118 protein-coding genes, 5 tRNA genes and 2 pseudogenes (1 of these 125 cut by a window edge) are annotated in these 111037 nt (G+C 62.1%); 16 read left to right on the top strand and 109 right to left on the bottom strand.

Annotated elements, in window-relative coordinates:
- The 7 genes from AC1RKI_RS25235 to petA form a co-directional block, all read right to left on the bottom strand.
- On the bottom strand, positions 1 to 190 hold the beginning of the coding sequence (locus tag AC1RKI_RS25235; protein WP_492798229.1) for a hypothetical protein. 653 nt of this gene lie to the left of the window's left edge; only the first 190 of its 843 coding nucleotides appear in the window; it begins with the start codon at positions 188 to 190; the stop codon falls past the left edge of the window.
- 155 nt (positions 191 to 345) lie between these two features.
- Positions 346 to 421 (bottom strand) — tRNA-Thr (locus AC1RKI_RS25230).
- A gap of 51 nt (positions 422 to 472) precedes the next feature.
- Positions 473 to 973, bottom strand: a complete 501-nt coding sequence (locus AC1RKI_RS25225) for a ClpXP protease specificity-enhancing factor (RefSeq protein WP_341248655.1) — start codon at positions 971 to 973, stop codon at positions 473 to 475.
- A gap of 27 nt (positions 974 to 1000) precedes the next feature.
- Positions 1001 to 1612: a glutathione S-transferase N-terminal domain-containing protein gene (locus AC1RKI_RS25220; RefSeq protein ID WP_008643086.1), complete on the bottom strand. Its 612-nt coding sequence runs from the start codon at positions 1610 to 1612 to the stop codon at positions 1001 to 1003.
- Positions 1613 to 1894: 282 nt separating this feature from the next.
- Positions 1895 to 2638, bottom strand: a complete 744-nt coding sequence (locus AC1RKI_RS25215; RefSeq protein ID WP_061956421.1) for a cytochrome c1 — start codon at positions 2636 to 2638, stop codon at positions 1895 to 1897.
- 37 nt (positions 2639 to 2675) lie between these two features.
- A complete protein-coding gene (locus AC1RKI_RS25210; protein WP_404991973.1) occupies positions 2676 to 4079 on the bottom strand; it encodes a cytochrome b in 1404 nt (467 codons plus the stop codon).
- Between the two features lie 2 nt (positions 4080 to 4081).
- Positions 4082 to 4699, bottom strand: coding sequence for a ubiquinol-cytochrome c reductase iron-sulfur subunit (gene petA, locus AC1RKI_RS25205; protein WP_061956423.1), 618 nt, complete (start codon positions 4697 to 4699; stop codon positions 4082 to 4084).
- A gap of 231 nt (positions 4700 to 4930) precedes the next feature.
- On the opposite strand from petA, the gene mscL reads away from it, so the two are divergent.
- Positions 4931 to 5365 (top strand): large conductance mechanosensitive channel protein MscL, encoded by a 435-nt coding sequence (gene mscL, locus AC1RKI_RS25200; protein WP_061956425.1) that lies wholly within the window; start codon positions 4931 to 4933, stop codon positions 5363 to 5365.
- Between the two features lie 32 nt (positions 5366 to 5397).
- Here mscL and AC1RKI_RS25195 read toward each other — a convergent pair.
- A pseudogene (locus tag AC1RKI_RS25195) lies at positions 5398 to 5499 on the bottom strand (Nif3-like dinuclear metal center protein); the annotation flags it as partial.
- A gap of 370 nt (positions 5500 to 5869) precedes the next feature.
- Between AC1RKI_RS25195 and AC1RKI_RS25190 the strand changes: the two are divergent.
- The 4 genes from AC1RKI_RS25190 (at position 5870) to AC1RKI_RS25175 (ending at position 8831) form a co-directional block, all read left to right on the top strand.
- Positions 5870 to 6181: a hypothetical protein gene (locus AC1RKI_RS25190; RefSeq protein ID WP_008651550.1), complete on the top strand. Its 312-nt coding sequence runs from the start codon at positions 5870 to 5872 to the stop codon at positions 6179 to 6181.
- 111 nt (positions 6182 to 6292) lie between these two features.
- On the top strand, positions 6293 to 7732 hold the full coding sequence (locus AC1RKI_RS25185) for an IS481 family transposase (RefSeq protein ID WP_008651549.1): 1440 nt from the start codon (positions 6293 to 6295) through the stop codon (positions 7730 to 7732).
- Positions 7729 to 8562, top strand: coding sequence for an ExeA family protein (locus AC1RKI_RS25180; protein WP_008651548.1), 834 nt, complete (start codon positions 7729 to 7731; stop codon positions 8560 to 8562). The genes AC1RKI_RS25185 and AC1RKI_RS25180 overlap by 4 nt, the downstream gene beginning before the upstream one ends.
- Positions 8563 to 8615: 53 nt before the next feature.
- The gene (locus tag AC1RKI_RS25175) at positions 8616 to 8831 is read left to right on the top strand and encodes a hypothetical protein (protein WP_011229369.1); all 216 of its coding nucleotides are present in this window, start codon (positions 8616 to 8618) and stop codon (positions 8829 to 8831) included.
- 181 nt (positions 8832 to 9012) lie between these two features.
- Here the strand turns inward: AC1RKI_RS25175 and AC1RKI_RS25170 are convergent.
- A pseudogene (locus AC1RKI_RS25170) lies at positions 9013 to 9666 on the bottom strand (Nif3-like dinuclear metal center hexameric protein); the annotation flags it as partial.
- Between the two features lie 20 nt (positions 9667 to 9686).
- On the opposite strand from AC1RKI_RS25170, the gene AC1RKI_RS25165 reads away from it, so the two are divergent.
- Positions 9687 to 10880 (top strand): Do family serine endopeptidase, encoded by a 1194-nt coding sequence (locus tag AC1RKI_RS25165; RefSeq protein WP_227458824.1) that lies wholly within the window; start codon positions 9687 to 9689, stop codon positions 10878 to 10880.
- A 575-nt stretch (positions 10881 to 11455) separates the two neighbouring features.
- Here AC1RKI_RS25165 and AC1RKI_RS25160 read toward each other — a convergent pair.
- The 27 genes from AC1RKI_RS25160 to AC1RKI_RS25030 all read right to left on the bottom strand — a co-directional run bounded on the left by AC1RKI_RS25160 (position 11456) and on the right by AC1RKI_RS25030 (position 32497).
- A complete protein-coding gene (locus AC1RKI_RS25160) occupies positions 11456 to 12598 on the bottom strand; it encodes a porin (RefSeq protein ID WP_061956431.1) in 1143 nt (380 codons plus the stop codon).
- 255 nt (positions 12599 to 12853) lie between these two features.
- The gene (gene tatC / locus AC1RKI_RS25155) at positions 12854 to 13636 is read right to left on the bottom strand and encodes a twin-arginine translocase subunit TatC (protein WP_244786202.1); all 783 of its coding nucleotides are present in this window, start codon (positions 13634 to 13636) and stop codon (positions 12854 to 12856) included.
- Between the two features lie 2 nt (positions 13637 to 13638).
- A complete protein-coding gene (tatB, locus tag AC1RKI_RS25150; RefSeq protein ID WP_061956435.1) occupies positions 13639 to 14160 on the bottom strand; it encodes a Sec-independent protein translocase protein TatB in 522 nt (173 codons plus the stop codon).
- Positions 14161 to 14250: 90 nt separating this feature from the next.
- Positions 14251 to 14487, bottom strand: coding sequence for a Sec-independent protein translocase subunit TatA (tatA, locus tag AC1RKI_RS25145; RefSeq protein WP_061956437.1), 237 nt, complete (start codon positions 14485 to 14487; stop codon positions 14251 to 14253).
- A gap of 161 nt (positions 14488 to 14648) precedes the next feature.
- Positions 14649 to 15005: a histidine triad nucleotide-binding protein gene (locus AC1RKI_RS25140; RefSeq protein ID WP_061956439.1), complete on the bottom strand. Its 357-nt coding sequence runs from the start codon at positions 15003 to 15005 to the stop codon at positions 14649 to 14651.
- An 84-nt stretch (positions 15006 to 15089) separates the two neighbouring features.
- Positions 15090 to 15482 carry a DUF4870 family protein gene (locus AC1RKI_RS25135; protein ID WP_061956441.1) on the bottom strand — a complete coding sequence of 131 codons (393 nt, stop codon included), beginning with the start codon at positions 15480 to 15482 and terminating at the stop codon, positions 15090 to 15092.
- A gap of 55 nt (positions 15483 to 15537) precedes the next feature.
- Positions 15538 to 15915 carry a phosphoribosyl-ATP diphosphatase gene (locus AC1RKI_RS25130; protein ID WP_341248652.1) on the bottom strand — a complete coding sequence of 126 codons (378 nt, stop codon included), beginning with the start codon at positions 15913 to 15915 and terminating at the stop codon, positions 15538 to 15540.
- The gene (hisI, locus tag AC1RKI_RS25125) at positions 15912 to 16319 is read right to left on the bottom strand and encodes a phosphoribosyl-AMP cyclohydrolase (protein ID WP_061956580.1); all 408 of its coding nucleotides are present in this window, start codon (positions 16317 to 16319) and stop codon (positions 15912 to 15914) included. Before hisI ends, AC1RKI_RS25130 begins: the two co-directional genes overlap by 4 nt.
- A 2-nt stretch (positions 16320 to 16321) precedes the next feature.
- Complete coding sequence (gene hisF / locus AC1RKI_RS25120; RefSeq protein WP_492797991.1) at positions 16322 to 17092, bottom strand: imidazole glycerol phosphate synthase subunit HisF; 771 nt, start codon at positions 17090 to 17092, stop codon at positions 16322 to 16324.
- Between the two features lie 61 nt (positions 17093 to 17153).
- Positions 17154 to 17897, bottom strand: a complete 744-nt coding sequence (gene hisA / locus AC1RKI_RS25115; RefSeq protein ID WP_061956447.1) for a 1-(5-phosphoribosyl)-5-[(5-phosphoribosylamino)methylideneamino]imidazole-4-carboxamide isomerase — start codon at positions 17895 to 17897, stop codon at positions 17154 to 17156.
- 172 nt (positions 17898 to 18069) lie between these two features.
- A complete protein-coding gene (gene hisH / locus AC1RKI_RS25110; protein ID WP_061956449.1) occupies positions 18070 to 18723 on the bottom strand; it encodes an imidazole glycerol phosphate synthase subunit HisH in 654 nt (217 codons plus the stop codon).
- Positions 18720 to 19343 (bottom strand): YchE family NAAT transporter, encoded by a 624-nt coding sequence (locus AC1RKI_RS25105; protein ID WP_061956451.1) that lies wholly within the window; start codon positions 19341 to 19343, stop codon positions 18720 to 18722. The genes hisH and AC1RKI_RS25105 overlap by 4 nt, the downstream gene beginning before the upstream one ends.
- 90 nt (positions 19344 to 19433) lie before the next feature.
- Positions 19434 to 20021, bottom strand: coding sequence for an imidazoleglycerol-phosphate dehydratase HisB (hisB, locus tag AC1RKI_RS25100; RefSeq protein ID WP_061956453.1), 588 nt, complete (start codon positions 20019 to 20021; stop codon positions 19434 to 19436).
- A gap of 7 nt (positions 20022 to 20028) precedes the next feature.
- Positions 20029 to 21129 carry a histidinol-phosphate transaminase gene (hisC, locus tag AC1RKI_RS25095; protein WP_492797994.1) on the bottom strand — a complete coding sequence of 367 codons (1101 nt, stop codon included), beginning with the start codon at positions 21127 to 21129 and terminating at the stop codon, positions 20029 to 20031.
- A gap of 128 nt (positions 21130 to 21257) precedes the next feature.
- Positions 21258 to 22592, bottom strand: a complete 1335-nt coding sequence (gene hisD / locus AC1RKI_RS25090; protein WP_061956457.1) for a histidinol dehydrogenase — start codon at positions 22590 to 22592, stop codon at positions 21258 to 21260.
- Between the two features lie 44 nt (positions 22593 to 22636).
- Positions 22637 to 23311, bottom strand: coding sequence for an ATP phosphoribosyltransferase (hisG, locus tag AC1RKI_RS25085; protein ID WP_061956459.1), 675 nt, complete (start codon positions 23309 to 23311; stop codon positions 22637 to 22639).
- A gap of 38 nt (positions 23312 to 23349) precedes the next feature.
- The gene (gene murA / locus AC1RKI_RS25080; protein ID WP_061956461.1) at positions 23350 to 24600 is read right to left on the bottom strand and encodes a UDP-N-acetylglucosamine 1-carboxyvinyltransferase; all 1251 of its coding nucleotides are present in this window, start codon (positions 24598 to 24600) and stop codon (positions 23350 to 23352) included.
- A gap of 64 nt (positions 24601 to 24664) precedes the next feature.
- Entirely contained in the window at positions 24665 to 24913 is a 249-nt protein-coding gene (locus AC1RKI_RS25075) for a BolA family protein (RefSeq protein ID WP_061956463.1), read from the bottom strand.
- Positions 24914 to 24947: 34 nt separating this feature from the next.
- Positions 24948 to 25784 (bottom strand): ABC transporter permease, encoded by an 837-nt coding sequence (locus tag AC1RKI_RS25070; RefSeq protein ID WP_061956465.1) that lies wholly within the window; start codon positions 25782 to 25784, stop codon positions 24948 to 24950.
- Positions 25781 to 26731, bottom strand: coding sequence for an ABC transporter ATP-binding protein (locus AC1RKI_RS25065; protein ID WP_061956467.1), 951 nt, complete (start codon positions 26729 to 26731; stop codon positions 25781 to 25783). The genes AC1RKI_RS25070 and AC1RKI_RS25065 overlap by 4 nt, the downstream gene beginning before the upstream one ends.
- Before the next feature lie 253 nt (positions 26732 to 26984).
- Positions 26985 to 27284 (bottom strand): STAS domain-containing protein, encoded by a 300-nt coding sequence (locus AC1RKI_RS25060; RefSeq protein WP_061956469.1) that lies wholly within the window; start codon positions 27282 to 27284, stop codon positions 26985 to 26987.
- Between the two features lie 126 nt (positions 27285 to 27410).
- The gene (locus AC1RKI_RS25055) at positions 27411 to 28034 is read right to left on the bottom strand and encodes an MlaC/ttg2D family ABC transporter substrate-binding protein (RefSeq protein WP_061956582.1); all 624 of its coding nucleotides are present in this window, start codon (positions 28032 to 28034) and stop codon (positions 27411 to 27413) included.
- Positions 28035 to 28259: 225 nt separating this feature from the next.
- Positions 28260 to 29030 carry an MlaA family lipoprotein gene (locus tag AC1RKI_RS25050; protein ID WP_061956471.1) on the bottom strand — a complete coding sequence of 257 codons (771 nt, stop codon included), beginning with the start codon at positions 29028 to 29030 and terminating at the stop codon, positions 28260 to 28262.
- Complete coding sequence (gene mlaD, locus AC1RKI_RS25045; RefSeq protein WP_061956473.1) at positions 29027 to 29596, bottom strand: outer membrane lipid asymmetry maintenance protein MlaD; 570 nt, start codon at positions 29594 to 29596, stop codon at positions 29027 to 29029. The genes AC1RKI_RS25050 and mlaD overlap by 4 nt, the downstream gene beginning before the upstream one ends.
- Before the next feature lie 38 nt (positions 29597 to 29634).
- Positions 29635 to 30411, bottom strand: coding sequence for a lipid asymmetry maintenance ABC transporter permease subunit MlaE (gene mlaE / locus AC1RKI_RS25040; protein ID WP_061956475.1), 777 nt, complete (start codon positions 30409 to 30411; stop codon positions 29635 to 29637).
- Positions 30408 to 31259: an ABC transporter ATP-binding protein gene (locus AC1RKI_RS25035; RefSeq protein ID WP_061956477.1), complete on the bottom strand. Its 852-nt coding sequence runs from the start codon at positions 31257 to 31259 to the stop codon at positions 30408 to 30410. Before AC1RKI_RS25035 ends, mlaE begins: the two co-directional genes overlap by 4 nt.
- Before the next feature lie 149 nt (positions 31260 to 31408).
- Complete coding sequence (locus tag AC1RKI_RS25030; protein WP_061956479.1) at positions 31409 to 32497, bottom strand: Bug family tripartite tricarboxylate transporter substrate binding protein; 1089 nt, start codon at positions 32495 to 32497, stop codon at positions 31409 to 31411.
- Positions 32498 to 32669: 172 nt separating this feature from the next.
- Here AC1RKI_RS25030 and AC1RKI_RS25025 point away from each other — a divergent pair, with 172 nt between their 5' ends.
- The 3 genes from AC1RKI_RS25025 (at position 32670) to AC1RKI_RS25015 (ending at position 34105) form a co-directional block, all read left to right on the top strand.
- Positions 32670 to 33194 carry a GNAT family N-acetyltransferase gene (locus tag AC1RKI_RS25025; RefSeq protein WP_492798000.1) on the top strand — a complete coding sequence of 175 codons (525 nt, stop codon included), beginning with the start codon at positions 32670 to 32672 and terminating at the stop codon, positions 33192 to 33194.
- Between the two features lie 144 nt (positions 33195 to 33338).
- Positions 33339 to 33773 (top strand): STM2901 family protein, encoded by a 435-nt coding sequence (locus AC1RKI_RS25020; protein ID WP_244786210.1) that lies wholly within the window; start codon positions 33339 to 33341, stop codon positions 33771 to 33773.
- Positions 33770 to 34105 (top strand): DUF1493 family protein, encoded by a 336-nt coding sequence (locus tag AC1RKI_RS25015; protein ID WP_227458819.1) that lies wholly within the window; start codon positions 33770 to 33772, stop codon positions 34103 to 34105. Before AC1RKI_RS25020 ends, AC1RKI_RS25015 begins: the two co-directional genes overlap by 4 nt.
- Positions 34106 to 34183: 78 nt before the next feature.
- Here the strand turns inward: AC1RKI_RS25015 and AC1RKI_RS25010 are convergent, their stop codons facing one another.
- The 11 genes from AC1RKI_RS25010 to pilM all read right to left on the bottom strand — a co-directional run bounded on the left by AC1RKI_RS25010 (position 34184) and on the right by pilM (position 49871).
- Positions 34184 to 35650: a glutamate synthase subunit beta gene (locus tag AC1RKI_RS25010; protein WP_061956485.1), complete on the bottom strand. Its 1467-nt coding sequence runs from the start codon at positions 35648 to 35650 to the stop codon at positions 34184 to 34186.
- Positions 35651 to 35763: 113 nt separating this feature from the next.
- Complete coding sequence (locus AC1RKI_RS25005; RefSeq protein WP_492798041.1) at positions 35764 to 40431, bottom strand: glutamate synthase-related protein; 4668 nt, start codon at positions 40429 to 40431, stop codon at positions 35764 to 35766.
- 390 nt (positions 40432 to 40821) lie between these two features.
- Positions 40822 to 41559, bottom strand: a complete 738-nt coding sequence (locus tag AC1RKI_RS25000) for a transposase (protein ID WP_150980922.1) — start codon at positions 41557 to 41559, stop codon at positions 40822 to 40824.
- 57 nt (positions 41560 to 41616) lie between these two features.
- Complete coding sequence (locus AC1RKI_RS24995) at positions 41617 to 42774, bottom strand: deoxyguanosinetriphosphate triphosphohydrolase (RefSeq protein ID WP_061956491.1); 1158 nt, start codon at positions 42772 to 42774, stop codon at positions 41617 to 41619.
- A 56-nt stretch (positions 42775 to 42830) separates the two neighbouring features.
- Positions 42831 to 43937 (bottom strand): 3-dehydroquinate synthase, encoded by a 1107-nt coding sequence (gene aroB / locus AC1RKI_RS24990; protein ID WP_492798003.1) that lies wholly within the window; start codon positions 43935 to 43937, stop codon positions 42831 to 42833.
- Positions 43934 to 44539: a shikimate kinase gene (locus AC1RKI_RS24985; protein ID WP_492798005.1), complete on the bottom strand. Its 606-nt coding sequence runs from the start codon at positions 44537 to 44539 to the stop codon at positions 43934 to 43936. Before AC1RKI_RS24985 ends, aroB begins: the two co-directional genes overlap by 4 nt.
- Positions 44540 to 44762: 223 nt before the next feature.
- On the bottom strand, positions 44763 to 46913 hold the full coding sequence (locus AC1RKI_RS24980; protein WP_150980920.1) for a type IV pilus secretin PilQ: 2151 nt from the start codon (positions 46911 to 46913) through the stop codon (positions 44763 to 44765).
- Positions 46910 to 47455 (bottom strand): pilus assembly protein PilP, encoded by a 546-nt coding sequence (locus AC1RKI_RS24975; protein WP_492798007.1) that lies wholly within the window; start codon positions 47453 to 47455, stop codon positions 46910 to 46912. Before AC1RKI_RS24975 ends, AC1RKI_RS24980 begins: the two co-directional genes overlap by 4 nt.
- Positions 47452 to 48129: a type IV pilus inner membrane component PilO gene (locus AC1RKI_RS24970; protein ID WP_061956501.1), complete on the bottom strand. Its 678-nt coding sequence runs from the start codon at positions 48127 to 48129 to the stop codon at positions 47452 to 47454. The genes AC1RKI_RS24975 and AC1RKI_RS24970 overlap by 4 nt, the downstream gene beginning before the upstream one ends.
- Before the next feature lie 2 nt (positions 48130 to 48131).
- Positions 48132 to 48782 carry a PilN domain-containing protein gene (locus tag AC1RKI_RS24965; RefSeq protein ID WP_061956503.1) on the bottom strand — a complete coding sequence of 217 codons (651 nt, stop codon included), beginning with the start codon at positions 48780 to 48782 and terminating at the stop codon, positions 48132 to 48134.
- An 18-nt stretch (positions 48783 to 48800) separates the two neighbouring features.
- Positions 48801 to 49871, bottom strand: coding sequence for a type IV pilus assembly protein PilM (gene pilM, locus AC1RKI_RS24960; RefSeq protein WP_200899015.1), 1071 nt, complete (start codon positions 49869 to 49871; stop codon positions 48801 to 48803).
- 462 nt (positions 49872 to 50333) lie between these two features.
- Here pilM and AC1RKI_RS24955 point away from each other — a divergent pair, with 462 nt between their 5' ends.
- Positions 50334 to 52712, top strand: a complete 2379-nt coding sequence (locus tag AC1RKI_RS24955; protein ID WP_061956505.1) for a penicillin-binding protein 1A — start codon at positions 50334 to 50336, stop codon at positions 52710 to 52712.
- Positions 52713 to 52778: 66 nt separating this feature from the next.
- Here the strand turns inward: AC1RKI_RS24955 and cyaY are convergent, their stop codons facing one another.
- Positions 52779 to 53114 carry an iron donor protein CyaY gene (gene cyaY, locus AC1RKI_RS24950; RefSeq protein ID WP_061956507.1) on the bottom strand — a complete coding sequence of 112 codons (336 nt, stop codon included), beginning with the start codon at positions 53112 to 53114 and terminating at the stop codon, positions 52779 to 52781.
- Positions 53115 to 53229: 115 nt separating this feature from the next.
- Between cyaY and lptM the strand changes: the two genes are divergently transcribed.
- Entirely contained in the window at positions 53230 to 53496 is a 267-nt protein-coding gene (gene lptM / locus AC1RKI_RS24945) for an LPS translocon maturation chaperone LptM (protein ID WP_492798010.1), read from the top strand.
- Positions 53497 to 53510: 14 nt separating this feature from the next.
- Positions 53511 to 54773, top strand: a complete 1263-nt coding sequence (lysA, locus tag AC1RKI_RS24940) for a diaminopimelate decarboxylase (RefSeq protein WP_492798012.1) — start codon at positions 53511 to 53513, stop codon at positions 54771 to 54773.
- Positions 54774 to 54843: 70 nt separating this feature from the next.
- On the opposite strand, the gene msrQ is transcribed toward lysA, so the two are convergent.
- The 8 genes from msrQ to AC1RKI_RS24900 form a co-directional block, all read right to left on the bottom strand.
- Positions 54844 to 55539 carry a protein-methionine-sulfoxide reductase heme-binding subunit MsrQ gene (msrQ, locus tag AC1RKI_RS24935; RefSeq protein ID WP_084003959.1) on the bottom strand — a complete coding sequence of 232 codons (696 nt, stop codon included), beginning with the start codon at positions 55537 to 55539 and terminating at the stop codon, positions 54844 to 54846.
- Positions 55539 to 56546 carry a protein-methionine-sulfoxide reductase catalytic subunit MsrP gene (gene msrP, locus AC1RKI_RS24930; RefSeq protein WP_492798043.1) on the bottom strand — a complete coding sequence of 336 codons (1008 nt, stop codon included), beginning with the start codon at positions 56544 to 56546 and terminating at the stop codon, positions 55539 to 55541. Before msrP ends, msrQ begins: the two co-directional genes overlap by 1 nt.
- A 75-nt stretch (positions 56547 to 56621) precedes the next feature.
- A complete protein-coding gene (locus AC1RKI_RS24925) occupies positions 56622 to 57452 on the bottom strand; it encodes an anti-sigma factor family protein (RefSeq protein ID WP_244786224.1) in 831 nt (276 codons plus the stop codon).
- Entirely contained in the window at positions 57449 to 57982 is a 534-nt protein-coding gene (locus AC1RKI_RS24920; protein WP_061956518.1) for an RNA polymerase sigma factor, read from the bottom strand. The genes AC1RKI_RS24925 and AC1RKI_RS24920 overlap by 4 nt, the downstream gene beginning before the upstream one ends.
- Before the next feature lie 32 nt (positions 57983 to 58014).
- Positions 58015 to 58443 (bottom strand): COG4315 family predicted lipoprotein, encoded by a 429-nt coding sequence (locus AC1RKI_RS24915; RefSeq protein ID WP_061956520.1) that lies wholly within the window; start codon positions 58441 to 58443, stop codon positions 58015 to 58017.
- A 250-nt stretch (positions 58444 to 58693) separates the two neighbouring features.
- Entirely contained in the window at positions 58694 to 59851 is a 1158-nt protein-coding gene (gene ccsB / locus AC1RKI_RS24910) for a c-type cytochrome biogenesis protein CcsB (RefSeq protein ID WP_200899016.1), read from the bottom strand.
- 165 nt (positions 59852 to 60016) lie between these two features.
- Positions 60017 to 62266, bottom strand: a complete 2250-nt coding sequence (locus tag AC1RKI_RS24905; protein ID WP_492798015.1) for a cytochrome c biogenesis protein ResB — start codon at positions 62264 to 62266, stop codon at positions 60017 to 60019.
- A gap of 193 nt (positions 62267 to 62459) precedes the next feature.
- Complete coding sequence (locus AC1RKI_RS24900) at positions 62460 to 63119, bottom strand: c-type cytochrome (protein ID WP_061956524.1); 660 nt, start codon at positions 63117 to 63119, stop codon at positions 62460 to 62462.
- A gap of 331 nt (positions 63120 to 63450) precedes the next feature.
- Between AC1RKI_RS24900 and yihA the strand changes: the two genes are divergently transcribed.
- From yihA to AC1RKI_RS24885, 3 genes are all read left to right on the top strand, one after another.
- On the top strand, positions 63451 to 64131 hold the full coding sequence (yihA, locus tag AC1RKI_RS24895; protein WP_061956526.1) for a ribosome biogenesis GTP-binding protein YihA/YsxC: 681 nt from the start codon (positions 63451 to 63453) through the stop codon (positions 64129 to 64131).
- A gap of 278 nt (positions 64132 to 64409) precedes the next feature.
- The gene (gene hemB / locus AC1RKI_RS24890; protein ID WP_061956528.1) at positions 64410 to 65402 is read left to right on the top strand and encodes a porphobilinogen synthase; all 993 of its coding nucleotides are present in this window, start codon (positions 64410 to 64412) and stop codon (positions 65400 to 65402) included.
- Positions 65403 to 65430: 28 nt separating this feature from the next.
- Positions 65431 to 66693, top strand: coding sequence for a magnesium transporter CorA family protein (locus tag AC1RKI_RS24885; RefSeq protein WP_492798018.1), 1263 nt, complete (start codon positions 65431 to 65433; stop codon positions 66691 to 66693).
- Here AC1RKI_RS24885 and AC1RKI_RS24880 read toward each other — a convergent pair.
- From AC1RKI_RS24880 to AC1RKI_RS24715, 34 genes are all read right to left on the bottom strand, one after another.
- Positions 66690 to 68657, bottom strand: a complete 1968-nt coding sequence (locus AC1RKI_RS24880) for a protein-disulfide reductase DsbD (RefSeq protein WP_492798045.1) — start codon at positions 68655 to 68657, stop codon at positions 66690 to 66692. The two genes, AC1RKI_RS24885 and AC1RKI_RS24880, sit on opposite strands and share 4 nt — an antisense overlap.
- Before the next feature lie 33 nt (positions 68658 to 68690).
- A complete protein-coding gene (gene cutA, locus AC1RKI_RS24875; protein ID WP_407648845.1) occupies positions 68691 to 69011 on the bottom strand; it encodes a divalent-cation tolerance protein CutA in 321 nt (106 codons plus the stop codon).
- 157 nt (positions 69012 to 69168) lie between these two features.
- The gene (rplQ, locus tag AC1RKI_RS24870) at positions 69169 to 69564 is read right to left on the bottom strand and encodes a 50S ribosomal protein L17 (RefSeq protein WP_011299296.1); all 396 of its coding nucleotides are present in this window, start codon (positions 69562 to 69564) and stop codon (positions 69169 to 69171) included.
- Positions 69565 to 69723: 159 nt separating this feature from the next.
- Positions 69724 to 70704, bottom strand: coding sequence for a DNA-directed RNA polymerase subunit alpha (locus tag AC1RKI_RS24865; protein WP_061956534.1), 981 nt, complete (start codon positions 70702 to 70704; stop codon positions 69724 to 69726).
- A 176-nt stretch (positions 70705 to 70880) separates the two neighbouring features.
- The gene (gene rpsD, locus AC1RKI_RS24860; RefSeq protein WP_061956536.1) at positions 70881 to 71504 is read right to left on the bottom strand and encodes a 30S ribosomal protein S4; all 624 of its coding nucleotides are present in this window, start codon (positions 71502 to 71504) and stop codon (positions 70881 to 70883) included.
- Between the two features lie 280 nt (positions 71505 to 71784).
- Positions 71785 to 72186 (bottom strand): 30S ribosomal protein S11, encoded by a 402-nt coding sequence (rpsK, locus tag AC1RKI_RS24855; protein WP_008642963.1) that lies wholly within the window; start codon positions 72184 to 72186, stop codon positions 71785 to 71787.
- A 24-nt stretch (positions 72187 to 72210) separates the two neighbouring features.
- Positions 72211 to 72576 carry a 30S ribosomal protein S13 gene (rpsM, locus tag AC1RKI_RS24850; RefSeq protein ID WP_011299299.1) on the bottom strand — a complete coding sequence of 122 codons (366 nt, stop codon included), beginning with the start codon at positions 72574 to 72576 and terminating at the stop codon, positions 72211 to 72213.
- Between the two features lie 19 nt (positions 72577 to 72595).
- Entirely contained in the window at positions 72596 to 72712 is a 117-nt protein-coding gene (gene rpmJ, locus AC1RKI_RS24845) for a 50S ribosomal protein L36 (protein WP_008642959.1), read from the bottom strand.
- A gap of 31 nt (positions 72713 to 72743) precedes the next feature.
- Positions 72744 to 72962, bottom strand: a complete 219-nt coding sequence (infA, locus tag AC1RKI_RS24840; protein ID WP_010812378.1) for a translation initiation factor IF-1 — start codon at positions 72960 to 72962, stop codon at positions 72744 to 72746.
- 28 nt (positions 72963 to 72990) lie between these two features.
- Positions 72991 to 74334 carry a preprotein translocase subunit SecY gene (secY, locus tag AC1RKI_RS24835; protein ID WP_061956538.1) on the bottom strand — a complete coding sequence of 448 codons (1344 nt, stop codon included), beginning with the start codon at positions 74332 to 74334 and terminating at the stop codon, positions 72991 to 72993.
- Between the two features lie 49 nt (positions 74335 to 74383).
- Entirely contained in the window at positions 74384 to 74818 is a 435-nt protein-coding gene (gene rplO / locus AC1RKI_RS24830; RefSeq protein ID WP_018313957.1) for a 50S ribosomal protein L15, read from the bottom strand.
- A 19-nt stretch (positions 74819 to 74837) separates the two neighbouring features.
- Positions 74838 to 75020: a 50S ribosomal protein L30 gene (rpmD, locus tag AC1RKI_RS24825; protein WP_061956590.1), complete on the bottom strand. Its 183-nt coding sequence runs from the start codon at positions 75018 to 75020 to the stop codon at positions 74838 to 74840.
- 10 nt (positions 75021 to 75030) lie between these two features.
- Positions 75031 to 75549, bottom strand: a complete 519-nt coding sequence (rpsE, locus tag AC1RKI_RS24820; protein ID WP_492798026.1) for a 30S ribosomal protein S5 — start codon at positions 75547 to 75549, stop codon at positions 75031 to 75033.
- Between the two features lie 21 nt (positions 75550 to 75570).
- On the bottom strand, positions 75571 to 75927 hold the full coding sequence (rplR, locus tag AC1RKI_RS24815) for a 50S ribosomal protein L18 (protein WP_061956591.1): 357 nt from the start codon (positions 75925 to 75927) through the stop codon (positions 75571 to 75573).
- An 11-nt stretch (positions 75928 to 75938) separates the two neighbouring features.
- The gene (gene rplF, locus AC1RKI_RS24810) at positions 75939 to 76472 is read right to left on the bottom strand and encodes a 50S ribosomal protein L6 (protein WP_061956542.1); all 534 of its coding nucleotides are present in this window, start codon (positions 76470 to 76472) and stop codon (positions 75939 to 75941) included.
- Positions 76473 to 76481: 9 nt separating this feature from the next.
- Positions 76482 to 76877 (bottom strand): 30S ribosomal protein S8, encoded by a 396-nt coding sequence (gene rpsH, locus AC1RKI_RS24805; RefSeq protein WP_061956544.1) that lies wholly within the window; start codon positions 76875 to 76877, stop codon positions 76482 to 76484.
- A 27-nt stretch (positions 76878 to 76904) separates the two neighbouring features.
- The gene (gene rpsN / locus AC1RKI_RS24800; RefSeq protein WP_008642942.1) at positions 76905 to 77210 is read right to left on the bottom strand and encodes a 30S ribosomal protein S14; all 306 of its coding nucleotides are present in this window, start codon (positions 77208 to 77210) and stop codon (positions 76905 to 76907) included.
- A gap of 9 nt (positions 77211 to 77219) precedes the next feature.
- Entirely contained in the window at positions 77220 to 77762 is a 543-nt protein-coding gene (rplE, locus tag AC1RKI_RS24795) for a 50S ribosomal protein L5 (RefSeq protein ID WP_061956546.1), read from the bottom strand.
- Between the two features lie 25 nt (positions 77763 to 77787).
- Positions 77788 to 78096 carry a 50S ribosomal protein L24 gene (gene rplX, locus AC1RKI_RS24790; protein WP_061956548.1) on the bottom strand — a complete coding sequence of 103 codons (309 nt, stop codon included), beginning with the start codon at positions 78094 to 78096 and terminating at the stop codon, positions 77788 to 77790.
- Positions 78097 to 78105: 9 nt separating this feature from the next.
- On the bottom strand, positions 78106 to 78474 hold the full coding sequence (gene rplN / locus AC1RKI_RS24785) for a 50S ribosomal protein L14 (RefSeq protein ID WP_019451025.1): 369 nt from the start codon (positions 78472 to 78474) through the stop codon (positions 78106 to 78108).
- A 272-nt stretch (positions 78475 to 78746) separates the two neighbouring features.
- A complete protein-coding gene (gene rpsQ, locus AC1RKI_RS24780) occupies positions 78747 to 79025 on the bottom strand; it encodes a 30S ribosomal protein S17 (protein ID WP_008642939.1) in 279 nt (92 codons plus the stop codon).
- Positions 79022 to 79216, bottom strand: a complete 195-nt coding sequence (gene rpmC / locus AC1RKI_RS24775; RefSeq protein ID WP_008642937.1) for a 50S ribosomal protein L29 — start codon at positions 79214 to 79216, stop codon at positions 79022 to 79024. The genes rpsQ and rpmC overlap by 4 nt, the downstream gene beginning before the upstream one ends.
- A 10-nt stretch (positions 79217 to 79226) precedes the next feature.
- Positions 79227 to 79643 (bottom strand): 50S ribosomal protein L16, encoded by a 417-nt coding sequence (rplP, locus tag AC1RKI_RS24770; RefSeq protein WP_006576240.1) that lies wholly within the window; start codon positions 79641 to 79643, stop codon positions 79227 to 79229.
- Between the two features lie 2 nt (positions 79644 to 79645).
- The gene (gene rpsC, locus AC1RKI_RS24765) at positions 79646 to 80443 is read right to left on the bottom strand and encodes a 30S ribosomal protein S3 (protein ID WP_061956550.1); all 798 of its coding nucleotides are present in this window, start codon (positions 80441 to 80443) and stop codon (positions 79646 to 79648) included.
- Positions 80444 to 80452: 9 nt separating this feature from the next.
- A complete protein-coding gene (gene rplV / locus AC1RKI_RS24760) occupies positions 80453 to 80782 on the bottom strand; it encodes a 50S ribosomal protein L22 (RefSeq protein ID WP_061956552.1) in 330 nt (109 codons plus the stop codon).
- A 9-nt stretch (positions 80783 to 80791) separates the two neighbouring features.
- A complete protein-coding gene (gene rpsS, locus AC1RKI_RS24755) occupies positions 80792 to 81067 on the bottom strand; it encodes a 30S ribosomal protein S19 (protein WP_061956553.1) in 276 nt (91 codons plus the stop codon).
- 22 nt (positions 81068 to 81089) lie between these two features.
- Positions 81090 to 81920 (bottom strand): 50S ribosomal protein L2, encoded by an 831-nt coding sequence (gene rplB / locus AC1RKI_RS24750; RefSeq protein WP_061956555.1) that lies wholly within the window; start codon positions 81918 to 81920, stop codon positions 81090 to 81092.
- A gap of 2 nt (positions 81921 to 81922) precedes the next feature.
- Positions 81923 to 82237 (bottom strand): 50S ribosomal protein L23, encoded by a 315-nt coding sequence (gene rplW, locus AC1RKI_RS24745; protein WP_061956557.1) that lies wholly within the window; start codon positions 82235 to 82237, stop codon positions 81923 to 81925.
- Complete coding sequence (gene rplD / locus AC1RKI_RS24740; RefSeq protein WP_061956559.1) at positions 82234 to 82854, bottom strand: 50S ribosomal protein L4; 621 nt, start codon at positions 82852 to 82854, stop codon at positions 82234 to 82236. Before rplD ends, rplW begins: the two co-directional genes overlap by 4 nt.
- 12 nt (positions 82855 to 82866) lie before the next feature.
- Complete coding sequence (gene rplC / locus AC1RKI_RS24735) at positions 82867 to 83511, bottom strand: 50S ribosomal protein L3 (protein ID WP_008642922.1); 645 nt, start codon at positions 83509 to 83511, stop codon at positions 82867 to 82869.
- A 268-nt stretch (positions 83512 to 83779) separates the two neighbouring features.
- Entirely contained in the window at positions 83780 to 84280 is a 501-nt protein-coding gene (locus tag AC1RKI_RS24730) for a flavin reductase family protein (RefSeq protein ID WP_492798032.1), read from the bottom strand.
- Positions 84281 to 84298: 18 nt separating this feature from the next.
- Positions 84299 to 85540, bottom strand: coding sequence for a styrene monooxygenase/indole monooxygenase family protein (locus tag AC1RKI_RS24725; RefSeq protein ID WP_244786232.1), 1242 nt, complete (start codon positions 85538 to 85540; stop codon positions 84299 to 84301).
- Between the two features lie 33 nt (positions 85541 to 85573).
- Complete coding sequence (locus AC1RKI_RS24720) at positions 85574 to 86362, bottom strand: SDR family oxidoreductase (protein ID WP_244786234.1); 789 nt, start codon at positions 86360 to 86362, stop codon at positions 85574 to 85576.
- Between the two features lie 73 nt (positions 86363 to 86435).
- Positions 86436 to 87662, bottom strand: coding sequence for a dienelactone hydrolase family protein (locus AC1RKI_RS24715; protein ID WP_150980906.1), 1227 nt, complete (start codon positions 87660 to 87662; stop codon positions 86436 to 86438).
- 308 nt (positions 87663 to 87970) lie between these two features.
- On the opposite strand from AC1RKI_RS24715, the gene AC1RKI_RS24710 reads away from it, so the two are divergent.
- Positions 87971 to 88984: an AraC family transcriptional regulator gene (locus AC1RKI_RS24710; RefSeq protein WP_244786235.1), complete on the top strand. Its 1014-nt coding sequence runs from the start codon at positions 87971 to 87973 to the stop codon at positions 88982 to 88984.
- A 110-nt stretch (positions 88985 to 89094) separates the two neighbouring features.
- On the opposite strand, the gene rpsJ is transcribed toward AC1RKI_RS24710, so the two are convergent.
- The 19 genes from rpsJ to AC1RKI_RS24615 all read right to left on the bottom strand — a co-directional run bounded on the left by rpsJ (position 89095) and on the right by AC1RKI_RS24615 (position 110742).
- On the bottom strand, positions 89095 to 89403 hold the full coding sequence (rpsJ, locus tag AC1RKI_RS24705; protein WP_006160488.1) for a 30S ribosomal protein S10: 309 nt from the start codon (positions 89401 to 89403) through the stop codon (positions 89095 to 89097).
- A 79-nt stretch (positions 89404 to 89482) separates the two neighbouring features.
- Positions 89483 to 90673 carry an elongation factor Tu gene (tuf, locus tag AC1RKI_RS24700; protein ID WP_492919061.1) on the bottom strand — a complete coding sequence of 397 codons (1191 nt, stop codon included), beginning with the start codon at positions 90671 to 90673 and terminating at the stop codon, positions 89483 to 89485.
- A gap of 78 nt (positions 90674 to 90751) precedes the next feature.
- Positions 90752 to 92860, bottom strand: a complete 2109-nt coding sequence (fusA, locus tag AC1RKI_RS24695) for an elongation factor G (RefSeq protein ID WP_061956569.1) — start codon at positions 92858 to 92860, stop codon at positions 90752 to 90754.
- 118 nt (positions 92861 to 92978) lie between these two features.
- Complete coding sequence (gene rpsG, locus AC1RKI_RS24690; RefSeq protein WP_008649176.1) at positions 92979 to 93449, bottom strand: 30S ribosomal protein S7; 471 nt, start codon at positions 93447 to 93449, stop codon at positions 92979 to 92981.
- A 195-nt stretch (positions 93450 to 93644) separates the two neighbouring features.
- Positions 93645 to 94022, bottom strand: a complete 378-nt coding sequence (gene rpsL, locus AC1RKI_RS24685) for a 30S ribosomal protein S12 (protein WP_010810460.1) — start codon at positions 94020 to 94022, stop codon at positions 93645 to 93647.
- Positions 94023 to 94323: 301 nt separating this feature from the next.
- Positions 94324 to 96171: a DNA helicase RecQ gene (gene recQ / locus AC1RKI_RS24680; protein ID WP_150980904.1), complete on the bottom strand. Its 1848-nt coding sequence runs from the start codon at positions 96169 to 96171 to the stop codon at positions 94324 to 94326.
- Between the two features lie 297 nt (positions 96172 to 96468).
- Complete coding sequence (rpoC, locus tag AC1RKI_RS24675) at positions 96469 to 100704, bottom strand: DNA-directed RNA polymerase subunit beta' (protein ID WP_061956573.1); 4236 nt, start codon at positions 100702 to 100704, stop codon at positions 96469 to 96471.
- 114 nt (positions 100705 to 100818) lie between these two features.
- Positions 100819 to 104925: a DNA-directed RNA polymerase subunit beta gene (gene rpoB, locus AC1RKI_RS24670; RefSeq protein WP_150980903.1), complete on the bottom strand. Its 4107-nt coding sequence runs from the start codon at positions 104923 to 104925 to the stop codon at positions 100819 to 100821.
- Positions 104926 to 105359: 434 nt separating this feature from the next.
- A complete protein-coding gene (gene rplL, locus AC1RKI_RS24665; protein ID WP_061956599.1) occupies positions 105360 to 105734 on the bottom strand; it encodes a 50S ribosomal protein L7/L12 in 375 nt (124 codons plus the stop codon).
- 57 nt (positions 105735 to 105791) lie between these two features.
- On the bottom strand, positions 105792 to 106313 hold the full coding sequence (gene rplJ, locus AC1RKI_RS24660) for a 50S ribosomal protein L10 (RefSeq protein WP_061956601.1): 522 nt from the start codon (positions 106311 to 106313) through the stop codon (positions 105792 to 105794).
- A 386-nt stretch (positions 106314 to 106699) separates the two neighbouring features.
- The gene (rplA, locus tag AC1RKI_RS24655) at positions 106700 to 107395 is read right to left on the bottom strand and encodes a 50S ribosomal protein L1 (protein WP_492798038.1); all 696 of its coding nucleotides are present in this window, start codon (positions 107393 to 107395) and stop codon (positions 106700 to 106702) included.
- A complete protein-coding gene (gene rplK, locus AC1RKI_RS24650) occupies positions 107396 to 107827 on the bottom strand; it encodes a 50S ribosomal protein L11 (RefSeq protein WP_011299323.1) in 432 nt (143 codons plus the stop codon). It lies immediately after the preceding gene.
- Between the two features lie 164 nt (positions 107828 to 107991).
- Positions 107992 to 108573 carry a transcription termination/antitermination protein NusG gene (nusG, locus tag AC1RKI_RS24645; protein ID WP_061956605.1) on the bottom strand — a complete coding sequence of 194 codons (582 nt, stop codon included), beginning with the start codon at positions 108571 to 108573 and terminating at the stop codon, positions 107992 to 107994.
- A gap of 10 nt (positions 108574 to 108583) precedes the next feature.
- Positions 108584 to 108964, bottom strand: a complete 381-nt coding sequence (gene secE, locus AC1RKI_RS24640; RefSeq protein ID WP_061956607.1) for a preprotein translocase subunit SecE — start codon at positions 108962 to 108964, stop codon at positions 108584 to 108586.
- Between the two features lie 58 nt (positions 108965 to 109022).
- Positions 109023 to 109098: transfer RNA gene (locus AC1RKI_RS24635), tRNA-Trp, on the bottom strand.
- A gap of 89 nt (positions 109099 to 109187) precedes the next feature.
- Positions 109188 to 110378: an elongation factor Tu gene (tuf, locus tag AC1RKI_RS24630; protein ID WP_061956567.1), complete on the bottom strand. Its 1191-nt coding sequence runs from the start codon at positions 110376 to 110378 to the stop codon at positions 109188 to 109190.
- 43 nt (positions 110379 to 110421) lie between these two features.
- Positions 110422 to 110496: transfer RNA gene (locus AC1RKI_RS24625), tRNA-Thr, on the bottom strand.
- Positions 110497 to 110532: 36 nt separating this feature from the next.
- Positions 110533 to 110606 (bottom strand) — tRNA-Gly (locus AC1RKI_RS24620).
- 50 nt (positions 110607 to 110656) lie between these two features.
- A tRNA-Tyr gene (locus tag AC1RKI_RS24615) sits at positions 110657 to 110742 on the bottom strand.
- Positions 110743 to 111037 lie beyond the last annotated feature (295 nt).

Genomic DNA, 111037 nt, shown 5'->3' with positions numbered 1-111037 from the left:
GGCGTACATCGCTTCCCTCGCCAGGGATCTCCGTGCATCTGTCGGAAGGCGGGATGACGCCCGTGACCAACAAGACCCCTTCTGCTGGCGTCCAGTAAGGGCGCTTATTTATGTAGTATTCAACCCGCTCAAGAAACTTCACTCGTTTGTGGGCTGATTGACTGCGTTTTTTCTGAACGTCGGCGCTCATCCTAGGCAATTGCAGTAGTGGCAAGGGCCGTAGCCTACCGTATGCCGGTGATCCAGATGGATCTTCGCTGACCGAATCTGGTTACACAGTGGTTACACCGGCTCAGAAATGAACAAGGGGTTACACAAAAAACTCGCGTAACCCCTTGATTTTATTGGTGCCGGCTGCAGGACTCGAACCCGCCACCTGATGATTACAAATCAACTGCTCTACCTGATGAGCTAAGCCGGCATGTTTGGTGCAGGCCGCGATTCTACTGCATGCGGCGCGCTTTGGCGATGCCTATTTGACCACCTTCAAAGACGGCTTCTTGCCGCCGATACGCGGGACGGGAGGTGGTGTGGGATCGTCGTCCGATCCCTTGTCGCCCTCGTCGGCCGAGGTTTGCGGCGACGTGTCGGCATCGACGGAGGCCAGCTTGGGCGGCGGGTTGTTTTCGCGTTCCGTGCCGGCCTGCGTTTCAGGAACACTGCGCTCCACCGGGAATGCCATACCTTGGCCATTTTCGCGCGCGTAAATGGCCAGCACGTTTTCCACGGGGACTTCGATCTTGCGGGAGACACCACCGAAGCGGGCACTGAAGGCGATCCACTCATTGCCCATATCCAGGCCGCTGGTCGCGTCAAAACTCACGTTCAGCACGATCTCGTTGTTCTTGACGAACTCTCGTGGAACGTTAGTGTTGCCGTCGACAAATACGGCGATATAGGGCGTAAAACCATTGTCCGTGCACCATTCGTAAATAGCGCGGATCAGATAGGGCTTGGTGGAAGTTTCAGACATTACGCTTGCGGTGGCGTCGGATCCGTCTTAGCGACGCATCACCTTTTCAGACGGGGTCAGTGCTTCGATATAGGCCGGGCGGCTAAAGATCCGTTCGGCGTACTTCAACAGGGGAGCCGCATTCTTCGACAGTTCGATGCCGTAATGGTCGAGACGCCACAGCAACGGAGCGATCGCGACGTCGAGCATCGAAAATTCCTCGCCCAGCATGTACTTGTTCTTGACGAAGATCGGAGCAAGCTGCGTCAGGCGGTCGCGAATCGCGGCGCGGGCGCGCTCGTGATTCTTTTCCGCGGCCTTGCCTTTTTCGTTTTCCAGCACGTACACATGGGTGAACAGTTCCTTTTCAAAGTTGAAAAGGAAGAGTCGCGCCCGAGCGCGCTGCACCGGATCGGCCGGCATCAGTTGCGGGTGCGGAAAACGCTCGTCAATATACTCGTTGATGATGTTCGATTCGTACAGGATCAGATCGCGTTCAACGAGAATCGGGACCTGGCCGTACGGGTTCATCACCGAAATATCTTCCGGCTTGTTGAACAGGTCAACGTCGCGAATCTCAAAGTCCATCCCTTTTTCAAAAAGGACGAGGCGGCAACGCTGGGAAAACGGGCAAGTGGTACCCGAATACAACACCATCATGGTTGAATTCCTTGGGTGGTAAGTGCGCCAGTTCGTAGGAACTTGACGAACTCCGCAAAGCTAGTTCGGACAGGGCAAACATTCTGCCGGATCGCCCCATCGAAAAGCAAATTAGTTACAAATAGCGGGAGGGTTGCTGACCGCCCGTCCCGCGTCACAATCGCGGAGTGGCGCACGGCAAAAGGGCCGGCGCGGTGCTGCACTGCTGCAACCGCCGCGCCGACCCTTTCCACAACATCCAGATTTGTTACAACTCCTGCGACCGAATCTTCTAAGCGAAGCTTACTTCACATCCTTCCAGTAAGCAGCATTGAGGCGCCATGCGAAGATCGTGAACAAGCCGAGGAACAGCAGCACCCAAACGCCAAGCCGTTTGCGATGGCTTTGGGCAGGCTCGGCCATCCAGTTCAGGTAATTGACGAGATCGGCAACGGCTTGGTCGTATTCCTGCGTGCTCATCTTGCCGGGCGTGAGTTGTTGCCATCCCGCGAACTTGTGCACCTTTTCGCCGTGTTCTTCCACTTCGGTGTACTTCGGTGCGCGCTGACCCTGCAATTCCCACAGCACATGCGGCATGCCTACGCTCGGGAATACAAGATTGTTCCAGCCCGTCGCGCGGGCATCATCGCGATAGAAGGTGCGCAGGTATGTATAGAGCCAGTCATTGCCGCGGGCTCGCGCGATGACAGACAAATCTGGCGGAATTGCACCGAAAAACGCTTTCGCATCCTTCGGCGGCAGCGCAATCGCCATGGTTTCGCCAACTTTGTCGGCCGAGAACAACAGATTCTGGCGGATCTGGTCGTCCGTCAGATCGAGGTCCTTCAACCGGTTGTAGCGCATCATCGACGCGCCATGGCAGTTCAGGCAGTAGTTGACGAACAGCTTGGCGCCACGCTGCAGCGAGGATACATCGCTTGTATCCAGCGGCGCCGGCTCCAGAGGGTAGCCTCCCTCCGAAGCCATCGCGGGCAGCGCGGCAAAGCATGCGCCGACCAGTGCGAAGATCGAAAGCAACTTTTTCATCTTGTGTCCTTGTCCTCTTGTAGTGTCGCGCGGCGTCTTAGTGCGGATGGAACGTGACACGCTCCGGCACCGGCTTGAACGTGCCGGCACGGCTCCACAGCGGCATGGTCAGGAAGAAGGCAAAGTACAGCAGCGTACCCAGCTGCGATACCTTCTCGCCAACCGGCGACGGCGGTTGCACACCCAAATAGCCCAGGACCAGGAACACCACCACGAAGACGATCAGGATCGACTTGTGGAACGATGGACGATAGCGGATCGACTTGACCGGCGAGCAGTCGAGCCAAGGCAGGAAGAACAGCACGATCACCGAGCCGCCCATCACCAGCACGCCCCAGAACTTGGCGTCGATGAAATAGAAGCCCACGGCCAGGATCACGAGCACAGCCACCGAGCCAATACGGACGCGCGCATCCTTCGTGCGCAGGAACACCATGCCAAGCACGACCGCGAAGAACAACCACAGGATCGGCAGGAAGTTCGACGTGGTGGCGCGCAGCATCGAGTAGAACGGCGTGAAGTACCACACCGGTGCGATGTGCGGCGGCGTCTTCAGCGGATCGGCCGGGAAGAAGTTGTTGGCCTCCAGGAAATACCCGCCCACTTCGGGGAAGAAGAAGATGACGGCCGAGAAAATGATCAGGAATCCGCCAACCCCGAGCAGGTCGTGCACCGAGTAGTACGGATGAAACGGAATGCCGTCGAGCGGAATGCCGTTTTCATCCTTCTTCGCCTTGATTTCGACGCCGTCCGGATTATTTGAACCGACTTCATGCAGCGCGATGATGTGCGCCACGACCAGGCCCAGCAGCACCAGCGGCACCGCGATGACGTGGAACGAGAAGAAGCGGTTCAGCGTGGCATCGCTGACCACGTAGTCACCGCGGATGAACAGCGACAGGTCCTGGCCGATCACGGGAATCGCCGAGAACAGGTTCACGATCACCTGAGCGCCCCAGTACGACATCTGGCCCCACGGCAGCAGATAGCCCATGAAGGCTTCGGCCATCAGACACAGGAAGATCAGGCAGCCGAAGATCCACACCAGCTCACGCGGCTTGCGATACGAACCGTACAGCAGTCCGCGGAACATGTGCAGGTAGACCACGACGAAAAACGCCGAGGCGCCGGTGGAATGCATGTAGCGCACCAGCCAGCCCCAGGGCACTTCGCGCATGATGAATTCCACGCTCGCGAAGGCCACCGGAATGCCGGCGGCGTTGAGAGTGCCGTCCGGTTTGTAGTTCATCACCAGGAAAATGCCGGTGACGATCTGGATCACCAGCACCAGCAGCGCAAGCGATCCGAAGAAATACCAGAAATTGAAATTCTTGGGCGCGTAGTACTTGGAGAGATGGTCTTCCCAAAGCTGCGTCGCGGGGAAGCGGGCGTCGATCCAACCCAGCAGCCCGGTAGTCTTGACTTCTTTTTCGGCCGCCATGATCACGCTTCTCCTTTCTCGTCCTTGCCGATCACGATTTTCGTGTCGGACAGGAACTGGTACGGGGGGACGTCAAGATTCTGCGGGGCAGGCTTGTTCTTGAAGACGCGGCCGGCCAGGTCGAAGGTGGAACCATGGCATGGGCACAGGAAGCCCGGATCGCCGCCGAGCTGGGGATTGGCGCCGGCCGGGAACGGACCCGATGGCGAACAGCCCAGATGGGAACAGATGCCAACCACGACAAGCAGGTCTTTGTGGTCTGCGCGGGAACGGGTTTCGTTCTTGCAGTACTCCGGCGTTTTCATCGTGAAAGGCACGTCGGAGTTTGGATCGGCCACTTCGGGATCTGTTTTCTTGAGCGAAGCCAGCATCTCGGGCGTGCGGCGCAGAATCCAGACCGGTTTGCCGCGCCACTCCACCGTCATCATCTCGCCAGGTTTCAGCGCGCCGATATCAGCCTCGACTGGCGCTCCGGCGGCCTTGGCCTTCTCCGACGGTGCAAACGTACTAACAAACGGTACCGCTACTGCTACGCCTCCTACGCCGCCCGCGACAGATGTCGCGATCAACCAATTGCGGCGACCTTTGTCCACGTTCTTCACGTTCTGCTGGTCACTCATTCCAAACCCCAGGGGATGTCATCAATTGAATCCTGCGTCAACAAAAAATTATACCTGAGGCACATCTGGCGACGATAGGCGAACTACTGATAGCCGTCGCGCCGATAATCGGTCATGGGATCGGTGTTGGGGCGTTCGAACGCGGCATCCAGACTTGCACTCGAGGTTGCGATGATGCAGTCTTACTCGAACGCAAACGTTAATCTGGAACAACAAATTGGAGAAAAGCCTATGGGAATGATGAGCGAGTTCCGAACTTTTGCCATGCGCGGCAACGTGATCGACCTGGCTGTGGGTGTCATCATCGGCGCGGCTTTTGGGAAGATCGTCGATTCGGTCGTCAATGACCTGATCATGCCGGTGGTGGGGCGCGTGGTAGGTAAACTGGATTTTTCCAACATGTTCATCGCGCTGGCGGACCCTCCGCCCAATGTCCCCCACACGCTTGACGCGCTGAAAAAAGCCGGCGTGCCGGTGTTTGCCTACGGCAACTTCCTGACCATCGCGGTCAATTTCGTCATCCTGGCCTTCATCATCTTTTTGATGGTTCGTGGCTTCAACAAGATGCGGGCCAAACACGAGGAAGCCCCCGCGCCAGCGGAAACGCCTGAAGACATCAAGCTGCTGCGCGAAATCCGCGACAGCCTGCAGGCGCCGCGCGCCTGATTTTTGGTTCTCGCGGAAGACCCGGGCCCGGTTCAGACCGGGTTCGGGATATCGATGAACGTATGGCGCAGGCCGAAGCGCTGCGACAAATGTTCCCCCACTGCGCGAATGCCGTAACGCTCGGTGGCGTGATGGCTGTGCATAAGCAGCTTTCGTGATGCCGAAAGCGTGGGGATTTGAGCAAGAACGGTGATGGACGCTGGAGGGGTTCCCTCAGGGAGCGTGCATGCACGCGCCTGAGGGAAGATGTCGCCTTTATTGTGTCGAGCAATGAAGGAGACCTCAGCAGTGTGCCATGCCTTGCTACAAACGCCAGCGTTTTTTGCCCTGTTGCGCCGGATCGACGAAGACTTGATGAAGGTGGCGCGAGACAGGGGCTGCTGCCATTGCGGCTCTGTGCTGCACAGTGCCAACTATCCGCGTAAGCCGCGCGGATGCCCACCGGCAGCACACCCGGACTGCAATACGCGCCTGAGCCTGTGCTGTGCCGGATGCCGCAAACGCATGACGCCCGATTCGGTGCGCTTTCTCGGCCGGCGTGTCTGGCTGGCCATTGTCCTGGTACTGCGATCGAGCCGTGCCACTGGCGCCTGCCTGGACGGCCTGCCGGCGATCAGTTGGGCCACGCTCAAGCGCTGGCGTCAGTGGTGGACCGAGACCTTCCCCAAGACCCCCGTCGGTCGGTGGCTGCGTGGCCTCATCCCGCCAACGCCCGAGCCGTTCATCTATCCCGACTGCCTGCTGCAATCGGTCGAGCACGACAGCGAAGACGAGCGTCTGGCCGCGGTGTTGCTTCTGCTGCTGGGCCCGGCCTGACCACGCTGGCTGAGGGATGCGCCAGATAGGGGAATCTCCCGCAGAACATGTCGATGGCGGGTCACCCGCACTGCCCGTAGCCTGCTCCCGTTATCCCCCCAACGGAGAGTCATGTCACTATCGATTGATCATCGCAACCGATGGGCGCGCTTGCGCTTCTCGGTCATTGGCCCTTTGCTGGCTTCGCCGCCTGCCAAAGGAGAATTGCAGCAAGCGTTCCAGGCACTGGCCGCCAAGGTCTGGCGGCACCCCATCACCGGCGCCGACGTTCAGTTCGGCGCGTCTTCCATCGAACGCTGGTATTACCGGGCCCGTCACGTCCAGGATCCGGTCGATCAACTCAAGAACCGACTGCGCGACGATTGCGGCCACTTCGTCAGTCTGAGCCCAGCCATCATCGAAGCGCTGGTCGAGCAGTACCGTCAGCACCCCGGCTGGACCATGCAGTTGCATTACGACAACCTGCGCGTCGCGACCAAGGATGGCCCGGACACGCTGCCGTCCTACACCACGGTGTGCCGGTATCTGAAGGCGCAGGGTCTGGTGCGCAAGCCAACCCCGCGCTCGAGCACGGATGGGGCCATCGCTGCTGCGGCTCGCCGCGAGGCACGCGAGGTGCGTAGCTACGAGGTCGACCACGTGGCCGCGCTCTGGCACCTGGACTTCCACCATGGTTCGCGCAAGGTGCTCACCCCCGATGGGCAGTGGCACAAGCCGCTGCTGCTCTGCATTATGGACGACCATTCGCGGCTGGTCTGCCACCTGCAGTGGTTCCTCGACGAGACCACTGCCTCGCTGGTGCACGGCGTCTCGCAGGCGATCATGAAGCGAGGGCTGCCGCGGGCCATCATGACCGATAACGGCGCAGCCATGATGGCCGACGAGTTCGTCGAGGGGCTGGCCAGTCTGGGCATCCTGCACCAGACTACCTTGCCCTACAGCCCATACCAGAATGCCAAGCAGGAACGCTTCTGGGGACAGCTCGAGTCCCGGCTGATGGCCATGCTCGAAGGTGAGTCGCACCTCACCCTGGAGCAATTGAACCTCGCCACGCAGGCCTGGGTCGAGCAGGAATACCACCACAAGGAACACGCCGAACTCGAGGCGACGCCTCTGCAGCGCTACCTGTCCTGTGCCGACGTCTCGCGCCCCAGTCCCGAGGCGCTGGCCTTGCGCCGGGCCTTCCGTATCCGCCAGCATCGCCGCCAGCGCAGAACCGACGGCACCTTCACGTTGGACGGCGTGCGCTTCGAGATCCCCGGCGCTTACCGCCACCTCGAGCAAGTCTGCCTGAGCTACGCGCGCTGGGATCTCTCCCAAGTCGACCTGATCGATGCGCGCATCGGCGCGATCCTGGCCGCCGTGTTCCCGCTGGACAAGTCTGCCAATGCCGACGCACGGCGCGCGCATCTCACGGCCAAGGGTGCCTCGCCTGCTAACGAGGAACCCGCGCAGGCTGGCACTGCGCCGCTGCTGCGTCAGTTGCTCGCCGAACACGCCGCCACCGGCCTGCCGCCGGCCTATCTCCCACCCGCACCCACCAAGCTATGAATCAACCCAACCTGCTGGCCTTGTACGGTCTGAAGTTCAACCCCTTCGCCCAGGACATCCCCGTCGAGGCCGTGTTCGTGCCACCCAAGCTCGATCACTTCTGCTGGCGCATTGAGAACGGTATGGCCCGCGAAGGCGGCTTCGCCATGGTGCATGGCGACCCCGGTTGCGGCAAGAGCGTCACGCTGCGCCTGCTCCATCAGCGCCTCATGCGCGTCCCCGATCTGATGGTCGGCTCGATCGCTCACCCACAGAGCAATCTGGCGGACTTCTATCGCGAGCTCAGCGACATCTTTACCGTACCGCTCAAGCCCCACAATCGCTGGGGCGGCTTCAAGGCGCTGCGCGAGCGCTGGCTCACCCACATGGAGGCCAGCCGCCGCCGCTGCGTGCTGCTCATCGATGAAGCCCAGGAGATGGCGGTGCCAGCCCTCTCGGAACTGCGCCTGCTCGCACAGGCACGCTTCGACTCGCAATTGCTGCTGTGCGTGGTGCTTGCCGGCGACGCTCGCCTGCCGGAGAAGTTCAGCCGCGAGGACCTGATCCCGCTGGGCAGCCGCATCCGCTGCCGTCTGGCGCTGGAGAGTGCGAGCATCGACGAGCTGCAGGCCTGCCTGGACCACTTGCTGGCCGCCGCCGGCAACGCCACCCTGATGACCATGCCATTGCGCCAGACCCTGTGTGAGCACGCCGCCGGCAATTACCGCATCCTGATGAACCTGGCGGGCGAGCTTCTGGCCCAGGCCGCGCAGCGGGAGCTACCGCAGATCGACGAGAAGCTCTATCTGGAAACCTACAGCGCAACCCTGAACCGCCGCGCCAGGCGGTGAGTGGCGCCGTTGGCCATCGCCGCCACGTCCATCAACACAACGACGACATCACCATGACCTTCCACCAGCCATCCGGCATCGCCCAGGGGCTGCCCCTGCTCATTGATGCCAACTGGACGCCCGCGCAGGCCTGGGCTGTGATCGAATTGCTCGACGATCTGCGCGACCGTCTGCATGCTCACTATCAATTGGCCTTGGCCCAGTGGCTGGCCGAAGATCGGCAGGAGCATCCTGATGGCCTTGGCGATCTCGCAGATAACGACTTCTGATCCAGTAACAAGGGGCCCGCCGGGCCCCTTGTTACATCAGTGCCGCTGCTCCGCATCCGGTCCACCGCGATAGATCGCCACGTCCATCAGCGTTGCCCGACGGCACGCAACATTGGTGATGGACGGTGCCGCAGCCGACCATCAATTACCGTGCTCGCGCATCCATCGAATCTCGTGCTCACGCACAATGGCCCGCGGCGATATACGCCACGCCGCTCTCGCGCGCCAGGTGGGTGGTCGGTTCGGACACTTCGCCGCTCAAATATACGTCCACGCCCGCTGCCACAGCCGCGGCAAAATATCCCTGCGCGCCGCCCGTACACCAGGCGATCGACCACACCGTCTGGTCCGGATCGCCAATCGCCAACGGCTCGCGATCCAGAACCCCACCGACGTGCGCGGCAAACGCGCTCAACGGCATCGGCTGGGGCAGCGTCCCGGTCCATCCCAATTGATCGTCGCTAAAGCGGCCGTTCGGCGCGATGCCGAGCTGTAGGCCAAGCTGGGCGTTGTTGCCCAGTTCGGGGTGCGCATCGAGCGGCAGGTGAAATGCCAGCAAATTGATATCGGCGGCAAGCAACTTTTTCAGCCGCGCATGCTTTTGTCCGATAACGCGGGCGTCCTCGTTTTTCCAGAAATATCCGTGGTGAACGAGGATGGCGTCGGCCCCCGCATCGATCGCTGCGTCGATTAACGCCAGGCTGGCGGTTACGCCGGTGACGATATGCTCGATTTCTGCGCGGCCTTGCACTTGGAGTCCGTTCGGGCAATAGTCCTTGAAACGGGAAACCTCCAACAGGTCGTTCAAGTACAATTCAAGCTCTTTTGTTTTCATTTTCTGCTCAAAACTCCAATATGTTGCGCCGCTTTTGGCTGTTCTTCGCTCAGGCTGTCACGGTTGTGCTAGCCGTGTGGTTCGTGGTGGCCACGCTCAAACCCGAGTGGCTACAGCGCGGGCGGGTGGCCGTGCAATCCGGGTCTCCTATCGTCGCACTGAAAGAAGTCGTGCCAAGTGTGGCGGGGTCGGCTGCGCAGGGGTCGTATAGCGACGCCGCCAAGGAGGCCATGCCCGCGGTGGTCAATATCTTCACCAGCAAGAACGGGTCAAAGCGCTCGCCCAATCCGCAGGCTGAGGATCCATGGTTCCGGTTCTTCTTTGGCGACCGGCTTCCGGAGCGCCAGGAGCCGGTTTCCAGCCTGGGCTCAGGGGTGATCGTCAGCGCCGAAGGTTACATTCTAACCAACCACCATGTGGTGGATGGCGCAGACGAAATCGAGGTGGCGCTGACCGACGGCCGCAAGGCTAACGCCAAGGTAGTGGGCTCCGATCCGGAGACCGATCTGGCCGTTCTCAAGATTTCGCTCAAGGATCTGCCTGCGATCACGCTGGGTCGCATTGAGAACGTGAAGGTCGGCGACGTCGTCCTTGCCATCGGCAATCCATTCGGCGTTGGGCAGACCGTGACGATGGGTATTGTTTCCGCGCTGGGACGCAGCCATCTTGGCATCAACACGTTCGAGAACTTCATCCAGACCGATGCGGCGATCAATCCCGGCAATTCGGGTGGTGCGCTGGTGGACGCCCAAGGCAATCTGCTGGGCATCAACACCGCGATCTACTCGCGTTCCGGGGGATCACTGGGCATTGGTTTCGCGATTCCGGTGTCGACCGCAAAGCAGGTGATGGAATCGATCATCTCGACTGGTAGCGTCACGCGCGGCTGGATCGGTGTGGAGCCACAGGATCTCACCCCTGAAATCGCAGAATCGTTTGGTTTGGATGCGAAGGAAGGCGCCCTGATTGCCGCCGTGGTCCAGGGCGGCCCTGCCGACAAGGCGGGAGTGAAGCCGGGTGACGTGCTGGTATCGGTCGACAATCAACCGATCACGGATACGACAGCACTGCTCAATGCCATTGCGCAACTGAAGCCTGGCGCCGAGATCAAGATGAAGGTGATCCGCAGAGGCAAGCCGGCCGATCTGGCGGTCACGATCGGCAAGCGGCCGCCGCCACCGCGGCGCGCGATGCCGCTGGATGAAGAAGAGTAAAGATAGTGACTGCACAGCCACTGTAGCTCGCCCGATGACAGCTCGGCCAAGGACAAACCCTCGTCAGCAATGACGGGGGTTTTTTGTTTGGCGGCGCGAGAATGATGGCATCCGCGGCAAATTTGCGGCAGGACTGCGAACCGAATGGGCATACAGGGCGATTTCCGGCGCGGTCCGCAAAGGGCAACACGCAGCCTGAAGCGGTCCCTCGATGGGCTTTGGCTACCGATGGCGAATTGGCTTGCCTCGGCCGCCAGTGTCCGCAGTATGTATGTGGATCGCCCCCCTTGTTCCCAAGCCGGGCGCCATTGAGTGTCGAGCGGGTGGCGCCGAGCATGCCGGCCCTTTCCAGACTCATAGTGAGCGCGGCAAGCTGATGCGCTACGGACGCGGCCGATGGTGCCGACCTGACAGGCTCGGGCGACTCACACGAAGATAGCCGGACACGATATCGACTTCTACGACACGCGAGGCCGACACTTAAAAGCCCGCGCACAAAAGAAAACGCCGGCATCCTTTCGGAAGCCGGCGTTTCCATCAAGCCGAATCTGAAGCGGGCTTACACCCGCGTCAAATTAGAACTTGTGGCGAACACCAACCACAGCGCCGAACTGGTTGGCCGAACCGTTGGTCGCGCCGAAGCCCGAACCAGCAGCGCCCGTGCCCGACAGGCCCAGGGTCGAACCATCCTTGTTCTTCGTGTAAGCCACGTTGAAGTATGCGTCGGTACGCTTCGAGAAAGCGTAGTCCGTCGACACCACGAAGCTCCACGGATCAGCACCGGTGTTGCGGAAGTCTTGGTAGTAAGCTGCGCCGGTCAGCGACAGAGCCGGGGTCAGCTGGTAACCCAGACCCAGCCAGTACAGGTTCGACACGTTGGCAGCAACCGTACCGTTTGCCAGCGTACCGCCCGGCAGACGTGCGTTGTCCAGGGCGTGAGCGTAACGGTAGCCAGCGAAGACCTTGGCCGGACCGAAAGCGTACGTACCAGCCAGCGAAGCGCGTTGGATCTTGGCGCGGGTCGAGTCAACACCAGCGATAGCCGGGTTGCCCAGGTTCGTTTCGTCAAAGATTGCGCCGATCGAGAACGGGCCGCCGTTGTAAACCACGCTGGCGCTGTACTCACGGCCGGTCTTGTACGAACCCGGAACTTCGCCGCTGATACCTTGGTAGGCGCTGGCCGTACCAACAGTGTTGGCACCGGTGCTGTACAGCAGCGAGGTGGTCAGGCCACCGAACGTGCCGATGTACTTGACCGAGTTGTCAGCACGCGACTGGAACTCGGTGCCTTGCGACGTGATCGAGTAGTTCGACGAGATGGCCATCGGGTCGAAGGCCAGACCGAAGTCATAGAACGGCGTTTGGTGGCGACCCAGGGTCAGGGTACCGAACTGGCTTTGCACACCCACGAAGGCTTGACGGCCGAACAGACGGTTGCTTTGACCCGACACGCCGGTGTCAACGCTGAAACCGCTTTCCAGGACGAACACGCCCTTCAGGCCGCCGCCCAGGTCTTCCACGCCACGCAGGCCCCAACGGCTGCCCGACATGTTGCCCGAGTTCAGACGCACCACGTCGTGGCTGCCCGACACGCCCGGCTGATGGTTTTGGTATTCGACACCAGCGTCAACCACACCGTACAGGGTCACGCTCGACTGGGCATAGGCACCGCCGGCGGCCAGAGCGGCAACGGCAGCTGCAAACAGTTTCATCTTCATATCGACACTTTCCTTGTCAACTGATTGGGAAATCTTGGTTGCCCAAGTGCTTGGGCGACGCATTAACCTTCACGTCTGCGTCGTATTATGTGTCACCCCCCCGGCGCGTCAGAAGTCTTTTTCGCCGTAAACTCGGTTTACCGACCGATCTTGTTGTGATGAAGCAACAGCAATCGGGGGGATTTTCACTACTTTGGTGCAAAACCCGACATTCAGACCCGCGGGATACAGGCCGTTAACATCTTCCGATGCAACTTAATCGGCCTGAGCTTCGCCTTCTGCGGCCGTATGGAGGGGCTGTTTTGTCACAAAGCGCGCCATCAGCAACCCGAGCTCGTATAACGCGATCAAAGGTACAGCCAGCAACAGTTGCGACATCACATCAGGCGGTGTGACGACAGCGGCGATCACAAATGCGCCGACGATCACGTACGGGCGGATCTGCTTGAGCTTCTCCAGTTCCACCACGCCAAACTTCACCAGCACGATAACCACCACCGGTACTTCAAAGGTGATGCCGAAGGCCAGGAAGGTGGTCATCGCAAAGCTCAGGTACTTGTCGATGTCGGTCGACATCTCGGCGCCGAGCGGTGCGTTGTAGTGCGCCATGAAATGGAACACGGTAGGAAACACCAGAAAATACGCGAACGCCACGCCGCACAGGAAAAGGAAATAGCTGCTGCTCACCAGCGGCAGAATCAGCTTCTTTTCGTGTTGATACAGGCCCGGCGCAACAAAACGCCAGATCTGGTAAAGCACCCAAGGCAACGCGATCAAAAAGGCAACAAGCATCGTCACTTTCATCGGCACAAAGAATGAGCCAGTGACATCGGTGACGATCATGCGCCCATTCTTTGGCAGCGACCGGGTAAGCGGCGCCGAGAACAGGTTGAAAATCTCCGCGGCCCAGTAAACCAGGCCGAGAAAGACGATGACGACCCCTGCCACCGCCTTGACCAGCCGCTCACGCAGTTCGATCAGATGGGAGATGAAGGTTTCTTGCTGGGATTCGTCGTTGGGATCTGGAGTGCCCGACATGCTTACTCGAAGAAGGATCGGTTACGGCCGCTGGCCGGGCGATGACGCTTGACGCGGGCCGCGCCGGACTGCACCCAGACGCGCGTGTTCTGTTGGCGCTTGAACCAGATCGGCCTTGCGCCCTGTTTCACGCGCCAGCTCTTGCGCCCGTTGCGCGTCTTGTGCGCGCTATCCCAGCTCGGGACATATCCGGCCGAGACGTCGGTGCCACTGGACCCCGCCGCGTCCGCGCGCGAGTCGGTTCCGCCCAGCGCGTCGTTCAGCGCCTGCGAGTGCTCGCTGACTTCCTTGTGGATCGTCTGCTCCACATCGCGCGCGGCGGTCTCGAATTCGGTGCGCATCTTGCGCAGTTCTTCAAGTTCCACCTCGCGGCTCACTTCGGCCTTCACATCGTTGATATAACGCTGCGCGCGGCCGACCAGTGCGCCAACCGTACGCGCGACTTTCGGCAAACGCTCAGGGCCGATCACGATCAGCGCAACGGCGCCGATCAGTGCCAGCTTGGAAATGCCGAGATCGATCATGCGGACATCGGAACAGGGAAACGGGGCAGGCAAGCCGCGTCATGCGCGGCCGCCGGGAGGATGACTGACAAGCCAAAAGTCGCCGACAGCTTATTGCTGACGGGACTTCTCCTTGGCTTCGACGTCGATCGTGGTGGAATCGCGCAGTTCCTTGGCCGGTGCGGCCTGACCGCCCGCTTCTTCGGCGTTGCCTTCCTTCATGCCGTCCTTGAAGCCTTTCACCGCGCCGCCCAGATCCTGGCCGATATTGCGCAGCTTCTTGGTACCGAAGACGAGCATGACGATCACCAGCACGATCAGCCAGTGCCAAATGCTTAACGAACCCATTTCTTGCTCCTGATAAAGCCGCGGGCGTCGGAAACTTACCGCCCGGCCCCGTAGTTCCGTCCATCGAAAGTTGCGGCGGGCGACGGTGGCCGACGCAACAACCGGCAGGGCCATTTTTCTAGCCCGACCTGACTCATGCCCTGGCTGTCCTGCAAAAATTCTCAGAACGCCGGTGATTTCCACTGATCGCGCGGACCGCCGAGTACATGCAAATGGAGGTGGAACACTTCCTGTCCGCCGTCCGTGCCGGTGTTGATCACCGTCCGGAAGCCATTGTTGCAGCCGGCAAGGCGCGCCAGTTCTGGCACCTTGAGCATCATTCTAGCAAGCACATCCGCGTCGCCGGCGCTGCAGTCTGCCAGCGAATCGACATGCGATTTCGGAATAACCAGAAAGTGTACCGGCGCTTTGGGATGAATGTCGTGAAAAGCCAGCAGCTCGTCGTCCTCATACAGCTTGTTGGACGGGATCTGGCCGGCCACGATCTTGCAGAAGATGCAATTGTCCTGGGATTTCATGAAGTTTTTGTTGCAGCGTGTCGGTGCGTTCGTACTTGCGTGGCGCACCACCCGGCATTACCGCGCACGGAATTCCCGCTCGTCTCAGAATTGCTCGCCCGGATACATCGGTTTGCGGTCGTTCAGATAGAGCCAACCCTTGACGATACGATACAGCATCCAAAGTGACAACACGCTCCACAGGCCGATCGCGACCGGGAAAAGCAACACCGTCAAGAACATGCAACCGCCCACCGCGAACCACAGGATCGACCACCAGAAGGTACGGATCTGCCAAGCAAAATGCGACGCATACAACGTGCCGCGCGTATCGTCCCGCTTCACATAGTTGACGATGATTGCGATCAGCGCCGTGATACCGCCCGTAACCCAGTGAATCGCGTAGAGCGCATAGAGGATGTGGGTGAGCTTGCGCAGCCCATCGAGCTTGTCGCTGTCCGCAGTCGTCGTAACTTGCGAGGTGTAGTCCGTCGCCATCGTGCCCTCCAGCGTTGCGCCGTGCCCGGACCAGTTCCGGGCGGCATGCGTAATGCTACTCCTTGCGGCCAGCCTTCTCTGCCAAGCCAGACATTCCCTCGCGGCGCGCCAGTTCGTTGACGACATCTGCCGGCGAAAGGCCAAAGCGGGCCAGCAAGATCATGGTGTGAAACCACAGGTCGGCCACCTCGTACACAACCTTGCCCACCGCCTGCCCGTCAAGGTTTGCCGCGCGGGCATCCTTGGCGGCCATCACGGTCTCGGTGGCTTCCTCGCCGATCTTCTTGAGGATGGCGTCGTCGCCTTTCTTGAACAGCTTGGCGACATATGACGTTTCCGGATCGCCGCCATTTTCGGGCTTGCGCGACTCCAGTGTCGCAGCGACGCGCGCCAGCACGTCGGCCAGGTCGGCCTGGGTTGTTTGCTGCGTCATGATTTTGCGGCGTAGATCGTCGACGGGTCCTTGAGCACCGGCTCGACCGTCTGCCAGTCGCCCGACTCCACATCGCCTTCGAACTTCTGGAAAAAGCACGAATGCCGGCCGGTATGGCAGGCGATGCTGTCGACCTGCGTGACCTTGAGCAGTACAACGTCTTCGTCGCAATCCAGGCGGATTTCATGCACCTTTTGCACGTGGCCGGATTCTTCGCCCTTGTGCCACAGCCGTTTGCGCGAGCGGGACCAGAACACGGCCTCGCCCAGCTCCACGGTGCGCTGCAGCGCCTCGCGGTTCATGAACGCAAACATCAGCACATCGTTCGAGCCCGTCTCCTGGACGATCACCGGCACCAGACCGTTATCGTCCCACTTCACCTTGTTCAACCACTTCTTTGCCATGATCACATCCGGACGGGTATGCCCTCGCGGGCCATGAATGCCTTTGCTTCGCCAACCGTGTGCTGGCCGTAGTGGAAAATGCTCGCGGCCAGGACCGCATCGGCATGCCCCAGGCGAATGCCGTCGGCCAGATCCTGCAAGCCCCCTACGCCGCCCGATGCAATGACCGGCACCGGAATGGCATCGCTGACAGCGCGCGTCAGCTCCAGGTCGAAACCGCTTTTCGTGCCGTCCCGGTCCATGCTGGTGAGCAGGATTTCCCCCGCACCGCGCCGCGCCATTTCGCGCGCCCATTCGACGGCGTCCAGGCCGGTCGCCTTGCGGCCGCCATGGGTGAACACTTCCCAGCGCGGCGGCTCGCCCGGCGCCGAACTGCGCTTGGCGTCGATCGCCACGACGATGCACTGGGAGCCATACTTGCCGGTGGCGTCCGACACCAGTTGCGGATTGGCAATGGCCGACGAATTGACGCTGATCTTGTCGGCGCCGGCATTGAGCAGCCGCCGCACGTCCTCGACGGCGCGCACGCCGCCGCCAACCGTCAGCGGAATGAACACCTGCGAGGCAACGGATTCGATGATATGGAGGATCAGGTCGCGACCGTCGCTGGTAGCGGTGATGTCCAGGAATGTGATTTCATCGGCGCCCTGCTCATCATAACGACGCGCGATCTCCACGGGATCGCCCGCATCGCGCAGCTCGACGAAATTGACGCCCTTGACCACCCGCCCGTTGGTCACGTCCAGGCAGGGGATGATACGTTTGGCTAGCATGAGGTTCCTTGCCTGCCGCCTCCCGCCCGGGTGCGGCTGGTTATGGCGCGGCGTCCGGCGGTTACTCGGCGCCCAGCTTGTCCGCGCGCGCCTGGGCGTCCGCGAAGTTCAGGTCGCCCGAATAAATTGCGCGGCCGCAAATCACGCCTTCCACACCTTCGCGCTCCACGGCGCAGAGCTGGTCGATATCGGCCAGATTGGACAAGCCGCCGCTGGCGATCACCGGAATCGACATCGACTGGGCCAGTTTCACCGTCGCATCGATGTTGATGCCCTGGAGCATCCCGTCGCGCCCGATGTCGGTGTAGATGATGGCTTCGACGCCGTAATCCTCGTACTTGCGTGCCAGATCCGCCACTTCGTGGCCGGTGAGCTTGCTCCAGCCGTCGGTGGCAACCTTGCCGTCCTTGGCGTCGAGGCCAACGATGATGTGGCCGCCGAACGCCGAGCAGGCATCCTTGAGGAAGCCCGGATTCTTGACGGCGGCCGTGCCGATGATCACGTACGACAAACCGTCGTCGAGCCAGCGCTCGATCGTGTTCAGGTCCCGGATGCCGCCGCCAAGCTGCACGGGGATCTCGTCGCCCACTTCGGCGATGATCGACTTGATGGCCGCCTCATTGCGCGGCTTGCCAACGAATGCGCCGTTCAGGTCGACCAGATGCAGGCGACGCGCGCCCTGATCGACCCAGTGACGTGCCATGGCGGCGGGATCTTCGGAAAAGACGGTGGCCTGGTCCATGTCGCCTTGTTTGAGGCGTACACACTGACCGTCCTTCAGGTCGATGGCCGGAATGAGCAACATAGCGTAACGAGCGTGGTGGTTGTGTAAAAAAGAAAAAGGCAGCGATGCCGACGCGAGGCGCCGGCGTTCAGGTCATTCGTGTCAGATTTGCAGTGCGCAGTCTGGTCGGTGGCTCTGAGGGAATCGCTGGACAGTCATTGTGGCGCTTCTGGTAACAGGTGCTTCGGACGCTTTACGGATTCCAGTGCACGAAATTCCGGTATAGCTGCAAACCCATCTTGGCGCTCTTCTCCGGGTGGAACTGCGTGGCGAAAATATTATCGCGTGCCACCGCACTGGTAAACACGACGCCATAATCGGTTTCGCCGACAACATGGGCCCGGTTCTGCGCATGCACATAATAGCTGTGCACAAAATAAAACCAACTATCGTCCGGAATGCCGTTCCACAGCGGATGCTCCACCGCCTGGCGCACGCGGTTCCATCCCATCTGCGGCACCTTGAAGCGCGAGCCATCGGGCTGCGTCATCCCGTCCAGTTCGAAGCGGATCACCTCGCCAGGCAGCAGCGCCAGGGCGGGCGTGGCGTCCGAACCAGCGCGAGCTTCGCGGCTACGCTCGAACAACATCTGTTCGCCAACGCACACACCCAGCATCGGCTTGGTTGCCGCGGCTTCCAGCACAGCCTGCTGCAACCCCGATTCGCCCAGCGCGCCCATGCAGTCTGGCATCGCACCCTGGCCCGGCAGCACCACGCGGTCCGCCGCGCGAATGCCTTCCGGCCGGTCTACGACCTGGACGTCCGCTTCCGGCGCCGCGGCGCGCAGCGCCTGCGCCACCGAGCGCAGGTTGCCCATGCCGTAATCCACAATTGCTATGGTAGTCATGATTTCAAAACAGGCAACAATGTCTTCAGCCCGTCAACAATGAATTCGACGGCCAGCGCCGACAGGATCAGTCCCATCAGACGCGTGCCGATATTGATCCCGGTCCGGCCAATCACCCGCGCGATGGGATCCGCCGCGCGGAACGTTCCGTACACCACCAGGCCCAGCAGCATCCCAATTCCCACCAGTATCAACAGCTCATACCAGTGGTGGGTCTTTCCCGCATAGACGATCACCGTACTGATCGACCCCGGCCCGGTCAGCAACGGCAGCGCCAGGGGCACCACCGCCACGCTGGTCTTTGCCTCGGCCTCGTCCTCTTCCTCGGGCGTGGCCTTGGTGCGGCCAGTCTGGGCGTTCAGCATGTTCATCGCCATCATGATCATGATGAGACCGCCCCCCACCTGCAGCGACGCCACCGAGATATTGAAGAACTCGATGATCTGCTGCCCCAGCAATGCCGACAATCCCACCACGATCGCCACGGCGATGGACGCAGTCTTGATCGTCCGCAGTTTCTCGTCTTCAGTCTGCTGCGTGGTCAGACTGATAAAGAACGGAATGGCACCGATCGGATTGATCAGCGCCAGCAGCGAGATGAAAGACTTGAGCGTATCCATCGGATGCGGGAGTGTCGGTGGTCAGGAGCGTCGCCGCAACCAGCCGGCTCGCCTGCAATGGTGCCGCAGGTCAGTGTGGACGAGTATCGCTCAGAGAGACCCCTTGGTCGACGGAATCTGATTACCCGCGCGCGGATCCATTTCCACCGCCATGCGCAGCGCGCGGCCAAAGGCCTTGAACACCGTTTCGCATTGATGATGGGCATTGATGCCACGCAGATTGTCGATATGGAGCGTCACACCCGCATGATTGACGAAGCCGCGGAAGAATTCGATCGTCAGGTCGACATCGAAGCTGCCAACGCGCGCGCGCGTAAAAGGCACGTGAAACTCCAGGCCCGGACGGCCCGAAAAATCGATCACGACGCGCGACAGGCATTCGTCAAGCGGCACGTAGCTATGCCCGTAGCGGGTAATGCCTTTCTTGTCGCCGATGGCGCGCGCCACGGCCTGCCCCAACGTGATACCGACGTCTTCCACCGTATGGTGATCGTCGATATGCGTGTCGCCGGTGGCTTCGACTTCGAGGTCGAACATGCCATGGCGGGCAATCTGGTCCAGCATGTGGTCGAGGAACGGCACGCCGGACGCCAGCTTCTGGCGACCGGTGCCGTCGAGATTCAGCGAAACGCGGATCTGCGTTTCCGAAGTATTGCGGGTGACCTCTGCAACACGCATGGTGGGGTTAATCCTGCAATGAAGCGTTAAAGGCTTCAAGAAACTGCGCGTTTTCTTCGGGGGTGCTGACCGTCACGCGCAGACAGTTGGCCAGCAATGCGTGCATTTTACTCACGTTCTTGATCAATACCTTCCGCGCCAGCAAACGGTCGAACGTCTGTGCCGCATCCGGCACGCGCACAAGCAGGAAATTCGCGGCGCTCGGAAACACCGTCACGCCCGGTGCGGCGGCCATCGCCGCGGCCAGCCCGGAGCGCTCGGCGCGCAATTGCGCCGCCTGGTCATCAAGCACATCGACATGCTCGAGCGCGAACAAGGCGGTTGCCTCGGTCAGCACGTTGACGTTGTACGGCGGGCGCACCTTGTCGAGTTGCGACAGCCATTCGGGCGCGCCGGCCACATAACCGAGGCGAATACCGGCCAGGCCCAGCTTGGACACCGTGCGCATCACCAGCAGATTGCCGAATTCGGTCAGGCGCGGCATCCAGCTTTCCTGCGCGAACGGCTGATACGCCTCGTCCACCACCACCAGGCTGCGGCAGACTTCGCCCTGCGCGGCGCGCACGATCGCTTCCATGTCGGCCGCGTCGAACAGGTTGCCGGTCGGATTGTTCGGATAAGCCAGATAGATGATCGCGGGCTGGTGCTCGGCAATCGCCTGCAGCATCGCCGCACGGTCGAGCGAAAAATCGACGCTCAGCGGCACACCCACGAATTCGAGGCCGGCAAATTGCGCCGACATCGCGTACATGACAAAACCGGGCACGGGCGCCAGCACTTTCGCACCGGGCCGCGCTGCAGCCAACGCCAGGATGCTGATGATCTCGTCCGAACCGTTACCGAGCAGCACATCCATCCCGGCGGGCACCTGCATCACCGACTTCAGGCGCGCGCGCAATGCCTCGCTGCTGGGAACGGGATAACGATTAAGTGCGACTTCGCCAAGCCGGGCGGCCAGTTGCGCGCGCAATTCGGGAGGCAGCCGGTACGGATTCTCCATCGCGTCGAGTTTCACCAGTCCATGCGAATCGGCCACGTGGTAAGCGCCCATGGCGCGTACGTCGTCACGGATGATGCGTTCGATCAGAGATGGGTCTACGACTGGCATGAATGGTCCTTACTGTTTTCGCGATACAAGATGCAACTCGATGACGCGGCGGCGCGTCGATGACAGCCGCACGCGCCGCCGCCACCCGCCGACGTCGCGCGGGTGGCGGACGACATCAAAACGTTCGCCTAACGCTTAAAGCGGTATTCGGCACTGCGGGCATGGGCCTGCAGCCCTTCGCCATATGCCAGTTCGGCGGCAATCTGGCCCAGCATCTGCGCGCCGCCCTCGCTGACTTCAATCAGGCTCGAACGCTTCTGGAAGTCATACACGCCCAGCGGCGACGAGAAACGCGCGGTGCGGGACGTCGGGAGAACGTGATTCGGGCCCGCGCAATAGTCGCCCAGCGATTCGCTGGTGTAGCGACCCAGGAAAATGGCACCGGCGTGGCGGATCCGCTCGCTCCACTGGCGCGGATTTTCCGCGGAAATCTCGAGATGCTCGGGCGCGATCGCATTCGCGATCTCGCAAGCCTCGTCCATGTCGCGCACCTTGATCAGCGCGCCGCGGCCGGACAGCGAGGCCGCAATGACTTCGCGGCGCGGCATCGTAGGCAACTGGCGCTGGATGCTTTCTTCCACGCGCGCGAGATATCCCGCGTCGGGGCACAACAGGATCGACTGCGCCAGCTCGTCGTGCTCCGCTTGCGAGAACAGGTCCATCGCGACCCAATCCGGGTCGGTCGTGCCATCGCAGATCACCAGGATCTCGGACGGCCCGGCGATCATGTCGATGCCGACCGTGCCGAACACGCGACGCTTTGCGGCGGCCACATAGGCATTGCCCGGACCAACGATCTTGTCGACTTGCGGCAGCGTCGCCGTGCCATACGCCAGCGCACCCACCGCCTGCGCGCCGCCGATCGTGAACACGCGATCGACGCCGGCGATCTGCGCGGCGGCCAGCACCAATTCGTTACGCACGCCGCCGGGCGTGGGCACGACCATGATCACTTCCTTGACGCCCGCCACGCGCGCCGGGATCGCGTTCATCAGCACCGAAGACGGATACGCGGCCTTGCCGCCCGGCACGTACAGGCCGACGCGGTCCAGCGGCGTCACCTTCTGGCCCAGCATCGTGCCGTCGGCCTCGGTGTATTCCCAGCTATGACTGCCGCATTCGATCTTCTGCTTCTCGTGATAAGCGCGCACGCGCGCAGCAGCGGCTTCCAGCGCGGCGCGGCGCTTGGGCTCCAGCTCCTCGAGCGCGGCATCGAGCTGCGCTTGCGTGAGTTCCAGCGCGCCCATCGAGGCGGCCTCCACGCGGTCGAATCGTCGCGTGTATTCCAGCACGGCGTCGTCGCCGCGCTTGCGCACGTCGGCCAGGATATCGGCCGCGGCACGATCGATCGCCTCGTCTTCCGATGCCTCGAAGGCCAGCACCTGACGCAGCGCATCGGCAAAACCCGGCTCGGCCGAGTCCAGCCGGCGGATCGACAGGTTGTCCATATCGGTTTCGTTCATGACTACGTTTCCTCGCGGGTCCCCGGTCTTTTCGTGTGACTACCTCAGGCGAGTGCCGCCGAGGCCCGTTCAAATGCATCGAGAATTGGCGCCAGCCGCTCGCGCTTGAGCTTGAGCGCGGCCTGGTTGACCACCAGTCGCGACGAGATCTGCGCGATTTCTTCCACCTCGACAAGATTGTTGGCGCGCAACGTGCCGCCCGTGCTGACCAGATCGACGATCGCGTCGGACAGGCCGACCAGCGGTCCCAGTTCCATCGATCCGTACAGCTTGATCAGGTCGACGTGCACGCCCTTCTTGGCGAAATGTTCACGCGCGGTTTGCACGTACTTGGTTGCCACCGCCAGGCGCGCGCCCTGGCGCACAGCATTCACATAATCGAAACCCGCGGGCACGGCCACCGACATCCGGCAGCGCGCGATGTTCAGGTCGATCGGCGCATACAGCCCCGTCATGCCGTGCTCCATCAGCACATCCTTGCCGGCCACGCCAAAATCGGCGGCGCCGTATTGCACGTAGGTCGGCACGTCGGACGCGCGCACGATGATCACGCGCACGGCCGGATCTGACGTCGGCAGGATCAGCTTGCGCGAGGTTTCCGGATCCTCGGTCACATGGATGCCGGCGGCGGCCAGCAGCGGCATGGTTTCGGTAAAGATGCGGCCCTTGGACAGCGCCAGCGTCAGCTGGTCGGGCGATGCATTGAAGGCGGGGCTCATAGATGGCTCTGTGCGGATTCGGGGCGACGGTGTCGGGCTTAGCTGATGCGGCGGATCTTGGCGCCGACGGCCGACAACTTGTCTTCCATGCGGTCGTAACCGCGGTCCAGGTGATAGATGCGCTCGATCATGGTTTCGCCTTCGGCCACCAGGCCCGCGATCACCAGACTCGCCGACGCGCGCAGGTCTGTGGCCATGACATTGGCGCCGGACAGCCGCGGCACGCCGATCACCACGGCCGTGTTGCCCTCTGCCGTGATATTGGCGCCCAGGCGGTTCAGTTCCTGCACGTGCATGAAACGGTTTTCGAAAATCGTTTCGGTGATGCGGGCAGTGCCGTCGGCCACGGCGTTCAGCGTCATGAACTGCGCCTGCATGTCGGTCGGGAATGCAGGGTACTCCGACGTGCGGAAGCTGACCGATTGCGCTCGCCGGGGCATTGCCAGGCGGATCCAGTCGTCGCCGGTTTCCACCGTGGCGCCGGCCTCGCGCAGCTTGATCAGCACCGCATCGAGAATCAGCGGCGGGATGTCGCGCAGCACGATGTCGCCGAGCGTTGCGGCAGCCGCGCACAGGAACGTGCCAGCTTCGATGCGGTCGGCCACCACGCGGTGCTCGGCGCCATGCAGACGTTCGACGCCCTGCACCACCAGGCGATCCGTGCCGATGCCGTCGATCTTCGCGCCCATCTTCACCAGCAGCTCGGCCAGGTCGGTGACCTCGGGCTCGCGCGCGGCGTTTTCGAGCACGGTCTCGCCGTCGGCCAGCGTAGCCGCCATCAGCAGGTTTTCCGTGCCGGTCACGGTGATCATGTCCGTCACCACGCGGGCGCCCTTCAGGCGGCTGGCGCGCGCGTGGATGAAGCCATGCTCGATCGTGATCTCGGCGCCCATCGCCTGCAGGCCCTTGATGTGCTGGTCGACCGGGCGCGCGCCGATGCCGCAGCCGCCGGGCAGCGACACGCGCGCCTCACCGAAGCGCGCCACCAGCGGGCCCAGCACCAGGATCGACGCACGCATGGTCTTCACCAGGTCGTACGACGCTTCCGGCGAGTTGATGTCCGCGCCGTTCAGCGTCGCTACGCCGTCGACCATGTCGGCCTGCATGCCCATCTGGCGCAGCAGCTTGAGCATGGTCCGCGTGTCCTGCAGGTCGGGCACGTTGCTGATGGTCACGGTGTCCGCGGTCAGCAGGCCGGCGCACAGGATGGGCAACGCGGCGTTCTTGGCGCCCGATACGCGGATTTCGCCCTTGAGCGGCCCGTTGCCCTGGATCTGGAATTTGTCCATGTCTTGTCTTGTTAGCCGGACGGGTCACGCCCGGCCGGTCATTGTCGTGATGCGGCGATACCGCTTATTTGCCTGCGTCGGCCTGCCACTCGGCGGGCGTCAATGTCTTCATCGACAACGCATGGATCTCGGCGCGCATGCGGTCGCCCAGGGCTGCATACACGCGCTGGTGACGCTGGATCAGGCGCTTGCCGTCGAATTCCGCGCTGACGATCGTCGCGAAGAAGTGCTGGCCGTCGCCTTCCACTTGCAGATGTTCGCAGGGCAATCCTTGGGCAATGTAGTCCCTGACTTGTTCCGGGGTAGGCAGCATGTCTGTCTCTCTTGAAATCGGTGATTACGGCCGCTCAGTGCCGCAGCTTGTAGCCCTTGCGCAGCAGCCGCAGCGCCAGCGCCGCCAGCACCACGAAGGCCACGACGACCACCGCCAGGCTGTGCAGCGGCGGCACGTCGGATACGCCGAAAAAGCCGTAGCGGAAACCGTCGATCATGTAGAAGAACGGATTGGCGTGCGAGACGGCCTGCCAGAATGGCGGCAGCGAATGGATCGAATAGAACACGCCGGACAGGAACGTCGCCGGCATGATCAGGAAATTCTGGAACGCGGCGAGCTGGTCGAATTTCTCGGCCCAGATCCCGGCGATCAGCCCGAGCGTGCCGAGGATGCCGGCGCCCGCCACGCCGAACACGAGAATCCACAACGGATGCGCGAAATGCAGGTGGGCAAACCACGCCGTCACCAGCAGCACACCAAGCCCCACGCACAGCCCGCGGACCACCGACGCCACCACGTACGCGCCGAACATCTCCCAGTGCGACAGCGGCGGCAACAGGATAAACACCAGATTGCCCGTGATCTTGGACTGGATCAGCGACGACGAACTGTTGGCGAAAGCGTTCTGCAGCACGCTCATCATCACCAGGCCCGGCACCAGGAACGCGGTGTAGCTGATCTGGTCATAGACGCGCACGCGGTCTTCCAGCACATGGCCGAAGATCAGCAGGTACAGCACGGCGGTCAGCACCGGCGCCGCCACGGTCTGGAAAGACACCTTCCAGAAACGCAGGACTTCCTTGTAGAGCAGCGTGCGGAAACCGACCAGGCCACCCACGGCCATCGATTGCAGGCGTTGCTGTTCGAGCTCGCGCTGCTGGGCCACTTCGATATCCACCGGGTTCTTCATGCCGCTGCCTCCATGGCGCTGTTCGGCATGCTGCCGGGCATCTGGCCTTCGCGACGCATGATCTGCACGAACACGTCTTCGAGATCGGCCTTGTTGATTTCCATGTCCTCGATCTCGCAGCCGGCCGCGCGCAAGGCGGCCAGGATCGGCTCGACCGCCTCGTAGCCCGACAGGCGCAGGCGGTGCGCGCGCTCGCCGGGGCTGCTCGGGGTGCGCAGCGCCTCCAGTTCGGCGGGCAGGACGCCGCGCGACAGCGTCAGCACGAGCTGCAATCCGGCAAACTGGTTCAACAGGCTGCTGGTGCGGTCCAGCGCCACCACTTCGCCGAACTTGAGCATCGCGATGCGATCGCACAGCGACTCGGCTTCTTCCAGGTAGTGGGTGGTCAGGATGATCGTGTGCCCCTCGCGATTCAGGCGCGAGATGAACTTCCAGAGCGTCTGGCGCAGTTCCACATCGACGCCGGCGGTCGGCTCGTCGAGCACGATGACCGGCGGACGATGCACCAGCGCCTGCGCCACCAGCACGCGACGCTTCATGCCGCCGGACAGCTGGCGCATGTTGCTGTCGGCCTTGTTGGTGAGATCGAGGTTGGCCATGATCTCGTCGATCCAGTCGTCATTGCGCGTCAGGCCGAAATAGCCGGACTGCAGGCGCAGCGTCTCGCGCACGGTGAAGAACGGATCGAACACCAGTTCCTGCGGCACCACGCCCAGCATGCGGCGCGCCATGCGGTAGTCGTCCACCACATCGTGACCCAGCACGCTGATGCTGCCCGAATCGGCGCGGTTCAGCCCCGCGAGGATCGAGATCAGCGTGGTCTTGCCGGCGCCGTTGGGGCCGAGCAGGCCGAAGAATTCGCCCCGCTCGACGCTGAAACTGACGCCCTTGAGCGCCTGCAGATTGCGGTAGCGCTTGCGGACATCGGTAATTTCGATGGCTTTCATGGCCGAATGTCTGTGACGGGTCCGCGTGAAAAAGCGGCCTCTCTTGGAGTTGGGAGCGCCCTTGGGGTTAGCCGCGCAGCACCTGGCGAATCGTGTCAGGACACTTGGGGGCGACTTGGGGACGAACAACCCGGAATTATAGGGGATGCGGGGGAAGTCCCGCTCCGGACCGGCGCGCGGCGCGGGCCAGGCCCGACGCCGTGGCATCGCATGGCCGCGCGCAAAGGCAAAGCGCACGGCGACGGATGCCGGTTCAATGTCGGTGGTGGTGGGATTCCGGGTAGGCAGCGGCAGGCGTCAGGCCGAGCAGGCCTTCCACGCCGTAGAGGCTCGCCAGCGAGCGCAACTGCGGCGTGACGCCGGCAAGCGCCAGCGCTTGACCGCGTTGCGCCGCGGCACGCTGCCACGCCAGCAGGACTGCCACGGCCGCCGAATCGATCTGCGTCAGCGCGCTGCAGTCCACCGTGACATCGCCCTGCTGCACGCGCGACAACCCGTCGCGCAGCACGGCTGCGGCGTTGCGGTTGGTCAGCGAGGTGCCGAGGGCAGGCATGGGAACGGAGGCGGTGTGCGTGAGATGGAAATAAAAACTCCCGCCCGATGGCGGGAGCGCGTTGGCATTGTAGACCAGATCAGATCGCTTTGCTGCAGTGCAATCGGCATCCGGCCAATTTGCCGATCAGCTCTTGGCGTTGGCCAGCTGACGATTGCGGTCCTGCAGCGTCTTGATGATGCCGTCCACGCCCTGCTGGGTGGCGATCGTATTGAAGCTGCCCTTGTACGCCTCGGTCAGCCACGCGCCCAGCACGTTAATGTCATAGACCTTCCAGCCTTGCGCGGTCTTTTCCAGGCGGTAGTCGAGCTGAATCGGCTCGCCCTTGTTGATCACCTGCGTGCGGATCGTGGCATCGGTATCGTCAGCCGTGCCGCGATACGGGCGGAACTGCACCTGCTGGTCGCGGATCTGCGCAATCGCGCCGGCGTAGGTGCGGATCAGCAGCGTCTTGAATTCGTCGGTGATGACCTTCTGCTGTTCCGGCGAAGCCTTCGACCAATTGCGCCCCATCGCGATCTGCGTGGTCTTGGTGAAGTTGGCGTGCGGCAGGATCTTCTGTTCAACCAGTTGGGTGATCTTGCCGACGTTGCCGGCCTGCATGTCCTTGTCGCTCTTGACGGTGGCCATCACATCGCTGACCACGGATTTCACCAGCGCATCGGGCGAGGTGGCGTCGGCCTGCTGCGCCTGCGCGGCGCCCGCGAAGGCGAAAACGGTGAGAAAGGGAAGCAGCAGTCGCTTAAGCATATCGGTTATGTCCTTTTCCATTCCGGGCGATGTCCGAGGCAAGCCCCGCTATCTGGCCCATCCAATACAGCGGCGCAGCGCCAGCATCGGAAAATATTGAAACACAGGCGCCGGCATGACGTGGCATGCCGAGATGAAACAAACGCCACTTTCAAACACTTTGTTTCAGGCCTCACAGCGCGCTCACAGCCGCCGCAAGACCTTGACCAGCTTGCCCAACGGGCCTCAGCCAGCTTTTGGCGCGGCCGGCGGCGCCGCGCCATCGTCCTTCGGATCCTTGGTCGGCGGTGCGTCGTCATCGTCCTGCGACGGCGGATTGCCATCGTGGATCAAGTACTGGCGACGCTGGAGATACGAATCGCGCAGGAAAGCGTACTTGTCCAGCGCCGCCGCTTCGATCAGGTTCGACGCGCCAAGCAGTTGCGCACGACCATCGACGACACGAACCGCGGACAGCGAAAGACCGGCGTACCACGGCGAGATATAGCTGGTCGGGTCCATGAAGCGGTCGACTACCATGCCCGACGCATCGCGCACGCTGCTCGGGCCGAACAGCGGCAGGACCAGGTACGGTCCGGACGGCATGCCCCACACGCCCAGCGTCTGGCCGAAATCCTCCTTGTACTTCGGCAGGCCGGCGGGCGTGGCAATGTCGATCAGCCCGCCGATACCGAGCACGCTGTTGATCGCCACGCGCATCGTATCCTCGGCCGCGCGCGAGGGCTTGCCCTGCAGCAGGTTGTTGGCGGCCGAGTAAACATCGCTGACGTTCGAGAAGAAGTTGCCAACCGCGGTGCGCACCGGCGACGGCACATAGTCCTGATAGCCCTCGGCCACCGGCTTCAGCGCGTATTTATCGAGATTGTCGTTGAACGTCGAGACACCCCGGTTGAACGGCTCCAGCGGATCCGCCGGATTGGCGTTCGGTCCGGTGGCGCAACCGGCCAGGACAAGCGCGGCCCCCGACGCCGCGATCAAGCGAGAGAATGCAATCATTTGTTGCCGCCCATGCCTGGCGCGGCCGGCAATGCGGCCGCCCCCGAACCGGACGTATTCGACGAAGAAGAAGACGAAGATTGGGAAGACGACGCGCCGCCGCTGGCGCCCGCATCGGCCGCCTTGTTATAGAGGAACTGGCCGATCAGGTTTTCCAGCACGACAGCCGATTGCGTCATCGTGATTTTGCTGCCCTGCGCCAGCATCTTGTCGTCGCCGCCGGCTTCCAGGCCGATGTACTGCTCGCCGAGCAAACCCGAAGTCAGGATCTTGGCCGACGTGTCCTTGGGAAACTGATAGCGCTTTTCCAGGTTCAACGTCACCGTGGCCAAGTACTGCTTGTCATCGAAATTGATCGATGCCACGCGGCCGACCACCACACCGGCGCTCTTCACGGGCGCGCGCGGTTTCAGTCCGCCAATATTGTCGAACTGCGCGGTGACGGCATACGTGTCCTGGAACGAGAAGCTGCTCATATTGCCAGCCTTCAGCGCCAGGAACAGCAGCGCGGCAAAGCCCAACACCACGAACAGCCCCACCCAGTAGTCGAGCGAATTTTTCTTCATGCGAGTCTCTTGTCGAATGCTTGTCGGTAAGGCCGGCCTCAGCTGAACATCAGCGCGGTCAGCAGGAAGTCCAGCCCCAGCACGGCGAGCGAAGCCATCACCACGGTGCGAGTGGTGGCGCGCGACACGCCTTCCGGCGTCGGGTTGGCTTCAAAACCTTGATACAAAGCGATAAACGTCACGGCGATGCCAAAAATGAAGCTCTTGATCACGCCATTGAGGATATCGGCGCGCACGTCGACGCCGCCCTGCATCTGCGACCAGAACGCGCCGGCGTCCACGCCGATCAGCTGCACGCCCACCAGATAGCCACCGAGCACGCCGACCGCGCTGAAGATGGCGGCCAGGATCGGCATGGCGATGACGCCGGCCCAGAAGCGCGGCGCGATCACGCGCTGCAGCGGATTGACCGCCATCATTTCCATTGCGGTGAGTTGTTCGCCCGCCTTCATCAGGCCGATTTCGGCAGTCAGCGACGTGCCGGCGCGGCCCGCAAACAGCAGCGCGGAAACCACCGGTCCCAGCTCGCGCACCAGCGACAGCGCCACCAACAGGCCGAGCGCCTGTTCGGAGCCGTAGCGGTTCAGCGTGTAATAGCCTTGCAGACCCAGCACGAAACCGACGAAAAGCCCCGACACGGCGATGATCACCAGCGACAGGTTGCCGACGAAGAACACTTGGTCGGACACCAGCCGGGAGCGGCGCAACAATGCGGGCGACAACGCCAGCAGCGCGAAGAACATGCGCGTGGCGCGGCCCAGGCCCGCGACGAACTGGCGCACGGCGGCGCCGATAGTGGTGAAGAAGCCGGTCAACGCGCGCCTCCGGCAAGAAAATCGTCGGCCAGCGACGGGGCGGCATAGTGAAACGGCACCGGGCCATCGGCCTGCGCGTGGACGAACTGCCGCACGAACGGATCGCTCGACGCGCGCAGGTCCTCGGGCGCGCCTGCGGCGGCAATCCCGCCGTTTGCAATGAAATAGACGTAGTCGGCGATCTGGAACGTCTCCTGCACGTCATGCGAGACGATGATCGTCGTGGCGCCCAGCGCGTCGTTGAGATCGCGGATCAGTTTCGCGGTCAGACCGAGCGAAATCGGATCGAGTCCGGCGAATGGTTCGTCGTACATCAGCAGCGCGGGATCGAGCGCGATCGCCCGCGCCAGCGCGACCCGCCGCGCCATGCCACCGGAAATCTGCGCTGGCATGAGGTTGCGCGCGCCACGCAGCCCCACCGCGTTGAGCTTCATCAGCACCAGGTCGCGAATCATCGATTCGGGCAGGTCGGTGTGCTCGCGCAACGGAAACGCCACATTGTCGAAGACCGACAGATCGGTGAACAGCGCGCCGAACTGGAACAGCATGCCCATCTGGCGGCGGACCGCATAGAGGTCCTTCTGGCCCATCGCGTCGATATCCGCGCCGTTGAATGTGACGCTGCCGCGCTGCGGACGCACCATGCCGCCGATCAGGCGCATCACGGTGGTCTTGCCGCAACCCGAGCCACCCATGACCGCGACCACCTTCCCACGCGGAAAACGCATGGAAAGCCCGCTAAGAATGGGCTTGTCGCCGGGTGCGTATGCAAAATCTACATCCGCAAGCTCGACGACATTCGGGCCGGTAAAAAGCTGGCCAGACGGATTCGGCACGATAGCGGTCACTTGGGGGGCGGGATTTGGATGGACGGCCATTATAAGGGCTACCACCTATCCGCTATCGTCCCGTGTGGTGATCTCACCATTGCACGGGCGACAACAATCTGCTCTTGCAGCGAGTCCCAGGCCGGACATACGGCCGGTCGCACTGATAGTCAGGGTTCGGCGCGCGGCCCGGCCTGGCGCAGAATGACCTGCCATTGCACGGATTCCGAGCGAATCGCCGTCGCAAAGGCTTCCGGGGAATCGCGCACCGGCGAGAGCCCCGCCGCAAGTAACTGCGCGCGCACATCTCGTTCGTTGGTCACACTGTCCAGCTCATTGGCCAGTCGCGCAATGATGGCGCGCGGGGTCTTGGCGGGTGCCATGACGCCGTACCAGGCAAGGGCGCCATATCCCTCCATGCCCGATTCCTGCAGCGTCGGCGCGCTGGGCACCACCGGCGACCGCATCGGCCCCGTCACACCGAGAATTTTCAGCGCGCCCGAGCGGACATGCGACTGGACCGAGCTCCACGAACAGAAACAGGCGCTGATGCGGCCCGCCAGCATTTCCTGCACGACAGCGCTTTCGCCCTTGGCGGTGACCAGCGGCACGCTGTTGGGAATACCGCGCACGGCATATTCGGCATACAGATGCGAAGGGCTGCCGGGCTGGCCATAACCGTAGCTGTAGGACGCCGGGCTTGAACGGACCGCCGTGACCCATTGCTGCACGGTTGTCATCGGCAGATGCCCGTCGATCACAAGAAAGAGCGGGGTCGCCGCGACGCGGGCCACTGGTGTGAAGTCGCGGATCACGTCGTACGGCACCGGTTCGAGACCGGGCTGAATCAGCATATTGGCCTGGTGAAACAGCAGCGTATGTCCGTCCGAATTGGCTTTGGCGACCATATCGCCGGCCATCGTGCCTGCCGAGCCGGGCCGGTTGTCGACCTCGACGGGCACGCCAAGCCGCACCGCGAGACGCTCGGCCAGCAGCCGCGCGACGGCGTCAGCCACTCCTCCAGCCGGGAATGGAACGATCATGCGCAAGGCGCGCGCTGGGAACGTCACGGAACGACCCGCCATTTCGGCCCGGCTAACGGGCGGAATGCTGGCGAGCTGGGCAAAGGCGGGAGGTTGCGCCAGGGCTGTTGCCGAACTCGCCACGCAGGCCATCGACACACTGAGCCACCGAGCGGCGAGCATGGGCAAATTAGCTTTACCTCGCCAAAGACGCATGCATTTGCGCACTTCGGACATCAATTTCCTCCGGACCGCGGCACACGTCCGCAGCACCACATCGGCTGAAAGGGATTCGAGGCAGTTTCTTCGTTATCTTTTGGAGAAATTGTAGGGACAATACGAGAGCGGGCACAGACCGCGTAAACGCTCTCCGGGAGGACCCGGATGTGAGCGTTCGTATAATCACGGGATGTCCGAAATCATCGTGCGCCTCATGCAAGAGGACGATTTGCCTGCCGTGCTCGCGGTCCAGGCGCAGTGCTATGGCAATGATCTGATCGAAACCCGGCAGGCGCTGGCAAGCCGGCTACACCTGTCGCCCGCCACCTGCTGGGTGGCTGCCCTGCCCGAAGGCCGACTGGCCGCCTACCTGTTCACCCACGCCTGGCCGGAGGCCACGCTCCCAGCGCTCGACGGCGTGCTGGCGCGCGACTGGCCACCCGCCACTCCCCTGACCTGGTTCGTCCACGACATGGCCGTGGCGCCGGCCGGCCAAGGCACCGGCCTGGCCGCCCGCCTATACGCCACCGCCGAACAGTCGGCCCGCGCACTTGGCCTGACCTCGTCACGCCTGATCGCCGTACAGTCGGCCGCCACCTGGTGGCGCAGGATCGGGTACGCCCCGCTCACCGCACACGAAGCCGCTCCCCACGCCCACAAACTGGCCGCCTACGGCGCCGACGCCATCCTCATGGAGCGTAGATTCGGCGGTTGACGGGAGGCTGACAGGTTGAGTGACCAAACATCTCGCCCGGTATTTGACGTGCAGCAAGTCCGACCGGGAACTCGCTGAAGTCCGATTTCTTCACCGGCGGCATGGCGACACGGTTTCCAGCTCAACAGAGTTAGAGATCTATGTGTGGGCAACACCTATCGCTATGGCATCCACGAAAGTCTTTCGCCCGGAGAATTACTTCTGCTCGTCACCATCGACGAGACCTGCAAGCAGCTCGGCATTGAAGATTTCGCTACCGTTGGGGCAATTCTGGCGGGGCAGAACTGGGTGCCCACTCGAGGAAAATTTAGGGGGGCCACGCCGCGGACCTCCATTGCGTCGAAGGTTGCGCGAACCTATCTGAATTACGATCTGAAGCGAAGGATCTTGCCAACTGTCACGAACGCGAGCGTCAGGCAGCTGAAAGTGTTCATGACACGAAATCTTGGCACGTTCGTCGGCCGCTCTGTTCCGGTTCTGGGGTGGGCACTCCTCGCCCGGGACGTAGCCATCATCACTGTCAACTCAGTGGGCCAGTACAACCGATTGGTCAAAACCGAGGACAAGGTCTTCTCATGACAGACGCCACGCTTGCGGCACTTACCGCTTTTATTCGGCAAAGCACCGGCCTTCCGGAAGGCAGACGCATTTCCCGCACCGACAGCCTTGAACGCGACCTGGACCTAACGGGCGACGAAGCCTTTGAATTCATGGAGAAATTACTCGAGCACTTTGGCATCGATCGTGGCGACTACGCGTTTCAGCGTTACTTCTGCGCGGAGGGCTTCAATCTGCTCGAGATCCTCGCCATGCCGTTCTCGCGGAAAACTCGTCAAAAGTACGAGAGGCTGCCACTGACCATCGGCATGCTGGAGCGGGCAATCGAGGCGGGGGTATGGGAAACGCCATAGGACCCTGATCTACCGTGTCCCAAAACAAAAAGCCCGCCCGGAGAACCCCGTGCGGGCTTTTTTACCTACAACGCGCGATCAGCGCGGCAGCTCGGAGTGTCCCATCAGGAACGTGTCGACCGAACGGGCGGCCTGGCGACCTTCGCGGATCGCCCAGACCACCAGCGACTGGCCGCGACGCACGTCGCCGGCGGCAAACACCTTCGGCACGTTGGTGTAGTACGCACGGTCGCCATCGGTCGACGCCTTGGCGTTCTTGCGCGCATCGGTGTCCACGCCAAACGCATCGAGCACCGAACCCACCGGGTTGGTGAAGCCCATCGCCAGCAGCACCAGGTCTGCCGGCAGCACGAACTCGCTGCCCGGCACTTCCTGCATCTTGCCGTCCTTCCACTCCACGCGGCATGCCTTCAGCGCGGTGACCTTGCCGTTTTCGCCGATGAATTCCTTGGTGGCGATCGACCAGTCGCGCGAGCAGCCCTCGTCGTGCGACGACGACGTGCGCAGCTTGATCGGCCAGTACGGCCAGACCAGCGGCTTGTTCTCTTCTTCGGGCGGTTGCGGCAGCAGTTCGAATTGCGTCACCGATGCGGCACCGTGACGGTTCGACGTGCCCACGCAATCGGAACCCGTGTCGCCGCCGCCGATCACGATCACGTGCTTGCCGTCGGCGCGGATTTCGTTGATGCCGTCGCCGGCCACTTCCTTGTTCTGCGGGATCAGCATTTCCAGCGCGTAGTGCACGCCGGCCAGATCGCGCCCCGGCACCGGCAGGTCGCGCGGCACTTCGGCGCCGCCGGCCAGCACCACGGCGTCGAACTGTTCCATCAGCGCCTGGGCCGAGACCGTTTCACGCGCGTAGTTCTTGATGCCGGCCGGCAGCTTGTCGCCATCGGTCACCATCACGCCCGGGCGGAACGTCACGCCTTCGGCCTGCATCTGTTCAATGCGGCGGTCGATCAGGCCCTTCTCCATCTTGAAGTCGGGAATGCCATAGCGCAGCAGGCCGCCGATGCGATCGTTCTTTTCGAACACGGTTACGTCGTGACCGGCGCGCGCCAGTTGCTGCGCCGCAGCCATGCCCGCGGGACCGGAGCCCACCACGGCGACCGTCTTGCCCGTCTTGTGCTTGGGCACCTGCGGCTCAACCCAGCCCTCTTCCCAAGCCTTGTCGATGATCGCGTGCTCGATCGACTTGATGCCGACCGGCAGTTCATTAATGCCCAGCGTGCACGCCGCCTCGCAAGGCGCCGGGCAGATGCGGCCCGTGAACTCGGGGAAATTGTTGGTCTGGTGCAGGACTTCGATGGCCGACTTCCAGTCCTGGCGATACACCAGGTCGTTAAAGTCGGGAATGATGTTGTTGACGGGGCAGCCATTGTTGCAGAACGGAATCCCGCAATCCATGCAGCGCGCGCCCTGGATCTTCGCTTCGCTGTCCGACAGTGCGAAGACGAATTCCTTGTAGTGCTTCACGCGCTTGACTACGGGTTCGTAGCCTTCGTTCTGGCGCGGAAATTCGAGAAAGCCAGTCGCCTTACCCATGTTGCATCCTTGGTCTTGCTTGGCGCGAGGCGGCCGTGCCGGCCTCGCGTGGGGTCAGTATCTTGTTGGCGCCGCAGCACGGGCCGCGGCGCCTCTCGTCGTGTGGCTGCCGGTCAGGCGGCTACCGGTTCGCGATCGTTGTCGCGGGCAGCCTGTTCCTTGGCGTACATTTCGCCCAGCGCGCGCTTGTACTCGGTCGGGAAGACCTTGACGAACTTGCGGCGTGCCGTGGTCCAGTCGGCCAGCAAAGCCTTGGCGCGCTCCGAACCAGTGTGGCGGAAGTGCTGTTCGATCAGATCGCGCAGGATGACTTCGTCGAGCTGACGCTTGCCGCCGATCTTGTGCCATTGCGCTTCCGGCTGACCCTTCTGCTGGTCGGCCGAAGCCAGCACGGCTTCCAGCGCCACCATCGACGTATTGCAGCGACGGTCGAACAGGCCATCCTCGTCATATACGTAGGCCACGCCGCCCGACATGCCCGCCGCGAAGTTGCGGCCGGTGCTGCCCAGCACCACCACGGTGCCGCCCGTCATGTATTCGCAACCGTGGTCGCCGGTGCCTTCCACCACGGCCGTGGCGCCCGAATTACGCACCGCGAAACGCTCGCCGGCCACGCCGTTGAAGAACGCCTCGCCCGCGATTGCGCCGTACAGTACGGTATTGCCGATGATGATGTTGCGCGTCGGATCGCCGCGGAATTCATGCGGCGCGCGCACGATCACTCGGCCGCCCGACAGACCCTTGCCCACGTAGTCGTTGGCGTCGCCCACGAGGTCGATCGTGATGCCGTGCGCCAGGAACGCGCCGAACGACTGGCCTGCCGTGCCCTGGAACTGGATGTGGATCGTGTCGTCCGGCAGGCCCTCATGGCCGTACTGCTTGGCCACCACGCCCGACAGCATCGCGCCGACCGTGCGGTTCACGTTCTTGACCGGCTGGATGAACGACACACGTTCGCCCTTGTCGATAGCCGGACGCGCCTTGGCGATCAGCGTGTGGTCCAGTGCCTTGCCGGCTTCCACCGACAGACCGTGGTCCTGCACGTCGGTGTGGTAGCGCGGCACATCGGCCGGGAACGGCGGCTGGTAGAAGATGCGGCCGAAGTCCAGGCCGCGGGCCTTCCAGTGCTCGATCCCGGCGCGCGTGTCGAGCAGGTCGGCGCGGCCGATCAGTTCGTCAAACGTGCGGATGCCCAGTTGCGCCATGATTTCGCGCGCTTCCTCGGCAACGAAGAAGAAGAAGTTCACCACGTGCTCGGGCTTGCCCTGGAACTTCTTGCGCAGTGCCGGATCCTGCGTCGCCACGCCCACCGGGCAGGTGTTCAGGTGGCACTTGCGCATCATGATGCAGCCTTCGGCCACCAGCGGCGCGGTGGCAAAACCGAACTCGTCGGCGCCCAGCAGCGCGCCGATCACGACGTCGCGGCCGGTCTTCATCTGACCATCGGCCTGCACGCGGATACGGTTGCGCAGACCGTTGAGCATCAGCGTCTGTTGCGTCTCGGCCAGGCCCAGTTCCCACGGCGTGCCGGCGTGCTTGATCGACGACCACGGCGATGCGCCAGTGCCACCGTCATGACCGGCGATCACCACGTGGTCGGCCTTGGCCTTGGCCACTCCGGCTGCCACGGTACCCACGCCCACTTCGGACACCAGCTTGACCGAGATGTCCGACGCCGGGTTCACGTTCTTCAGGTCGTGGATCAGCTGTGCCAGATCTTCGATCGAGTAGATATCGTGGTGCGGCGGCGGCGAAATCAGGCCAACGCCGGGCACCGAATAGCGCAGCTTGCCGATGTAGTCGGACACCTTGTGGCCCGGTAACTGGCCGCCTTCGCCCGGCTTCGCGCCCTGCGCCATCTTGATCTGGATCTGGTCGGCCGATGCCAGGTATTCGGCGCTCACGCCGAAACGGCCCGACGCCACCTGCTTGATCTTCGAGCGCAGCGAATCGCCGTCCTTCAGCTCGAGATCCTTCTCGACGACGTGGTCGCCCAGCACGCTCTTGAACGTATCACCCTGCTTGATGGGGATGCCGCGCAGCTCATTGCGGTAGCGCTTCTCGTCCTCGCCGCCTTCACCGGTGTTGGACTTGCCGCCGATGCGGTTCATCGCCACGGCCAGCGTGGCATGCGCTTCGGTCGAAATCGAACCGAGCGACATGGCGCCCGTGGCAAAGCGCTTGACGATTTCCTTAGCGGGCTCGACTTCGTCCAGCGGAATCGCGCGGGCCGGATCGACCTTGAACTCGAACAGGCCGCGCAGCGTCATGTGGCGGCGGCTCTGGTCGTTGATGATGTTCGCGTATTCCTTGTACGTCTGGTACTGGCCACGGCCGTCGTCGGCGCGCACTGCGTGCTGCAGCTTGGCGACCGAATCCGGGGTCCACATGTGTTCTTCGCCGCGGACACGGTATGCGTACTCACCGCCGGCGTCGAGCATGCTCTGCAGCACCGGGCTGCTGCCAAAGGCATCGCGATGCAGGCGCAGCGCTTCCTCGGCCACCTCGAAGATGCCGATGCCTTCCACGTTCGACGGCGTGCCGTGGAAATACTTTTGCACGAGTTCGCGCGACAGGCCGATGGCTTCGAAAATCTGCGCGCCGGTGTACGACATGTACGTGGAGATGCCCATCTTCGACATCACCTTGAACAGGCCCTTGCCAATCGCCTTGACGAAGTTCTTGACGGCCTTTTCCGGCGACAGGTCGCCCGACAGGCCCGCGGCCATGTCGGCCAGCGTTTCCATCGCCAGGTACGGGTGGACAGCTTCCGCGCCGTAACCCGCCAGCAGCGCGAAGTGATGCACTTCGCGAGCCGAGCCGGTTTCGACCACTAGGCCGGCGGACGTGCGCAGGCCCTTTTCCACCAGATGATGGTGGATGGCCGACGTTGCCAGCAGAGCGGGGATGGCCACGTGGCCGTCGTCGACGCGGCGGTCCGACACGATCAGGATGTTGTAGCCCGAACGCACGGCATCCACGGCCTCGGCGCACAGCGACGCCAGGCGCGCCTCGATGCCTTCCTTGCCCCATGCCACCGGATAGCAGATGTTCAGTTCGTACGAACGGAACTTGCCGCCGGTGTAGTGCTCGATGTTGCGGATCTTGGCGATGTCCTTGAAGTCCAGCACGGGCTGGGCCACTTCAAGACGCATCGGCGGGTTGATGTTGTTCAGTTCCAGCAGGTTCGGCTTGGGGCCGATGAACGACACCAGCGACATCACCATGTTCTCGCGGATCGGGTCGATCGGCGGGTTGGTCACCTGTGCGAACAGCTGCTTGAAGTAGTGATAGAGCGTCTTGTTCTTGGACGAGAGCACGGCCAGCGGCGAATCGTTGCCCATCGAGCCGGTGGCTTCCTCGCCGGCCAGCGCCATCGGCGCCATCAGGAACTTGACGTCCTCCTGGGTGTAGCCGAATGCCTGCTGGCGATCGAGCAGCGGCGACACCGGCTTCTTCTCGGCGGCGACGTCCTCGGGCTTGGCTTCGATCTCGTCGAGCTTGATGCGCACGGCATCGATCCAGCTCTTGTACGGCTTGGCGTTGGCCAGGTTGTCCTTGAGTTCCTTGTCGTCAATGATGCGGCCCTGCTCCATGTCGATCAGGAACATCTTGCCCGGCTGCAGACGCCATTTCTGGACGATGCGCGACTCCGGGAACGGCAGCACGCCGGCTTCCGAGGCCAGCACGACGAAATCGTCCTCGGTGACATAGAAACGGGCCGGACGCAGGCCGTTACGGTCGAGCGTGGCGCCGATCTGACGACCGTCGGTAAAGCAGATCGCGGCGGGGCCGTCCCACGGCTCCATCATCGCGGCGTGGTATTCGTAGAAGGCACGGCGGTTGTCGTCCATCAGCGTGTGCTGCTCCCAGGCTTCCGGGATCATCATCATCATCGCGTGGACGAGCGGGTAGCCGGCCATCGTCAGCAGTTCGAGACAGTTGTCGAACGAAGCCGTGTCCGATTGGCCCGGATAGATCAGCGGCCAGAGCTTGGGCAGGTCGTCGCCAAGCACCGGCGACGAGATGGCGCCGGTACGCGCGTTCACCCAGTTCACGTTGCCCTTGACCGTGTTGATTTCGCCGTTGTGGGCGACCATGCGGTACGGGTGGGCCAATTCCCAGGCGGGGAACGTGTTGGTCGAGAAGCGTTGGTGCACCAGTGCCAGCGCCGACACCGCGCGCGAATCCTGCAGGTCGCGGTAGTACTCGCCCACCTGGTTGGCCAGCAGCAGGCCCTTGTACACGACCGTGCGCGCCGACATCGACGGCACGAAATACTCCTTGCCATGCTTGAGCTTAAGCGCCTGGATGGCGTGGCTGGCCGTCTTGCGGATGACGTAGAGCTTACGTTCCAGCGCGTCCGTGGTCATGATGTCGCGACCGCGGCCGATGAAGATCTGGCGGATCACCGGCTCGGTGGTGCGCACGGTCGGCGACATCGGCATGTTGCAATCGACCGGAACATCGCGCCAGCCCAGTACGACCTGGCCTTCCAGGCGCACGGTGCGTTCGAGTTCCTGTTCGCACGCCAGACGCGAGGCATGTTCCTTCGGCAGGAAGATCATGCCGACGCCGTATTCGCCGGCCGGCGGCAGCTTCACGCCCTGCTTGGCCATCTCCTCGCGGTAGAACTGATCCGGAATCTGGATCAGGATGCCCGCGCCGTCGCCCATCAGCGCGTCAGCGCCAACCGCACCCCGGTGATCGAGGTTCTCAAGGATCTTTAGCCCTTGCGAAATGATTTCGTGGGATTTCTTGCCCTTGATATGCGCAACCATGCCGACGCCGCAGGCGTCGTGCTCGTTGGACGGGTCATACAGGCCCTGGGCCTGCGGGCGGGCGGCGAGATCGGTGGGTTGTTGCGAGTGGTCCACGGGCTGAATTCCGGTGAAGGCTGCGAGCCAGCAAGGCAGACCGAACGGGATGACTGTCGCAAAACCTCTCGATGGGCCTGGCTGACAGCGGGACCGCAGCGGCGTACACAGGCGTGACGCGCCGCACAATGACTGTGGGTGCAGCCACTATAAGAGAATCGTCTCGTGCCCGCAAAAATTTTAAATGGGGTCAGAACACATTTTAGATTGCACCAAACAGAATCCAAATTTAATTGGGGACATATTAAAGTCGGGCGAATGTGCCGGTGGAATGCGACACGTTGGTGCGTCGCCTCAGGCGTCCATGTCGGCTGGAGCGGTGCCGGCGTCGTCCACGGCCTCGGCGGCGTGCTTCCGAGGTCGCCCTTTCGGCAGCGGACGGATCCGGCGGGTGGCGTGCCGGGCAAGTTGGGCCAGAAACGCTTCGTCGCCCAACGGCCAGCCGCTGTGCGCATGCTGGCGCAACGTCTCCAGCGTCTTGCCCGACAAGCCCTCGGCAGTCAGCGCGCGATAGTTGGATTGGCGCTCAAACGGCGTATTTCCCATGTCCCAATACGCAGAGTGATCGCTCACAATCGAGCTTGCCTCGATGCCGGCGTGGTGACGGTAGCTGCTCCAGCGATCGTGCTCGGGCGCGGTCACGTCGCCGGCGCGCATCCCATTACCCTCGACATAAAGCATGGCCGGCAGCAGCCAGGTGTCCGGCTCAATGACAGCGGAGCGGAAACGCCCTTCCCACAACGTTCCCGTTCGATTGGCCACGCGATTGAAATGCCGCGCATAACGACGGCCCACCGCCTGCATCGTCAGACTCAGTGATTCCGGCGTCTTGGGCGTGGCAACGAGGTGGATATGGTTGGGCCGCAGGCCGAACGCGTGGATCGCCAGTTCGTGCTCGCGCGCCGCCATGCGCAGGCAATCGAGGTAATGGAGGTAGTCTTCCGGGCCGAGGAATACCGGCTGCCGGTTGTTGCCGCGTTGCAACACTAAAACGGGCAAACCGGCGGGGGAGAATCGGGGAAGGCGGGCCATCGCGCACTCATCAGCAAGGATGCGCGCATGATATCCCGATCTGTCCCCGTTTATCGCTCAGCCAATGGAATTGCTTTCGCTGACCGCGAAAATGCGGCGGTGTTCGCGAATCGCATAGCGGTCGGTCATGCCGGCGATGTAGTGCGCGATCAGGCGCGGCTGGTCCGCCCCGGGGCCCGCCTGATATTGCGGCGGGAGCAAGCGCGGGTCCTGCATAAACGCACCGAACAGATCTGAAATGATGCGCTGCGCCTTGGCGGACATCCGCATGACCAGGTAATGCCGGTACAGATGACGGAAAAGGAAACGCTTCAGTGCGGCGGCTTCCTCGTGGATCTTCGGACTGAACGACACCAGCGGGCCAGCCGCGCGTACCGCGTCGATCGATTTGGGATTGGCCGCCGCAATATTGCGCGCGGTGGTTTCTATCAGGTCGATGATCAGCGTGTTGATCATGCGCCGGACCGTCTCATTGATCGCCCGGCGCCCATTGATACCGGGGAACACGGCGGCAACTTCGGCGCGATGCCGGGCCCACATCGGCACCTCGTCGAGCTGTTCCAGTGTCAGCAGGCCGGAACGCAGTCCATCGTCGATATCGTGATTGTTGTACGCGATCTCGTCGGCAAGATTGGCCAGTTGCGCTTCGAGCGAGGGCTGGGTGCCTTCCAGGAAGCGGCGTCCAAGCTCGCCCAGCGCGGCGGCATTGACGCGCGAGCAATGCTTGAGAATGCCCTCGCGCGTTTCGAACGTCAGGTTCAGGCCATTGAAACCGCCATAACGCTCCTCGAGCTCGTCGACCACCAGCAGGCTCTGCAGATTGTGTTCAAAGCCGCCGTGATTCTTCATGCAGCCATTGAGCGCGTCCTGGCCGGCATGGCCGAACGGCGTATGCCCGAGGTCATGAGCCAGCGAGATGGCTTCGACCAGATCTTCGTTGAGCCGCAGGTTTCGAGCAATCGACCGCGCGATCTGCGCCACTTCCAGGCTATGGGTCAGCCGCGTGCGGAACAGGTCGCCTTCATGGTTCACGAAGACCTGAGTCTTGTATTCGAGCCGGCGAAATGCGGTGCTGTGGATGACGCGGTCACGATCGCGCTGAAATTCACTGCGCGACGACGACGCCGGCTCCGCATGCACCCGGCCGCGCGTTTGCGCGGAGCGTGCGGCGTAGGGCGCGAGATGCGCTTCGAGGTCAGTCACTTGAGTGGTCATGCGGGCAATCCAGTAATCCGTTGGGTGGTTCAGGGTTGCAAGGCATAACCAATCGCTCAGGCGACTGGCGCCTCGGTTGGCGGTTTCAGTACCGCGTGACGCAGCGTGTCGCGCAGATCCTGATCCGGCACGGTAGTGATGAAGGCCTCGCCGAGCTTGCGCAGCAGGATGAACTTGATGCTGCCCGCCTCCGCCTTCTTGTCCACCTTCATTAATTCGACGTAACGGTCGACGCCGAGATCCGGCGCCACGATGGGCAGCATCGCCGCCTGGGTAAGGGTGCGGATGCGCGCACGCGTTTCGACATCAATAAAGCCAAGCCGATGCGAAAGATCTGCCGCCATCACCATGCCGCAGCCGACGGCCTCGCCGTGCAGCCACTCCCCATAGCCCATGCCAGCTTCGATTGCATGTCCGAACGTATGGCCGAAATTGAGGATGGCGCGCAGCCCGCCCTCGCGTTCGTCCTGCGCCACGACGCTTGCCTTGATCTCGCACGAACGTCGCACGGCCTGCGCCATCAGGCTGGCGTCGCACGCATTGAGCGCCGCGATGTTCTGCTCGATCCAGCCGAAGTAATCGGCGTCAGCAATCGCGCCGTGCTTGATGACCTCGGCGAGCCCTGCCGCGAGTTCGCGCGATGGCAGCGTGCGCAGCGTATCGATGTCCGCGATCACGGCGTTGGGCTGATGGAACGCCCCGATCATGTTCTTGCCCAGCGGGTGGTTGATGCCCGTCTTGCCGCCGACCGACGAATCGACCTGCGCCAGCAACGTGGTCGGCATCTGCACGAACGGCACGCCGCGCATGTAGCAGGCTGCGGCAAACCCGGTCATGTCGCCCACCACGCCGCCGCCAAGGGCAATCAGCGTGGTCTTGCGGTCGGCGCCCGCCTTCAGCAGTGCATCGAAAATCAGGTTGAGCGTTTCCCATTGCTTGAACCGCTCGCCGTCGGGCAGCACCACGGTTCGCACGGTCTTGCCCAGGCCGCTCAAGGCGGCTTCGACGCGCGCCGCGTACAGCGGACCGACCGTTTCATTGGTCACGATGACGGCGTGCTGGCCGCGGATATGCGGCTGCAGCAGGTCGGCGCGGTCCAGCAGGCCGCTGCCGATATGGATCGGGTAGCTTCGCGTCCCGAGATCGACTTCCAACGTAATCATGAATGGGTGTCCTGCGCCGGTTGTCCAGTCGCCGCATCGGCAGCGGATTCGCATTCGGAATCTGCGGGGGCAAACGTGAAACCGGCCATTTCAAGTTGCATAAGAACCATATTAGCAAGCTGCGCCACGGTCGGCTTGCCGGTTTCGATGACGAAATCGGCGACTTCGCGATAGAGCGGATCGCGCTGCGCATAGAGCGCCTCAAGGCGCCCCTTCGGATCCTCGGTCTGCAATAGCGGCCGATTGCGGTCATGGCGCGTTCGCAGCCATAGATCGTGCGGACTGGCGCGCAGATAGACCACCGTGCCGTTGGCCTTGAGCGCCTCGCGGTTGGCCGGACGCAGCACCGCACCGCCGCCAGTGGCCAGGACGATGCCCCGCTGCGCGGTCAGTTCGGCAATGATCTGCGCCTCGCGGTCGCGAAATCCGGCCTCGCCTTCGTGCTCGAAAATGATCGGAATGCGCACGCCACAACGCGCCTCGAGTTCATGGTCCGAATCGAAGAACGGATAGTTGAGGCGCCGGGCCACGGTGCGGCCGACGGTAGTCTTGCCGGCGCCCATCAGGCCAACAAAGAATAGGTTCGGGCGATTGGCTGTCACTGGACTGTCTTGCACGATAAGGCTTGGGGCATCGACACGCCGACCGTCAGGGCCAGGTCCGTCTCGACGTGATGCATCCGCCATTGTGCATCATCGCAACGGGCCCGCCGCGGCTGGCTGTCGCCACCACTAACGATGCCGCCAAAATGAAAAAAGCCGCGTCCGAATCCGACGCGGCCTGCCAGTCTACTGCATCCGGGCTTTGTGCTGCACCCGGCCGGCATTATTTCAGCGACACGCTGTCGTTCAGGATACGTGGGGTCAGGAACACCAGCAGTTCCGTCCGGTTGTTGACCTTGGCGTTGTTCTTGAACAGATTGCCCAGCACCGGGATGTCGCCCAGCCACGGCACCTTGTTGTAGTTGTTCGATTCTTCCTGACTATAGATGCCGCCGATCACCACGGTACCGCCGTTCTCTACCAGCACCTGCGTCTGCACGTGCTTGGTGTCGATGGCGAAGCCGTTGACGGTCTGGATGCCCACGCTGTCCTTGTTGACGTCGACGTCCAGCAGCACGTTGCCTTCCGGCGTGATCTGCGGGGTGACTTCCAGTTTCAGGTTGGCCTTGCGGAACTGGATCGACGTGGCGCCGCTGGAGGTGGCCGATTGGTACGGCAGCTCCGTGCCCTGTTCGATCAGGGCCTTGATGTTGTTGGCCGTCACGACGCGCGGGCTGGAGATGATCTTGCCTTTGCCGTCCGCCTCGAGCGCGGACAGTTCCAGGTCGAGGAAACGGCCCGCGCCGGCATTGAAGATACTGAATGCCACCGATGCCGGATTGGTGCCGTTGATCGCGGCCGCCGGCAGGCTCAGCGCCGGGCTGTTATCCCACTTGGCATCCTGCGTGAACGGCGACGCAACGTTCTGGTACGTGTTGCCAAGCGCGCTGCCGGCGCGTGGCAAGGCGAAACCAAGCTTCACGCCAAGGTTGCGACTGAAGGTGTCGCTGGCTTCGACGATACGCGCCTCGATGATCACCTGGCGCACGGGGATGTCGATCTTCTGCAGGAAGATCTGCACCTCTTCCAGCTTGCCCGCGATATCGGACACGAACAGCTGGTTGGTACGCGGGTCCGCCGTCAGCGAGCCACGCTTGGACAGCATGCGCGTCACGCCCATTGCGCCAGCGCCGCCCACCGCGGCCACCGGCGCCGCACCGCCGCCCGCGCCACCGGTCGCCGGCATGCCCAGCAGCATCCGGCGCACGTCGTCGGCGCGCTGGTAGTTCAGCTGGAAGACCTGGCTGCGGATCGGCTCGAGTTCGTTGATCTGCTGCAGCGACTCGAGTTCCAGCTTTTCCTTGGTGGCAAGTTCAGCCTTCGGTGCCACCCACAGCACGTTGCCGTTGCGGCGCGAGGCAAGACCCTTCGAATCCATGACGATCTGCAGGGCCTGGTCCCACGGAACATCCTTGAGACGCAGCGTCAGGTTGCCCTGCACGGTATCGCTGGTGATGATGTTCAGGTTCGTGAAGTCGGCGAACACCTGCAGCAACGAGCGGATGTCGATGTTCTGGAAGTTCAGCGACAGGCGCTCGCCGCGATAGCCCTGGCCCGAGATCAGCTTGTTCGGATCTTCCTTGACCTGGCGGACTTCCACGACGAACTGGTTGTCAGTCTGGTACGAGCTGTATTCCCAGTTGCCGCGCGGCTCGATGGTCAGGCGCGCGCTGCCATTGGTGTCCGCGGCGCGCATGGCCTGGACCGGCGTGCCGAAGTCCGTGACATCAAAGCGGCGACGCAAATCCGTTGGCAGCGAGGTGCCCATGAAATCGACCACCAGGTTCTGTCCCTGTTGCGCGATGTTGATACCCGAATCGCGCGACGAGAGATCGACCACGATGCGGCCCGCACCGTCCTGCGCGCGGCGGAAGTCGATATTGCGCACCGACGGCCGGTTGACCGCCATCGACTGGGCTGCGGCGGCCGCGGCAGCCGTGGGCGCGAACGTCGGCGCCGCGGCATTGGGCGCCTGCACCACGTTATCGAGCAGCACGACGTACTGCGTGCCGCGCATTTCGGTCCGGTAGGTGGTAGTGCGGCTCAGGTTCAGCACAACCCGCGTGCGGTCCCCGATCTGCATCACGTTTGCGCTCTTGAGCAGCTTGCCGGCGTACTCGTACTGCGCACGCCCCGCGCCAAATCCCGTATCGAAAAAATCGATCGCGATCTTGGCGGGATTCTGGGTTGTGAAATCCACCGGTTTCTGCGCGAGCGGACCCTGCAGGTCGACCGTAAACACGGTCTGCTCGCCCACGACGTTGGCTTCCACCTGCCTGAGCTGATTCTTCTGTGCCAATGCGGCCGGAGAGGCCAGCACCAGCGCCATCGCTGCAGCGCCCGCAAGCGCCCGGACCCAACGTACGGTGATCATGCGGATGCCTCCAGCTTCAGGCTGGTCATTTTCTCTTTCCAATCTGAGACCCCTTCCCGAACCAATTCGCGCAACACGATCTCTTGATCGGTGATGCGGACCACCCGGCCGTAACTCTGGCCGAGATACTGACCCACCTTTACATGATGGATCTTGTTATCTACGCGTACGACACCGTAGGTCTCGCCGTTCTTCTTCAGCATCCCGAGCATCTTGAAGTTTTCCAGCGGAAAATCCTCGAGCGGCTCGTGTCGCCGTCCGGCCTCCGGCGACTCGGACATCGTTTTGTTCAATTCGCCGATCTTCGTCTGCGCGAAGGGCTCCGGCGATGCGCGACCACCATACTCGCGCGGCACATACGGCTTGACGTCGGGCAGGGGCTCTGGCGGCGGCGCCTTGGCGGCACGGGTCTGGCTCATCCATTGGCGCAGGCCTTCGTCGTCGCTGGATCCGCAGCCGCCCAGCGCGATGACCGCAAAGGCGGCGACGCCAAGCGTGCGCCACGCAGGCAGGCGAACTCGATTCACGCGGACAGGGCTCATTTGGCGCCTCCCGCCTTGGTCTTCTTGGCGGCCGCGTCGGCCGCGGCGCGACGCTGTGCGGCCTGCTCGTCAGGATCCAGCGCACGATAAGCCATGGCAACGGCTTCCATCGATAGCGTGCCGTCCTTGGCCACCGACATGTTCAGGTTTCGCATCGAAACGATCCGCGACAACGCGGCGACGTCGGCATTGAACAGCGCAACATCGTGATAGCGGCCCGTAACCTTCAGGTTGACCGGAATCTCGGCGAAGTAAGGCTTTACCGTGGCGGGCTGCGGCTTGAACAGTTCGAACTGGAGCCCGCGCGCCACGCCGGCGTGATTCACGTCAGCCAGCAACGCATCCATTTCGGTGCTGTTCGGCAGTTGCCGTTCGGCAAGGGCCACGCGCTTTTCGACCTCGACCTTTTGCTTGCGCAGTTCGTCGAGGTTGGCCACCTGGGCGACCTTGGTCTTGAACTGCGTCTTCAGCGTCGCGTTTTCGGCGTGCCTGCGATCAAGTTCGTCGCTCTTGTCGGTCCAGTAGAACTGCCAGCCCAGAATCAGCACGATCACCGCAGCAAGAATCGAAAACAGCACGCGCGGCGCTGCGGGCCAGGTTTCCGGCTCGTTCAGGTTCAGACCGCGAAATTGCGTGGTCAGGTCCTGCAGGGAAATATCGGAATTGAGCGCCATGGTCAGACCTTGTCCTTCGCGGCTTTGGCAGCGGCGCCCGAGGCCCCGCCGGTGCCCTTCTTGTCGGCAGGCTGCTCCGGTGCGCGGTAGGAAAAGCGCATCGAGAAGTCGAACAATCTGCGCTGCTCACGCAGATTGTTGGTCATGGTGATGGCCTTCGATTCCACCAGCTCGGCGCGATCCAGCCACTGCACCTGACCGATATTGCGCAGCAGTTCCGATACGCGCTCGTTGGATTGCGCAACGCCGGCCATGACGAAGTCGTCGCCGGTCTGCTTGAGACTGGTCAGGTACACGCCTTCTGGCACCTGTCGCACCAGCTCCTCCAGCAGTTGCACCGGCAGATTGCGCTGCGCCTGCAGGCTCTCGATGGCGCGCTGCCGGTCCAGCAGCGATTCGATGTCCTTCTTGAGCGAATTGACTTCGGCGATCTGCCCGTCCATGCGGGCGTTTTCGGTCTTCAGGGTCTGATTCAGCCGGGTCACTTCATCGATCTGTGCATCGATGTAGAAACCCCCGAGCAACACCACGAGCACGCCGGCGCCCGCGGCGCCGCCCAGCATGGTGTAGACCTTCTTGCGCCGGGCCGCCTTGCGGGCCTCGTGATACGGCAGCAGGTTGACCGACGGAATGGTATTCGTCGTCGTGGACATGCGTGTCCCCTCGATGGGTTATTGCAGTCCGCGCAGCGCCAGTCCCGCACTGACGATGTAGGCAGGCAGGTCGCGCTGGAGATAGCGCTCGTTGACCTTGCCTGCGGTCGTCATGTTTGCGAAGGGATTGGCCAGCGTGGTCGTGATCTGCGTCTGCTGCTGGATCGCTGCCTGTACGCCTAGCAGCGACGCGTGTCCGCCGGACAGGAGGATTTCGTCGACGCGACCGAGGCTGGAACTGGCGATGAAGTTGCCGATGGCGCCCTGCACTTCCATCGCCAATGCCTCGAGCGACGGCTTGAGCAGTTGCGCGCGCCAGGCTTCGGGCAGCGTGTTCTTGCGCTTCTTGATCTCCGCCTTGAGCGCATCGAGCGTGAACATGCGTGCCGCACTCTGCGTGAGCTGGTCGCCGTAGCTGTTCAGCGGCTGCTCGTACAGTTCCTTCCAGCCCTGGTAGAAAATGGCCTTGGAGCGGCTTCCGCCAAGATGGACGACCGCCACCACGGGCAGGTCCTTGGCATCGGTCTCGGTCAGGCTGGCGGGAACGCCCAGCATCTGCACGACCGAACGCTGCACGGCGTATTCCTCCACATCCATGACCTGCGGTTTCAGGCCGGCCATCTCGGCCGCTGTCACGCGTTCCTGGACACGATCACTGTTGGCGGCCGTGACGCGTACGCCGATGCCGCCTTCCGTTTCGCTGGGACCAATCACCGCGAAGTCGAAATTCACCGCCTGCGAAGGCGGATAGAGGCGATGCGCCTCGGATTCGACCTGCGAATAAAGTTCGTCCTCGGACAGGTTGTCCGGAAGACTGACCGTCTGGGATTCCGTCAGCATGGACGGCACGCCAAGCACGACGTCCTTGGTGCGGATGCCGGCCTTGCCGAGCGCGCGTTTCAGCGCGATGCCCACGGCTTCGATGTTGACCACGTTGCCATCGGCAACGGCGTTGCGGTCCAGCAGTTCGCTGGCGCATTTTTCCAGCCTGAAGTCGTTCTTGCCCGTCCCCACGGACAGCTCGACGACCTTTACGCTGGACGACCCAATATCTACGCCGACCGTAGTTCGGCGTAGAAGACCCGACAAGATGCCCCGTCGCAAGGTGACCCCCTGACATTTGAACTCGCCCACGGCATGTCTGCTCTAATGGTGCGAGCCAGTTTCTTGGATGAAACGTTTGCTCTTTTATGTTCGTGGATTCTCACAAAATCCGGAGGCGCTGGCAATGTGCCGGTTCGACCACGCTTTCTTTTTCAGGGCCGCGTTGCCAAAATCCGACGAATGCCCGAAAGCCGGTCACAGGCCCGTCGCACTCCGTTGTGCAAGAGCGACTCCTCCCAGCCTCACACCCCACCGATTAAAGCACTCGTTCCACTGTCTGGCACCGCCCGCAAACCCGCGCCGCGCCTGCCCTCTTCACGGCGTGACAGCCTGATATCAACGGCATTACATCTTGTAACAGCGGCATAGCGGCTTCGGCGGCACTGCGCGTGAGGAACCGGGGAGTGCCGACGATATAATCCGGGCACTCTTATTAGGTAAACCCTTATGGCCACAGCACAACAGAAGCCGTCCCTTCCCGTCCGCCGTCCGCTATGGATGCGGATCACGTTCTGGGTACTCGGACTGCTTGTCGCGGGCGCTGTCGCCGTGGCGCTGCTGGTGGGCTATGCACTGGTCGTCGCGGCGCCGAACCTGCCCTCGCTGGACACCATCACCGACTACCGGCCGAAGATTCCGTTGCGGATCTATACGGCCGACAACGTGCTGATCGGCGAATTCGGCGAAGAGCGCCGCAACTTCGTGCCGATCACCGAGATTCCCGATGTCATGAAGAAGGCGGTGCTCGCCATCGAGGACGACCGCTTCTACGAACACGGCGGCGTCGATTTCGTGGGCGTGCTGCGCGCGGGCCTGGCCAACCTGCGCGGCGGGTTGTCGCAGGGCGCCTCGACGATCACCATGCAGGTGGCCCGCAACTTCTTCCTGTCGAGCGAAAAGACCTATACGCGCAAGATCTACGAGATGCTGCTGGCCTACAAGATCGAGGCCAACCTGAACAAGGATCAGATTCTCGAGCTGTACATGAACCAGATCTATCTGGGGCAGCGCGCCTATGGTTTTGCCAGCGCCGCGCGCGTGTATTTCGGCAAGTCGATCAAGGACGTGACGCCGGCAGAAGCCGCCATGCTGGCCGGCCTGCCCAAGGCGCCGTCGGCCTATAACCCGGTGGTCAATCCGCGCCGCGCAAAGGTGCGCCAGGAATACATCCTGCAGCGCATGCGCGATCTGCACTACATCACGCCCGAGCAGTACGACCAGGCCGTGCGCGAAGAACTGAAGGTGCGCAGCGAAGGCAATGAATTCTCGACGCACGCCGAATACGTGGCGGAAATCGTGCGCCAGCTGATGTACGCGCAATACCGCGAAGAAACCTATACGCGCGGCCTGACGGTCTACACCACGCTGACCAAGACGGATCAGGATGCCGCGTACGAGGCCGTGCGCAGCGGCATCATGACCTACGAGCGCAAGCACGGCTATCGCGGCCCGGAAGCCTTCATCGATCTGCCGTCGGACAGCGCGGAACGCGAGCAAGCCATCGACGACGCGCTGGTCGAACATCCCGGCAGCGACGATCTGCGTTCGGCCGTGGTGACATCGGTCACGCCCAAGCAGGTCAAGGCAACGCTGCTGTCCGGCGAGGTGGCGACCATCGAAGGCACGGCGCTGCGCTTTATCGCGCCGTCGCTGTCGGCCAACGCGCAGCCCAAGGTAAAGATCCGTCCCGGCGCCATCATCCGCGTGACGCAGGACGCCAAGGACAACTCGTGGTCGGTCACGCAATTGCCGGAAGTGGCGGCCGCGTTCATCTCGCTGAGCCCCGAGGACGGCTCGATCCGGTCGATGGTCGGCGGCTTCGATTTCAACCGCAACAAGTTCAATCACGTGACGCAGGCGTGGCGCCAACCCGGTTCGAGCTTCAAGCCGTTCATCTACACCGCCGCGCTGGAGAAGGGCTTTTCGCCGGCCACCGTGATCAACGATGCGCCGCTGACGATCGGTCCCGACACCGGTGGACAGGTATGGGAGCCCAAGAACTACGATGGCAAGTTCGAAGGCCCGATGACCATGCGCCGCGCACTGGCGAAATCGAAGAACCTGGTGTCCGTGCGTATCCTGCGCGCCATCGGCACGCAATATGCGCAGGACTACATTACGCGCTTCGGCTTCGAGGCCGACAAGCATCCCGCCTACTTGCCGATGGCGCTCGGCGCCGGCAGCGTGACGCCGCTGCAAATGGCCGGCGCCTACTCGGTATTTGCCAACGGCGGCTATCGCGTGAATCCGTACTTGATCCAGCGCGTGGAGGATTCGCGCGGCAAGGTGATTTCGGAAACCCATCCGCAAAAGGCCAATGAGGATGCCGTGCGCGTGCTGGACGCGCGCACTGCTTTCATCGCGGACAGCATGCTGCGCGAAGTGGTGCGCAGCGGTACGGCGAATCCCGCCAAACAGCGCCTGGGACGCAACGACCTGGCGGGCAAGACCGGCACCACCAATGACGCCGTCGACGCCTGGTTCGCCGGCTACACGCCGAAGCTCGTTGCCATCGCCTGGATGGGATACGACCAGCCCAAGAGCCTGGGCGTGCGCGAAACCGGCGGCGGCCTCGCGTTGCCGATCTGGGTCGGGTATATGAGCAAGGCGCTCAAGGGCGTACCGGAAAGCCCCGAACGTCAGGCGCCGGAAGGCGTGGTCATGGTGGCCGGCGACTGGACGCTCGAGGAAAATGCCGGTGGCGCTGGCGTGGCGTCTGTCGGCCTGGGCGATCCGTGGCCCGGCAAGCCGGAGGAAAGCTCGCGCCCGCCGCAGGACACCGAGGCGGAGAAGAAAAAGATTCTGGAAATGTTTGGCGGCGCGTAACCGTCCCGCGCACAAAAAAACCGGCCCTCGCGGCCGGTTTTTCTTTGGTGAATGGCGCGTGACGGCCTACTTCAGCGTCAAAGCCGCGCCCGCCTGCTGGCTCAGATACCCCGACAGCGCGGCATAAAGCTCGGCGCCGCTGCGCGTATCGACCCATTTGCCGCCATCGTGCCGAAAGTGGAAACCGCCGGCCTTGGCGGCCACCCAGAGTTCCTGCATTGGCGCCTGGCTGTTGACGATGATCTTGGAGCCGTCTTCGAATTCCAGCTCCATGACGTTGCCCGTGCGGTTTATCTCGATATCGGCATCGGCGGCGTCGGCGGCGGCTTCGATGGCCGTTTCAAGCTGATCCAGGGCCGCACCGGCCAGGGCCAGGAACTCGGTTTCATTGAGGGGGGGCATGCTACACTCCAAGGCCGCCGGCAGCCCGTCCCGACAGGCCAATGCGCCGGCATCAAATTGATGGAAATCGTGGAAGCGTCAGGCTTCCGACAGCCATCCAGAAGCCATCCAGACAATGAAGGACTCCCCGATGCTGCGTCGTGGTGCGATTGTATCGGCGTTTGCCGCCACGCTCGCGATGACCCTTGCCGGCTGCGGCATTCGCGGCCCGCTGTACATGCCGAGGGTGCCGCCCGAGCCCACGCCGCCAGCCGTGGCCGATCCGGGCCTGGGCCAACCGGGCGCCACGCCTCCGGCAGCCCGGCCGGCCAACGACCCGGCGACATCGGCACCAGCCCCCGTGGAGCCCGCAAAAGGCACCTCCGCCCCCTCCGCACGTTGAGTGCGTACCAGAACATGACTGATTTTTTTCATCGCGGCAAAGATGGCGCCCTCGCCGTCGAGCAAGTACCGCTGGCGCAAATCGCCGCGGCATTCGGCACCCCCACTTTCGTCTATTCCCGCGCGGCGCTGACCGCCGCGTACGGCGCGTATGCCGCCGCCTGCAAGGGCCGCAATGCGCACGTGCAGTACGCGGTCAAGGCAAACTCCAACCTGGCCGTGCTGCAGGTGTTCGCGCTGCTTGGCGCGGGATTCGACATCGTTTCCGGCGGCGAGCTGCTGCGCGTGATCGCGGCGGGCGGCGACCCCCGCAAGGTGGTTTTCTCGGGCGTCGCCAAGAGCGAATCCGACATGGCGCTGGCGCTGGAACACGACGTACGCGGCTTCAACGTCGAGTCGATTCCGGAACTCGATCGGCTGAACGCCGTGGCCGGCCGTCTGGGCAAGCGAGCGCGCGTGTCGCTGCGCATCAATCCCGATGTCGATGCGAAGACCCATCCGTATATCTCGACGGGTCTGAAGGGCAACAAGTTCGGCGTGGCCTTCGAGGACGTGCTGCCTACCTATCGCGCTGCGGCGGCACTGCCGCATCTCGACGTGGTCGGCATCGACTGCCACATCGGGTCGCAGATCACGGAAGTCGCGCCGTATCTGGAGGCGCTGGACAAGGTGCTCGATGTCGTCGAGGCACTCGAGGCCGAAGGGATCAGGCTGCAACATATCGACGTGGGCGGCGGCCTGGGGATCACCTACGCGGACGAGACGCCGCCGGACATCACTGGCTTTGCCACCACGCTGATCGACCGCGTGGCGGCGCGCGGGCACGGTCATCGCGAAGTGCTGTTCGAACCGGGACGCTCGCTGGTGGGCAACGCCGGCGTGCTGCTTACGCGCGTGGAATTTTTGAAGCCGGGCGCGGCGAAGAATTTCTGCATCGTCGACGCGGCGATGAACGATCTGGCGCGCCCTGCCATGTACGAGGCGTATCACCGCATCGAGCCGGTGATGCCGCGCGGCGAAGCGGCAGTGTCCTATGACGTGGTGGGCCCGGTGTGTGAATCGGGCGATTGGCTGGGTCGCGATCGCGCTCTGGCGGTGCAGCCGGGCGACCTGCTCGCCGTCATGTCAGCCGGCGCCTATGGCTTTGTCATGAGCTCGAACTACAACACACGCGGCCGCGCCGCGGAGGTGATGGTCGACGGCGACGCCGTGCATCTGGCGCGCGAGCGCGAACTGCCGGCCGATCTGTTCCGCAGCGAGCGTTTGCTGCAGGGCTGAACGAGGCTTCTGGCTCATCTGCATCGAAGGCGACGGAAACGTCGCCTTTTTTATTGCGCGTGATTGAGCGTCATTGCGCGCCCGGCATCGCGCGAGGTTTGCGCACCCACCACCAGACGCGCATCGCCAGCAGCACAAAGACTACTGCGGCGTAGATCGATACTTCGCCGAAATCATTCTTGCCGGCCTTGTGCCACCAGTAATGCAGGATGGCGAGAACCGCGATGCCATAGACGGCGCGATGCAACGCCTGCCAGCGGCGGCCGCCCATCCATCGCACCGCTGCATTGAAGGACGTGGCGGCCAGAGGGACCATCAGCACGAACGCCGCAAACCCCACGGTGATAAACGGACGCTTCCCGATGTCCTTGATCATGTAGGCGACATCGAAACCCCGATCCACCGCCAGCCACAGCATGAAATGCTGAACGGCGTAAAAGAACGTGAACAACCCCAGCATGCGGCGCAGACGCAGCAACCAGTGCCACCCGGTCAACTTGCGCAACGGGGTGATGGCGAGCGTCACGCACAGCATGACGAGCGTCCATGTGCCCGTGGAACGTGTCACGAATTCGAGCGGATTGGCGCCGAACTGCGACGTGGCGCCGAGGTAGAGCAGGCGCAGAAATGGCAGCAGCGCCAGCAGCCAGACCAGCACCTTCACGGCGCGCACGCGCGCCGGTGACAGCGTCATGCCGCTGGGGCCGCGTGCGGCGGATCGCGGTGTGCGGGCGCGCGCGGCGGAAGCCAGATCCGGTTCCGCCATCAGAAATTCTTCTTCAGGTCCATGCCCTGATAAAGCGATGCCACCTGCGCGCCGTAGCCGTTGAACGGTAGCGTCTTGCGCTTTGGTGCAAACAATGCGGAGAAGCCACCGCCGCCCTTGTCCTCGCCGATGCGGCGCTCGGTGGCCTGGCTCCATCGCGGGTGGTCGACGTCCGGATTCACATTGGAATAGAAGCCGTATTCGTTGGGCGCGGCGATATTCCAGCTCGTGGGCGGCTGCTTGTCGACGAAACGAATTTTCACGATCGACTTCGCACTCTTGAATCCATACTTCCACGGCACCACGATGCGTACCGGTGCGCCGTTCTGGTTCGGCAGCACCTCGCCGTACAGACCGAACGTCAGCAGCGCCAACGGATGCATCGCCTCGTCGAGACGCAAACCCTCGCTGTACGGCCACTGCAATACGCCGCTGCTGATGCCCGGCATCTGCTTCTTGTCTGCCAGCGTGATGAACTGCACGTACTTGGCTCCCGGTTGCGGCTCGACGCGCTTCATCAACTCGGCCAATGGAAACCCAATCCACGGAATCACCATCGACCATCCCTCAACACAGCGCATCCGATAGACACGTTCCTCCATGGGCGCGAGCTTCATCAGCTCGTCGATATCGTAGACCTTGGGATGCTTGACCAGCCCTTCCACCGCCACTTGCCACGGACGCGTCTGCAGCGTGCCGGCATTCTGCGCGGGGTCCGACTTGTCCGTGCCGAACTCATAAAAGTTGTTGTACGTAGTGACGTCCTGATACGGCGTGCGCTTCTCCGTCACCACGTAGGCATTGTTCGCCGCGGCAGCCAGCTTTGGCAACTTTCCCGACGCGCCCTGTGCGTGCGCAGGCGTGGCGAACCACGGCGCCACCGCGCCGGCGGCAGCGGTTCCTGCCAGCGCCATCCAGCGGCGGCGCGACAGATAAACCGCGTGGGACGTGACTTCCGATGCGGCGATGTCATCACCGCGCAGCCATTTGGGCGAAGGTATCAGCATGGTCTGGAATATTGAGAATTCATGTCGCATTGGACATCAAAAACGCGGTCGGCGTACGCGACACCTGCGCGACAGCTAGCTTCGCTGCGATTGCTGGTAGACGGTCTGCGCCAGCGCCAGCAATCTGTCGCGTTCGAGTGGCCCCGCCAGCGCGAAGCCGAGATCCCGATCCACCCAGTAGAACGCCATGGCAGCGCGTCCGGCCGGCTGTCGCGCCACGCTTGGCGGCATCCGCTCAAGCCGGAATGCCGTGTCCGGCGTGCCCTGAGCCATGCGCGTCAGTTGCAGCGAAAGCCGCGTGCCGTCATCGCTTTCGTACATCAGGATCGCCATCGGGCCGCCCTCCGACGCGCCCAGGCGTCCGCCGATCAGCCGGAAACCTTGCGCACCAAGATCCGGCACCGGCAGCCGCGCGCCGAGCCGCTTCGACAGCCATGCGATCAGATGTGCCTCGTCGCTGGCCGGCACTTCGACGGCATGGCGGACCTCCGGGGCGAAAACGACATGACTGGCCAGTGCCTCGCGCGCAAAGCGCTCCATCGGTAGTGTGGCGACGGTCGTGGACCCGAGCCGATCGTGCGCGTACCAGCCGCCTGCGCCGCCGACGAACAGTGTTGTCAGGCTGGCAGCGAGCGCCAGCGACCAGCTCGGTCGCAGTCTGGGGGCAGCGGGGCCGTCGTGGAGCTGGCGCGGCAGCGCGGCCAGCGGCACCGCTTCGTTAAGGACGCCGTCGAGTCCGGCGTGCAGCGCCGCCGCCTGCCGGCGCCAGGCTTCGATCCTTTGCGCCGCTTCGGGATCCGCCGCGAGGAAAGCCTCGACCTGCGCCCGGCGCGGGCCCTGCAGGTAGCCATCCGCATAGGCATGGAGGTCGGCTTCGCTCACCGGAATTTGAGGGGCACTCATCATTTCACCCGCTGCAGCGTGGTTGGCGGTGCAGCGTCCGTCTTGCCGCCATCGAGCAGGCGGCGCATGTGTTCGCGCGCACGGGCCAGTCGTGACATCACGGTGCCAATCGGCACTTCCAGCACCTGCGCGGCTTCGGCGTACGAAAACTGTTCCAGGCTAACCAGCAGCAGCACCGCGCGCTGCGCCTCGGGCAACCGCGCCAGGGCGTCGAGCAGATCGCGCCGAAGGCCGGGATCGGCACCCGGCGCGGCCACATCGGGCAACGTATCGGTAGTGGTGACGAGATCAGCCCGACGCAGGGTGTTCAGGCGCAGCCGGTGCATGAGCGTCAGCAGCCACGGTAACAAACCGTCCGCGCCGTCCCCCCAGAATGCGCCGGGGCGCAGGCGAAAGCGCCAGCGATAACGCAGGGCACGCTCGAGCGTGTCCTGCACCAGATCGTCGGCCAGCGTAGTGTCGCCGGTCAGCCCGCGCGCGTGGCGCCGCAGACGAGGCGCCAGCAGCACCAGTTGGCGTTCGAAGGCTTCCATGCGGCAGCGCGGGCTATGTCGTCAGCAGGCCATCAGGGCTTGGCGACGTGCCAGACATTGTTGACGTTGTCGCCGGTGCGATCGCCGGGCTTGGCATCCTTCGCGAATCGATACAGCGGCATGCCGTTGTAGGCGTATTGCCGAGTGCCGTCGTCGCGCGTGATGACGGAGTACTTGCCCGACGCCGTCTTGCCCGGCTCGGCCAACAGCGGCGGCCAGTTGGTGGCGCACATGCCGTTGCAAACGCTCTTGCCGCCATTGGCGGGGTCGCGATCGAAGGTGTACAGCGTCAGGCCTTGCGGGTCGGTCAGCACGCCGCCTGTGACTTTCACGGTCGGCGGCATATCGCCGCCGCCCATGCCCATCCCCATGCCGGAACAGCCGGCCAGCAGGACGGTGGCGGCGCCAAGCGCCAAGGCCATCGGACGAAACGCGGTTACAGCGCTGTGACGGGTAGCCATCTTTTGGTCTCCTTCTCCTGAGGCGATGCCGACAGCCGGCACCGTTGTCCTTCAGTAAACACCGTATGCGACGCATTTATTCCGCGACGACTAAAAAAAGTGGCGACCTGTAGCGGCAGGCGTACTTTTGAGCACTTATGGCGGTGCATCGGAATCCGGCCGACAGGGGCTGGTCTGCGCAATCGTCCAGGCGGGCAATAAAAAATGCCTGCCACATCGGCAGGCATTTTTGGTTGGCGGGGGCGAGCGCTTAAAGTTCGCCGTAGCTGTGCAGCCCGGATAGGAACATGTTGACGCCCAGGAACGCGAAGGTGGTGACCAACAGGCCGACGAGCGCCCACCACGCCGCAACCGTACCGCGAAGTCCCTTCATCAGGCGCATGTGAAGCCACGCCGCATAGTTGAGCCACACGATCAGCGCCCAGGTCTCCTTGGGATCCCAGCTCCAGTAACCACCCCAGGCTTCCGCGGCCCACAGCGCGCCGAGAATCGTGGCGATCGTGAAGAAGGCGAAACCTACGGCGATCGCCTTGTACATCACATCGTCGAGCAGTTCGAGCGACGGCAGGCGTTCGGCGAGGATGCCGCGCTGTTTGAGCAGGTACGCAACCGAAACCATCGCCGCCAGCGCAAAAGTGCCATAACCGATGAAGTTGGCCGGTACGTGGATTTTCATCCACCAGCTTTGCAGTGCCGGCACCAGCGGCTGGATTTCCTGCGCATTGCGCGTGACGGTGTACCACAGAAGGAATCCCACGGCCGCCGACACCACCAGCATCACAAACGGCCCCATGGCGCGCGTGGCGTAGCGGCGCTCGTAATAGAGATAGAACAGCGACGTGATCAGCGTGAAGAGGACGAAAACTTCGTACAGATTCGAGATTGGAATGTGACCGATATCCGCGCCGATCAGGTACGACTCGTACCAGCGCACCATCAAGCCGGTGAAACCGAGCACCACTGCAGCCCAGCAAAGCTTGCTGCCGATGCTGGAGCCCGTGTCCGACTTCGAGGCAAATCCCACCCAATAGAACAACGTGGAGAGGAATACCAGCGCACTCATCCAGAGAATCGCCGACTGGCTGGACAGGAAATACTTGAGGAAGAATGCCTGGTCGGCCCGCGCCAGACTGCCCTGATACAGCTGGATCGCGAACAGCGACAGGAACGCGATTCCCACCATCAGCGGCCGCACCGGCTTCCAGTGCCAGCCCAGCAGCGCAAATGTCGGCACGGCGGCGATCAGCACGGCCTTGTCGTACACGTTCATCCAATGGCCGTAGCGCGCGAGCGCGAAGCCCGCGCCGACCACCAGCAACAGCGCGAAGCCCCAGTCCACCCAACTCAGGCGACGCAGGAAGGAAGGCTCGAGGTACGCGGCATCCGAATACGCGAGATCGCCCGTCATGCCGTTAGGTGCGGTCGATTGCTGCGGCGTCAGGCCCGAAGAAGCTTGGTTTATGTTCGAGGACATTGGCATTCCTGCTCAGTAGCGCGAAGCGCCCGTTTTATCTGCTTTATCTTTGCCGCCGGCCGGCCAAATATCGGCGAGCCAGTAGACCGTCGATTAGTACTACAGCGCAGGCCGGTTCTTATCACCCTGCCCTGATGCGCTCGATTCCGGCGGCTCATGCGCCATCGGCGTTCCGGGTGCCGCGGTGTGCACTATCGGCTGTGCACCGACCGCCCGACCGATGTCGTCCCGCAAGGCCTCGAATTCCTGCTCGAAATCCATGGTGCGACGTTGCGTGGACATCGCCATGAGCAAATGGCTTCCGGCTGGTGAGCCATCGTCGTTCGTCCGGTTATCCCTGACCCAGATCCAGACCCGGCGTTCGCGGATGTAGAACATTGCGAACACACCAAGTACCAGCAGCAAACAGCCAAGATACACGATGTTCTTGCCAGGTGCGCGGGTCATCTGGAACACGCTCGCCTTGACCTCCTGGAAGTCGTCGAGCTGGAGAAACACAGGTGCGGCGTAGAAGAAACTGTCCGACAGCGCATTGATGGCCTGCTGCAAGAACACGCCGCTCCTGGCATCGTTTGCGATGGCCGGCAGCTTGTCTTCCTCGCGCGCCAATTGCCACAGTTCCCACATCGACCCGTTCAGGATCTTCAACAGCACATCGGCCGCCTTCTGTTGCTCGGCCTGCGGCACCGATTTTTCGAGGAAGGCAGCAATCGCGGTAAAACCGCCCGGCGGCGCATCGGGCGACGACCGCGTGGCACCCGCAAACAGGTCCATTGCCCGGAGCGCGCTTTCGGCCAGTTGTTTGCGCAATGCTTCCTTGTCGGCACCCGGCATGGAGATCTCGGCAAAACGTCGGGCAGCTTCGCCGCGCTTGGCCGGACTTTGCAGCGCTGCGCGCAAGCGCATCCAGTCGGCCACGCTGTGTTGGTCGTCGGCAGGAATGCGCAGATAACGGAACGGTTCGCTCGGCGACTCCCGCATGCCCGCCAGAAACACGGTCTGGCCATCGAGCTGCACGGGCAGCATGTAGTTGTTGAATTCGCGCGCCTGCCCGGTGCGGTCACGCAGCTTGTACTGGACCGACGGGCCAACGTTGCGCAGATTCTTGTCCTTGTCCAGATTCGCCGCCGAACCCAGATGCTGTTCGAGCGTGTTGAGCGATTTGCGCGCCACGCCGCGCGCATCGACCTTGCCGGAAGCGTCGGTCACCGTCTCGACATTGATCTGGCGAAAATCGCTGAACTCTACGGTCAGGCCATCGTTGTCGGCCGTTGTCCCGGTTCCGGCGAGTGGCGTGTTGCCACCCACGGTGCCGGCGATCGAAAACGTCTGGTGCGCACTGCCCGCCATCGGGTAACCGACAAACTTCAGGCGCGACCCACCGTCTTCGAAACTCGACTGATAGATGGCAATACCATCGACAATCAGCGGCTCATTGACCTTGATCGTCGCTTCCGTCTTCTTGCCGCTTGCACGATCCGTCACCACCACATCCGACGCAAACAGCTTCGGCATGCCCGTGGAGTAGTAGTCGACCGTGAACTTCTTGAGCATGATCGTGAACGGCAGATCCTGCACCAGCGCGCCGTCCGAGATATTGAGAATTGCCGTGGACACCGTGGCGCCCTCCGGTACGAAGGCATTGCCGCGGAAGCCCGGGTTGCTAGGCGACAGACGGTGTTTCGCGGGTATCTCGCTGATGATGGCATTGCCGTCGATGGGCGACTTGCCGCCGAACCACATTTGCGCGCGAATCAGCATGTCACCGTCCAGCAGCCCGCCGATGCAGATCACGACAATCGCCGAGTGCGCGAGGATATAGCCGAGCTTGTTGGCCGCCCCGGCCTTTGCGGCAAGCAGCGTGGCGCCTTCGTGTTCCACCGGCTTGATGCGAAAGCCGCGATGGCGCAGCAACGCGGCCAGACGCGACACCGCATCGGCGCGACCGCGTGTCGTTTGGTATTCGCCGCGATGATGAAACGACCGCAGACTGCGCTCGCGCACATGGTCCTTCCACGACCGCATCTCCACGATCATCTTCGGCGCGTTGCGCGTAATGCACAGCGACGTGGAGATAACCAGAAACGCGAGAATCAGCAGAAACCACCACGAGCTGTAGACCTTCTGCAGCGACAGCGCGTGGAACAGATCCGCCCAGAACGGGCCGAACTGGTTGACGTAGTTCGGATACGGCTCGTTCTGCTTGAGTACTGTGCCGATGATGCTGGCGATGGCAATCACCGTCAGCAGCGTGATGGCGAACCGCATTGAGGACAGGAGTTCTACGAACTCGCGAAGCACGCGGTGATGAGTCCTCAGGTGCAATCCTGAAGTGGAAGGATTCGACATATGCGGGTAATGCCTGAATGCGGTTCGACGCCATTGGTGGCGCCAGTGTTGTATGCCGAGGTGACGCGTGATGCGGCGTCGAAAATAAAAAAGGGTGGACATGCTTTGGCAAGCAGGCCACCCTCTTCGATTGTCGCGCGTACTGCCGGTTCACCCCTCTCGGGAAAACCAGGAAGTGCGCGCCAGATACGACTTAACGGACGCCGGCGACGTAATCCGCCACCGCCTTGATCTCGGCATCCGACATCCTGGCGGCGATCGTGCTCATGACCGAATTGTTCTTTCGGGTGCCCTGGCGGAACGCCACCAGTTGCGCTTCGGTGTACTCGGAATATTGGCCTCCGATACGCGGATACTGTGCAGGAATACCGGCGCCCGTGGGGCCATGGCAGCCGGCACAGGCCGGAACGCCCTTGGCGGCAATGCCTCCGCGATAGATCTTCTGGCCCTGCTCGATCGTATCCTTGTTCTTGGCCGTGGCAGGCTTGAGCTGCTGCTTGGCCAGGTAAGCGCCCACGTCCTTCATGTCCTGGTCGGACAGGGCGCCCGCGTACAGGGACATGATGGCGTTGTCACGCGCCTTGGCCTTGAAGTCGACCAGCTGCTTGTGAACGTATTCGGCTTGCTGCCCTGCCAGCTTCGGATTGGCCGCCGCGCTGCTGTTGCCGGCAGTGCCATGGCAGGAGAAACATGCAGGAACATTGCGATCGGGTACGCCTTGCGTGTAAAGCGTTTCGCCTCGGGCGGGGTCTGCTTTCGCGGCGGCCTGCTCTGCGGCAGTTGCCAACCCAGTCATTGCACCGAGCGGAACAGCCAGCGCCATGACACCCAAAAGTTTCGCAATGCGGTTCATTCTTACACCTTGTCAGAATTGTTATGAACACCGTAATGCATGCCGGTCAGTGCTTGCGGCGGGGGGAAACGCCTTGCAATGGCAAGCCTGAGCGCGCGTATGCGCGACGCCGCGATTTGATCTGGGACATCATACTAATGACCCACGATCGATTTAAGACATCGCCGATGACATCCCGCAAGGATGCCACACGTCACCCGCTCAGGAGACCGTAAACCGGGTTATTGTACAATAAATCGCTTTCCGGATTGACTTAGGTCAGTCTCTGTGGCGGCGTCATCACTGGCGTCCTGCCAGCCTTGCGGTCCGCCCGCTACCACGCACCCTGCGCATGTCCCTTCTACATCAGGCCCGATTCTTCAATACCGTCAACCATCTGCGCGACCTGCCCGCCACGGCCGTGCCGGAGGTGGCGTTTGCCGGACGTTCCAATGCCGGCAAATCGACGGCCATCAACACACTGTGCAACCAGAAGCGACTGGCATTTTCTTCGCGTACGCCCGGCCGCACACAGCACATCAATTACTTCACCGTGGCGCCCGCCAAGGCGACTGATCCCCTCGGTTTTCTGGTGGATTTGCCGGGATATGGCTATGCCGAAGTTTCCGGCAGCGCGAAATTTCATTGGCAGGGCTTGTTGTCGGATTACGTTCAATCGCGTCAGCAGTTGAGCGGCCTGGTCCTGATGATGGATGCGCGCCGCCCGTTTACGGATCTCGATTGCCAGATGGTCGAGTGGTTTCTGCCCACGGGCAAGCCCATCCATGTCCTGCTCACCAAGGCCGACAAGCTGACCAACAGTGACAACGCCAACGCGTTACGCGAAACCAAGCAGATGCTGGCCGACTATGCGGCCCAGATGGACAATCCACCGCCGCTGACCGCGCAGCTTTTTTCGGCGCTGAAGCGGCGGGGCATCGAGGAAGCACAGCGTGTGGTGGCAGGCTGGTTGTCTTTGCCCGAGGCGTTGCCGCCGGAGCAGGCGCCCGGCGCCGAATCGCCGCAAAGCTGAAGGCCATGCGTTGTGCGCCGACCGGAAAGGCATAAAAAAAACCCCGTTGCAAGCAACGGGGACGAACTTTCCCACCGGTTCAGGGCGGGTACCCGCTCAGGGAGGAGTAGCGGGGGACACCGCGCTGCGCGAAGCAACACAGGGTGTCCGCGAGTATGATAGCGGGCACGCACAAAAGTTCTTTTTTCTTTCTGTGCATTCGATTGACCGGTCACCGGAACTGTTCGCGGTGACGCGTGCCACGCATTCCCCCCACGACTCAATCCTCCCCGAAAGCCATGTCCACGTTTCCCGAGTACCGTCCCCGCCGCATGCGTCGCGACGATTTCTCGCGTCGCATGATGCGCGAAAACCGTCTTTCGCCCGACAACCTGATCTATCCGGTGTTCATCCTGGAAGGTCAGAACCAGCGCGAAGCAGTGGCGTCGATGCCCGGCGTGGAACGCGTCTCCGTAGATCTTCTGATGCCGATTGCCGAGGATTGCGTGAGGCTCGGCATTCCGGTGATCGCGCTTTTTCCAGTCATAGATCCGTCGCTGAAAACGCTCGACGGTATTGAAGCGACTCGCGCCGAGGGACTGGTGCCGCGCGCCGTACGCGCGCTGAAGGATCGCTTCCCGGAACTCGGTGTGCTGACCGACGTGGCGCTCGATCCGTATACGAGCCATGGCCAGGACGGCGTGCTCGACGACAACGGCTACGTCATCAATGACATTACGGTCGACATCCTCGTCAAGCAGGCGCTGGTGCAGGCCGAGGCGGGCGTGGATATCGTAGCGCCGTCCGACATGATGGATGGCCGGATTTCCGCGGTGCGCGCGGCATTGGAGGACGCCGGTCACATTCACACGCGCATCATGGCGTATTCGGCCAAATATGCGTCGGCGTTCTACGGGCCATTCCGCGATGCAGTCGGTTCGGCAGCGAATCTGGGCAAGGGCAACAAGATGACCTACCAGATGGATCCAGCCAACAGTGACGAAGCGCTGCGCGAAGTCGCTCAGGACATCATGGAAGGCGCCGACATGGTGATGGTGAAGCCGGGCATGCCGTATCTGGACATCGTGCGCCGCGTGAAGGACGAGTTCCGTTTCCCGACTTATGTGTATCAAGTCAGCGGTGAGTACGCGATGCTCAAGGCTGCGGCGCAGAACGGTTGGCTTGATCACGACAAGGTAATGATGGAATCGCTGCTGGCATTCCGCCGTGCCGGCGCCGATGGCATCCTGACCTACTTTGCCCGCGATGCCGCGCGCCTGCTGAAGGCCTGAGCCGCGCTTCCTTCTCCACTTCGCCCGCATGCAACTACTCGGCTTTTCAGCCAGCCAGGTGCATCCGCTCACGACGCTGGACGCTGCGAGGGACTTTCTTTCAGGCAATGCGGCGGCCAGCTTCGTGTGGGCGGATTTTGCCACCGACGAAGTCACGCAAGCGCCCAGCGCCTGGCGGGACAGCCTTGCGGCGCTCACTGGCGCGCCCATTCTCGATCTCCATCTGGCAGACGCCACGAACGGCGCCCATCCGTCGTTCTTTGATACGACGAATGCGTACGACATGGTAATCTTTCGAAAGCTCACCTTCGAGACGAGTCGCCTGTTTGCCGAAGCAGAGGCCGAAGCGTCAAGCACTAATACAGGCACCAACGCAGACAGAGCGCCACCGCCGACCGGTGCTACCGGCCCTGCGCCGCCCGCTGCGGCAATGCCGGCAACGACCAAGGCATCGCGCAAGCATCCGCCCGGCTTTCTTCCCGCGCTCGCGCGCATCGACACGCAGCCGGTGACATTTTTCGTATTCGACAGTGTGCTGGTGACGGTGCGCCCGTCACCGTCGCGCACCATCGATCAGGTGCGGCAGCGTCTGCTCGATACCTGCGGTACACCGCGCTCGGCGGCGGCACGCACCAACGGCGGCACGGGGTTGCTGCACGGCGTGCGCCCGCCGACCCGGCCGGAGGACCTGATGCTGCGGCTGCTGAACGCGATGGTCGATCGGTATCTTGATCTGCGCGCACCGCTTACGCGTCAACTCGATCGATGGCAACGCGCCCTACTTAGTACCCGCCGCAGCTTTTCCAGCTGGGAAGGCTTGCTCGATGCACGAATCCAGTTGCGGCGACTCGAGCATTTAAGCGAAGAACAACGCGACGCCCTGCAGGAATTTCGCGACAGTCTTCTCGATAATCAGTACAGCGCCGGCACTGATACGGCCCCCACCTCGGCAAGCCGCGACGAAGTCCTGCTGGTGCGCCTGACGGATCTGATGGAACACATCCTTCGCGTGCTTGCACACGCAAGGCGCCTGGAAGACTCGATCGAATCCGCCGTCCAGATCCATTTTTCGGCAGTTGCACATCGGACCAATCGAACGATGCGCGCCCTGACCATCATCACAGCGCTGTTCATGCCGTTGACCTTGATTACCGGGGTTTTCGGCATGAACTTCGCGCGCATGCCCTGGCTTCAGGAGGCGAATGGATTCTGGTGGGCCATCGCGCTGATGGCGGCTGTCGTCGCTGCCACTGGCGGTATCTGGGCGCTTGCCCGATGGCTGGACCGCTAGCCCTCAGCAGGCGCGACTACGCTGGCCGAGGGCTGCTTGTCAAACGCGCGATCGAGGCTCTCCGCAAATTTATTGGCTGACTGGAAGCCAATCACACGCACAGGGCGCTCTTTGCCATCCGCACCGAAGAAGATAATGCCGGGCGGGCCGAACAGACCGAAGCGCTTCAGCAGCGCTTTGTCATCGGCGTTGTTGGCGGTCACATCGGCCTGCAGCAGCACGACGTTCGACAATCGTGCGCGCACACTGGTGTTCGGAAACGTCAGGTTTTCCATTTCCTTGCAGCTGACACACCAGTCAGCATAGAAATCGAGCATTACCGGCCGCCCGGATGCCGCCGACTGCGCAACGCGCGCATCAAGTTCAGCCACGCTGCGAATGCGTTCGAAGCGAATGTTCTCTGGCCCGGACTGCCCCGGGGCTGCGCGCGATAAACCGCTCAAGTGCGACAGCGGCTGCAACGGATCCCGCCCCCCGGAGGCCAGTCCAATAATCTGTATTGCGCCGGCAAGCGCCGCCAATAAGCCGATCGCCTTACCCACGCGCAGCAAGGCACGGGCGTCCGGGGCAAGGGAGTCGAATGCCCCGAGATACACCGCTGCCACGACGAGCAGCGCCGCCCAGGCCAGCATCAAGGTCCACGCCGGTACGACGGGTGTCACCATCCAGATGGCCACGCCGAGCAACAGGAAGCCGAAGAAGCGTTTGGTCGCATCCATCCACTTGCCCGCGCGGGGCAACAGATTTCCCGCGCCCACGCCCACCAGGATGAGCGGAACCCCCATACCCAGGGCCATGGCCAGCAACGCAGCGCCTCCGGTGAGCGCGTCGCCGGTCTGCGCGATGTAGGCAAGCGCGCCTGCAAGAGGCGCGGTCACGCAGGGCCCGACGATCAATGCGGAGATCGCGCCCATCGCAGCTGCGCCGATGATCTGGCCACCTTGCCTCCGGTTCGATGATTCCGTCATGCGCGTCTGCCAACGGTGCGGTAATTGCAGCTCGTACACGCCGAACATCGAAAGAGACAGGGCGACCATCAGCGCTGCAAAAAATCCCAGCGCCCAGGGCGTCTGCAATGTTGCAGCGAGACCTTCGCCAGCGAGGCCTGCCGCGACACCAACCGCCGTATAGACCACCGCCATACCGAGGACGTATGCCAGGGACACGACGAAGGCGCGGCCGCGCGTCACATGCTCGCCGACGACGATCGACGAAAGAATCGGGACCATCGGCAAGACGCACGGCGTGAAAGTGAGCAAAAGCCCCAGGCCAAAAAAGAATGCGGCGATCAACGCAATATTCTGGCTCGCGAGCGCTCTGGCGATGCGGTCGTTCTCATCTGGCGTACTGCGCGTTGCAGCGACTGCGGGCGAAGTCGACGCCGGCAGATTCGATGCATCGGCTTCGGGCTTCACCGGCGTGGCGTCCGCGGCAGCGCCGCGATTCGCGCCGAACAGGTTGCCGAGTACTGAGCCGCCGACCTTGTAGGTACTTTCCATCGGCGGATAGCACAGTCCCTTGTCGGCACAGCCCTGTGAAGTGACGGTCAGTGTCCAGCGCCCGTCGGCTGGCGCGTGTTCGATAGGCAGCTGTATCGTGACGGCGCCCCGATAAGTCTCCATGTCCTTGCCGAAGGTCTCGTCGAAATGGACTTTGCCTTGTGGCAGCGCCGGTTTGCCTAGGCGCACATCGGCAGGTTGCGCAGCAAAGGACAGACGTTCGCGATACAGGTAGTAGCCGTCGGCTACATCGAACCGGATTTCCAGCGTTTGCGCATCCAGTTGCCGGGCCGAAAAGCGGAATGCCTGCTCCGGCGGCAAAAAGTCATCTTCCGTGGCGGCATGGACGCTGGCGGCGAAGAAAACGCTCGCCAGCAACGTCAGCAAGAATGCGACGAAATGCCGCACGTAAGATCCGGCGTCATACCCCTGATTCGACCCGCTAGCGATGCTGTTACTCATCATTCCCATGAGGTAATCCGATACGTGTTCTTTGTTTCAGGGCTTTTTTGGCATCCCTGTCGCTTCCCGCCCCACCCAGGCCAGATAGGCCGGCAACCCGGCCGACAAAGGCCAAGCAACAACCTCGGGCACATCGTATGGGTGTTCTGCCTCGATCATGGCCTGCAGCGCAGCGTACTGGCGCTGTGTTGTCTTGATCAGGAGCGGCCATTCCTGCGTACTTTCCAACTGTCCTTGCCACCAGTACTCGGACTGGCATGGCGCAAGCCGGTTCACGCAGGCCGCCACGCGCGCCTGCAACACGGCGCGGGCCACACGTTCGGCCGAAGCTTCGTCGGGCAGGTTGGTCATTGCCATCCATACCGATTCTGCCGCAGCGGCGTCTGATCCCGAATGAGCCGATTCTGAAATTGTCATGATTGTGCTTGGACAAAACAAAAGAGCCAGGCAATAGCCTGGCTCGATTGTAGTGCTGCATCCGGTTGCCCGTCAGTGGCGACGGGCGCGGCATGTCTTATTCCGCGGCTTCTTCGGCCGGAGCTTCGGTGATTTCCGGACGATCCACCAGCTCGACCAGCGCCATCGGCGCGTTGTCGCCCTGACGGAAACCGAACTTCAGGATACGCGTGTAGCCGCCCGGACGAGCGTTGTAACGCGGGCCCAGTTCCGTGAACAGCTTGGTGACCATATCGCGGTCGCGCAGACGTGCGAATGCCAGGCGGCGGTTGGCCACGGTGTCCTTCTTGGCCAGCGTGATCAGCGGCTCGACGACCTTGCGCAGTTCCTTGGCCTTCGGCAGCGTAGTCTTGATCAATTCGTGTTGGAACAGCGAATTGGACATGTTGCGCAGCATCGCGAGACGGTGCGACGAGGTGCGGTTCAGTTTCCGCAAACCATGACGGTGACGCATGATGATTCCTTTCTATTTCAGTGTTTGTCCAGCTCTTCTATCGCCATCGAGCGCGGTGCGCCAACGGTGGTGCGGGCCGGTAGTGCTTCGATGCTACGGGCAACATGCCCGCAGCGCTATGACACGCGGAGCGGCCTTGCGACGGCCCCGCATCGTCAATTACTTCTCCAGACCTGCCGGCGGCCAGTTCTCGAGCTTCATGCCGAGCGTCAGACCACGCGATGCCAGGACTTCCTTGATCTCGTTGAGCGACTTGCGACCCAGGTTCGGGGTCTTGAGCAGTTCGTTCTCGGTACGCTGGATCAGGTCGCCGATGTAATAGATGTTTTCGGCCTTCAGACAGTTGGCCGAACGCACCGTCAGCTCGAGATCGTCCACCGGGCGCAGCAGGATCGGATCGATCTGCGGCGCGCGGCTCGAGGCGGCCTCCGCAGCCGATTCCGTGCCTTCCAGTGCTGCGAAGACCGACAGCTGGTCCACCAGGATGCGGGCCGACTGACGAATCGCTTCCTCCGGCGAAATAACGCCGTCGGTTTCGATGTTCATCACCAGCTTGTCCAGGTCGGTACGCTGTTCCACGCGCGCCGACTCCACTGCGTACGAAACGCGGCGTACTGGCGAGAAGGAGGCGTCCAGAACGATGCGGCCGATGACCTTGCCTGCCTCGTCGCCGAACTTGCGCACGTTGCCCGGCACATAGCCGCGGCCTTGTTCGACCTTGATCTGCATGTCGAGCTTGCCACCGGCGGACAGGTGGGCAATCACATGACCGGGATTGATGATCTCGACATCGTGCGGCAGCTCGATATCGGCCGCCGTGACCACGCCTTCGCCATCCTTGCGCAGCGACACCGTGACTTCATCACGGTTATGCAGCTTGAACACCACGCCCTTCAGATTCAGGAGCAGGTTGACCACGTCTTCTTGCACGCCGTCGATGGTGGAATACTCGTGGACCACCCCAGCGATCGTGACCTCAGTCGGGGCATAGCCGACCATCGACGAAAGCAGTACGCGACGCAGGGCGTTACCAAGCGTATGCCCGTAACCGCGCTCAAACGGCTCCATCACGACTTTGGCGTGGTGGTCGCCCAGCGGTTCTACGGCGATGATTTTTGGTTTGAGGAGTGCTGTTTGCATTAGGTTGTCCTTTTCAATACCCTCGGCTCGTTACACCGATAAGGCTGACGTTTGGAACCTGAGAAAACCCATCACAGGATGGGCAATAAGCCCGGCGCGCCACACGGCGCGCCGGGCTGAAAACGAAGCCTTGCGAGAAAGGCAAGCGCAGAACCGTACGAATGTCGATTCCGCGATTAGCGCGAATACAATTCGACGATCAGGCTTTCATTGATATCGCCAGCGATATCGGTACGATCCGGGGCTTGCTTGAACGTGCCCTCGAACTTCTTCGCATCGACATTCACCCAGGTCGGGAAGCCCGACTGCTCGGCCAGCGACAGCGCCTCGGCGATACGGACCTGCTTCTTCGACTGTTCGCGGATCGACACCACGTCGCCAGCCTTGATCTGGGCCGACGGCACGTTCAGCGCCTGGCCATTGACCAGGATTGCCTTGTGCGACACCAGCTGACGCGCTTCGGCGCGCGTCGAGCCAAAGCCCATGCGGTACACGACGTTGTCCAGGCGCGATTCCAGCAGCTGGAGCAGGTTTTCGCCGGTGTTGCCCTTGCGGCGATCGGCCTCGGCGAAATAGCGACGGAACTGACGTTCCAGCACGCCGTAGATGCGCTTGACCTTCTGCTTTTCGCGCAGCTGCGTGCCGTAGTCCGACGTACGGGCACCGGAGGTGCGGCCGTGCTGACCCGGCTTGCTGTCCAGCTTGCACTTGTCGGCCAGCGAACGGCGGGTGCTCTTCAGGAACAGGTCTGTGCCTTCACGGCGGGAAAGTTTGGCCTTCGGGCCGGTATAACGTGCCACTTTATCTTCCTTTGATCGATCGCGACGCCAACAGGACGCGCCGCGAGTCCGTCATCGATTATGACGGACGGTGGGCTTATGGTTCTTCATCCGCGGCTGTTCAGCCTGCCGGAGGCAACGCAAAAGCATGACGACAACGCCCGCGCCAACACAACGAAGCGCAAGACGTGAACGCAAAACGAAAACCTGCCGCAATAAATTGCAGCAGGTGAACGCGCGATATTACCATAGTCCGAAGCCCTTGACGGAAAAACCGACCAGGGCTTCGTGAACCAAGCGCTTAGATACGACGGCGCTTCGGCGGACGGCAGCCGTTGTGCGGCACCGGCGTCACATCTTCGATCACGGCGATCTTGATGCCCAGCGCGTTCAGCGCACGGACAGCCGATTCGCGGCCCGGGCCCGGACCCTTGATGCGCACTTCCAGGTTTTTGATGCCCTGGTCTTGCGCAACGCGGCCAGCGTTTTCAGCTGCAACCTGAGCAGCAAACGGGGTCGACTTACGCGAGCCCTTGAAACCCTGACCACCGGCGGTTGCCCACGACAGGGCGTTACCCTGACGATCGGTGATGGTGATGATGGTGTTGTTGAACGAAGCGTGGACGTGCGCGATGCCGTCGGCAACGTTCTTCTTGACCTTCTTACGCGCGCGCTGGGCGGCGTTATTCGGACCTTTTGCCATTCGTTTCTTCCTATGCCTTCGGCTTTACTTCTTCAGTGCCACGCCGGCCTTGCGCGGGCCCTTACGGGTACGGGCATTGGTGCGGGTACGCTGGCCGCGGAGCGGCAGACCCTTGCGGTGACGCATGCCACGATAGCAACCAAGGTCCATCAGACGCTTGATGTTCATCGTGGTTTCACGACGCAGGTCACCCTCGACCGTGACCTTGCCCACTTCGTCACGAAGCTTTTCCAGGTCGGCGTCGGTCAGATCCTTGACCTTCTTGTCAAACGGTACACCGGTAGCCTCGCAAATCTTGCGGGCGCGCGAGCGGCCGACACCGTAAATGGCCGTCAGGCCGATTTCGGTATGCTTGTGGTTCGGGATGTTAACCCCTGCGATACGTGCCATTCGTCAATCCTCTTTCCGATTAGCCTTGGCGTTGCTTGTGGCGGGGATCCGACGAGCAGATCACGCGCACGACACCGTTGCGCTTGATGATTTTGCAGTTGCGGCAAATGCGCTTAACAGAAGCCAGCACTTTCATGATTTTCCTCTTCCTTCAATTCCACTTCGCATCACTTCGTCCTAAAGACGATTCGTGCGCGTGACAGATCATATGGAGTCAGCTCAACCGTCACCTTGTCACCCGGAAGTATCCGGATGTAGTTCATTCGCATCTTGCCGGAGATGTGGCCAAGTACTACGTGACCGTTCTCCAGTTTGACGCGGAACGTCGCGTTGGGGAGATTTTCCAGGACCTCCCCCTGCATCTGGATGACGTCGTCTTTTGCCATACCTGGTGCCCGTCCCGACCCAGCCTACTTAGCGCAAGGTCAGGTTACCCTTGAAATTCGCCTTCTTTAGCAGCGACTCGTACTGCTGCGACATGACATAGGACTGAACCTGGGCCATGAAGTCCATCGTGACGACCACGATGATCAGCAACGAGGTTCCGCCGAAATAGAACGGAACGTTCCAGCGCAGCACCAGGAACTCCGGCAACAGGCAAACCAGTGTGATGTAAATCGCACCAGCCAGCGTCAGGCGCACCAGAATCTTGTCGATATAGCGCGTCGTTTGCTCGCCTGGACGGATGCCCGGAATGAAGGCTCCACTTTTCTTCAGGTTGTCCGCAACTTCCCGGCTGTTATAGACCAGAGCCGTATAGAAGAAGCAGAAGAAAACAATTGCAGTAGCGTACAGCAGGATGTAGACCGGCTGACCCGGGGACAACGTAGCTGCCAGGTCCTTGATGACCCTGCCAACCGTGCCGGTCGAATCAGACGTGAACCAGCCCGCAATCGTCGCCGGAAACAGAATGATCGACGATGCGAAGATCGGCGGAATCACGCCAGCCATGTTCAGCTTCAGCGGCAGGTGCGACGATTGACCGCCATACACCTTGTTGCCGACCTGACGTTTGGCGTAATTCACCAGGATCTTGCGCTGGCCACGCTCGATAAACACCACGGCGTAGGTCACACCACCAATGATCGCCACGATCAGGATCGCCGCGATAATGCTCATGGAACCCGTGCGAACCAGTTCGAACAGTCCGCCGATCGCATTAGGAAGACCCGCTGCGATACCGCCAAAGATGATGATCGAGATGCCGTTGCCCAGACCACGCTCGGTAATCTGCTCGCCGAGCCACATCAGGAACATCGTGCCGGTCACCAGCGTGATCACCGCCGTCGCCCGGAACATCAGACCCGGATCGATAACCAGTCCACGCTGCGACTCAAGCGCAACCGCGATCGACAACGCCTGGAAAGTGGCCAGAACCACCGTGCCATAGCGCGTGTACTGCGTGATCTTCCGTTGCCCCGCCTGCCCTTCCTTCTTCAGCGACTCCAACTGCGGCAGCACGATCGTCAACAACTGCATGATGATCGACGCCGAGATGTACGGCATGATGCCGAGCGCGAAGACGGTAAAGCGCGACAGCGCACCGCCCGAGAACAGGTTGAACATCCCAAGGATGCCACCCGACTGACTCTGGAAAAGCTTCGCAAGCTGGTCCGGATCGATCCCCGGCACGGGAATATGCGCCCCGATGCGGTAAACGATAAGAGCCAGCACCAGGAACATCAGCCGGCGCTTCAGATCGCCGTACTTCGCCGTATTCCTGGCTTGCGCGCTTGCATTGGGTTTCGCCGTGGCCAAACGATGCTCCGACTGTGACTTCGCCTATGCTGCGAATACTACTGCGTAATTACGCTGCGATCTGACCGCCAGCGGCTTCGATCGCGGCCTTTGCGCCGGCAGTGGCACCCAGACCCTTGATCGTAACCTTGCGGGTCAGTTCACCGGCTTTGATGACCTTTGCGCTCTTGACCAGATCGCCCACCAGGCCAGCTTGCTTCAGGACCAGCAGGTCCACTTCGGCAGCTTCCAGGCGCTCGATGTCGCGCAGGGTAACTTCAGCGGTGAAGGCCTTGGTCAGCGAGGTAAAACCACGCTTCGGCAGACGACGATACAGCGGCATTTGACCGCCTTCGAAGCCGACCTTGTGGAAGCCGCCCGAACGCGACTTCTGACCTTTGTGACCGCGACCAGCCGTCTTGCCCAGGCCGGAGCCGATACCGCGGCCGACGCGACGCTTGGCGTGCTTCGAACCGTCGGCCGGTTTCAGGTTATTTAGTTGCATGTTGCTCTCCGAGTCCCGATCAGGCCAGAACCTTAATCAGGTACGAGACCTTGTTGATCATGCCGCGCACGGCGGGCGTGTCCTGCAGCTCCGAAACGGAGTTCAGGCGACGCAGGCCCAGGCCACGCACGGTGGCGCGATGATCCTCGCGCGTGCCGATCAGGCTGCGCACGAGTTGCACTTTTACGGTTTTCTGCGACATTTCGTTCACCTTAGCCGAGGATGTCTTCGACCGACTTGCCGCGCTTGGCAGCGATTTCTGCCTGCGTGCTCATCTTGCGCAGACCATCGAGGGTGGCGCGAACCATGTTGTAAGGGTTGGTCGAGCCGTGCGACTTCGTCACAACGTTCGTCACGCCCATTACTTCAAAAATCGCGCGCATCGGACCACCAGCGATCACGCCGGTACCTTCCTTGGCCGGCATCATCAGTACCTTGGCAGCGCCGTGCTTGCCGATGACTTCGTGCTGCAGCGTGCCGTTCTTCAGGGCGACCTTGACCATCTTGCGACGGGCTTCGTCCATTGCCTTCTGCACGGCCACCGGAACTTCCTTGGCCTTGCCCTTGCCCATGCCGATGCGGCCATCGCCGTCACCCACCACGGTCAGCGCAGCGAAACCGAGGATACGGCCACCCTTCACCACCTTGGTGACACGGTTGACCGAGATCATCTTCTCGCGGAGGCCGTCGTCGCGTTCGTCCTGCTGGACTTTTGCTTGCATCTTTGCCATGACGTATCTCTCTTTGAGCGCTTAGAACTTGAGGCCGGCTTCACGCGCGGCGTCGGCCAGGGCCTTCACGCGGCCATGGAAGCGGAAGCCGCCGCGATCGAACGCGACAGTTTCCACGCCAGCAGCCTTTGCCTTCTCGGCAACGCGCTTGCCCACCAGGGTGGCCGCAGCAACGGTAGCGCCGCTGCCGGTCAGTTCCTTGCGCACTTCTGCCTCGGCGGTCGAAGCCGAAGCCAGCACTTGCGTGCCGCACGGCGAGTACACCTGAGCGTAAATATGCGAATTCGTACGGAACACGGTCAGACGATTGATCTTCAGTTCCGCGATCTTTGCGCGGGTCTGACGTGCACGGCGCAAACGAGCGTCTTTCTTGTTCATCATTGGACCCCTTACTTCTTCTTGGTTTCCTTCAGGATGACACGCTCGTCGGCGTAGCGAACACCCTTGCCCTTATAGGGCTCGGGCGGACGGTACGCGCGGACTTCCGCGGCAACCTGACCGACTTTCTGCTTGTCAGCACCCTTGATCACGATCTCGGTCTGCGTCGGCGTTTCGGCCTTCACGCCTTCCGGCATTTCGTGGATCACATCGTGCGAGAAACCAAGCTGGAGCTTCAGCGCGGCGCCTTGCAGTTGAGCGCGGTAACCCACGCCAACCAGCGTCAGCTTGCGCTCGAAACCGGTCGTAACACCCTTGACCATGTTGGCCGCCAAGGCGCGCATGGTGCCTTGCAGGGCGTTAGCTTCACGCGATTCGTCGACCGGAGCAAACGTCAGCGTGCCATCGGCAACGTCGACCTTTACCAGCTGATGAATCGGCTGGGACAGCGTGCCAAGCGGGCCCTTCACGGAGAGCACGCCAGCCGCCACGTTCACTTCTGCGCCTTTCGGCAGCGCAATGGGAGCCTTACCTACACGGGACATAATTGCTCCTTACGCGACGTAGCAGAGAACTTCACCGCCCACGCCAGTGGCACGTGCCTTGCGGTCAGTCATCAGACCTTGCGGGGTCGAGATGATTGCCACACCCAGGCCGTTCATCACTTGGGGGATGTCGCTGCGGCCCTTGTACACGCGCAGGCCGGGCTTCGAGACGCGTTCGATGCGCTCGATCACCGGGCGGCCGGCGTAGTACTTCAGACCAATGGTCAGTTGCGCCTTGCCGCCATCTTCCTGCACCGAGTAGTCGTCGATGTAGCCTTCGTCCTTCAGGACTTTGGCGATCGAGACCTTCAGCTTCGACGAGGGCATGACCACCGACGCCTTCTGCACGCCCTGGGCGTTGCGGATGCGCGTCAGCATATCGGCGATAGGATCGCTCATGCTCATACTGTTTCTCCTGTAGCCTGTGCGTAATTACCAGCTGGCTTTCGTCAGACCCGGAATCTCGCCCTTGAAGGCAATTTCACGGATCTTGTTACGCGCCAGGCCAAACTTGCGGAAGGTACCGCGGGGACGACCGGTGATCGCGCAGCGATTGCGCTGACGGGTCGGGTTAGCGTTGCGCGGGAGCTTTTGCAGCTCGAGACGCGCCAGATAACGCTCTTCTTCCGACTTTTCTTGGTCGTCAATAATGGCCTTGAGGTTTGCGCGCTTGTCGGCATACTTTGCCACGAGCTTTGCGCGCTTCTTCTCACGTTCAATCAGAGCCAGTTTAGCCACGGTTACCCCTTAATTACGGAACGGGAACTTGAACGCGCTCAGGAGAGCCTTGGCTTCCTCGTCGTTCTTAGCCGTCGTCGTGATGCTGATGTTCAGACCACGCAATGCGTCGATCTTGTCGTACTCGATTTCGGGGAAAATGATCTGCTCTTTCACACCGATGTTGTAGTTGCCACGACCGTCGAACGAGCGGCCCGACACACCACGGAAGTCACGCACGCGCGGCAGGGCCACGGTAACGAAACGATCCAGGAATTCGAACATACGCTCACCGCGCAGCGTCACCATCGCACCGATCGGGTAGCCCTGACGAATCTTGAAGCCGGCGATCGCCTTCTTGGCCTTCGTCACGACAGGCTTTTGACCCGCGATCTTGGTCAGGTCGCCAACGGCCAGTTCAATGACTTTCTTGTCATTGATGGCTTCACCGAGACCCATGTTCAGGGTGATCTTGGTGAAACGCGGCACTTCCATAACCGACTTGTAGCCGAACTGCTTCATCAGCGCCGGCACAACCTGTTCTTTGTAAATCTCTTGCAGACGTGCTGTCATGCTCAACTCCTATCTGTGCCCAGAATCAAGCGGTCAGGACGGCACCGGTCGTCTTCAGCACGCGTACACGCTTGCCGTCTTCGACCTTGATACCGACACGCGACGGCTTGCCATTGGCATCCACGAGCGCAACGTTGGAAATATGCAGCGGCATCAGCTTGTCGACCACACCACCGGTGGTGCCAAGCATCGGGTTCGGGCGAGCGTGCTTCTTGGCAACGTTCACGCCTTCAACCACGAGCTTGTCGCCTTGCACAGCTTGCACGAGACCGCGCTTGCCCTTGTCCTTGCCGGTCAGCACGATGACTTCGTCGCCTTTGCGAATCTTGTTCATGGCGGCTCCTTACAGCACTTCCGGAGCGAGCGACACGATCTTCATGAAGCGCTCGGTACGGAGTTCACGAGTCACCGGCCCGAAGATACGGGTGCCGATCGGCTCGAGCTTGTTGTTCAGCAAGACAGCAGCATTGCTGTCGAACTTGACGAGCGAACCGTCAGCGCGGCGCACGCCCTTGGCGGTGCGCACGACGACTGCGTTATAGATGTCGCCCTTCTTGACGCGACCGCGCGGCGCTGCGTCCTTCACGGTCACCTTGATGATGTCGCCCACGCTCGCATAGCGGCGCTTGGACCCACCCAGTACCTTGATGCACAGCACTTCGCGCGCACCAGTGTTATCGGCCACTTCGAGCCGGCTTTCTGTCTGAATCATGGTGTTATCTTCCCAACTTAATCCGCCAGCCTTCTTTTAAGAGGACTGCCGGTCAGTCTTGGTCCCGTCGGAGCCAGGCATTGCGCCAGCGCCGTTTGGGTTGATCAACTTGGAAGTCGGTAGTGCCAGCACCCCTTACATCGAGGCATCTGGCAGCGGCTCGCTTTACGGGCCCGCCCGGGTGATACTGCAAAGACGAACGCAACAAAGCGGAAGTCCAGGATTATAGCAACATAACCCTGGACTTGCAAGTCATGAAAGCACTGTTGTGCTTAGATGACGCGAGCAGCTTCTACCAGCCGGGAAACAACCCAGGACTTGGTCCGCGACAGCGGACGGGTTTCCTGGATCTCGACCTTGTCGCCTTCCTTGTACTGATTGGCTTCGTCGTGTGCGTGGTACTTCTTCGAACGCAGAACGTACTTGCCGTACAGCGGGTGCTTGACGCGGTTTTCGATCAGGACCGTCACGGTCTTGTCCATCTTGTCGCTCACGACACGGCCCACGAGGGTCCGGCGAAGCGACGTTTCAGTCTTCGCAGCTTCAGTCATTTCGCGTTCGCCTTCTCGGTCAGCACGGTTTGCACGCGCGCGATGTCCTTGCGCACCTTCTTCAGCTGGCTGGTGTTCTGCAGCTGTTGGGTGGCCTTTTGCATGCGCAGGCTAAATTGAGCCTTCAGCAGCTCGGAGAGCTCCTGATTCAGGCCTGCGGCGTCCTTGCCGCGCAGTTCGGATGCTTTCATCCCAATCTCCTTACGTACCGACCTGACGCACCACGAAATTCGTGGCGATCGGCAGTTTGGCGGCCGCGAGGCGGAACGCCTCACGCGCCAGCTCTTCGCTCACGCCATCCATTTCGTACAGCATCTTGCCCGGCTGAATTTCAGCCACGTAGTATTCCGGATTGCCCTTACCGTTACCCATACGGACTTCGGCAGGCTTCTTCGAGATCGGCTTGTCCGGGAAGATCCGGATCCAGATGCGGCCGCCACGCTTGATGTGACGGGTCATCGCACGACGTGCCGACTCGATTTGACGAGCGGTCAGGCGGCCACGGCCCATTGCCTTCAGGCCGAATTCGCCGAAAGACACGGCGTTGCCACGGGTAGCCTTACCCGTGTTGCGGCCCTTCTGCTCCTTGCGATACTTTCTACGCTTCGGTTGCAGCATTGTTATTCTCCACTCTTCGCGTCTGCGCCAGGCGCAGCACGACGACCAGCACCGGCACCACCGCGGCGGTTGCCAGCCGGACGGCCTTCGCCTTCACGGCGGCGGCCTTCCGGACGACCCGGGCGACGACGACGGTCTTCTTGCGGCTCTTCCACCACGGGCGCATCGTTGCGGCCCAGGTGATCGCCCTTGTAGACCCACACCTTGACACCGATGATGCCGTAGGTGGTTTCGGCTTCCGAGAAGCCGTAGTCGATGTCGGCGCGCAGGGTGTGCAGGGGCACACGGCCTTCGCGGTACCACTCGGTACGTGCGATTTCAATACCGTTCAGACGGCCCGAGCTCATGATCTTGATGCCTTGGGCACCCAGACGCATGGCGTTCTGCATCGCGCGCTTCATGGCGCGACGGAACATGATGCGGCGCTCGAGCTGCTGCGTGATCGAATCGGCGATCAGCTGCGCATCGGTTTCCGGCTTGCGGATTTCCTCGATGTTCACGTGCACGGGCACGCCCATGCGACGCTGCAGTTCGGCCTTCAGCAGTTCGATGTCCTCACCCTTCTTGCCGATCACCACGCCCGGACGCGAGCTGTAGATGGTGATGCGTGCATTGCGGGCAGGACGCTCGATCACGACACGGCCAACCGATGCGTTCTTGAGCTTCTTTTTCAGGAAGTCGCGAACTTCGATGTCTTCTTTCAGCATGCCGGCGAACTTCGTGTTGTTGGCGTACCAACGCGAAGCCCAGTTGCGGCTGACGGCCAGACGGAAGCCAGTCGGATGAATCTTCTGTCCCATCGTGACTCCTTAGTTGCCGAGCGTCACAGTGATGTGACAGGTTTGTTTCTCGATGCGGTTGCCGCGGCCCTTCGCCCGTGCGGTGAAGCGCTTGAGCGAGGTTGCCTTGTCGACGTAGATCGATTTGACCTTCAGCTCGTCAATGTCGGCGCCTTCGTTGTGCTCGGCGTTGGCGATGGCCGATTCGACCACCTTCTTCACGATCCCGGCAGCCTTCTTCGGGCTGAACGCCAGGATGTTGAGCGCACGCTCAATCGGCAGACCGCGGATCTGGTCAGCGACCAGACGCGTTTTCTGGGCGGAGATGCGGGCACCGCGATGAATCGCTTTCACTTCCATGATGGCACCTTACCTCTTCGCTTTCTTGTCAGCCGCGTGGCCCTTGAACGTGCGAGTGATCGCAAATTCGCCGAGCTTGTGGCCAACCATGTTTTCCGTCACGTACACCGGCACGTGTTGACGGCCGTTGTGAACGGCGATCGTCAGGCCGATGAAATCAGGCATGATCGTCGAACGGCGCGACCATGTCTTGATGGGCTTCTTGTCCTTGCCGCCTACGGCCGCTTCCACCTTTTTCAGCAGGTGGTCGTCGCAGAACGGACCCTTTTTTGCGGAACGAGTCATATCTTTAGCTCCTACCTACCGATTAGCGCTTGTGGCGGCGCTGGACGATCATGCTGTCCGTGCGCTTGTTGCTGCGGGTACGGTAACCCTTGGTCGGGGTACCCCACGGCGATACAGGATCGCGACCGGCAGCGGTCTTGCCTTCACCACCACCGTGCGGGTGATCCACCGGGTTCATCACCACGCCGCGAACGGTCGGGCGAATACCGCGCCAGCGCGTTGCACCGGCCTTGCCGATCACGCGCAGGCTGTGCTCTTCGTTACCCACTTCACCGATGGTGGCGCGGCATTCGATATGCACGCGACGCACTTCACCGGAGCGCAGACGCACTTGAGCGTACAGGCCTTCACGGGCCAGCAGCACGGCGGAACCACCAGCAGCACGCGCGATCTGCGCGCCCTTGCCCGGCAGCATTTCCACGTTGTTGATCGTGGTACCGACCGGAATGTTGCGGATCGGCAGGTTGTTACCAGCCTTGATCGGCGCTTCCGAGCCGTTCATCAGGGCCTGGCCAGCTACCATGCCCTTGGTGGCGATGATGTAGCGGCGCTCGCCGTCGGCGAACAGCACCAGCGCGATATTCGCGCTGCGGTTCGGATCGTATTCCAGGCGCTCGACCTTGGCGGGGATGCCGTCCTTGTCGTTGCGCTTGAAGTCGACCACACGGTAGTGGTGCTTATGACCACCGCCCTTGTGACGGGTGGTGATGTGGCCATTGTTGTTACGGCCCGACTTCTGGAATTGCTTTTCCAGCAGCGGAGCGTGCGGGGCACCCTTGTGCAGGTCGCGGTTAACGACCTTCACCATCGAGCGACGGCCCGGGGAAGTCGGCTTGGTCTTGACGAGTGCCATGATTACTTGGCCTCCGCTTCAAAATTGATTTCCTGACCCGGCTTCAGCGCCACGTAAGCCTTCTTCACGTGGTTGCGACGGCCCATGAAACGGCCGAAGCGCTTTTGCTTGCCCTTCTGGTTCAGGATCTGAACGGACTGCACCTCGACCTTGAACAGCAGTTCGACGGCGGCCTTCACTTCTGCCTTGTTGGCGTCGCGAGCCACTTCGAACACAACCTGTTCATTCTTGTCGGCGACCAGGGTTGCCTTTTCGGAAACCACCGGCGCGAGCAGCACCTGCATCAAACGATGATCGTTCTTGGCTACTTGCGTCATTTCAGCAACTCCTCGATCTGCGCGACAGCTGCCTTCGTCACCAGCACCTTCTTGTAGTGCACGAGCGACAGGGGATCAGCGTGACGCGGCTCCACGACTGCCACGTTCGGCAGGTTGCGCGAAGCCAGGTAGAGGTTCTCGTCGAGGCTGTCGGTAATGATCAGCACCGAGTCCAGGCCCATGGCCTTGAACTTGTCGGCCAGCAGCTTGGTCTTGGGTGCGTCGACAGCGAAACCGTCCACCACATTGATACGACCTTCACGTGCGAGCTGCGAGTAAATCGAGCGCATACCGGCACGGAACATCTTCTTGTTGACCTTCTGGCTGAAGTTCTCTTCCGGCGAATTCGGGAAGATGCGGCCACCGCCACGCCACAGCGGCGACGACGACATACCGGCACGAGCACGGCCCGTACCCTTCTGGCGCCACGGCTTCTTGGTCGTGTGCTTGACCTCTTCGCGGTCTTTCTGCTTGCGGTTACCGCTACGTGCGTTGGCCTGGTAGGCCACGACGATCTGGTGAACCAGCGCTTCGTTGTAGTCACGGCCGAACACTTCGGGCGAGGCTGCGACGCCGGCGCCGATTTGACCGTTGTCCTGGAGGAGCTTGAGTTCCATTACATGCGCTCCTTAAGCTTTGGCCTTGACGGCCGGGGTCACGATGACCTTGCCGCCCTTGGAACCGGGGATGGCGCCCTTGACCAGCAGCAGCTTGCGCTCTGCGTCGATCTTGGCGATCTCGAGGTTTTGAACGGTACGGGTGACATCACCGAGGTGACCCGTCATGCGCTTGCCAGGGAACACGCGACCCGGATCCTGCGCCATACCGATGGAACCCGGCACATTGTGCGAACGCGAGTTACCGTGGGTGGCACGACCCGAAGCGAAGTGGTAGCGCTTGATGGTACCGGCGTAGCCCTTACCGATGCTCACGCCCTGCACGTCGATCTTCTGGCCAACCTGGAACAGGTCGACGGACAGCGAGCTGCCAGCTTGCAGCTCGGCAGCCTTGGCTGCATCGATGCGGAATTCTTTGATGACTTCGCCAGCTTCCACACCGGCTTTGGCGAGGTGACCCGCCAGCGGCTTGGTAACGCGGCTTGCGCGTCGGCTGCCGAAGGTGACTTGAACCGCGGTATAACCGTCGGTCTCGTCCGTCTTGATTTGCGTCACGCGGTTGTCGCCGACCTCGACCACGGTAACGGGAATCGAATCACCGTCGTCCGTGAAAATACGGGTCATGCCAACCTTGCGACCTACAAGGCCAAGGCTCATGGTTTGCTCCATTCCCAGCTGCGATTGGCCGGGGCTGATTGATACACGAAAACTGTGTGAGTGCGGGTGCGCGAAAAGGATTGCGCATGACCAAAACGGTCCCCACTACCCGGAGAAACGGGTAGCCTTACACTATAACTCAGTCATTTGGAAAGGGCAAGTTGGTCTGCTGAATACTGTTGCAGGCGTGGGCCGTTGACACAGAATTCGACGAAATTGCGACGAAAAGTCGACTCGCCGCGGCTCGATCGCAGCCGATGCCGCGCTCTCAGGCAGTCAGACGGGCGAATGCGCCGCCGTAGAACACCAGTGGATCGCCTTCCGACGCGGCGATTTCGCGCACGGATCCGACGATCAGCAGGTGATCGCCGACCGGCTCAGCCTGCACCACGGCGCATGCCAGCGTGGCGAGCGCCTCCTGCAGATACGGCACGCCGGCCGGACACCGCCAATGCGCGACGCCAGCGAACTTGTCGGGCAAGGGCTGCGCGAACCTGCGCGCCAGGTCGTCGTGACCGGCGCGCAGGATGCTGACGCCGAATGGCGCGCCCACCGTGAACAAACCCGCATTGGGTGAGCGCCGGGCGAGGTTCCACACGATCAGCGGCGGCTCCAGCGAAACTGATCCAAACGAATTGACGGTCAGCCCCACCGCCTGGTTTTGCGCCGTACGTGCGCCAATGATGGCAACGCCCGTCGCGAATCGCCCACATACGCGCCGCAGGCTGGCGGGATCCGGCGCGAGCGCCGATGTCGAAACTGTATCCATGTCCGATGCCTCGCGCATTCAGGCGGCCTTCGCCGTCTGTTCGCCGATCAATTGCCGGCAGGCCGCGGGATCGCTCCACCACGGAAAGAAGTCGGGCGGGTTGTCGAAGCCGTTGGCAATGCGGCTGGCCAGCGCATCGGATGCGCCTGCGGCACCGAGCAGTTCCAGGATATGGGCGGGCGGCGGCGTCAGCAGCGAGTTGGTCCAGTTGACTACGGCGCTGGCGTATTGCCAGTAACGCTCGAACGTCGCATGCATCCAGTCGGCATCGAACGGGGCACCTTCGCGGGCGAGGATGCTGTCGAGATAGACCTTGCAGCATTTCGCCGCGTTGTTCGACCCTTGCCCCGTGATGGGGTCGTTCACGACCACTGCGTCGGCCATGCCGAAGACCAGTCGTCCGGAAGGCAACGTCAGCACCGGCTTGCGCACGGTCGGCGCAAATCGACCGGACAGGACGCCGTTGGCATCGGTCAACGACACGTCCTCGCAACGCTCTGCCTCCCACGGCAGATATGTACGCAAGATGCGCAGGCTCTCCTGCAGGTGGGCTTCGGGCGTGCGCGCCTCGGCCCAGCGGTCCATGGGGCCGCCGGGAATGCCTTCGAACACCATGATTTCGCATGGGCCCGACAGCGTGAGCGCTGGGAAGACGAAGTACTCGCCGACACCGGGGATGAGATTGAAACAAACGCGCGAGAACGGCTGGCGCGGCGTCATGCCCGTCACGTAGGTAAGCGCCAGCGCACGCTGCGGCGCGGTGAACGGGCTACGGTCGGCATCGCGCTCAAAACGACTGACGATTTCACCCTTGCCGGCCGCAAGCAGCACGAGATCATGCTCGACAGTCAATGCCTCCAGTTCGTCCAGGCCCACATCGACAATGCGCAAGTCTCCGCCGCGCGCGACAAAGGCGTCCATCCACGCCGGCATTTTCAGTCGCTGATCCACGGCCTGCGCGGGGCGATGCAGCCGCGCGGCCCAATCGATCACCTTCGCGCCCGGTTGCTCCGGATGCGGAATGGCCAGCCCGATGCCCTCCACCGACGGGCAGCTGTCTTCCCACCAGTTCAAACCCAGTTCCCGCTCAGTCTGCAAGGCGCGATCGAACATGCATTGGCTGGACATCACCTTTCCGGCGCGAATCTGATCCGGCGTACGGTTGGATAGCAGCGTCACGCGGTAGCCGTTGGCCTGCAGCCCCAAGGCCATCTGCAAACCGGACTGGCCGGCGCCGACAATTGCAATACGTTGGCCCATGATTGTCTCCGTGGTCGTTATTGGAAGGTGCGGTCAACCGGCCAGCTTGCCGATGGCGGGCGCATTCTGCTCCGGCCCCATGGCGGAATACCCGCCGTCCACCGCATAGTCGGCGCCGGTGACAAAACTCGCGTGATCGGAGCACAGGAACAGCACCACCTGCGCAACTTCGTCCGGCTCGCCGACGCGCCCAAGCAGATGGAACGGCGCGGCCACGGCATCGGTGCGGGCGCGATTGCCGCCGCTGACTTCGTCCATCAGCCTGCACCAGGTCCATCCGGGCGATACGGCATTGACGCGGATGCGGTCCCGCGCGAGGTCCATCGCCATGCTGCGCGTCAGCTGCGCCGTCGCCGCTTTCGAAACGGGATATAGCCAGCGCCCAGTTTGCGCGACGCGCGCCGAAATGCTGGTGAAGTTGACGATCGCTCCGCCGCCGCGCGCCCGCATATGCGGATGCACTGCCTGTGCCACCATCACGCTGGACACCACATTCACGTCGAGTGCGGCCAGCCAGTCGGCACGCGGCGATTGAAAGCCGTCGTCGAGATAAGTGCAGGCCAGATTGACCAGGATATCGATGGCGCCGAAGCGCTCCGCCACGCGCCCGATCGCATCGCGGATCTGCGCGTCCTGCGTGATATCGGTATGCACGAACATCGCGTTCGATCCCAGCGATGTCGCGGCCCGCTCGCCCGCCGCGGCGTCGATGTCGAGGATCGCCACTCGGGCGCCTGCGTCCACAAATGCACGCGCCACGCCGACGCCGATCAGCGTGGCGCCTCCCGTCACAATCGCGACCTTGTCCTGCAAGCCCTTCATGGTGGTGTCTCCTCGTTGGAAATACCGGGCGGCATCAGCGTGCCGCCCGTGGTTTGCGGCCGGTTTCAGGCCGTCATTTGCCTTCGCTTTCGCGCCAGCGCGGCATCAGCGTGTTCGATGGCAGTGTCTCGTCGAGCAGCTTGCGCGCGGTCTCGACGCCGGCCACCGGCAAACCCTTCGGGTCCAGCAAACCGATCTGCACCAGCACGCTGGCCTGGTCCCAGTAGATATGCTCGTGGTACAGCTTGTCGCCGCGGAACTTCACGATCGCGATCAGCGGTATTTCGACTCGCTTGCCGGTCGGCGGCACGCCGGGCAGCATCCAGTCGATCTCGCACGTATGGGTGAAGCAGAACAGCATCTCGTCGACCACCTGGTTGGCGCCGATCGTGCGCGACAGCGGAATCAGCGTGGTGTCCGGCGGATTGCTGTGGACGAAGTGATGCTGATAGAAGCGCTTGAGCTGGCGGTAGCCGACACCCCCGGTCATCGTCGGGATGTGGTTCACATAGGGTTCCCCGACCATCGTTGCCATGGTGGCATCGACATCGCGGACCGCGAATTCGTATTCGCAATGCTTGTCCCATAGCGCGGAGAAGTCGTAATGCGGGCCCATTTCTGTGCGGAATGCCGCGATCGACCGCTGATGCGCCATCAACGCCGACGCCTTGTCGAAATGCTCGCCGCCCGCCCGCGCGAATGCGTGGTCCATGCCGGCGTACACATACATCTCGATGTTGGGCCGATCTTGCAGCGCCTCGCGGATGCGCGCCTGCGCTTCGGGCGGGCAGAAGCCATCCCGCTCTGCCACATGCAGCACAAGCCGGCCGCGGATGTTGGCGGCCTCGTCCAGCGCGCGCTCGATGCCAACCCCGTAGTAGCCCACCGCGCACGCCACGTCGGGCAGCCGGCACGCGGCCAGGTAGGCAAGCTTGCCGCCCAGGCAGAATCCCAAGACACCTGTCTGGCCGACACACTCACCGCGCTCGCGCAGGGCGCGCAGCGCCGCGCCGACGTCCTGCACGCCCTTGTCCTCATCGAATTGCTGGTAAAGCTCCAGCGCACGCGGAAAATCCTTGCGTTCGTCCAGCTCGATGCCGGGCGCGATGCGCCAGAACAGATCGGGCACCAGCACCGTGTAGCCCTCTTCGGCGTAGTAGTCCGCCACGTTGCGCATGGTCGAATTGACGCCAAAGATCTCCTGGCACAGCACGATGCCCGGGCCCTTGCCCGCCGCCGGGGTGGCGAGATATCCGGTGAAACTGCCGTCCTGGGTCTGGATCTGGATGGTCTGGCCCATGTTTTTTCTCCTGTAGGTGGTAATGGCCACCGCGTGCGTGTCAGCCCTTGCTTCCAGCATGGACGACCCGCAGCGCAGCAAACTAGCCGCCGGATGCAGCGGTTATCCAATTAGTGCAGGAAAGTGTGTCGCTGTACAAGCGGCCGTGCGGGGACGCCGACGAATCCGCTATAGTGGTGCGCAGCGATTTACCGCCACGCACCCCGCGCGAGACGGCGGATCGCCGCCGGAATCATCTGGCGCGCACGCTTGCCCGGGCGGCTTCGGGGAGGCGGCAGCGTCAGGGCCGGCCCCGCCAGGAGCGAGACATGCTGCCGATGCCCCCGACTGCCCCGCCTGCGACACCGCTGACAGAAGCGCTGCTGCACGACACTGCGCGGCGCGTATTCGACACCGTCGATCTCGACACCACGCGCGCGCGCGTCGGGTCAGTCTTCAAACCCCATCGGCTAACCCTGCACGGCGGCTCGCTGCATGCGCGCATGCACCATGCCCCACTCGGGTCGGTGTCGTTCAATCGGCTCTCTTATGGCGGCGACGTGACGATCGACCCCGGGCCGCTCGGCGATTTCCTCCTCGTGCAGATGCCGATGGCGGGTCAGGCCGATATCCATTGCGGCAGCCAGCACATTGTTTCGGATGCGGCGCTGGCATCCGTGCTCACGCCAAGCGAAGCGTTGCGGATGCGCTGGAGCGCCGACAACGACCAGTTGATTGTGCGCATCGAGCGAAGCGCGCTCGAGCGAATCTGTTCCGCATATGTGGGACACAAGCCCAATCAGCCGCTGCGTTTCCGGCTCGACATGGCATGGCGAGGTACCGGCTGGCATGCACTGATGCAGTATCTGGCGCAGACGTTGGCCCACGCGCCGGAAACGATCAGTCATCCGCTGACCGCGTGCCAGCTGGAACAGTTGGTGATAGGCGCGCTGCTGACGTGCCAGCCGCACAGTCTTTCGGACAGGCTGCGCGAGAACGGCAAACCGCTGGCGCCGCGACATGTGAAGGTGGTCGAGGAACATATTCACGCGCATGCCGACGCGCCGCTGACGCCGGCGTTTCTGGCCGAGCTGGCCGGCGTGAGCTTGCGCAGCTTGTATGCGGGATTTCGCGAACATCGCGGCCTGAGCCCGATGGCCTATCTACGCACGGTGCGGCTGGAACGGGTACGGCAGGATCTGCTCAACGATCCGGCGCTCACTTCAGTGACGAGCGCAGCGTTGCGCTGGGGCTTTTCGCATCTGGGACGATTCAGCGCGGAATATCGGCGCGCGTTCGGCGAATGCCCGGCCAAGACGCTGCAAAGGCGTGGCCGCGGCTGAGGAATGCGGTTGGAGAATGCATGGCGCAACCTTGGCGCCCAAACAAAAAAGGCGAACCGAAGTTCGCCTTTTTTGCTGCATCGGACCGGACAAGCCGGCCCAAAACATCCTTACACCTTGATCTCGACGTCCACGCCGGCCGGCAGGTCGAGCTTCATCAGCGCGTCGACGGTCTTGTCCGTCGGATCGACGATGTCCATCAGGCGCTGGTGAGTGCGGATCTCGAACTGATCGCGGCTGGTCTTGTTGACGTGCGGCGAACGCAGGATATCGAAGCGCTGGATGCGGGTCGGCAGGGGCACGGGACCCTTGACGATGGCACCGGTACGCTTGGCGGTATCCACGATCTCAGCGGCCGACTGGTCGATCAGACGGTAGTCGAAAGCCTTCAAGCGGATACGGATCTTCTGGTTCTGCATGATTGTTCCTTAAAAGAGCGATGGGCGATGAGCCCGGATTATAGGGGACATGCCCGCAGGCATGCCCCAGGACGATAGCTTAGTCGAGGATCTTTGCCACAACGCCGGCGCCGACGGTACGACCGCCTTCGCGGATAGCGAAGCGCAGGCCTTCTTCCATGGCGATCGGGGCGATCAGCTTGACGGTGATCGACACGTTGTCACCCGGCATGACCATTTCCTTGTCCTTCGGCAGCTCGATCGAGCCGGTCACGTCGGTCGTACGGAAATAGAACTGCGGGCGGTAGTTGTTGAAGAACGGCGTGTGACGGCCACCTTCGTCCTTCGACAGGATGTACACCTCACCGGTGAAGTGCGTGTGCGGCTTGATCGAACCCGGCTTGCACAGCACTTGGCCGCGCTCCACGTCTTCGCGCTTCGTGCCGCGCAGCAGCAGACCCACGTTGTCGCCTGCCTGACCTTGGTCCAGCAGCTTGCGGAACATTTCCACGCCGGTGCAGGTGGTCTTGACCGTCGGGCGGATACCCACGATTTCGATTTCCTCACCGACCTTGATCACGCCACGCTCGATACGACCGGTCACCACCGTGCCGCGACCCGAGATCGAGAACCCGTCTTCCACCGGCATCAGGAACGTACCGTCCACGGCGCGCTCCGGCGTCGGGATGTACGTGTCCAGCGCGTCGGCCAGGTTCATGATCGCCACTTCGCCCAGCTCGCCCTTGTCGCCTTCCAGCGCCAGCTTGGCCGAACCCTTGATGATCGGCGTGTCGTCGCCCGGGAACTCGTACTTCGACAGCAGCTCGCGCACTTCCATTTCCACCAGCTCGAGCAGCTCGGCGTCGTCCACCATGTCGCACTTGTTCAGGAACACGATGATGTAAGGCACGCCAACCTGACGGGCCAGCAGGATGTGCTCGCGCGTTTGCGGCATCGGGCCGTCAGCTGCCGAGCAAACCAGGATCGCGCCGTCCATCTGCGCGGCGCCCGTGATCATGTTCTTCACATAGTCGGCGTGGCCCGGGCAGTCAACGTGGGCGTAGTGGCGGTTGGCCGTCTCGTATTCCACGTGTGCGGTGTTGATCGTGATACCGCGTGCCTTTTCTTCCGGCGCTGCGTCGATTTCGTCGTACTTCTTCGCGGCACCACCGAACTTCGCGGCCAGCACCGTTGCAATCGCCGCCGTCAGCGTCGTCTTGCCATGGTCAACGTGACCAATCGTACCTACGTTCACGTGCGGCTTAGTCCGCTCGAACTTTTCCTTTGCCATGTTTCAGCTCCTAATGGAATGCAGTCTGATTCGATTCATTGCGCCGCCGTGCGTAACCGCACGGCGGCGGAACTTCTATTACTTGCCCTTGGCCGTCATCACGGCTTCGGCGATGTTCTTCGGTGCTTCGGCGTAGTGCTTGAATTCCATCGTGTACGTGGCGCGGCCTTGCGTGGCCGAGCGCAGCGACGTGGAATAACCGAACATTTCCGACAGCGGGACTTCGGCCTTGATGATCTTGCCGCCGCCAACCATGTCGTCCATGCCCTGCACGATGCCGCGGCGGGACGACAGGTCGCCCATCACGGTACCGGTGTAGTCTTCCGGCGTTTCCACTTCCACGGCCATCATCGGCTCGAGCAGAACCGGGCTGGCCTTGCGCATGGCTTCCTTGAAAGCCATCGAGCCGGCCATGCGGAACGCGTTTTCGTTCGAGTCCACATCGTGGTACGAACCGAACGTCAGCGTCACCTTCACGTCGACCACCGGGAAGCCCGCCAGAATGCCGGACGGCAGCGTGTCGACGATACCCTTTTCGACCGCAGGGATGTATTCGCGAGGAATCACACCGCCCTTAATGGCGTCGATGAATTCGAAGCCCTTGCCCGGCTCTTGCGGTTCCAGCGTGATCACTGCGTGACCGTACTGGCCGCGACCGCCCGACTGCTTGACGAACTTGCCTTCGACGTCTTCAGCCTTCTTGCGGATGGTTTCGCGGTAGGCCACTTGCGGCGCGCCGATGTTGGCTTCCACGCCGAATTCGCGCTTCATGCGGTCGACCAGAATTTCGAGGTGGAGCTCGCCCATGCCCGAAATGATGGTCTGGCCCGATTCTTCATCGGTACGCACGCGGAACGACGGATCTTCGGCGGCCAGGCGGTTCAGGGCGATGCCCATCTTTTCCTGGTCGGCCTTGGTCTTCGGCTCGACAGCCTGCGAGATCACCGGCTCCGGGAACACCATGCGCTCGAGCACGATCGGTGCAGCCGGATCGCACAGCGTGTCGCCCGTGGTGGCGTCCTTCAGGCCCACGGCAGCGGCGATGTCGCCGGCCAGCACTTCCTTGATTTCCTCGCGCTGGTTGGCGTGCATCTGCAGAATACGGCCCAGACGCTCCTTCTTCTGCTTCACCGGGTTGTACACGGTGTCGCCCGAATTGATCTTGCCCGAGTAGACGCGGAAGAAGATCAGCTGGCCGACGAACGGGTCGGTCATGATCTTGAACGCCAGCGCCGAGAACTTCTCGTTGTCGTCGGCCTTGCGCTCGAGCTTCTTCTCGTCGTCGCGCTCGTCCACGCCCTTGACCGGCGGAATATCGACCGGCGACGGCAGGAAATCGATCACGGCGTCGAGCATACGCTGCACGCCCTTGTTCTTGAACGCGGTGCCGCACAGCATCGGCTGGATTTCGCAGGCGATGGTACGGTCACGCAGCGCCTTGACGATCTCGGCGCGGGTCAGCTCTTCGCCGCCCAGGTACTTTTCCATCAGCTCTTCGCTGGCTTCGGCGGCGGACTCGACCATCTTCTCGCGCCATTCGTCAGCGGTAGCCTGCAGTTCGGCCGGGATGTCCTGGTACTCGAACTTCACGCCCTGGCTGGCTTCGTCCCAGATGATCGCCTTCATTTCCAGCAGATCGACGACGCCCTGGAAGCCGTCTTCAGCGCCGATCGGCACCACCACGGGCACCGGGTTGGCCTTCAGGCGGGTCTTCAGCTGGTCGTAGACCTTGAAGAAGTTCGCGCCGGTACGGTCCATCTTGTTGACGAACGCCAGACGCGGCACGCCGTACTTGTTGGCCTGACGCCAGACGGTTTCCGACTGCGGCTGCACGCCACCCACTGCGCAGTAGACCATGCATGCGCCGTCCAGCACGCGCATGGAACGCTCCACCTCGATGGTGAAGTCCACGTGGCCCGGGGTGTCGATGATGTTGAAGCGGTGCTCGGGGTAGTTGCCGCCCATGCCCTTCCAGAAGGCGGTGGTAGCAGCGGAGGTGATCGTGATGCCACGCTCCTGCTCCTGCTCCATCCAGTCCATGGTGGCCGCGCCATCATGCACTTCACCGATCTTGTGGTTCACACCGGTGTAGAACAGGATCCGCTCGGTCGTGGTGGTTTTACCCGCGTCAATGTGAGCCGAAATACCGATATTGCGGTAGCGCTCAATGGGAGTCTTACGAGCCACTTTAATCCTCTATTCGTCCATGAGGCGCAGAAATCTCATCGTCTGCGCCCCTAACACAAACGGGCGAGATGTGTGAAAACACAGCCCGCCCGGCAACCAACAGCGTTTTTCGCGCGCCTTAGAAGCGGAAGTGCGAGAACGCCTTGTTGGCTTCGGCCATGCGGTGCACTTCGTCGCGCTTCTTCATCGCGCCGCCGCGGCCTTCTGCAGCTTCCAGCAGCTCACCTGCCAGGCGCAGCGCCATCGACTTCTCGCTGCGTTTTTTCGCGGCCTCGCGCAGCCAACGCATCGCCAATGCCAAACGACGCGACGGACGGACTTCGACCGGAACCTGATAGTTGGCGCCGCCCACGCGACGGCTCTTCACTTCCACCACCGGCTTCACGTTGTTGATCGCAACGGAAAACACTTCGATGGGCGCCTTGCCTGCCTTCTTCTCGATCTGGTCGAACGCGCCGTAGACGATACGTTCGGCAACCGACTTCTTGCCGTCCAGCATCAGCACGTTCATGAACTTGGCAACTTCAACATTGCCGAATTTCGGATCAGGCAAAACTTCCCGCTTGGGGACTTCACGACGACGTGGCATCTTTCTTCCTTTAGATTCAGTTGAGAGACGGTCTGAATATTTCCGCTCTCCGGCCACCAACTAGCTTGCTTTCGGCAAATTCGCCGGGTGACCACTTACTCGACGGCACGGCGCAAAAAACGCTCCGTTGTACCGCCGCCTGGTGACAACGCCATGACTTGCGCCACGGGTGTCTGTATGACTTGCGCGAAAAGCTTAGGCAGCCTTCGGACGCTTTGCACCGTACTTCGAACGGGCCTGCTTGCGGTCCTTCACGCCTTGCAGATCCAGCGAACCACGGACGATGTGGTAGCGCACACCCGGCAGATCCTTTACACGGCCGCCGCGGATCAGCACGACCGAGTGTTCCTGCAGGTTGTGGCCTTCACCGCCGATGTACGAAATGACTTCGAAACCGTTGGTCAGGCGCACCTTGGCGACCTTACGCAGTGCCGAGTTCGGCTTCTTAGGCGTCGTGGTGTACACACGGGTGCACACGCCGCGACGCTGCGGGCAGTTCTCAAGTGCCGGGCTCTTGCTCTTGACGACTTCAGAGACGCGCGGCTTGCGAACCAGTTGGTTGATAGTTGGCATTGTTCAATCCAGCTTGGTTTTTACAAAAACACCCCTCGCCAGTGCTGGCAAAGAGGCAACTACGGGTTTTGGACGGGAAAGGTGAGCGAACGCTCTGAAGGAAGGGCTGCGAAGTAACAGACTTGCCAAAGAGCGCGAGCTCGCCGGGATCCCGCTGCTGCCATCCTGTTTGCGGATCGAAAACCACAAATCCGACGGGCGAGCGAAATCCGAAGCCAAAAACTCGAATCTGGCACTCTAGCAGTGGTGTGCACAATGGTCAAGGGGTATACGCGACGGATACCCCCGGGCCGCGCCGCGGTCACACCTGGCGCAGCGTCTCCAGGATTTCGTCGCCGTAGCGCTCCAGCTTCGAGGCGCCAATCCCGGGGATCTCGGCCAGTTCATCGAGCGATTCGGGGGCGCAGCGCGCAAGTTCGGCCAGCGTGGCATCGTGGAAGATGACGTAGGCCGGCACGCCGTGCTCCTTGGCTGTCGCGGTACGCCATTTGCGCAGCGCGTCCCAGTTGGCCAGCGTTTCGCCGTCCATCGCCGCCGTGTGGTCGGTCCGTGCGCCGCGCGCTGAGCGGTCGCCGGACTTGCCGGGCTTGCTGGCCTGCCGCCGCAGCGTGATCGACTGCTCGCCCTTGAGCACCGCGCGCGCCGATTCGCCGAGCAGCAACGCGCCATGCCCGCCGTGGTCGATCATCAACAGCCCGTGCGCGATCAGCTGGCGGAAAACTGCATGCCATTCAGCGCTCGAGCGGTCCTTGCCGATGCCGAAGGTCGACACCTTGTCGTGCCCCCACTGCTTGATCTTTTCAGTGGCATTGCCGCGCAGCACGTCGATCAGATGGGTCGCACCAAAATGTACGCGGCTGGCCTGCGCGGTGCGGTACACGCAGGACAGCGCCATCTGCGCCTCGCGCGTTCCATCCCAGGTGGCGGGCGGCTCCAGGCAGGTGTCGCAATTGCCGCAGGGCTGCGCCGCTTCCTCGAAATAGGCGAGGATCCGCACGCGCCGGCAGCCGGGTGTTTCGCACAAACCCAGCAGCGCATCGAGCTTGGCCGACGACACCCGCTTGTGGGCGTCGTCAGCCTCGGATTCGTCGATCATGCGCTTTTGCTGCACCACATCGCCAAGACCATAGGCCATCCAGGCATTGGCAGGCAGCCCGTCGCGGCCGGCGCGGCCGGTTTCCTGGTAATAGCCTTCCATGCTCTTGGGCAGGTCGAGGTGGGCGACGAAACGGACGTCCGGCTTGTCGATCCCCATGCCGAAGGCGATCGTCGCCACCATCACGATGCCTTCTTCCTCGCGGAACCGGGCCTGGTTTTGCTGGCGTACCTGCGCATCCATGCCCGCGTGATACGCCAGCGCCTTGATGCCGTGGCCAGCGAGCCATGCCGCCGTGTCCTCCACCTTCTTGCGCGACAGACAGTAGACGATGCCGCTGTCGTGACCGCCATCGCCATTCATGTGCTCTGCCTGGATGAAGGCAAGCAGTTGCTGGCGCGCGTTGTCCTTTTCGACAATGCGATAGCGGATGTTCGGGCGATCGAAGCTCGAGATAAAGACGCGCGCATCGTCCAGCGCCAGCCGCTCGACGATCTCGTTGCGGGTCAGTGCATCGGCGGTTGCCGTCAGCGCGATGCGCGGGACGCGCGGAAAGCGCTCGTGCAATACCGAGAGCTGGATATATTCCGGGCGGAAGTCATGCCCCCATTGCGACACGCAGTGGGCTTCGTCGATGGCGAACAGGCCGACCTGCGTGCGCTCGAGCAGGTCCAGAAAGCGCGGGGTCATCAGCCGCTCGGGCGCGACGTAGAGAATCTCGAGACGGCCAGCCAGCAGGTCGCGCTCGACCGCCGATGCTTCGCTGCTGGAAAGCGTGGAGTTGAGCACCGCGGCGCGCACGCCAGCCTCGGTCAGCGCCGCCACCTGATCCTGCATCAGCGCGATCAGCGGCGACACCACGATACCTACGCCATGGCCGGCCTGCTGGCGCAGTAGCGCGGGGATCTGGTAGCAGAGCGACTTGCCACCGCCGGTGGGCATGAGCACCAGGCAATCGCCGCCATCGGCCACATGGTCGATGATTTCCGCCTGGCGCCCGCGAAACGCGTGGTAGCCAAATACTTCCTTGAGGATCGCCAGGGCGCGCGACATAAGACAGCGGTAATCGGAAAGCCGGGAAAGGCGTAACCATACCACTGCGCGCAGCGGGAAAACTGTCTCGATCCGTGCCGATGTGGCACGCAAGCCAAAAGACGGCGTAAACATGCGGAGCATGGGCGCTTTCGGCGTGGCCGTTCGTCTACGCTACATCGGCGGCCGTGGCCACGCCGTGCGTCGGGCTGGGCTCTATCGCCATCGGCCAGTCCGGCGACGAAGCCGGCGCGAGACGAAAAAAAACCCGGCTCCATGGAGCCGGGTTTCACTACAGCGCTTCGGTGCGATACGCGATCAGACTGCGTCGCCGTCCGTGGCTTGCACCACCGGCGGCTCGATAAAGAGCGATTGCTCTTCGTCGTTGATCGCCTGTGCGCGCTCGCGCTCGGCCGCCTCGCGCGCCTTGCGGGCGCGGTGGTAGGCCAGGCCGGTACCGGCCGGGATCAGACGACCCACAATCACGTTTTCCTTCAGACCACGCAGGTCGTCGGTCTTGCCCATGATTGCGGCTTCGGTCAACACGCGCGTCGTTTCCTGGAACGATGCCGCCGAGATGAAGCTGTCGGTCGACAGCGACGCCTTCGTGATACCGAGCAGCAGGTTCTCGTGCGTTGCCGGACGCTTGCCTTCGGCGATCACACGATCGTTCTCGTCGAGCAGTTCCGAGCGCTCCACCTGTTCACCTGGGATGAACTTGGTGTCGCCCACGTCCTGGATCTGCACGCGGCGCAGCATCTGACGAACAATCACTTCGATGTGCTTGTCGTTGATCTTCACGCCCTGCAGACGGTACACGTCCTGCACTTCGTCCACGATGTAGTGCGCCAGCTCTTCGATGCCCTTCAGGCGCAGGATGTCGTGCGGATCCGCCGGACCTTCCACGATCATTTCGCCCTTGTTCACCACCTGGCCATCGTGCACCAGGACCTGCTTTTCCTTGGCGATCAGGAACTCGTGGGCGTTGCCGTCCAGGTCCGTGATCACCAGGCGTTGCTTGCCCTTGGTGTCCTTGCCGAACGACACCGTGCCGGTGACTTCCGCCAGCACGGCGGCGTCCTTCGGCGAACGCGCTTCGAACAGCTCGGCCACACGCGGCAGACCACCGGTAATGTCGCGGGTCTTCTGCGATTCGGTCGGGATACGCGCCAGCACTTCACCCACGTGCACCTGCTGACCGTCCTTCACAGTGATCAGCGCGCCCACCTGGAAGCCGATGGTCACGGAGTGGTCCGTGCCCGGAATCTTGACTTCCTGGTTGTTGGCGTCGAGCAGCTTCACCTGCGGGCGCAAGCCCTTGGTGGCAGCCGTACGGCGCTTGGCATCGATCACCACGAGGGTCGACAGGCCAGTGACTTCGTCCATCTGCTTGGCGACGGTCACGCCCTCTTCCACGTTCTCGAACTTGATCGTGCCCGTGTATTCGGAAACGATCGGACGAGTCAGTGCGTCCCACGTAGCCAACTGCGTACCGGCCTTGATCGCCTGGCCGTCCTGCACCAGCAGCGTTGCACCGTACGGGATCTTGTGGCGCTCGCGCTCGCGGCCATGGTCGTCGGTGATCAGCGCCTCGCCCGAACGCGAGATCACGATCAGTTCGCCCTTGGCGTTCGTCACGTAACGCATGGTCACCGTGAAGCGCACCGTACCGGTCGCCTTGGCTTCCACGCTCGATGCCACTGCCGCACGCGATGCCGCACCACCGATGTGGAACGTACGCATGGTCAGCTGGGTGCCCGGTTCGCCGATCGACTGTGCCGCGATCACGCCCACCGCTTCGCCCGAGTTCACCAGCACGCCGCGGCCGAGGTCACGGCCGTAGCACTTGGCGCACAGGCCGTAGCGCGTGTCGCACGACAGCGGCGTGCGGACCTTCACTTCGTCCACGCCGATGTTGTCGATCAGGTCGACCAGATCTTCGTCCAGCAGCGTGCCGGTCTCGATCGCGGTTTCCTGGGTTTCAGGGTTCACCACGTCGGCCACCGTCACGCGGCCCAGGATACGATCGCGCAGCGCTTCGATCACTTCACCGCCTTCGACCAGGGCCTTCATGGCCACGCCGTTGGAGGTGCCGCAATCGTCTTCCACCACGACCAGATCCTGCGTCACGTCGACCAGACGACGCGTCAGGTAGCCGGAGTTCGCGGTCTTCAGTGCCGTATCCGCCAGACCCTTACGTGCACCGTGGGTCGAGATGAAGTACTGCAGAACGTTCAGGCCTTCACGGAAGTTCGCCGTAATCGGCGTTTCAATGATCGAGCCATCCGGCTTGGCCATCAGGCCACGCATACCGGCCAGCTGACGGATCTGGGCCGCGCTACCGCGGGCGCCCGAGTCCGCCATCATGTAGATCGAGTTGAACGATTCCTGCTTGACGGTCTTGCCTTCGCGATCCACCACGTCTTCGTGCTGGAGCTGCTCCATCATCGCCTTGCCCACCTGGTCGCCAGCGGCGCCCCAGATGTCCACGACGTTGTTGTAACGCTCCTGGTCCGTCACCAGACCCGACATGTACTGCTTGTCGTATTCCTTCACCTTGGCGGCCGCGTCGGAGATGATCTTCTCCTTTTGCGGCGGCACCAGCATGTCGTCGATGGCGATGGAGATACCGGCGCGCGTTGCCAGGCGGAAGCCCGACTGCAGCAGTTTGTCGGCAAAGATCACGGTTTCGCGCAGACCGCACTTGCGGAACGCCGTATTGATCAGGCGCGAGATTTCCTTCTTCTTCAGCGGCTTGTTCAGCACCGAGAACGGCAGCCCCTTCGGCAGGATCTCGGACAGGATCGCGCGGCCGACCGTGGTGGCCTGCAGCGTGATCTTGGGCGCGAAGCGGGCGTCGCCCACCGCGTCCTTGTCCACCAGCACGTACTCGGTGATCCGCACGTTGACGCGCGAAGCGAGTTCGACTTCCTTGTTCTCGTAGGCGCGCAGGACTTCGCTGATATCAGCGAACGTCATGCCTTCACCCTTGCCGTTGATCTTGTCGCGGGTCGTGTAGTACAGACCCAGCACCACGTCTTGCGACGGCACGATCGACGGATCACCGTTGGCCGGGAACAGCACGTTGTTCGACGCCAGCATCAGCGTACGCGCTTCCATCTGCGCTTCGAGCGACAGCGGAACGTGGACAGCCATCTGGTCACCGTCGAAGTCGGCGTTGAACGCGGCGCAGACCAGCGGGTGCAGCTGAATGGCCTTGCCTTCGATCAGGACCGGCTCGAACGCCTGGATGCCCAGGCGGTGCAGCGTCGGCGCACGGTTCAGCATGACCGGATGTTCGCGGATCACCTCTTCGAGGATGTCCCACACCACCGGCGTCTGGCTTTCCACTTCCTTCTTCGCCGCCTTGATGGTGGTGGCGATGCCCATCGTTTCGAGCTTGTGGAAAATGAACGGCTTGAACAGCTCCAGCGCCATCAGCTTGGGCAGACCGCACTGATGCAGCTTCAGCGTCGGGCCCACCACGATCACCGAACGACCGGAGTAGTCCACGCGCTTGCCCAGCAGGTTCTGACGGAAACGGCCGCCCTTACCCTTGATCATTTCGGCCAGCGACTTCAGCGGACGCTTGTTGGCGCCAGTCATGGCCTTGCCGCGACGACCGTTGTCCAGCAGCGAATCGACGGCTTCCTGCAGCATGCGCTTTTCGTTGCGCACGATGATTTCAGGCGCCTTCAGCTCGAGCAGACGCTTCAGACGGTTGTTACGGTTGATGACGCGGCGATACAGGTCGTTCAGGTCCGACGTGGCGAAACGGCCGCCATCGAGCGGGACCAGCGGACGCAGTTCCGGCGGCAGCACCGGCAGCACTTCCAGGATCATCCACTCCGGCTTGATACCCGAGCGCTGGAACGCCTCGAGCACCTTCAGGCGCTTGGCGAACTTCTTGATCTTGGCTTCGGAGCCGGTGGCCTGCAGTTCGGCGCGGATCTGTTCGATCTGCTTCTCGATATCGATACCGCGCAGCAGTTCGCGGATGCCTTCGGCACCCATCATCGCCACGAACTCGCCTTCGCCGTACTCATCGCACTTCGCGATGTAGTCGTCTTCCGACATGATCTGGCTCTTCTTGAGCGGCGTCATGCCGGGTTCCAGCACCACGAACGCCTCGAAGTACAGCACGCGCTCGATGTCGCGCAGCGTCATGTCGAGCACCATGCCCAGACGCGACGGCAGCGACTTCAGGAACCAGATGTGCGCGGTCGGCGCGGCCAGCTCGATGTGGCCCATGCGCTCGCGGCGCACCTTCGCCAGCGTCACTTCGACGCCGCACTTCTCGCAGATCACGCCGCGATGCTTCAGGCGCTTGTACTTGCCGCACAGGCACTCGTAGTCCTTGATCGGGCCAAAGATCTTGGCGCAGAACAGGCCATCGCGTTCGGGCTTGAACGTACGGTAGTTGATCGTTTCCGGCTTTTTCACTTCGCCGTACGACCACGAGCGGATCTTCTCGGGCGAAGCCAGGCCGATCTTGATCGCGTCGAACTGCTCTTCCTGCTGAACCTGCTTAAAGAGATCGAGCAATGCTTTCATTGCAACTCCTTGTTTCTCCGCCGCCCCGGAGTCTGTCCGGAACAGCGGCATTCAATCTGTGGGGAAACCTGCGCTGGTGAACGCCGGCCGCAGCCGGCGTCCGCATCGATCGGATCAATAACGATCCAGATCGATATCGATACCCAGCGAGCGGATTTCCTTCACCAGCACGTTGAACGATTCCGGCATGCCGGCATCGATCGAGTGCTCGCCCTTGACGATGTTTTCGTACACCTTCGTACGGCCGTTCACGTCATCGGACTTGACCGTCAGCATTTCCTGCAGCACGTACGATGCGCCATAGGCTTCCAGTGCCCACACTTCCATCTCACCGAAACGCTGGCCGCCGAACTGCGCCTTGCCGCCCAGCGGCTGCTGCGTCACCAGCGAGTACGGACCGGTGGAACGGGCGTGCATCTTGTCGTCGACCAAGTGGTGCAGCTTCAGCATGTGCATCACACCCAGCGTGACCGGACGCTCGAATGCTTCGCCGGTGCGGCCGTCGTGCAGCGTGACCTGTTGCTTCGAAGCGGTCAGGCCCTTTTCCTTGGCGATGTCGTCCGGATAGGCCAGGTCGAGCATGCGGCGGATTTCGGCCTCGTGCGCACCGTCGAACACCGGCGTGGCAAACGGCACACCCTTCTTCAGGTTGGTCGCCAGTTCCAGCACTTCGGCATCGGACAGGCTGTCCAGGTCTTCCGCCTTGCCGCTCTCGTTGTAGATCTGCGCGAGCAGCGGACGGAGTTCCTGCGCCTTGGCCTGCGCCTTGAGCATGTCGCCGATGCGCTGGCCCAGACCGCGCGCGGCCCAGCCCAAGTGGGTTTCCAGAATCTGACCCACGTTCATCCGCGACGGCACGCCCAGCGGGTTCAGCACGATGTCCGCCGGCGTACCGTCAGCCATGTACGGCATGTCTTCGATCGGAACGATCTTCGACACCACACCCTTGTTGCCGTGACGACCGGCCATCTTGTCGCCAGGCTGCAGGCGACGCTTCACGGCCAGGTACACCTTGACCATCTTGATCACGCCCGGCGGCAGTTCGTCGCCCTGCGTCAGCTTCTTGCGCTTCTCTTCGAAGGCCAGGTCGAACTCGTGACGCTTCTGCTCAATGGCTTCCTTGACGGCTTCCAGTTGGGCTGCAACGTCTTCGTCTGCCGGACGGATATCGAACCAGTGATACTTGTCCAGATCGGCCAGGTATTCGCGGGTCAGCTTCGCGCCCTTGGCCAGCTTCTTCGGACCGCCATTGACGGTCTTGTCGAGCAGCAGGCGCTCCAGACGCTGGAATGCATCGCCTTCCACGATACGCAGCTGGTCGTTCAGGTCCAGGCGGTAGCGCTTCAGTTCGTCGTCGATGATCGACTGGGCGCGCTTGTCGCGCGTCACGCCTTCACGCGTGAAGACCTGCACGTCGATCACGATACCGCTCATGCCCGACGGCACGCGCAGCGACGTGTCCTTCACGTCCGAAGCCTTCTCGCCGAAGATCGCGCGCAACAGCTTTTCTTCCGGCGTCAGCTGGGTCTCGCCCTTCGGCGTGACCTTACCCACCAGCACGTCGCCAGCCTCGACTTCCGCACCGATGTAGGTGATGCCCGACTCGTCCAGACGTGCCAGTTGGGCTTCGGCCAGGTTCGAGATATCGCGCGTGATTTCTTCCGGTCCCAGCTTCGTATCGCGCGCAACGACCGACAGTTCCTCGATGTGGATCGAGGTGTAGCGGTCTTCCGCAACCACACGCTCCGAGATCAGGATCGAATCCTCGAAGTTGTAGCCGTTCCACGGCATGAACGCGACCAGCATGTTCTGGCCCAGCGCCAGCTCGCCCAGGTCCGTCGATGCGCCGTCGGCGATCACGTCGCCACGGGCTACGATGTCGCCAACCTTGACCATCGGCCGCTGGTTGATGTTGGTGTTCTGGTTCGAACGCGTGTACTTGATCAGGTTGTAGATGTCCACGCCGACTTCGCCGGTGACGGCTTCGTCGTCGTTCACGCGAATCACCACACGCATCGCGTCAACGTAATCGACCACGCCGCCACGCATCGCCTGCACGGCCGTACCCGAGTCGACCGCCACGGTGCGCTCGATGCCGGTGCCGACCAGCGGCTTGTCCGGACGCAGGCAAGGCACGGCCTGACGCTGCATGTTCGCGCCCATCAGTGCACGGTTTGCATCGTCGTGCTCGAGGAACGGCACCAGCGAAGCTGCGGCCGACACGATCTGCGACGGCGCCACGTCGATGTACTGAACGCGGTCCGGCGTGACCATACGCGTTTCACGCTCGGAGCCTTCGCGCGCCGACACCAGTTCGTCGATCAGGTTGCCTTCGGCGTCGACCGTCGCGTTGGCCTGCGCCACCACGTACTTGCCTTCTTCGATCGCCGACAGGTAGTCGACCTGATCGGTCAGCTTGCTGTTTTCGACCTTGCGGTACGGCGTTTCCAGGAAGCCGTATTCGTTCAGGCGGGCGTACAGCGCCAGCGAGTTGATCAGACCAATGTTCGGGCCTTCCGGCGTTTCGATCGGGCACACGCGGCCGTAGTGGGTCGGGTGCACGTCACGCACTTCAAAGCCGGCGCGCTCGCGCGTCAGACCGCCCGGGCCAAGTGCCGACACGCGGCGCTTGTGGGTGATTTCCGACAGCGGATTAGTCTGGTCCATGAACTGCGACAACTGCGACGAACCGAAGAACTCGCGGATTGCCGACGAAATCGGCTTCGAGTTGATCAGATCGTGCGGCATCAGGTTCTCGGTCTCGGCCTGGCCCAGACGTTCCTTGACGGCACGCTCCACGCGCGACAGGCCGGCACGGAACTGGTTTTCCGCCAGTTCGCCGACACAACGCACGCGACGATTGCCCAGGTGATCGATATCGTCGACTTCGCCCTTGCCGTTGCGCAGGTTGACCAGGATCTTGATCGTCTCGAGGATATCCTCGTCCTGCAGCACCATGCTGCCTTCGCCGCTCGGGCGCGACAGACGGCTGTTGACCTTCATGCGGCCAACGCGCGACAGGTCGTACGATTCCTCGCTGTAGAACAGGCGCTGGAACAGCGCTTCCACGGCCTCTTCGGTGGGCGGCTCGCCCGGACGCATCATGCGATAGATCGCGATACGAGCGGCCGTCTGATCTGCGGTGTCGTCCACGCGCAGCGTCTGCGAAATGTACGGGCCCTGGTCCAGATCGTTCGTGTAGAGCGTCTGGATCTGCTTGACACCGGCTTCGCGCAGGTTTTCCAGCAGGGTTTCAGTCAGTTCGTCGTTGGCGTTCGCCACCACCTCGCCGGTGTCCGGATCGATGATGTTCTTGGCCAGCACGCGACCCAGCAGGTAGTCTTCCGGCACGCTGATCAGCTTGGTGCCGGCGGAATCCAGATCGCGAATGTGCTTGGCGTTGATACGCTTGTCCTTCTCCACCACGACGCGGCCGTTCTTGTCGGCGATGTCGAAGCGCGCGACTTCACCGCGCAGGCGCTCGGGCACGAACTCAAGTTGTGCGCCCTCGCCTTGCAGCGTGAAATTGTCGAACACGAAGAAGTGCGCCAGGATTTGTTCCGGCGTGAGTCCGATCGACTTCAGCAGAATCGTGACCGGCATTTTCCGACGACGGTCGACGCGGAAGTACAGGATGTCCTTCGGGTCGAATTCGAAATCGAGCCACGAGCCACGGTACGGAATGATCCGCGCCGAGAACAGCAGCTTGCCGGAGCTGTGCGTCTTGCCCTTGTCGTGTTCGAAGAACACGCCGGGGGAACGATGCAGCTGGCTGACGATCACACGTTCGGTGCCGTTGATCACGAAAGAACCGGTCGACGTCATGAGCGGAATTTCGCCCATGTAGACTTCCTGCTCCTTCACTTCCTTCACCTTGCCCGGGTTCTCGCGATCGTTGATGATCAGGCGAACCTTGGCGCGCAGTGCCGAGTGGAACGTCAGGCCACGCTGCTGGCATTCCTTGACATCGAACGGCGGGTTGGACAGGTGATACGAGACAAACTCCATACGGGCAAGCCCGTTATGGGAGGAGATGGGAAAAATCGCGTTGAAAGCGGCCTGCAGACCCTCGCTCTTGCGACGGGCGGCCGGCGTTTCCGCTTGCAAAAACTGGGTGTAGGATTCAATCTGTGTGGCAAGCAGGAATGGAACCTGATGAACCGTCGCGCGCTTCGCAAAGGATTTGCGAATGCGCTTCTTCTCGGTGAAGCTGTACGCCATGGGATCTCCGAATCATCGCAGGGCCGGTTGGACCTGGCCGGCGCCTGAGGTGTTCAGCGACTGGGAGGGGATTTGGCGGTTGGCCGCTACCAACCTCTGGCTGACGGTGCCCGCACGCTGCGGACGGTGTGGTCATTGCACGGCGCAATGCCTGCACACGTCCGGGGGGCACCCGACCAAACTTGTCTTCTGCAGTCGGTTCAGAAGACAAACATCAGCAACCACCTAGTGTGCCACTGATGTTTGGCTTCTGCTTGGGCAGCGATCGAATCGCGCCTGTCAAGCATACCTTAATACACATTTGCGCCAGATCCGATGCAAATTGCCGGATTCGGGTGCGCTATGAAACACACCCCACAAAGCGCAAAAAGGCTGGCTCGGGATTTCCCTTTGCCAGCCCCATCCGCGTGCCACGAGGGCACGCGTGGTACCACTTACTTGACGTCGACCTTCGCGCCAGCGTCTTCCAGCTTCTTCTTGGCGTCGTCGGCAGCAGCCTTGTCCACGCCTTCCTTCACGGGCTTCGGAGCGCCATCGACCAGGTCCTTGGCTTCCTTCAGGCCCAGACCGGTGATCTCGCGCACAGCCTTGATCACGCCAACCTTGTTCGAGCCAACTTCGGCCAGAATCACGTTGAATTCGGTCTTTTCTTCAGCAGCGGCAGCACCGCCAGCGCCCGGGGCAGCAGCCACAGCCATTGCGGCAGCCGACACGCCAAACTTCTCTTCGAACGCCTTGACCAGGTCGTTCAGTTCCATCACGGACATCGCGCCTACGGCTTCCAGGATGTCGTCTTTAGTGATTGCCATTTGGATTACTCCTACTAGATTTGATTCGGGATCGGTAATGCGATCTGTCTATGCGGCTCAGGCAGCCGGAGCTTCCGCTTCCGCGGGAGCACCTTCGGCCTTCTTGGCAGCCAGCGCGGCCAGCAGACGGGCGAAGCCCGACACCGGCGCCTGCATCACGCCAAGCAGCTGAGCGATCAGTTCGTCGCGGCTCGGGATCGAAGCCAGAGCCTTGACGGCGCCAGCATCGAGAACGTTGCCGTTGTACGACCCTGCACGCAGAACCAACTTGTCGTTGGTCTTGGCAAAATCGTTCAGAACCTTGGCCGACGACACTGCATCTTCGGAAATACCGTAGATGAGCGGACCGGTCATTTGCTCTGCGAGGCCAGCAAACGGCGTACCTTCCACAGCGCGGCGGGCCAGCGTGTTCTTCAGAACACGCAGGTAAACGCCTTGCTGACGGGCAGTAGCGCGCAGCTTGGTCAGATCGCCAACCGTGATGCCGCGATATTCAGCCACGACGATGGTCTGGGCCTTGGCGACTTGCGCCGAAACCTCAGCAACGACGGCCTTCTTATCTTCAATATTGAGTGGCACGGTTAAGCTCCAAAACGATGCGGCCACTCCGGATGACCGGGGCGGACACATCAGTCCAAACGAACGGCGTCCGATTGGCCCGAATCGGCCGGAACGGGTCCGGCTTCATCAATCCCTTCGGGTGCGCCATCTGCGCTGGCAGGTCAACCGCATCGGGGCAAGCCCCGCATGCATCGACCGATTAAGTCCGCACTGCCGAACGGCGGTGAGAGCACCAGCGGTCTTTGATAACCAGCGGCATCCAGGGGCGCTTCGCGTTCCAGATGCCACTGCCCAAAGCCTTGCTTCGTCGCCCTGCGGCTTCGAAGACGATTCCGGCGATGCCGAAACCTTCAATTCCTGCCCTGTCCGGCGTTATCGGGTCCGGTCAGGTGATGCTGTCAGCTTCAGGCTGACAGCGAAGTTTGCTCGACGCGAACGCCAACGCCCATCGTGGACGACACGGCGATCTTGCGCAGGTAGACACCCTTGCTAGTAGCCGGCTTGGCCTTGACCAGAGCGTCCAGAAGCGCGCTCAGGTTGCTCTTCAGCGCGGCGTCTTCGAACGAACGGCGACCGATGGTGGCGTGGATGATACCGGCCTTGTCGACACGGAATTGCACCTGACCAGCCTTGGCGTTCTTCACGGCTTGCGCAACATCGGGCGTGACCGTGCCGACCTTCGGGTTCGGCATCAGGCCGCGCGGGCCCAGGATCTGACCCAGGGTACCGACGATACGCATCGTGTCCGGCGAAGCGATCACGACGTCGAAGTTCAGGTTACCGGCCTTCACTTGCTCGGCCAGGTCTTCCATGCCGACCACATCGGCGCCAGCAGCCTTGGCGGCTTCGGCCTTGTCGCCTTGCGCAAACACCGCAACGCGAACCGACTTACCAGTGCCGGCGGGCAGCACGACGGAACCACGCACAACCTGATCCGACTTCTTGGCGTCGATACCCAGTTGCACTGCCACGTCGATCGACTCGTCAAACTTTGCCGACGCGCAGCTCTTGACCAGGGTCAGGGCCTCGTCGATCGGGTAGAACTTGGTGCGCTCGATCTTCGCCTTATTGGCGGCGACGCGCTTCGAAACCTTAGCCATTTACAGACCCTCCACGGTGATGCCCATCGAACGCGCCGAACCTGCGATGGTACGCACTGCAGCATCCAGGTCAGCGGCGGTGAGGTCAGCGTTCTTGGCCTTGGCGATTTCTTCAGCCTGGGCGCGGGTGATCTTGCCGACCTTGTCGGTATGCGGCTTCGGCGAACCCTTGGTCACGCCGGCAGCCTTCTTGATCAGCACGGTCGCCGGCGGCGACTTCATGACGAACGTGAAGCTCTTGTCGGCAAAGGCGGTAATCACCACCGGCACCGGGAGACCCGGTTCCATGCCTTGAGTCTGCGCGTTGAACGCCTTGCAGAACTCCATGATGTTCAGACCACGCTGGCCCAGTGCGGGACCAACGGGCGGGGAGGGATTTGCCTTACCAGCCGGAATTTGCAGCTTGATAAAGCCAATGATCTTCTTGGCCATCTTTACTCCAATCCAGATCCTTTCCTGATGCAGGAATCGGATCCTGTTGAGTCATAACGCGCTATCGCCATGCCTTGCACAGCCTCGCGCTCCTCTTCGGAACCAGCCTCGCGGAGGCTCCTATCGTCCTGTTGCGTCTTGTTCAGCCGCAACAATTCAAATACTTAGACTTTCTCGACCTGGCCGAACTCTAGTTCGACCGGCGTGGCGCGTCCGAAGATCGTCACCGTCACGCGCAGGCGCGACTTTTCGTAATTCACTTCTTCGACATTGCCGTTGAAGTCGGTGAACGGACCGTCCTTGACGCGGACCATTTCGCCCACTTCGAACAGCGTCTTGGGACGCGGCTTTTCGACCCCTTCCTGCATTTGGGTCATGATCTTGTCCACTTCCCGCTGGGAAATCGGACTCGGGCGATTACGCGCACCACCCACGAAACCGGTGACCTTGCTGGTGTTCTTCACCAAGTGCCATGTTTCGTCGGTCATTTCCATTTCGACCAGGACGTACCCCGGGAAGAAGCGTCGTTCGGTCACAGACTTGTGGCCGCCCTTAATTTCGACAACCTCTTCCGAAGGCACCAGAATGCGGCCAAACTTGTCCTGCATCTCGGCGCGCTCGATGCGCTCCTGCAGCGCGCGCTGCACGCTCTTCTCCATGCCAGAGTAGGCATGCACCACGTACCAACGCTTCTTCGACGAAGGCGATTCCGATGCTGCGGTTTCCTGCTGGGCGTTATCCGTCATGTCCTACCTCTTATTTCCAGCCCAATACGAGCGAAAAAATCACCCACTCGATGAGCTTGTCAGCGGACCACAAGAACAGCGCCATGACAACAACAAAGGCAAACACGAGCCCCGTCATCTGCCCGGCTTCCTTGCGTGTTGGCCACACTACCTTGCGAACTTCCCGATACGATTCCCGCGCGAATCCCACAAAGTCCTTGCCCGGCGCGGAGACGAGGGCTACCACGACGCCAAGGGCCAGTCCGGCAAAAAGCGCGGCGCCACGGACGTACGACGGCTGCTGAGCCAGCGCGTAGAAACCGACGACCCCGGCTATGACCAGGCACACTGCCGCAACGAGCAGCCACTTGCCGCTCGAGGCGCCTACGGTTTCGACATTGGGATTAGCCATGTTTCGCAAACGAGACTAAGCCGCGTCACGAATGATTTCATGACGCGGCTGATTGATTTGGCAGGGGCAGAGGGAATCGAACCCCCAACCTTCGGTTTTGGAGACCGACGCTCTGCCAGTTGAGCTATACCCCTAGAACTACTTTGGGACCGGCTTTCACCGATCCCCTTCTGGCAAACGACCGCGGCAGGTTGGTACCGTGGTCGCCAGTTCGACTAACTGCTTAGTCGAGGATCTTTGCCACAACGCCGGCGCCGACGGTACGACCGCCTTCGCGGATAGCGAAGCGCAGGCCTTCTTCCATGGCGATCGGGGCGATCAGCTTGACGGTGATCGACACGTTGTCACCCGGCATGACCATTTCCTTGTCCTTCGGCAGCTCGATCGAGCCGGTCACGTCGGTCGTACGGAAATAGAACTGCGGGCGGTAGTTGTTGAAGAACGGCGTGTGACGGCCACCTTCGTCCTTCGACAGGATGTACACCTCACCGGTGAAGTGCGTGTGCGGCTTGATCGAACCCGGCTTGCACAGCACTTGGCCGCGCTCCACGTCTTCGCGCTTCGTGCCGCGCAGCAGCAGACCCACGTTGTCGCCTGCCTGACCTTGGTCCAGCAGCTTGCGGAACATTTCCACGCCGGTGCAGGTGGTCTTGACCGTCGGGCGGATACCCACGATTTCGATTTCCTCACCGACCTTGATCACGCCACGCTCGATACGACCGGTCACCACCGTGCCGCGACCCGAGATCGAGAACACGTCTTCCACCGGCATCAGGAACGTACCGTCCACGGCGCGCTCCGGCGTCGGGATGTACGTGTCCAGCGCGTCGGCCAGGTTCATGATCGCCACTTCGCCCAGCTCGCCCTTGTCGCCTTCCAGCGCCAGCTTGGCCGAACCCTTGATGATCGGCGTGTCGTCGCCCGGGAACTCGTACTTCGACAGCAGCTCGCGCACTTCCATTTCCACCAGCTCGAGCAGCTCGGCGTCGTCCACCATGTCGCACTTGTTCAGGAACACGATGATGTAAGGCACGCCAACCTGACGGGCCAGCAGGATGTGCTCGCGCGTTTGCGGCATCGGGCCGTCAGCTGCCGAGCAAACCAGGATCGCGCCGTCCATCTGCGCGGCGCCCGTGATCATGTTCTTCACATAGTCGGCGTGGCCCGGGCAGTCAACGTGGGCGTAGTGGCGGTTGGCCGTCTCGTATTCCACGTGTGCGGTGTTGATCGTGATACCGCGTGCCTTTTCTTCCGGCGCTGCGTCGATTTCGTCGTACTTCTTCGCGGCACCACCGAACTTCGCGGCCAGCACCGTTGCAATCGCCGCCGTCAGCGTCGTCTTGCCATGGTCAACGTGACCAATCGTACCTACGTTCACGTGCGGCTTAGTCCGCTCGAACTTTTCCTTTGCCATGTCGCGACTCCTGTCTCGGTAGCAATTGCCAGTGCGGGATTGATGGTGCCCATGGGCAGGATCGAACTGCCGACCTCTCCCTTACCAAGGGAGTGCTCTACCACTGAGCCACATGGGCGAAACTTGACTTACTTTATGACGACAACCGAGGCGCTGGAGCGGGTGAAGGGAATCGAACCCTCGTCGTAAGCTTGGAAGGCTTCTGCTCTACCATTGAGCTACACCCGCCCGGAACTTTCCTGCTTCATCGGCTTTCGCCTGGTTGCTGCCTAGCATTCTGGTGGAGAGGGCTGGATTCGAACCAGCGTAGGCGTAAGCCAACAGATTTACAGTCTGCCCCCTTTAGCCACTCGGGCACCTCTCCGCAGAGAACTTTCGATTATGGTCCAACCGCCATCGACTGTCAAGCACTTTCCGTTGCGGAACACTGCTTTGCGGGTTGTCGAGGCGTCTTGCAATCGCTGTAAGCGCATCGCTTGTGGACCAGAATCATCGATCGGAAATCGATGCTCTCACCCTATGTAGGGCGATCCTGAGGGCTGGAATCGCGCGTTCATCGAGGCGATGAACGCGCCGAACCGTTCGCTCAAAAGCAAAACCCCCAAGCTTTTAGGGCTTGGGGGTTTTGGGGATAAGAGCCTGGCGATGACCTACTTTCA

This window comes from Cupriavidus sp. GW822-FHT06G04 (genome assembly GCF_058799075.1).
This window is presented reverse-complemented; position numbering and strand designations above follow the sequence as displayed.

Excerpts from the sequence above, each read along its gene's own strand:
- AC1RKI_RS25225 (WP_341248655.1), bottom strand. The coding sequence starts at position 973 with ATGTCTGAAACTTCCACCAAGCCCTATCTGATCCGCGCTATTTACGAA.
- AC1RKI_RS25220 (WP_008643086.1), bottom strand. The coding sequence starts at position 1,612 with ATGATGGTGTTGTATTCGGGTACCACTTGCCCGTTTTCCCAGCGTTGC.
- AC1RKI_RS25215 (WP_061956421.1), bottom strand. The coding sequence starts at position 2,638 with ATGAAAAAGTTGCTTTCGATCTTCGCACTGGTCGGCGCATGCTTTGCC.
- AC1RKI_RS25210 (WP_404991973.1), bottom strand. The coding sequence starts at position 4,079 with ATGGCGGCCGAAAAAGAAGTCAAGACTACCGGGCTGCTGGGTTGGATC.
- petA (WP_061956423.1), bottom strand. The coding sequence starts at position 4,699 with ATGAGTGACCAGCAGAACGTGAAGAACGTGGACAAAGGTCGCCGCAAT.
- mscL (WP_061956425.1), top strand. The coding sequence starts at position 4,931 with ATGGGAATGATGAGCGAGTTCCGAACTTTTGCCATGCGCGGCAACGTG.
- AC1RKI_RS25190 (WP_008651550.1), top strand. The coding sequence starts at position 5,870 with ATGACGCCCGATTCGGTGCGCTTTCTCGGCCGGCGTGTCTGGCTGGCC.
- AC1RKI_RS25185 (WP_008651549.1), top strand. The coding sequence starts at position 6,293 with ATGTCACTATCGATTGATCATCGCAACCGATGGGCGCGCTTGCGCTTC.
- AC1RKI_RS25180 (WP_008651548.1), top strand. The coding sequence starts at position 7,729 with ATGAATCAACCCAACCTGCTGGCCTTGTACGGTCTGAAGTTCAACCCC.
- AC1RKI_RS25175 (WP_011229369.1), top strand. The coding sequence starts at position 8,616 with ATGACCTTCCACCAGCCATCCGGCATCGCCCAGGGGCTGCCCCTGCTC.
- AC1RKI_RS25165 (WP_227458824.1), top strand. The coding sequence starts at position 9,687 with ATGTTGCGCCGCTTTTGGCTGTTCTTCGCTCAGGCTGTCACGGTTGTG.
- AC1RKI_RS25160 (WP_061956431.1), bottom strand. The coding sequence starts at position 12,598 with ATGAAGATGAAACTGTTTGCAGCTGCCGTTGCCGCTCTGGCCGCCGGC.
- tatC (WP_244786202.1), bottom strand. The coding sequence starts at position 13,636 with ATGTCGGGCACTCCAGATCCCAACGACGAATCCCAGCAAGAAACCTTC.
- tatB (WP_061956435.1), bottom strand. The coding sequence starts at position 14,160 with ATGATCGATCTCGGCATTTCCAAGCTGGCACTGATCGGCGCCGTTGCG.
- tatA (WP_061956437.1), bottom strand. The coding sequence starts at position 14,487 with ATGGGTTCGTTAAGCATTTGGCACTGGCTGATCGTGCTGGTGATCGTC.
- AC1RKI_RS25140 (WP_061956439.1), bottom strand. The coding sequence starts at position 15,005 with ATGAAATCCCAGGACAATTGCATCTTCTGCAAGATCGTGGCCGGCCAG.
- AC1RKI_RS25135 (WP_061956441.1), bottom strand. The coding sequence starts at position 15,482 with ATGGCGACGGACTACACCTCGCAAGTTACGACGACTGCGGACAGCGAC.
- AC1RKI_RS25130 (WP_341248652.1), bottom strand. The coding sequence starts at position 15,915 with ATGACGCAGCAAACAACCCAGGCCGACCTGGCCGACGTGCTGGCGCGC.
- hisI (WP_061956580.1), bottom strand. The coding sequence starts at position 16,319 with ATGGCAAAGAAGTGGTTGAACAAGGTGAAGTGGGACGATAACGGTCTG.
- hisF (WP_492797991.1), bottom strand. The coding sequence starts at position 17,092 with ATGCTAGCCAAACGTATCATCCCCTGCCTGGACGTGACCAACGGGCGG.
- hisA (WP_061956447.1), bottom strand. The coding sequence starts at position 17,897 with ATGTTGCTCATTCCGGCCATCGACCTGAAGGACGGTCAGTGTGTACGC.
- hisH (WP_061956449.1), bottom strand. The coding sequence starts at position 18,723 with ATGACTACCATAGCAATTGTGGATTACGGCATGGGCAACCTGCGCTCG.
- AC1RKI_RS25105 (WP_061956451.1), bottom strand. The coding sequence starts at position 19,343 with ATGGATACGCTCAAGTCTTTCATCTCGCTGCTGGCGCTGATCAATCCG.
- hisB (WP_061956453.1), bottom strand. The coding sequence starts at position 20,021 with ATGCGTGTTGCAGAGGTCACCCGCAATACTTCGGAAACGCAGATCCGC.
- hisC (WP_492797994.1), bottom strand. The coding sequence starts at position 21,129 with ATGCCAGTCGTAGACCCATCTCTGATCGAACGCATCATCCGTGACGAC.
- hisD (WP_061956457.1), bottom strand. The coding sequence starts at position 22,592 with ATGAACGAAACCGATATGGACAACCTGTCGATCCGCCGGCTGGACTCG.
- hisG (WP_061956459.1), bottom strand. The coding sequence starts at position 23,311 with ATGAGCCCCGCCTTCAATGCATCGCCCGACCAGCTGACGCTGGCGCTG.
- murA (WP_061956461.1), bottom strand. The coding sequence starts at position 24,600 with ATGGACAAATTCCAGATCCAGGGCAACGGGCCGCTCAAGGGCGAAATC.
- AC1RKI_RS25075 (WP_061956463.1), bottom strand. The coding sequence starts at position 24,913 with ATGCTGCCTACCCCGGAACAAGTCAGGGACTACATTGCCCAAGGATTG.
- AC1RKI_RS25070 (WP_061956465.1), bottom strand. The coding sequence starts at position 25,784 with ATGAAGAACCCGGTGGATATCGAAGTGGCCCAGCAGCGCGAGCTCGAA.
- AC1RKI_RS25065 (WP_061956467.1), bottom strand. The coding sequence starts at position 26,731 with ATGAAAGCCATCGAAATTACCGATGTCCGCAAGCGCTACCGCAATCTG.
- AC1RKI_RS25060 (WP_061956469.1), bottom strand. The coding sequence starts at position 27,284 with ATGCCTGCCCTCGGCACCTCGCTGACCAACCGCAACGCCGCAGCCGTG.
- AC1RKI_RS25055 (WP_061956582.1), bottom strand. The coding sequence starts at position 28,034 with ATGCTTAAGCGACTGCTGCTTCCCTTTCTCACCGTTTTCGCCTTCGCG.
- AC1RKI_RS25050 (WP_061956471.1), bottom strand. The coding sequence starts at position 29,030 with ATGATTGCATTCTCTCGCTTGATCGCGGCGTCGGGGGCCGCGCTTGTC.
- mlaD (WP_061956473.1), bottom strand. The coding sequence starts at position 29,596 with ATGAAGAAAAATTCGCTCGACTACTGGGTGGGGCTGTTCGTGGTGTTG.
- AC1RKI_RS25030 (WP_061956479.1), bottom strand. The coding sequence starts at position 32,497 with ATGTCCGAAGTGCGCAAATGCATGCGTCTTTGGCGAGGTAAAGCTAAT.
- AC1RKI_RS25025 (WP_492798000.1), top strand. The coding sequence starts at position 32,670 with ATGTCCGAAATCATCGTGCGCCTCATGCAAGAGGACGATTTGCCTGCC.
- AC1RKI_RS25015 (WP_227458819.1), top strand. The coding sequence starts at position 33,770 with ATGACAGACGCCACGCTTGCGGCACTTACCGCTTTTATTCGGCAAAGC.
- AC1RKI_RS25010 (WP_061956485.1), bottom strand. The coding sequence starts at position 35,650 with ATGGGTAAGGCGACTGGCTTTCTCGAATTTCCGCGCCAGAACGAAGGC.
- AC1RKI_RS25005 (WP_492798041.1), bottom strand. The coding sequence starts at position 40,431 with ATGGTTGCGCATATCAAGGGCAAGAAATCCCACGAAATCATTTCGCAA.
- AC1RKI_RS25000 (WP_150980922.1), bottom strand. The coding sequence starts at position 41,559 with ATGGCCCGCCTTCCCCGATTCTCCCCCGCCGGTTTGCCCGTTTTAGTG.
- AC1RKI_RS24995 (WP_061956491.1), bottom strand. The coding sequence starts at position 42,774 with ATGACCACTCAAGTGACTGACCTCGAAGCGCATCTCGCGCCCTACGCC.
- aroB (WP_492798003.1), bottom strand. The coding sequence starts at position 43,937 with ATGATTACGTTGGAAGTCGATCTCGGGACGCGAAGCTACCCGATCCAT.
- AC1RKI_RS24980 (WP_150980920.1), bottom strand. The coding sequence starts at position 46,913 with ATGATCACCGTACGTTGGGTCCGGGCGCTTGCGGGCGCTGCAGCGATG.
- AC1RKI_RS24975 (WP_492798007.1), bottom strand. The coding sequence starts at position 47,455 with ATGAGCCCTGTCCGCGTGAATCGAGTTCGCCTGCCTGCGTGGCGCACG.
- AC1RKI_RS24970 (WP_061956501.1), bottom strand. The coding sequence starts at position 48,129 with ATGGCGCTCAATTCCGATATTTCCCTGCAGGACCTGACCACGCAATTT.
- AC1RKI_RS24965 (WP_061956503.1), bottom strand. The coding sequence starts at position 48,782 with ATGTCCACGACGACGAATACCATTCCGTCGGTCAACCTGCTGCCGTAT.
- AC1RKI_RS24955 (WP_061956505.1), top strand. The coding sequence starts at position 50,334 with ATGGCCACAGCACAACAGAAGCCGTCCCTTCCCGTCCGCCGTCCGCTA.
- cyaY (WP_061956507.1), bottom strand. The coding sequence starts at position 53,114 with ATGCCCCCCCTCAATGAAACCGAGTTCCTGGCCCTGGCCGGTGCGGCC.
- lptM (WP_492798010.1), top strand. The coding sequence starts at position 53,230 with ATGAAGGACTCCCCGATGCTGCGTCGTGGTGCGATTGTATCGGCGTTT.
- lysA (WP_492798012.1), top strand. The coding sequence starts at position 53,511 with ATGACTGATTTTTTTCATCGCGGCAAAGATGGCGCCCTCGCCGTCGAG.
- msrQ (WP_084003959.1), bottom strand. The coding sequence starts at position 55,539 with ATGGCGGAACCGGATCTGGCTTCCGCCGCGCGCGCCCGCACACCGCGA.
- msrP (WP_492798043.1), bottom strand. The coding sequence starts at position 56,546 with ATGCTGATACCTTCGCCCAAATGGCTGCGCGGTGATGACATCGCCGCA.
- AC1RKI_RS24925 (WP_244786224.1), bottom strand. The coding sequence starts at position 57,452 with ATGATGAGTGCCCCTCAAATTCCGGTGAGCGAAGCCGACCTCCATGCC.
- AC1RKI_RS24920 (WP_061956518.1), bottom strand. The coding sequence starts at position 57,982 with ATGGAAGCCTTCGAACGCCAACTGGTGCTGCTGGCGCCTCGTCTGCGG.
- AC1RKI_RS24915 (WP_061956520.1), bottom strand. The coding sequence starts at position 58,443 with ATGGCTACCCGTCACAGCGCTGTAACCGCGTTTCGTCCGATGGCCTTG.
- ccsB (WP_200899016.1), bottom strand. The coding sequence starts at position 59,851 with ATGACGGGCGATCTCGCGTATTCGGATGCCGCGTACCTCGAGCCTTCC.
- AC1RKI_RS24905 (WP_492798015.1), bottom strand. The coding sequence starts at position 62,266 with ATGTCGAATCCTTCCACTTCAGGATTGCACCTGAGGACTCATCACCGC.
- AC1RKI_RS24900 (WP_061956524.1), bottom strand. The coding sequence starts at position 63,119 with ATGAACCGCATTGCGAAACTTTTGGGTGTCATGGCGCTGGCTGTTCCG.
- yihA (WP_061956526.1), top strand. The coding sequence starts at position 63,451 with ATGTCCCTTCTACATCAGGCCCGATTCTTCAATACCGTCAACCATCTG.
- hemB (WP_061956528.1), top strand. The coding sequence starts at position 64,410 with ATGTCCACGTTTCCCGAGTACCGTCCCCGCCGCATGCGTCGCGACGAT.
- AC1RKI_RS24885 (WP_492798018.1), top strand. The coding sequence starts at position 65,431 with ATGCAACTACTCGGCTTTTCAGCCAGCCAGGTGCATCCGCTCACGACG.
- AC1RKI_RS24880 (WP_492798045.1), bottom strand. The coding sequence starts at position 68,657 with ATGATGAGTAACAGCATCGCTAGCGGGTCGAATCAGGGGTATGACGCC.
- cutA (WP_407648845.1), bottom strand. The coding sequence starts at position 69,011 with ATGGCAATGACCAACCTGCCCGACGAAGCTTCGGCCGAACGTGTGGCC.
- rplQ (WP_011299296.1), bottom strand. The coding sequence starts at position 69,564 with ATGCGTCACCGTCATGGTTTGCGGAAACTGAACCGCACCTCGTCGCAC.
- AC1RKI_RS24865 (WP_061956534.1), bottom strand. The coding sequence starts at position 70,704 with ATGCAAACAGCACTCCTCAAACCAAAAATCATCGCCGTAGAACCGCTG.
- rpsK (WP_008642963.1), bottom strand. The coding sequence starts at position 72,186 with ATGGCAAAAGGTCCGAATAACGCCGCCCAGCGCGCGCGTAAGAAGGTC.
- rpsM (WP_011299299.1), bottom strand. The coding sequence starts at position 72,576 with ATGGCACGTATCGCAGGGGTTAACATCCCGAACCACAAGCATACCGAA.
- rpmJ (WP_008642959.1), bottom strand. The coding sequence starts at position 72,712 with ATGAAAGTGCTGGCTTCTGTTAAGCGCATTTGCCGCAACTGCAAAATC.
- infA (WP_010812378.1), bottom strand. The coding sequence starts at position 72,962 with ATGGCAAAAGACGACGTCATCCAGATGCAGGGGGAGGTCCTGGAAAAT.
- rplO (WP_018313957.1), bottom strand. The coding sequence starts at position 74,818 with ATGCAACTAAATAACCTGAAACCGGCCGACGGTTCGAAGCACGCCAAG.
- rpmD (WP_061956590.1), bottom strand. The coding sequence starts at position 75,020 with ATGTCGCAGAAAACCGTAAAAGTGCAACTCGTGCGCAGCCTGATCGGC.
- rpsE (WP_492798026.1), bottom strand. The coding sequence starts at position 75,549 with ATGGCAAAGATGCAAGCAAAAGTCCAGCAGGACGAACGCGACGACGGC.
- rplR (WP_061956591.1), bottom strand. The coding sequence starts at position 75,927 with ATGAACAAGAAAGACGCTCGTTTGCGCCGTGCACGTCAGACCCGCGCA.
- rplF (WP_061956542.1), bottom strand. The coding sequence starts at position 76,472 with ATGTCCCGTGTAGGTAAGGCTCCCATTGCGCTGCCGAAAGGCGCAGAA.
- rpsH (WP_061956544.1), bottom strand. The coding sequence starts at position 76,877 with ATGAGCATGAGCGATCCTATCGCCGATATGCTGACGCGCATCCGCAAC.
- rplE (WP_061956546.1), bottom strand. The coding sequence starts at position 77,762 with ATGACAGCACGTCTGCAAGAGATTTACAAAGAACAGGTTGTGCCGGCG.
- rplX (WP_061956548.1), bottom strand. The coding sequence starts at position 78,096 with ATGAACAAGATTCGCAAAGGCGACGAAGTCATCGTGCTGACCGGCAAG.
- rplN (WP_019451025.1), bottom strand. The coding sequence starts at position 78,474 with ATGATTCAGACAGAAAGCCGGCTCGAAGTGGCCGATAACACTGGTGCG.
- rpsQ (WP_008642939.1), bottom strand. The coding sequence starts at position 79,025 with ATGACTGAAGCTGCGAAGACTGAAACGTCGCTTCGCCGGACCCTCGTG.
- rpmC (WP_008642937.1), bottom strand. The coding sequence starts at position 79,216 with ATGAAAGCATCCGAACTGCGCGGCAAGGACGCCGCAGGCCTGAATCAG.
- rplP (WP_006576240.1), bottom strand. The coding sequence starts at position 79,643 with ATGCTGCAACCGAAGCGTAGAAAGTATCGCAAGGAGCAGAAGGGCCGC.
- rpsC (WP_061956550.1), bottom strand. The coding sequence starts at position 80,443 with ATGGGACAGAAGATTCATCCGACTGGCTTCCGTCTGGCCGTCAGCCGC.
- rplV (WP_061956552.1), bottom strand. The coding sequence starts at position 80,782 with ATGGAAGTGAAAGCGATTCATCGCGGTGCCCGCATCTCCGCCCAGAAA.
- rpsS (WP_061956553.1), bottom strand. The coding sequence starts at position 81,067 with ATGACTCGTTCCGCAAAAAAGGGTCCGTTCTGCGACGACCACCTGCTG.
- rplB (WP_061956555.1), bottom strand. The coding sequence starts at position 81,920 with ATGGCACTCGTCAAGACCAAGCCGACTTCCCCGGGCCGTCGCTCGATG.
- rplW (WP_061956557.1), bottom strand. The coding sequence starts at position 82,237 with ATGACGCAAGTAGCCAAGAACGATCATCGTTTGATGCAGGTGCTGCTC.
- rplD (WP_061956559.1), bottom strand. The coding sequence starts at position 82,854 with ATGGAACTCAAGCTCCTCCAGGACAACGGTCAAATCGGCGCCGGCGTC.
- rplC (WP_008642922.1), bottom strand. The coding sequence starts at position 83,511 with ATGAGCCTTGGCCTTGTAGGTCGCAAGGTTGGCATGACCCGTATTTTC.
- AC1RKI_RS24730 (WP_492798032.1), bottom strand. The coding sequence starts at position 84,280 with ATGGATACAGTTTCGACATCGGCGCTCGCGCCGGATCCCGCCAGCCTG.
- AC1RKI_RS24725 (WP_244786232.1), bottom strand. The coding sequence starts at position 85,540 with ATGGGCCAACGTATTGCAATTGTCGGCGCCGGCCAGTCCGGTTTGCAG.
- AC1RKI_RS24720 (WP_244786234.1), bottom strand. The coding sequence starts at position 86,362 with ATGAAGGGCTTGCAGGACAAGGTCGCGATTGTGACGGGAGGCGCCACG.
- AC1RKI_RS24715 (WP_150980906.1), bottom strand. The coding sequence starts at position 87,662 with ATGGGCCAGACCATCCAGATCCAGACCCAGGACGGCAGTTTCACCGGA.
- AC1RKI_RS24710 (WP_244786235.1), top strand. The coding sequence starts at position 87,971 with ATGCTGCCGATGCCCCCGACTGCCCCGCCTGCGACACCGCTGACAGAA.
- rpsJ (WP_006160488.1), bottom strand. The coding sequence starts at position 89,403 with ATGCAGAACCAGAAGATCCGTATCCGCTTGAAGGCTTTCGACTACCGT.
- tuf (WP_492919061.1), bottom strand. The coding sequence starts at position 90,673 with ATGGCAAAGGAAAAGTTCGAGCGGACTAAGCCGCACGTGAACGTAGGT.
- rpsG (WP_008649176.1), bottom strand. The coding sequence starts at position 93,449 with ATGCCACGTCGTCGTGAAGTCCCCAAGCGGGAAGTTTTGCCTGATCCG.
- rpsL (WP_010810460.1), bottom strand. The coding sequence starts at position 94,022 with ATGCCAACTATCAACCAACTGGTTCGCAAGCCGCGCGTCTCTGAAGTC.
- recQ (WP_150980904.1), bottom strand. The coding sequence starts at position 96,171 with ATGTCGCGCGCCCTGGCGATCCTCAAGGAAGTATTTGGCTACCACGCG.
- rpoC (WP_061956573.1), bottom strand. The coding sequence starts at position 100,704 with ATGAAAGCATTGCTCGATCTCTTTAAGCAGGTTCAGCAGGAAGAGCAG.
- rpoB (WP_150980903.1), bottom strand. The coding sequence starts at position 104,925 with ATGGCGTACAGCTTCACCGAGAAGAAGCGCATTCGCAAATCCTTTGCG.
- rplL (WP_061956599.1), bottom strand. The coding sequence starts at position 105,734 with ATGGCAATCACTAAAGACGACATCCTGGAAGCCGTAGGCGCGATGTCC.
- rplA (WP_492798038.1), bottom strand. The coding sequence starts at position 107,395 with ATGGCTAAGGTTTCGAAGCGCGTCGCCGCCAATAAGGCGAAGATCGAG.
- rplK (WP_011299323.1), bottom strand. The coding sequence starts at position 107,827 with ATGGCCAAGAAGATCATTGGCTTTATCAAGCTGCAAATTCCGGCTGGT.
- nusG (WP_061956605.1), bottom strand. The coding sequence starts at position 108,573 with ATGACGGATAACGCCCAGCAGGAAACCGCAGCATCGGAATCGCCTTCG.
- secE (WP_061956607.1), bottom strand. The coding sequence starts at position 108,964 with ATGGCTAATCCCAATGTCGAAACCGTAGGCGCCTCGAGCGGCAAGTGG.
- tuf (WP_061956567.1), bottom strand. The coding sequence starts at position 110,378 with ATGGCAAAGGAAAAGTTCGAGCGGACTAAGCCGCACGTGAACGTAGGT.